The organism is Micromonospora sp. BQ32 (assembly GCF_059358895.1).
In genome coordinates, this window is sequence record NZ_JCADBI010000001.1 from 229,265 (window position 1) to 344,607 (window position 115,343).

95 protein-coding genes and 1 pseudogene (2 of these 96 running past the window's edge) are annotated in these 115,343 nt (G+C 70.7%); 57 read left to right on the plus strand and 39 right to left on the minus strand.

The genetic code is table 11. From position 1 onward, the window contains the following. Nucleotides 1–282, minus strand: partial view of a helix-turn-helix domain-containing protein gene (locus AC5L30_RS00920; protein WP_494864514.1) — the 5' portion only. Its footprint begins 606 nt before the window's first position; only the first 282 of its 888 coding nucleotides appear in the window; it begins with the start codon at nt 280–282; its stop codon lies beyond the left edge, outside the window. Nucleotides 283–477: 195 nt separating this feature from the next. Here AC5L30_RS00920 and AC5L30_RS00925 point away from each other — a divergent pair, with 195 nt between their 5' ends. The 3 genes from AC5L30_RS00925 (at nt 478) to AC5L30_RS00935 (ending at nt 2,096) form a co-directional block, all read left to right on the plus strand. Next, on the plus strand, nt 478–780 hold the full coding sequence (locus tag AC5L30_RS00925; protein ID WP_494864515.1) for a DivIVA domain-containing protein: 303 nt from the start codon (nt 478–480) through the stop codon (nt 778–780). Beyond that, nucleotides 777–1,028: a hypothetical protein gene (locus tag AC5L30_RS00930; protein ID WP_494864517.1), complete on the plus strand. Its 252-nt coding sequence runs from the start codon at nt 777–779 to the stop codon at nt 1,026–1,028. Before AC5L30_RS00925 ends, AC5L30_RS00930 begins: the two co-directional genes overlap by 4 nt. 123 nt (nt 1,029–1,151) lie before the next feature. Further along, the gene (locus AC5L30_RS00935; RefSeq protein WP_494864519.1) at nt 1,152–2,096 is read left to right on the plus strand and encodes a TAXI family TRAP transporter solute-binding subunit; all 945 of its coding nucleotides are present in this window, start codon (nt 1,152–1,154) and stop codon (nt 2,094–2,096) included. 24 nt (nt 2,097–2,120) lie between these two features. Here AC5L30_RS00935 and AC5L30_RS00940 read toward each other — a convergent pair whose 3' ends face one another. Together AC5L30_RS00940 and AC5L30_RS00945 are read right to left on the minus strand one after the other, a co-directional pair. Further along, a complete protein-coding gene (locus tag AC5L30_RS00940; protein ID WP_494864520.1) occupies nt 2,121–3,542 on the minus strand; it encodes a sensor histidine kinase in 1,422 nt (473 codons plus the stop codon). Between the two features lie 6 nt (nt 3,543–3,548). Further along, nucleotides 3,549–4,232 carry a response regulator transcription factor gene (locus AC5L30_RS00945; RefSeq protein WP_494864522.1) on the minus strand — a complete coding sequence of 228 codons (684 nt, stop codon included), beginning with the start codon at nt 4,230–4,232 and terminating at the stop codon, nt 3,549–3,551. 144 nt (nt 4,233–4,376) lie between these two features. Between AC5L30_RS00945 and AC5L30_RS00950 the strand changes: the two genes are divergently transcribed. Genes AC5L30_RS00950 through AC5L30_RS00965 form a run of 4 tightly spaced genes read left to right on the plus strand, consistent with a single transcriptional unit; the run spans nt 4,377 to nt 9,366 of the window. Then, on the plus strand, nt 4,377–5,399 hold the full coding sequence (locus AC5L30_RS00950) for a tripartite tricarboxylate transporter substrate-binding protein (RefSeq protein WP_494864524.1): 1,023 nt from the start codon (nt 4,377–4,379) through the stop codon (nt 5,397–5,399). A 1-nt stretch (nt 5,400) separates the two neighbouring features. Further along, nucleotides 5,401–5,862 (plus strand): tripartite tricarboxylate transporter TctB family protein, encoded by a 462-nt coding sequence (locus AC5L30_RS00955; RefSeq protein ID WP_494864526.1) that lies wholly within the window; start codon nt 5,401–5,403, stop codon nt 5,860–5,862. 20 nt (nt 5,863–5,882) lie between these two features. Continuing rightward, nucleotides 5,883–7,388, plus strand: coding sequence for a tripartite tricarboxylate transporter permease (locus tag AC5L30_RS00960; RefSeq protein ID WP_494864528.1), 1,506 nt, complete (start codon nt 5,883–5,885; stop codon nt 7,386–7,388). Nucleotides 7,389–7,431: 43 nt separating this feature from the next. Continuing rightward, complete coding sequence (locus AC5L30_RS00965) at nt 7,432–9,366, plus strand: Na+/H+ antiporter NhaA (RefSeq protein WP_494864530.1); 1,935 nt, start codon at nt 7,432–7,434, stop codon at nt 9,364–9,366. A 77-nt stretch (nt 9,367–9,443) separates the two neighbouring features. Here AC5L30_RS00965 and AC5L30_RS00970 read toward each other — a convergent pair whose 3' ends face one another. Continuing rightward, nucleotides 9,444–9,830: a hypothetical protein gene (locus AC5L30_RS00970; protein WP_494864532.1), complete on the minus strand. Its 387-nt coding sequence runs from the start codon at nt 9,828–9,830 to the stop codon at nt 9,444–9,446. Nucleotides 9,831–9,859: 29 nt separating this feature from the next. Here AC5L30_RS00970 and AC5L30_RS00975 point away from each other — a divergent pair, with 29 nt between their 5' ends. The 7 genes from AC5L30_RS00975 to AC5L30_RS01005 all read left to right on the plus strand — a co-directional run bounded on the left by AC5L30_RS00975 (nt 9,860) and on the right by AC5L30_RS01005 (nt 21,513). After that, a complete protein-coding gene (locus AC5L30_RS00975; RefSeq protein ID WP_494864534.1) occupies nt 9,860–13,894 on the plus strand; it encodes a discoidin domain-containing protein in 4,035 nt (1,344 codons plus the stop codon). 288 nt (nt 13,895–14,182) lie between these two features. Next, nucleotides 14,183–15,859 carry an ABC transporter substrate-binding protein gene (locus AC5L30_RS00980; protein WP_494864536.1) on the plus strand — a complete coding sequence of 559 codons (1,677 nt, stop codon included), beginning with the start codon at nt 14,183–14,185 and terminating at the stop codon, nt 15,857–15,859. 6 nt (nt 15,860–15,865) lie between these two features. Further along, on the plus strand, nt 15,866–16,822 hold the full coding sequence (locus tag AC5L30_RS00985) for an ABC transporter permease (RefSeq protein ID WP_091399352.1): 957 nt from the start codon (nt 15,866–15,868) through the stop codon (nt 16,820–16,822). Further along, nucleotides 16,819–17,706, plus strand: coding sequence for an ABC transporter permease (locus tag AC5L30_RS00990; protein WP_494864538.1), 888 nt, complete (start codon nt 16,819–16,821; stop codon nt 17,704–17,706). Before AC5L30_RS00985 ends, AC5L30_RS00990 begins: the two co-directional genes overlap by 4 nt. After that, nucleotides 17,703–18,728 (plus strand): ABC transporter ATP-binding protein, encoded by a 1,026-nt coding sequence (locus AC5L30_RS00995; protein ID WP_494864540.1) that lies wholly within the window; start codon nt 17,703–17,705, stop codon nt 18,726–18,728. The genes AC5L30_RS00990 and AC5L30_RS00995 overlap by 4 nt, the downstream gene beginning before the upstream one ends. After that, the gene (locus AC5L30_RS01000) at nt 18,725–19,726 is read left to right on the plus strand and encodes an ABC transporter ATP-binding protein (RefSeq protein WP_494864542.1); all 1,002 of its coding nucleotides are present in this window, start codon (nt 18,725–18,727) and stop codon (nt 19,724–19,726) included. Before AC5L30_RS00995 ends, AC5L30_RS01000 begins: the two co-directional genes overlap by 4 nt. Beyond that, complete coding sequence (locus AC5L30_RS01005; RefSeq protein WP_494864544.1) at nt 19,723–21,513, plus strand: gamma-glutamyltransferase family protein; 1,791 nt, start codon at nt 19,723–19,725, stop codon at nt 21,511–21,513. Before AC5L30_RS01000 ends, AC5L30_RS01005 begins: the two co-directional genes overlap by 4 nt. A gap of 23 nt (nt 21,514–21,536) precedes the next feature. Here AC5L30_RS01005 and AC5L30_RS01010 read toward each other — a convergent pair whose 3' ends face one another. Beyond that, the gene (locus tag AC5L30_RS01010) at nt 21,537–22,217 is read right to left on the minus strand and encodes a GntR family transcriptional regulator (RefSeq protein WP_167362372.1); all 681 of its coding nucleotides are present in this window, start codon (nt 22,215–22,217) and stop codon (nt 21,537–21,539) included. 70 nt (nt 22,218–22,287) lie between these two features. Between AC5L30_RS01010 and AC5L30_RS01015 the strand changes: the two genes are divergently transcribed. Beyond that, nucleotides 22,288–23,004 (plus strand): YoaK family protein, encoded by a 717-nt coding sequence (locus AC5L30_RS01015; RefSeq protein ID WP_494864546.1) that lies wholly within the window; start codon nt 22,288–22,290, stop codon nt 23,002–23,004. Between the two features lie 3 nt (nt 23,005–23,007). On the opposite strand, the gene AC5L30_RS01020 is transcribed toward AC5L30_RS01015, so the two are convergent. Genes AC5L30_RS01020 through AC5L30_RS01035 form a run of 4 tightly spaced genes read right to left on the minus strand, consistent with a single transcriptional unit; the run spans nt 23,008 to nt 26,262 of the window. Continuing rightward, on the minus strand, nt 23,008–23,634 hold the full coding sequence (locus AC5L30_RS01020) for a response regulator transcription factor (RefSeq protein WP_494864548.1): 627 nt from the start codon (nt 23,632–23,634) through the stop codon (nt 23,008–23,010). Continuing rightward, nucleotides 23,631–24,881, minus strand: coding sequence for a sensor histidine kinase (locus AC5L30_RS01025; RefSeq protein WP_494864550.1), 1,251 nt, complete (start codon nt 24,879–24,881; stop codon nt 23,631–23,633). The genes AC5L30_RS01020 and AC5L30_RS01025 overlap by 4 nt, the downstream gene beginning before the upstream one ends. A 5-nt stretch (nt 24,882–24,886) precedes the next feature. Beyond that, nucleotides 24,887–25,339 carry an ABA4-like family protein gene (locus tag AC5L30_RS01030; protein WP_494864552.1) on the minus strand — a complete coding sequence of 151 codons (453 nt, stop codon included), beginning with the start codon at nt 25,337–25,339 and terminating at the stop codon, nt 24,887–24,889. Continuing rightward, complete coding sequence (locus AC5L30_RS01035; protein WP_494864554.1) at nt 25,336–26,262, minus strand: hypothetical protein; 927 nt, start codon at nt 26,260–26,262, stop codon at nt 25,336–25,338. The genes AC5L30_RS01030 and AC5L30_RS01035 overlap by 4 nt, the downstream gene beginning before the upstream one ends. Before the next feature lie 165 nt (nt 26,263–26,427). Between AC5L30_RS01035 and AC5L30_RS01040 the strand changes: the two genes are divergently transcribed. After that, nucleotides 26,428–27,177, plus strand: a complete 750-nt coding sequence (locus AC5L30_RS01040) for a DUF8817 family protein (protein WP_494864556.1) — start codon at nt 26,428–26,430, stop codon at nt 27,175–27,177. A 140-nt stretch (nt 27,178–27,317) separates the two neighbouring features. Here AC5L30_RS01040 and AC5L30_RS01045 read toward each other — a convergent pair whose 3' ends face one another. After that, nucleotides 27,318–27,620: a helix-turn-helix domain-containing protein gene (locus AC5L30_RS01045; protein ID WP_494864557.1), complete on the minus strand. Its 303-nt coding sequence runs from the start codon at nt 27,618–27,620 to the stop codon at nt 27,318–27,320. A gap of 65 nt (nt 27,621–27,685) precedes the next feature. Between AC5L30_RS01045 and map the strand changes: the two genes are divergently transcribed. From map to AC5L30_RS01065, 4 genes are all read left to right on the plus strand, one after another. Beyond that, nucleotides 27,686–28,459, plus strand: coding sequence for a type I methionyl aminopeptidase (map, locus tag AC5L30_RS01050; RefSeq protein ID WP_494864559.1), 774 nt, complete (start codon nt 27,686–27,688; stop codon nt 28,457–28,459). Nucleotides 28,460–28,643: 184 nt separating this feature from the next. Further along, on the plus strand, nt 28,644–29,513 hold the full coding sequence (locus tag AC5L30_RS01055; protein ID WP_494864561.1) for a CDP-alcohol phosphatidyltransferase family protein: 870 nt from the start codon (nt 28,644–28,646) through the stop codon (nt 29,511–29,513). Nucleotides 29,514–29,611: 98 nt separating this feature from the next. Next, nucleotides 29,612–31,270, plus strand: coding sequence for a sulfatase-like hydrolase/transferase (locus tag AC5L30_RS01060; RefSeq protein WP_494864563.1), 1,659 nt, complete (start codon nt 29,612–29,614; stop codon nt 31,268–31,270). A 36-nt stretch (nt 31,271–31,306) separates the two neighbouring features. After that, nucleotides 31,307–32,107: an FkbM family methyltransferase gene (locus tag AC5L30_RS01065; RefSeq protein ID WP_494864565.1), complete on the plus strand. Its 801-nt coding sequence runs from the start codon at nt 31,307–31,309 to the stop codon at nt 32,105–32,107. A gap of 12 nt (nt 32,108–32,119) precedes the next feature. Here AC5L30_RS01065 and AC5L30_RS01070 read toward each other — a convergent pair whose 3' ends face one another. Continuing rightward, nucleotides 32,120–32,416: an NUDIX domain-containing protein gene (locus AC5L30_RS01070; RefSeq protein ID WP_494864567.1), complete on the minus strand. Its 297-nt coding sequence runs from the start codon at nt 32,414–32,416 to the stop codon at nt 32,120–32,122. 21 nt (nt 32,417–32,437) lie between these two features. Here AC5L30_RS01070 and AC5L30_RS01075 point away from each other — a divergent pair, with 21 nt between their 5' ends. The 5 genes and pseudogenes from AC5L30_RS01075 (at nt 32,438) to nrfD (ending at nt 39,123) form a co-directional block, all read left to right on the plus strand. Next, entirely contained in the window at nt 32,438–32,857 is a 420-nt protein-coding gene (locus tag AC5L30_RS01075; RefSeq protein ID WP_494864569.1) for an ASCH domain-containing protein, read from the plus strand. A 450-nt stretch (nt 32,858–33,307) separates the two neighbouring features. After that, complete coding sequence (locus AC5L30_RS01080) at nt 33,308–33,586, plus strand: hypothetical protein (protein ID WP_494864571.1); 279 nt, start codon at nt 33,308–33,310, stop codon at nt 33,584–33,586. 145 nt (nt 33,587–33,731) lie between these two features. Beyond that, nucleotides 33,732–36,980, plus strand: a pseudogene (gene fdh / locus AC5L30_RS01085) (formate dehydrogenase); the annotation flags it as partial. 29 nt (nt 36,981–37,009) lie between these two features. Next, entirely contained in the window at nt 37,010–38,053 is a 1,044-nt protein-coding gene (locus AC5L30_RS01090; protein ID WP_494864573.1) for a 4Fe-4S dicluster domain-containing protein, read from the plus strand. Next, the gene (nrfD, locus tag AC5L30_RS01095) at nt 38,050–39,123 is read left to right on the plus strand and encodes an NrfD/PsrC family molybdoenzyme membrane anchor subunit (protein WP_494864575.1); all 1,074 of its coding nucleotides are present in this window, start codon (nt 38,050–38,052) and stop codon (nt 39,121–39,123) included. Before AC5L30_RS01090 ends, nrfD begins: the two co-directional genes overlap by 4 nt. A gap of 94 nt (nt 39,124–39,217) precedes the next feature. On the opposite strand, the gene AC5L30_RS01100 is transcribed toward nrfD, so the two are convergent. The 8 genes from AC5L30_RS01100 to AC5L30_RS01135 all read right to left on the minus strand — a co-directional run bounded on the left by AC5L30_RS01100 (nt 39,218) and on the right by AC5L30_RS01135 (nt 47,607). After that, nucleotides 39,218–40,783, minus strand: coding sequence for an OFA family MFS transporter (locus tag AC5L30_RS01100; protein ID WP_494864577.1), 1,566 nt, complete (start codon nt 40,781–40,783; stop codon nt 39,218–39,220). 272 nt (nt 40,784–41,055) lie between these two features. Beyond that, nucleotides 41,056–42,636 (minus strand): MDR family MFS transporter, encoded by a 1,581-nt coding sequence (locus AC5L30_RS01105; protein WP_494864579.1) that lies wholly within the window; start codon nt 42,634–42,636, stop codon nt 41,056–41,058. A gap of 73 nt (nt 42,637–42,709) precedes the next feature. Beyond that, nucleotides 42,710–43,330 (minus strand): acyl-CoA-like ligand-binding transcription factor, encoded by a 621-nt coding sequence (locus AC5L30_RS01110; RefSeq protein ID WP_494864581.1) that lies wholly within the window; start codon nt 43,328–43,330, stop codon nt 42,710–42,712. Nucleotides 43,331–43,405: 75 nt separating this feature from the next. Further along, nucleotides 43,406–44,233: an alpha/beta fold hydrolase gene (locus AC5L30_RS01115; protein WP_494864582.1), complete on the minus strand. Its 828-nt coding sequence runs from the start codon at nt 44,231–44,233 to the stop codon at nt 43,406–43,408. Beyond that, nucleotides 44,230–45,102: an SDR family oxidoreductase gene (locus tag AC5L30_RS01120; protein ID WP_494864584.1), complete on the minus strand. Its 873-nt coding sequence runs from the start codon at nt 45,100–45,102 to the stop codon at nt 44,230–44,232. Before AC5L30_RS01120 ends, AC5L30_RS01115 begins: the two co-directional genes overlap by 4 nt. Then, the gene (locus tag AC5L30_RS01125) at nt 45,092–46,585 is read right to left on the minus strand and encodes a flavin-containing monooxygenase (protein WP_494864586.1); all 1,494 of its coding nucleotides are present in this window, start codon (nt 46,583–46,585) and stop codon (nt 45,092–45,094) included. Before AC5L30_RS01125 ends, AC5L30_RS01120 begins: the two co-directional genes overlap by 11 nt. Beyond that, nucleotides 46,586–46,882, minus strand: a complete 297-nt coding sequence (locus AC5L30_RS01130; protein ID WP_494864588.1) for a DUF4873 domain-containing protein — start codon at nt 46,880–46,882, stop codon at nt 46,586–46,588. Then, nucleotides 46,879–47,607 carry a TetR family transcriptional regulator gene (locus AC5L30_RS01135; RefSeq protein ID WP_494864590.1) on the minus strand — a complete coding sequence of 243 codons (729 nt, stop codon included), beginning with the start codon at nt 47,605–47,607 and terminating at the stop codon, nt 46,879–46,881. Before AC5L30_RS01135 ends, AC5L30_RS01130 begins: the two co-directional genes overlap by 4 nt. Before the next feature lie 48 nt (nt 47,608–47,655). On the opposite strand from AC5L30_RS01135, the gene AC5L30_RS01140 reads away from it, so the two are divergent. Beyond that, nucleotides 47,656–48,552, plus strand: a complete 897-nt coding sequence (locus AC5L30_RS01140; protein ID WP_494864591.1) for an AurF N-oxygenase family protein — start codon at nt 47,656–47,658, stop codon at nt 48,550–48,552. A gap of 13 nt (nt 48,553–48,565) precedes the next feature. Here AC5L30_RS01140 and AC5L30_RS01145 read toward each other — a convergent pair whose 3' ends face one another. Further along, nucleotides 48,566–49,090 (minus strand): winged helix-turn-helix domain-containing protein, encoded by a 525-nt coding sequence (locus tag AC5L30_RS01145; RefSeq protein ID WP_494864593.1) that lies wholly within the window; start codon nt 49,088–49,090, stop codon nt 48,566–48,568. Nucleotides 49,091–49,333: 243 nt separating this feature from the next. On the opposite strand from AC5L30_RS01145, the gene AC5L30_RS01150 reads away from it, so the two are divergent. Next, nucleotides 49,334–53,758, plus strand: a complete 4,425-nt coding sequence (locus tag AC5L30_RS01150) for a S8 family serine peptidase (RefSeq protein ID WP_494864595.1) — start codon at nt 49,334–49,336, stop codon at nt 53,756–53,758. A 73-nt stretch (nt 53,759–53,831) separates the two neighbouring features. Here the strand turns inward: AC5L30_RS01150 and AC5L30_RS01155 are convergent, their stop codons facing one another. Continuing rightward, the gene (locus AC5L30_RS01155) at nt 53,832–54,338 is read right to left on the minus strand and encodes a winged helix-turn-helix domain-containing protein (RefSeq protein WP_494864597.1); all 507 of its coding nucleotides are present in this window, start codon (nt 54,336–54,338) and stop codon (nt 53,832–53,834) included. 270 nt (nt 54,339–54,608) lie between these two features. On the opposite strand from AC5L30_RS01155, the gene AC5L30_RS01160 reads away from it, so the two are divergent. The 4 genes from AC5L30_RS01160 to AC5L30_RS01175 are packed head-to-tail and all read left to right on the plus strand — an operon-like array spanning nt 54,609 to nt 58,258. Next, the gene (locus AC5L30_RS01160; protein ID WP_494864599.1) at nt 54,609–55,583 is read left to right on the plus strand and encodes a phosphatase PAP2 family protein; all 975 of its coding nucleotides are present in this window, start codon (nt 54,609–54,611) and stop codon (nt 55,581–55,583) included. A gap of 19 nt (nt 55,584–55,602) precedes the next feature. Then, on the plus strand, nt 55,603–56,295 hold the full coding sequence (locus AC5L30_RS01165; RefSeq protein ID WP_494864600.1) for a response regulator: 693 nt from the start codon (nt 55,603–55,605) through the stop codon (nt 56,293–56,295). Continuing rightward, entirely contained in the window at nt 56,292–57,752 is a 1,461-nt protein-coding gene (locus tag AC5L30_RS01170; RefSeq protein ID WP_494864602.1) for an ATP-binding protein, read from the plus strand. Before AC5L30_RS01165 ends, AC5L30_RS01170 begins: the two co-directional genes overlap by 4 nt. Continuing rightward, nucleotides 57,749–58,258 (plus strand): hypothetical protein, encoded by a 510-nt coding sequence (locus tag AC5L30_RS01175; RefSeq protein ID WP_494864603.1) that lies wholly within the window; start codon nt 57,749–57,751, stop codon nt 58,256–58,258. The genes AC5L30_RS01170 and AC5L30_RS01175 overlap by 4 nt, the downstream gene beginning before the upstream one ends. Nucleotides 58,259–58,274: 16 nt before the next feature. Here the strand turns inward: AC5L30_RS01175 and AC5L30_RS01180 are convergent, their stop codons facing one another. Genes AC5L30_RS01180 through AC5L30_RS01190 form a run of 3 tightly spaced genes read right to left on the minus strand, consistent with a single transcriptional unit; the run spans nt 58,275 to nt 61,578 of the window. Next, nucleotides 58,275–59,297, minus strand: coding sequence for a D-alanine--D-alanine ligase family protein (locus AC5L30_RS01180; protein ID WP_494864604.1), 1,023 nt, complete (start codon nt 59,295–59,297; stop codon nt 58,275–58,277). Beyond that, on the minus strand, nt 59,294–60,436 hold the full coding sequence (alr, locus tag AC5L30_RS01185) for an alanine racemase (RefSeq protein ID WP_494864605.1): 1,143 nt from the start codon (nt 60,434–60,436) through the stop codon (nt 59,294–59,296). Before alr ends, AC5L30_RS01180 begins: the two co-directional genes overlap by 4 nt. Continuing rightward, nucleotides 60,433–61,578 carry an acyltransferase family protein gene (locus AC5L30_RS01190; RefSeq protein ID WP_494864607.1) on the minus strand — a complete coding sequence of 382 codons (1,146 nt, stop codon included), beginning with the start codon at nt 61,576–61,578 and terminating at the stop codon, nt 60,433–60,435. The genes alr and AC5L30_RS01190 overlap by 4 nt, the downstream gene beginning before the upstream one ends. A gap of 147 nt (nt 61,579–61,725) precedes the next feature. Between AC5L30_RS01190 and AC5L30_RS01195 the strand changes: the two genes are divergently transcribed. Continuing rightward, nucleotides 61,726–62,598 (plus strand): LLM class F420-dependent oxidoreductase, encoded by an 873-nt coding sequence (locus AC5L30_RS01195; protein WP_494864608.1) that lies wholly within the window; start codon nt 61,726–61,728, stop codon nt 62,596–62,598. 24 nt (nt 62,599–62,622) lie between these two features. Here AC5L30_RS01195 and AC5L30_RS01200 read toward each other — a convergent pair whose 3' ends face one another. Next, the gene (locus AC5L30_RS01200) at nt 62,623–63,213 is read right to left on the minus strand and encodes a Pycsar system effector family protein (RefSeq protein WP_494864609.1); all 591 of its coding nucleotides are present in this window, start codon (nt 63,211–63,213) and stop codon (nt 62,623–62,625) included. 121 nt (nt 63,214–63,334) lie between these two features. Continuing rightward, a complete protein-coding gene (locus AC5L30_RS01205) occupies nt 63,335–65,596 on the minus strand; it encodes a catalase (RefSeq protein WP_494864610.1) in 2,262 nt (753 codons plus the stop codon). 184 nt (nt 65,597–65,780) lie between these two features. Between AC5L30_RS01205 and AC5L30_RS01210 the strand changes: the two genes are divergently transcribed. The 13 genes from AC5L30_RS01210 to AC5L30_RS01270 all read left to right on the plus strand — a co-directional run bounded on the left by AC5L30_RS01210 (nt 65,781) and on the right by AC5L30_RS01270 (nt 83,689). Next, nucleotides 65,781–66,680 (plus strand): alpha/beta hydrolase family protein, encoded by a 900-nt coding sequence (locus AC5L30_RS01210; protein WP_494864611.1) that lies wholly within the window; start codon nt 65,781–65,783, stop codon nt 66,678–66,680. Nucleotides 66,681–66,816: 136 nt separating this feature from the next. Further along, nucleotides 66,817–67,605 carry an ABC transporter ATP-binding protein gene (locus AC5L30_RS01215; RefSeq protein ID WP_494864612.1) on the plus strand — a complete coding sequence of 263 codons (789 nt, stop codon included), beginning with the start codon at nt 66,817–66,819 and terminating at the stop codon, nt 67,603–67,605. Next, complete coding sequence (locus AC5L30_RS01220; protein ID WP_494864614.1) at nt 67,602–68,324, plus strand: ABC transporter ATP-binding protein; 723 nt, start codon at nt 67,602–67,604, stop codon at nt 68,322–68,324. Before AC5L30_RS01215 ends, AC5L30_RS01220 begins: the two co-directional genes overlap by 4 nt. Before the next feature lie 30 nt (nt 68,325–68,354). Then, complete coding sequence (locus AC5L30_RS01225) at nt 68,355–69,233, plus strand: branched-chain amino acid ABC transporter permease (RefSeq protein ID WP_494864616.1); 879 nt, start codon at nt 68,355–68,357, stop codon at nt 69,231–69,233. Continuing rightward, entirely contained in the window at nt 69,230–70,342 is a 1,113-nt protein-coding gene (locus AC5L30_RS01230) for a branched-chain amino acid ABC transporter permease (protein WP_494864618.1), read from the plus strand. The genes AC5L30_RS01225 and AC5L30_RS01230 overlap by 4 nt, the downstream gene beginning before the upstream one ends. Before the next feature lie 82 nt (nt 70,343–70,424). Then, entirely contained in the window at nt 70,425–71,711 is a 1,287-nt protein-coding gene (locus AC5L30_RS01235; protein WP_494864620.1) for an ABC transporter substrate-binding protein, read from the plus strand. A 145-nt stretch (nt 71,712–71,856) separates the two neighbouring features. After that, nucleotides 71,857–72,624 carry an SDR family oxidoreductase gene (locus AC5L30_RS01240; protein WP_494864622.1) on the plus strand — a complete coding sequence of 256 codons (768 nt, stop codon included), beginning with the start codon at nt 71,857–71,859 and terminating at the stop codon, nt 72,622–72,624. Nucleotides 72,625–72,718: 94 nt separating this feature from the next. Next, nucleotides 72,719–73,330: a TetR/AcrR family transcriptional regulator gene (locus AC5L30_RS01245; RefSeq protein WP_494864624.1), complete on the plus strand. Its 612-nt coding sequence runs from the start codon at nt 72,719–72,721 to the stop codon at nt 73,328–73,330. A gap of 64 nt (nt 73,331–73,394) precedes the next feature. After that, complete coding sequence (locus AC5L30_RS01250; RefSeq protein WP_494864625.1) at nt 73,395–76,217, plus strand: AAA family ATPase; 2,823 nt, start codon at nt 73,395–73,397, stop codon at nt 76,215–76,217. Between the two features lie 46 nt (nt 76,218–76,263). Further along, nucleotides 76,264–77,412 carry an acyl-CoA dehydrogenase family protein gene (locus AC5L30_RS01255; protein WP_494864626.1) on the plus strand — a complete coding sequence of 383 codons (1,149 nt, stop codon included), beginning with the start codon at nt 76,264–76,266 and terminating at the stop codon, nt 77,410–77,412. 20 nt (nt 77,413–77,432) lie between these two features. After that, a complete protein-coding gene (locus AC5L30_RS01260; RefSeq protein ID WP_494864627.1) occupies nt 77,433–77,894 on the plus strand; it encodes a MaoC family dehydratase in 462 nt (153 codons plus the stop codon). Between the two features lie 380 nt (nt 77,895–78,274). After that, entirely contained in the window at nt 78,275–79,630 is a 1,356-nt protein-coding gene (locus AC5L30_RS01265; protein WP_494864628.1) for a glycoside hydrolase family 10 protein, read from the plus strand. 414 nt (nt 79,631–80,044) lie between these two features. Continuing rightward, nucleotides 80,045–83,689, plus strand: coding sequence for an nSTAND1 domain-containing NTPase (locus tag AC5L30_RS01270; protein WP_494864629.1), 3,645 nt, complete (start codon nt 80,045–80,047; stop codon nt 83,687–83,689). Between the two features lie 40 nt (nt 83,690–83,729). On the opposite strand, the gene AC5L30_RS01275 is transcribed toward AC5L30_RS01270, so the two are convergent. Next, nucleotides 83,730–84,755: an acetylxylan esterase gene (locus AC5L30_RS01275; protein WP_494864630.1), complete on the minus strand. Its 1,026-nt coding sequence runs from the start codon at nt 84,753–84,755 to the stop codon at nt 83,730–83,732. A gap of 22 nt (nt 84,756–84,777) precedes the next feature. Continuing rightward, entirely contained in the window at nt 84,778–85,815 is a 1,038-nt protein-coding gene (locus AC5L30_RS01280) for a LacI family DNA-binding transcriptional regulator (RefSeq protein WP_494864631.1), read from the minus strand. A gap of 356 nt (nt 85,816–86,171) precedes the next feature. Here AC5L30_RS01280 and AC5L30_RS01285 point away from each other — a divergent pair, with 356 nt between their 5' ends. The 8 genes from AC5L30_RS01285 (at nt 86,172) to AC5L30_RS01320 (ending at nt 97,744) form a co-directional block, all read left to right on the plus strand. Then, nucleotides 86,172–87,161: an ABC transporter permease gene (locus AC5L30_RS01285; RefSeq protein ID WP_494864632.1), complete on the plus strand. Its 990-nt coding sequence runs from the start codon at nt 86,172–86,174 to the stop codon at nt 87,159–87,161. After that, entirely contained in the window at nt 87,158–88,066 is a 909-nt protein-coding gene (locus AC5L30_RS01290; protein WP_494864633.1) for a carbohydrate ABC transporter permease, read from the plus strand. The genes AC5L30_RS01285 and AC5L30_RS01290 overlap by 4 nt, the downstream gene beginning before the upstream one ends. Before the next feature lie 53 nt (nt 88,067–88,119). After that, nucleotides 88,120–89,757 (plus strand): ABC transporter substrate-binding protein, encoded by a 1,638-nt coding sequence (locus tag AC5L30_RS01295; RefSeq protein WP_494864634.1) that lies wholly within the window; start codon nt 88,120–88,122, stop codon nt 89,755–89,757. A gap of 87 nt (nt 89,758–89,844) precedes the next feature. Continuing rightward, the gene (locus tag AC5L30_RS01300; protein WP_494864635.1) at nt 89,845–90,534 is read left to right on the plus strand and encodes a DUF624 domain-containing protein; all 690 of its coding nucleotides are present in this window, start codon (nt 89,845–89,847) and stop codon (nt 90,532–90,534) included. After that, nucleotides 90,531–92,564 (plus strand): beta-galactosidase, encoded by a 2,034-nt coding sequence (locus tag AC5L30_RS01305; protein WP_494864636.1) that lies wholly within the window; start codon nt 90,531–90,533, stop codon nt 92,562–92,564. The genes AC5L30_RS01300 and AC5L30_RS01305 overlap by 4 nt, the downstream gene beginning before the upstream one ends. Then, the gene (locus tag AC5L30_RS01310; RefSeq protein ID WP_494864638.1) at nt 92,561–94,699 is read left to right on the plus strand and encodes an alpha-glucuronidase; all 2,139 of its coding nucleotides are present in this window, start codon (nt 92,561–92,563) and stop codon (nt 94,697–94,699) included. Before AC5L30_RS01305 ends, AC5L30_RS01310 begins: the two co-directional genes overlap by 4 nt. Nucleotides 94,700–95,008: 309 nt before the next feature. After that, nucleotides 95,009–96,334: an extracellular catalytic domain type 1 short-chain-length polyhydroxyalkanoate depolymerase gene (locus AC5L30_RS01315; protein WP_494864639.1), complete on the plus strand. Its 1,326-nt coding sequence runs from the start codon at nt 95,009–95,011 to the stop codon at nt 96,332–96,334. 39 nt (nt 96,335–96,373) lie between these two features. After that, nucleotides 96,374–97,744 carry a glycoside hydrolase family 10 protein gene (locus AC5L30_RS01320; RefSeq protein WP_494864641.1) on the plus strand — a complete coding sequence of 457 codons (1,371 nt, stop codon included), beginning with the start codon at nt 96,374–96,376 and terminating at the stop codon, nt 97,742–97,744. A gap of 130 nt (nt 97,745–97,874) precedes the next feature. Here AC5L30_RS01320 and sthA read toward each other — a convergent pair whose 3' ends face one another. The 4 genes from sthA to AC5L30_RS01340 all read right to left on the minus strand — a co-directional run bounded on the left by sthA (nt 97,875) and on the right by AC5L30_RS01340 (nt 102,365). Further along, nucleotides 97,875–99,278 (minus strand): Si-specific NAD(P)(+) transhydrogenase, encoded by a 1,404-nt coding sequence (gene sthA, locus AC5L30_RS01325; protein WP_494864643.1) that lies wholly within the window; start codon nt 99,276–99,278, stop codon nt 97,875–97,877. Between the two features lie 53 nt (nt 99,279–99,331). Next, complete coding sequence (locus AC5L30_RS01330) at nt 99,332–100,354, minus strand: fibronectin type III domain-containing protein (RefSeq protein WP_494864645.1); 1,023 nt, start codon at nt 100,352–100,354, stop codon at nt 99,332–99,334. 182 nt (nt 100,355–100,536) lie between these two features. Continuing rightward, a complete protein-coding gene (locus AC5L30_RS01335) occupies nt 100,537–101,175 on the minus strand; it encodes a response regulator (RefSeq protein WP_112623700.1) in 639 nt (212 codons plus the stop codon). Beyond that, complete coding sequence (locus AC5L30_RS01340) at nt 101,172–102,365, minus strand: sensor histidine kinase (protein ID WP_494864646.1); 1,194 nt, start codon at nt 102,363–102,365, stop codon at nt 101,172–101,174. Before AC5L30_RS01340 ends, AC5L30_RS01335 begins: the two co-directional genes overlap by 4 nt. A 146-nt stretch (nt 102,366–102,511) precedes the next feature. On the opposite strand from AC5L30_RS01340, the gene AC5L30_RS01345 reads away from it, so the two are divergent. Together AC5L30_RS01345 and AC5L30_RS01350 are read left to right on the plus strand one after the other, a co-directional pair. Continuing rightward, complete coding sequence (locus AC5L30_RS01345; RefSeq protein WP_494864648.1) at nt 102,512–103,270, plus strand: ABC transporter ATP-binding protein; 759 nt, start codon at nt 102,512–102,514, stop codon at nt 103,268–103,270. Then, the gene (locus AC5L30_RS01350; protein ID WP_494864650.1) at nt 103,267–105,798 is read left to right on the plus strand and encodes an FtsX-like permease family protein; all 2,532 of its coding nucleotides are present in this window, start codon (nt 103,267–103,269) and stop codon (nt 105,796–105,798) included. The genes AC5L30_RS01345 and AC5L30_RS01350 overlap by 4 nt, the downstream gene beginning before the upstream one ends. 66 nt (nt 105,799–105,864) lie before the next feature. Here AC5L30_RS01350 and AC5L30_RS01355 read toward each other — a convergent pair whose 3' ends face one another. Beyond that, nucleotides 105,865–107,352: a ricin-type beta-trefoil lectin domain protein gene (locus tag AC5L30_RS01355; protein ID WP_494864652.1), complete on the minus strand. Its 1,488-nt coding sequence runs from the start codon at nt 107,350–107,352 to the stop codon at nt 105,865–105,867. 95 nt (nt 107,353–107,447) lie between these two features. After that, on the minus strand, nt 107,448–107,870 hold the full coding sequence (locus tag AC5L30_RS01360; protein ID WP_494864654.1) for a DUF2000 family protein: 423 nt from the start codon (nt 107,868–107,870) through the stop codon (nt 107,448–107,450). Between the two features lie 50 nt (nt 107,871–107,920). On the opposite strand from AC5L30_RS01360, the gene AC5L30_RS01365 reads away from it, so the two are divergent. After that, on the plus strand, nt 107,921–108,724 hold the full coding sequence (locus AC5L30_RS01365; RefSeq protein WP_494864656.1) for an AraC family transcriptional regulator: 804 nt from the start codon (nt 107,921–107,923) through the stop codon (nt 108,722–108,724). 6 nt (nt 108,725–108,730) lie between these two features. Here AC5L30_RS01365 and AC5L30_RS01370 read toward each other — a convergent pair whose 3' ends face one another. Continuing rightward, nucleotides 108,731–109,564: a helix-turn-helix transcriptional regulator gene (locus AC5L30_RS01370; RefSeq protein ID WP_494864658.1), complete on the minus strand. Its 834-nt coding sequence runs from the start codon at nt 109,562–109,564 to the stop codon at nt 108,731–108,733. Between the two features lie 198 nt (nt 109,565–109,762). Continuing rightward, the gene (locus tag AC5L30_RS01375; RefSeq protein WP_494864659.1) at nt 109,763–111,187 is read right to left on the minus strand and encodes an aldehyde dehydrogenase family protein; all 1,425 of its coding nucleotides are present in this window, start codon (nt 111,185–111,187) and stop codon (nt 109,763–109,765) included. A gap of 396 nt (nt 111,188–111,583) precedes the next feature. Between AC5L30_RS01375 and AC5L30_RS01380 the strand changes: the two genes are divergently transcribed. After that, nucleotides 111,584–113,164 (plus strand): DHA2 family efflux MFS transporter permease subunit, encoded by a 1,581-nt coding sequence (locus tag AC5L30_RS01380; RefSeq protein ID WP_494864661.1) that lies wholly within the window; start codon nt 111,584–111,586, stop codon nt 113,162–113,164. Between the two features lie 53 nt (nt 113,165–113,217). Here AC5L30_RS01380 and AC5L30_RS01385 read toward each other — a convergent pair whose 3' ends face one another. The 3 genes from AC5L30_RS01385 to AC5L30_RS01395 all read right to left on the minus strand — a co-directional run. Next, complete coding sequence (locus AC5L30_RS01385; RefSeq protein WP_494864663.1) at nt 113,218–113,679, minus strand: DUF5709 domain-containing protein; 462 nt, start codon at nt 113,677–113,679, stop codon at nt 113,218–113,220. Between the two features lie 121 nt (nt 113,680–113,800). Continuing rightward, nucleotides 113,801–114,685: an alpha/beta fold hydrolase gene (locus AC5L30_RS01390; protein ID WP_494864665.1), complete on the minus strand. Its 885-nt coding sequence runs from the start codon at nt 114,683–114,685 to the stop codon at nt 113,801–113,803. Between the two features lie 113 nt (nt 114,686–114,798). Continuing rightward, nucleotides 114,799–115,343: the 3' portion of an RNA polymerase sigma factor gene (locus AC5L30_RS01395; protein WP_494864667.1), read on the minus strand. 379 nt of this gene lie beyond the right edge of the window; the window shows 545 of its 924 coding nt (coding positions 380–924); its start codon lies beyond the right edge, outside the window; the stop codon is at nt 114,799–114,801.

Below are 115,343 nucleotides of genomic sequence, written 5' to 3' on the forward strand. Positions count from 1 at the left end.
CGCATCGCCGTACGCGTGCCACCAACCCTTCGACTTCGTCTCCACGGCCAGCCCGCGCATCGCCTCGGTCATCTCGGACGACACCCCGTACAGCTCGCACATCGCCTTGACGTCGAGCACCCTGACGGAGCCCTGGCCACATTCGAGGCGCCAGATCTTTTGCCGGCTGTATTCGAGGGCTTCGGCGGCGGCGTCGAGCGTCACGCCGGCCTCGTTGCGGAACTGCCGCAGCAGCCGGCCGAGTTGCCGCCGCGGCACGGTCGATCCGATGTCTTCGGGCATCCGCACACTCCCTGGTTGCGTCTCGCAACACTGCGTGACTCGCTCCTGCAACTCGTACGGGTTTCAGCAAAGAAAGTCAATGCATAACAAGGAAATCGCGGTATCGAACGTTGCGCTTTCGCTGCGGACTGTCGCAGGCTGGTCACAGCACGCGGCCGGCCGAGCAGGACCGACGACCCAGAAAGGCGGACAGACATGACCGCTCGTAATCAGCGACCATCTTTGGATGGCGATGGCGCGACCTACCGCTCCGCCGCGTACACCAGTCTGTTGCCATGGCAGGTGCGTGAGTGCCGCTTCCCGCCAGTCGGGTTCGGGCGTCGCGGTCTGAACCCCGACGACGTTTACGCCTTCCTCGACCGGGTCGCCGTCGAAATGGCCGCCGTCTACGCCGCTCTTACCGAGAGCCGCCGCGAGACGGCCCGGATCAAGGCCGGGCTGCGTCGCTGGCAGACCGATCAGGCCCGCGCCCGCAACGAGCGGGGCCAGAACCGATGAGCCAGCGGTACGTCATCCACCTGCCCGTGGTCGCAAACGACCTGCCCGCCGCGCAACGCCTAGCTCGGGTCATCGGCCGGTGGATGCTGGTGCTGCCGATGACCGACCCGGGCGAGACCACCGTCTCCGAAGAGGACCATCAGCTCGTCCGGCACCGCGTCTTCTGCGATCTGCGGCTGCCCGGCGGCCGGCGCTGCCTGCTCCGCGACGACCACGACGGCCCCTGCTCTCGCCGCCTACGCCGCTGAGTCGGGCCGCGATCTTGCAGATGCTGCCCAGGCATAGTGGGCATTCGACGCGTCTCGACGACTGAAACTGCAAGATCGGCGGCGACTGGGTGCGCTGCACGCATTCATCCGTATCATTTCGGCATGACGCGGTTCAGTCGGCGGGCGGTGTTGCTGGCCGGCAGCGGGCTGCTTGTTGGCTGTTCACGGCAGCCCGAGGCGGACGAGGTCCAGCTGCGACTGGCGACCGGGCCAGCGGGGGCGGTCTACCGGCGGATCGGTGGGGCGCTGGCCGAGCACATCTCCGAGCAGGTGCCGGGTGCGACGGTGACCACCGTGCCGAGCGGGGCGTCCACCGACAACATCCGAATGTTGCGGGCCGGCGAGGTGCAGCTGGGGCTGACCAGCCTGGACGCGCTGATCACCAGCGACGGCAGCGCGCCCGGTGGGCTCTCGGCGATCTGCCGGCTCTACGACAGTCACCTGCATCTCGTGGTCATGGCGGGTTCGGCGATCGGCGAGTTTCGGGACCTTGAGGGCAAACGCGTGTCTCTCGGTGCCCACGACTCGGGTACCGAGTTCACGTCGTTGCGGGTCCTGAAGCTTGGCCCGCTCAAAGCCGACGGCCGGAATCTCAGCCAGGCCGAGTCGGCGGCGGCGCTGCGCGACGGCACGATCGACGCGATGTTCTCGCTGACCGGCGTCCCGACACCCGCCATCACCGAGTTGGCGCAGCGGCATCCGATCCGGATGATCCCGTTGGACGCGCAGGCGGACGGGCTCTTCACGGCGTACCCGGGGCCCTACGCCCCGGCCATGATCCACGCGGCTGCCTACGCCGGTGTCCCGGCCACGCGCACCGTCGCCGTACCGAACGTGCTGCTCGCGCGCGACGACCTGCCTGACGACCTGGTCTACGCCATCACCGACACGGTCTTCCGGCACACCGGGGCGATCACCTCAGCTGGCGGTGACGACGCCGAGGCCCTTCCGGAGGCGTGGCAGATCAACGTGCGTACCGGAATCTCCACCGCGTCGGTCCCGCTGCACCCGGGCGCGGCGGCCTGGTTCCGCGACCGCAAACGCTGACCCGTTCACAGGGAACGGGAGTTGTCAGACCGGCGCCGACGCGGGAGCGACCGGCAACACCACCACCGCGGCGAGCCCGTGCCCGGACCCGTCCGGACGCGGCAGCCCTTCCTCCAGCCGCAGCTCACCCCCGGCCGCCCCGACGAGGTCGGCGCAGATCGCCAGTCCCAGGCCGGTCCCGGGCACGTTCTGGTGCCGAGGCGAACGCCAGAACCGTTGCAACGCCTGGGCCCGCTCGGACACGTCGATGCCCTGGCCGTCGTCACGGACGGCGACCGTGACGGTGCCCGGACCAGCGGAGCCGACCTGCGCGGTCACCTCCACGGTCTGCGCGTCGGACAGCCGTAACGCGTTGCTGATCAGCTCGTCCAGGATGCTGCCCAGGCCGCCCGGCGGCTCCAGCAACCGCAACCCCGGCGGTACGTCGACAGTCAGCGTCTGTCCGGCCGTGGCCGTCAGCGCCCGCCACCGGTCCACCCGGGTCGCCAGCACCTCGTCGAGGTCCACCGGCGACGCCGTCCGCATGCTCTCCATCCGCGCGCTGGCCTGGAGTGAGTTCAGCATCCGCTGCATCGCCTTCAGCTCGTCGACGGCGACGTCGTACACCTGCTGCCCGTCGCCGTCGGACCGTAGGTGTGGTGCGAGGCTCTCCACGGCGAGCCGGAGGCTGGTCAACGGGTTGCGTAACTGGTGCGACGCGTCGGAGACGAACGCGCGCTGTCGCTGTGCGGCGTTCTCGACGGCGTCCATCATGGTGTTGAACGATCGCGCCAGCCGCCGCAGCTCGATGGGCCCGGCCTCGGCGTCGGCGCGGATGGTCAGGTCGCCCTCGGAGATCCGCGAGGTCGCCGCGTCCAGTTTCCGCACCGGCCGCAGCACCCACGCCGACACCGGCCAGGCGACGGCGGTCAGCGCGAGCAACGGGAGCAGCCCGAGCCCGGCCAGCCGGGCCCAGCGTACGAGGATGAGCTCGCGCGTCCGGGACAGGTCGGAGATGGTCACGACGGCGCCGACGACCTCACTGTCCCGGCCGACCGGCTCCGCCACGACGAGTGCGGAGTCGTCCCACGGCGCCCACTCCCAGGACGGTTCGGACCGGGCGCCGGCGAGCGCCGCGGTCACGATCCGGGGCAACGCCGCCTCGGCGCGCGCCGCCTTCTGGTACGCGTCGGCTGGTCCGAGCAGCACCGCGCCCGACGTGTCGATCAGCGCGACCGGGATGCCGTAGAGCTCGTGGTACCGCGTCAACTCCTGCTGTAGCGCCTCGGTGCGGCCGGTCGACAGCGCGGTCTCGGCCAGCGAGGCGAAGCGGCCGACGTCGTTGAGCCGGTTGACGTACGTCTCCTGCATCTCCCGTTCGGCCACGGTGACGCTCAGTGGTACCCCGAGCGCCGCGACGAGCAGCACCGCGAGGGGCACCAGGACGACGAGCAGCCGGCGGTGCACGGCGGGTCAGCCGGTCAGCTCCGGCTGGTCGGCCAGCAGCCGATAGCCGACGCCGTGGACGGTCCGGATGACCACGTCCGGGCCCAGCTTGTGCCGCAGCGCCGCGATGTGGGTGTCCAGGGTGCGGCTCGACGACTCCCAGGTCGCGCCCCAGATCTGGTCGAGGATGACGTCGCGGCTGACCACGTTGGGCGCCCGCCTGGCCAGGAGCAGGAGCAGCTCGAACTCCTTGCGGGTCAACGGCACGAGTGTGCCGTCGACGGTGACCTCGCGGGTGCCGACGCCGATCCGCATCGGGCCGAGGACGAGCGGCTCGTCCGTCTGGCCGAGGGCACGAGCGGCCCGGGTGCGCCGCAGGACGGCGTCGATCCGGGCGAGCAACTCCGGGATGCCGAACGGCTTGACGATGTAGTCGTCGGCGCCGGCGCGCAGGCCGCGGACCCGCTCGTGCTCCTCGGATCGCGCGGTCACCGCGATGACGGCGGTCTGCGGGTGGTCACGCAGCTTGCGGATCAGGTCGAGCCCGTCGCCGTCGGGGAGGCCCAGGTCGACGAGGACCACATCGGACGGCGCGGCGCGCACGGCCTCCGCGGCGGTGGCGACGCGGTGGACCTCGAAGCCCGCCTGGGTCAGGACGGTCACCAGGCCCCGCGCCACGCGGTCGTCATCCTCGATGACGGTTATCCGCATACCGGCGGATTGTACGGCCCGGATCGGCGCTCGTACCGGCCCGGGTTCTTGGGATTTCTCTGACACCATCCGGGCCTCGGCCAGCCGAGACTGGGGCCACTAACGCGCCGAGGGATGTCCAAGCGTTGATGGGGAGGTCGCCGTATGCGAAAGACCAGCAGGTACCGGGCCACCGCGCGGATGATCGCCGCGATCGGTGTCGTCTCGCTCGCCGCCGCCTGTTCCGGCAACGGGGGCACCGCCGGCGGAGGGGACGCCGCGAACTACCCGGACGAGAACATCACGATCGTCGTGCCGTTCAGCGCGGGCGGGCCGACGGACACGGTCACCCGCATGATCGCCGAGCCGATGGCCGCGAAGCTCGGTGGCAAGATCGTCGTCCAGAACGTCGAGGGTGCCGGCGGCACGGTCGGCGCCGGCGACGTCGCCCGGGCCAAGCCGGACGGCTACACCGTGCTCATGCACCACATCGGCATGTCGACGGCGCCCGCTCTGTACAAGAGCCTGGGATACAAGCCCCTGGAGGACTTCGAGACGGTCGGGCTCGTCACCGAGGTGCCGATGACGATCGTCGCCCGCAAGGACTTCGCGCCCGCGACACTCCAGGACCTGGTGACCCACGTGAAGGCGAACGCCAACAAGGTCACGCTGGCCAACGCCGGCATCGGCGCCGCGTCGCACCTGTGCGGCCTGCTGTTCCAGAGCACCACCGGCGTGAAGCTCCAGGAGGTCCCGTACCAGGGCACCGGTCCCGCGCTGACCGACCTGGTCGGCGGCCAGGTCGACTTCATGTGCGACCAGACGACCAACACCAGCGGGCAGATCGCCGCGGGCAAGGTGAAGGCGTACGCGGTCACCACGCCCGAGCGGGTGAAGAGCCTTCCCGACCTGCCCACCACGGCCGAGGCCGGGCTGCCGCAGCTGAAGGTCAGCGTCTGGCACGGTCTCTACGTTCCGGCCGACACGCCGCCGGAGATCGTCCAGAAGCTGTCCGAGGCGTTGAAGGTGGCACTGGCCGACCAGGGGGTCATCGACCAGATGGCCAAGCTCGGCACCGCGCCGGTCCCGGCCCAGGACGCAACCCCGGAGGCGCACCGGGCGAAGCTCGACGAGCAGCTCGGCACCTGGGCGAAGATCATCGCCGATTCCGGGGTCAAGGTCTCCTGAGGTGGAGCGCCGTCGGTCGTTCCCGGACGTCCTCGTCGGGGGAATCTTCGTCCTGATCGGTGGCGCATTCGTGGTCGGGGCGCTCAGCTACGAGCTGGGCACCCCGACACGAATGGGCCCGGGCGCCTTCCCGCTACTGGTCGGCGCGACAGTGGTCGCGCTGGGCCTGGCGATCGCCGGCAAGGGGCTCATCGCCGGTGAGGTGACCGCGTTCGGGCCGATCCCATGGCGAGCCGTCGCCGCCATCGTGCTGGCGGTCCTGTTCTTCGGGTTCACCATCCGGCGACTCGGGTTCGTACCGACGACGGCGGTGACCGCACTGCTCACCACGCTGGCCAGCGCCCGCGTACGGCCGCTCACGGCGATGGCCGTGGCCGCCGGGCTGACCGTGGCCAGCACGCTCATCTTCGTCGTCGGACTTCAGCTACGGATCCCGCTCTGGGGCCCCTGGCTGGGCTTCTGACGCGGCAACCGGATTGAGGCATGGAACTCCTCGACAACCTCGCGCTGGGCTTCTCGACGGCCCTGCTGGTCCAGAACGTCCTCTACTGCTTCGTGGGAGTGCTGCTCGGGACCGCGGTCGGCGTGCTGCCCGGCATCGGGCCGACGGCGACGGTGGCCATGCTGCTGCCGATCACGTTCAGCTTCGAGCCGGTCACGGCGCTGATCATGCTGGCCGGCATCTACTACGGGGCGCAGTACGGCGGCTCGACGACCGCCATCCTGATCAACCTGCCCGGTGAGTCGTCCGCGGCGGTCACCGCGCTGGACGGGCACGAGATGGCCCGCCAGGGCCGGGCCGGACCGGCCCTGGCGGCCGCGGCGATCGGGTCCTTCGTCGCGGGTACGGTCGCCACCGTGGCGCTGGCCGCCGCGGCCCCGCCCCTGGCCAGTGTGGCGTTGAAGTTCGGCCCGGCCGACTACTTCTCGCTCGTGCTGTTCGGCCTGATCGTCTCGATCGCGCTGGCACGGGGCAGCGCGCTCAAGGCACTGGCGATGATCGCGCTCGGCGTGCTGCTCGGCACGGTCGGCCAGGACATCTACACCGGAACGCCCCGCTTCGTGTTCGAGCAGCGCGAGCTGTACGGCGGCATCGACTTCGTGTCCGTCGCCGTGGGCCTGTTCGGAGTGGCCGAGATCCTGCGCAACCTGGAGAACGAGCAGACCCGCACGGCCATCGTCAGCCGGGTGACCAACCTCTGGCCGACCCGCGAGGACCGGCGTCGGATCGTCGCCCCGATCCTGCGGGGCACCGGTCTCGGCGCCGCGCTCGGTGTCCTGCCCGGCGGCGGACACGTGCTCGCCTCGTTCACCTCGTACGCCGTCGAGAAGCGCATCTCGAAGCGACCGCAGGAGTTCGGACGGGGCGCGATCGAGGGCGTCGCCGGCCCCGAGTCGGCGAACAACGCCGCCGCGCAGACGTCGTTCATTCCGCTGCTCACCCTGGGCCTGCCCGCCCACCCGGTGATGGCACTGATGATCGGCGCGTTCATCGTCCACGGCATAACCCCTGGTCCGAACGTCATCAACGACGAGCCGGCGCTGTTCTGGGGCCTGATCGCGTCGATGTGGATCGGCAACGTGCTCCTGCTACTGCTGAACCTGCCGCTGATCGGCCTCTGGGTGCGCATGCTGCGCATCCCGTACCAGGTGCTCTTCCCGATGATCATCCTGTTCGCCGCGATCGGCACCTACTCACTGAACTTCAACGCGTACGACGTCTACGCCATCGCGTTCTTCGGAATCCTGGGCTACATCCTGATCAAGTGCGGCTGCGAGCCGGCGCCCCTGCTGCTCGGCTTCGTCCTCGGCCCGCTGCTGGAGGAGAACCTGCGCCGCGCGCTCATCATCTCCCGCGGCGACCCGTCGGTGTTCGTGACCCGGCCGATCTCCGCGGCGCTGCTGGCCCTGGCCGTCGTCGCGCTCGTCGTCGCCGTCCTGCCGACGATTCGCCGGCGTCGCGCGGTCGTGTTCGCGGAGGAGGAGTAGCAATCCGAACCACGTGACGGTCCGTTCGACGAAGATTGTCCCCGTGACGAGCGACAACACGCCCCGGGGCTGGACCAGCCGGACCGTCTGGGACAGGCGGTTCAACGCCCCGTTGCGCTCGTTCCTGCGTACCGAGACCGGCGGTGCGCGGGTGGTGCTGATCGCCGCGGTGGCGGCCCTCGTCTGGGCGAACCTGCACGTGTCGTCGTACGAGTCGGTCTGGGAGACCTCCTTCTCGGTCCAGCTCGGCGACTGGCGCGTGTCACATGACTTGCGTTTCTGGGTCAACAGCGGGCTCATGACGCTCTTCTTCCTGGTCGCGGGGCTGGAGTTGCGCCGGGAGTTCGACATCGGCGAGTTGCGGGAGCGGCGTCGCCTGGCGTTGCCGATGCTGGCCGGGGTCGGCGGCATGCTCGTGCCGATCGCGATCTATCTCGCCATCAACGCCGGGCAGACCACCGCGGCGGGCTGGGGTGCCGTGATGGCCACCGACACGGCGCTCGCGCTCGGCGCGCTGGCCGTCTTCGGGCCGCGTTTCTCGGAACGGCTGCGGGGCTTCCTGCTGACCGTCGCCGTCGTCGACGACGTGGTGGCGATCGCGGTGCTGGCCATCGCGTACCCGCATCACCCCTCGCTGACGGCGCTGATCGTCGCGGCGGCGATCTTCGGCGTCGTCCTGCTCGTCCGGGGCTTCGGGGTGCGGTTCGGGTCGGTCTACGCGCTGCTGGGGGTGGCGGCCTGGCTCGCCGTCTCGATGTCCGGTGTCGACCCGGTCGCGGTGGGCCTGGTGATGGGGTTGTTGACCTACGCCTACGCTCCCGGTCGCGGCGACCTGCAGCGGGCCAGCGACCAGTTCCGGCTCTTCCGGGAGCAGCCCACCCCGCAGCTCGCCCGGATGGCCCGGGTCGGGCTCACCTCGGCGCTGTCGCCGAACGAGCGGTTGCAGACGCTCTATCACCCGTGGGCGAGCTACGTGGTGGTGCCGCTCTTCGCGCTGGTCAACGTCGGCATCGTGATCGACGGCGACCTGCTGTCCAGGGCCGTGACCTCCCCGGTCACGCTCGGTGTCGTGGTCGCGTACGTCGTCGGTAAGCCGGCCGGGATCGTGGCCACCGCGTGGCTGGTGACCCGGCTGAGCGGCAACCGGTTCCGGCCACCCGTCGGCTGGGTTGCCGTCGCCGGGGTCGGCACGATCTCCGGCATCGGGTTCACCGTCGCGCTCCTGATCGCCACCCATGCCCTGAGCGGTCCGGCCCTGGACGAGGCGAAGTTCGGCATCATCGTGGCGACGCTCGGCGCGTCCCTCGTCACCTGGCTGGTGTTCCGCTCCGTCGGACGGCTCTCGCCGGCGCGGCGGACCCGCGCGCTGCTGGGCGTCACCGAGGGGATCGTCGACCTGCTGCTGCCGGTCGATGCCGAGCGGGACCACATGCGTGGGTCGCTCGATGCGCCGGTGACGGTGGTGGAGTACGGCGACTTCGAGTGCCCCTACTGCGGGCAGGCCGAGCCGGTGGTCAGGGAGTTGCTGGCGGACTTCGCCAACATCCGGTACGTCTGGCGGCACCTGCCGCTCACCGACGTCCACCCGCATGCCCAACTCGCCGCCGAGGCCGCCGAGGCGGCGGGGGAGCAGGGCGCGTTCTGGGAGATGCACGACCTGCTGCTCGTCCACCAGGACGCTCTCAACCCCGCCGACGTGCTCAACTACGCCGAACAGCTCGGCCTGGACCTGGACGGGTTCCGGGAGCACATGGTGAAGCGGAGGGGCGTGGACCGGATCGCCGAGGACGTCGACTCCGCCGACCTCAGCGGCGTCACCGGCACCCCGACCTTCTTCATCAACGGCCGGCGACACCACGGCGCGTACGACATCGCCGCGCTCTCGGCGGCGGTGAAGGCGGCGTTCGCGAGCGCGAAGCTCCGCCCCGAGTACCGGCCTCGCGACCCCGGGCACCGCGAGGCCGGGCCGGCGAGCTGATCGCCTGGCCGTGGTCTTCACCGGGCAGGTGGTCGACGAGCGCCCGCAGCCCTCGCGGTTCCGGGCACCGCGAGCGTTCAGGTGCTGGGCAGAGCGGCGAGCCGGCTGGCGCGGCGGCTCGCGACGGCCACGACGACGGCGAGGGCCAGGGCGATCAGGAAGAAGACGTCCGCGCCGGTGAAGGCCGCGTGGAAGCCCGCCGTCGGGTCGGTGGCGGAGCTGGCAGGGGTGTACGCGATGGTGAGGATCGCGATGCCGAGTGAGCCGCCGAGTTGGGACGTTGACGAGCCCGGACGCGGCGCCGGCGTCCTGCGGTTCGACTCCGGCCTCAGCGGTGCGCCCGCGTCGATGTCCGAAGTGGAACAGGTGCGGAACGTGTTGGTGGAATCACGATGGACTCGGGCCCTTGACTCTCGGGAAACATCGGGCCACCATCTGACAACGTTGTCACCGACCCCCGCCATTTGACAACGTTGTCATGTCTGGAGGCAAGATGTCCGAGCCATCGCCGATTTCCCGGCGTACCTTCCTCTCCGCCGGCGCGACGCTGCTGGCGTCGGTCGGGGTGACCGCGGCCCTGCCGGACGCCCTCGCGTCCGCCGCCGTGCCGGCGCCGACGGCCGCTCCGACCGCCACCGACCTCGCCCGGTACCGCCCGGTGACGGTCTCCTCGACCGACTACGCGCCGACGCCCGCCACCTTCGCCGTGGACGGCCTGCCGCAGGTCGGCGTCCGGGGAAGTGGATGGCGCGCCGCGAACGGCGATCCACAGTGGATCTCGGTGGACCTCCAGGCATTGTGTCGGATCGAGGCCGTCTCCCTGGTCTTCGAGGCCACGCTCAGCGACGGGCCGTTCGACGGCAACTACACCGACACCGACGGTGACGAGATCCTCTCCAGCGCCGCGACGGCGTACCGGATCGAGGTTTCCACCGACGGCCGTGCCTGGCGGTCGGTGTACGAGACCAGTGACGGCCAGGGTGGCGCGCAGACCATCAAGCTGCCCGAGCCGGTGACCGCCCGGTGGATCCGGATGACCGCCACGAAGCGCTCGAACAGCAACCCGGTGGGCCTCAACGGCTTCCAGGTCTACGGCGTACCGCTGGCCGGCCGGCCGAAGGCCGAGGGTTGGACCAGTTGGGAGGGCGGCAACACCGGCCCGGCTCCCGAGCTGAGGGTGGCCGCCGACGGCACCGTGCCGCTGGAGTCGGGCTGGTCGTTGACGATGGACGACTTCGCCGGCACCGCCGACGGCGCCGAACTCTCCCGTGCCGGCGTCGACGTCCGGTCCTGGCTGCCCGCGACGGTGCCCGGCACCGTGCTGGGCACCCTGGTCGAGCAGGGCCACCTGCCCGACCCGGTGGCCGGCTTCAACAACATGCGCATCCCGGAGGCGCTGTCCCGGCACACGTGGTGGTACCGGCGGGCGCTGCGGCTGCCCCGCGACCTGGACACCTCGCCCGGCCGACGCATCTGGCTGGAGTTCGACGGGATCAACCACGAGGCGACCGCCTGGGTCAACGGCGCGCCGGTCGGCAGCGTCAAGCACCCGTTCGCGCGGGCGGCCTTCGACATCACCGACGCGCTGGCCGGTCACCGAGGCGAGCACGTCCTCGCCGTCCGGGTCACCCCGATGCCACACCCCGGCACCCCCGGCGACAAGGGCCCCGACGGTCGTACCTTCCTCCAGTCGGCCCACCACTACCTTGACGCGCCGACCTACCTGGCGGTGTCCGGGTGGGACTGGATGCCCGCCGTCCGCGACCGGGTCACCGGCCTCTGGGACCACGTCCGGCTGCGCAGCACCGGCGCCGTGGTCATCGGCGACCCGCACGTGCAGACCACGCTGCCCGACCTGCCCGGCACCGACACCGCCGAGGTCACCATCCGGGTGCCGGTCCGCAACGCGGCGGCCAGCGCCACCACGGTCACCGTCCGCGCGGAGTTCGACAAGGTACGCGTCGAGTCCACCGTGACCGTTCCCGCCGGCGCGAGCACCACCGTCACCTTCACGCCGGAGCGCTTCCACGCGCTGCGGCTGCGCAACCCCCGGCTCTGGTGGCCCAACGGCTACGGCGACCCCCACCTGTACGACCTCACGCTCACCGCCACCGTCAAGCGCTCGGTCAGCGACCGGCGTGCGCTCCGCTTCGGTGTCCGCGAGTTCGCCTACGACTGGCACCAGCCGATCGTCGTCTCCCCGCCCGGCAAGCCCGCCCTGGAGTTCGTCGACGGCGCGGCGACCCAGACGGTCACGTTCGACCGCCAGCACGCTCGGCACGTACGGATCCAGGCCGGGCAGCGCGCCACCGGTTGGGGCATCTCGATGTTCTCGCTGTCGGTGGCCGACGGCACCGGCCCGGATCTCGCCCTGCGCCGCGACGCCACCGCCTCGTCCTCGGAGAACGACAGCAACGGGCCCGGCAAGGCCGTCGACGGCGACGCGGCGACCCGCTGGGCCTCGCAGGCCGAGGACAACCAGTGGATCCAGGTCGACCTCGGCGCGGCGGTCGACTTCGACGGGGTCACCATCGTGTGGGAGCAGGCGTACGCGCTGGACTACCGCGTCCAGGTCTCCGCCGACGGGGACGCCTGGACTGACGTGACGTCGGTCAGCAACGACACCCCGTTGGGCAGCCGCGCCACCCAGGTCGAGACGTTCGCCAGCCAGACCGCCCAGCACCTGCGCATCCAGACCGGCGCGCGGGTGACCTCGTGGGGCGTGTCCATGTGGGCCCTCTCGGTGCAGCGGCAGGCCGAGCCGGAGGTCGACCTTGCCCTGCGCCGGACCGCCACCGCGTCGTCGTCCGACAGCGACTCGAACGGCCCGGACCGGGCCGTCGACGGCAACCCCCGGACCCGGTGGTCGTCGAAGTTCGAGGACAACCAGTGGATCCAGGTCGACCTCGGCGCTCCGGTCAGCTTCGACCAGGTCACCATCGTCTGGGAGCAGGCGTACGCCCGCGACTTCGTCATCCAGGTCTCGGACGACGGCCAGCGGTGGACCGACGTGAAGTCGGTCAGCAACAAGATCAGCGAGCTGAAGATCAGTGTGAACGGTGTGCCGGTCTTCGCCCGGGGCGGCAACTGGGGCTGGGACGAGCTGCTGCGCCGGGTGCTGCCCGACCGGCTGGCCGACACGGTCGAGATGCACCGCGACATGAACTTCACGATGATCCGCAACTGGCTCGGCAGCAGCAACCGCGAGGAGCTGTACCAGGCCTGCGACGAGCAGGGCATCCTGGTGTGGAACGACTTCTGGCAGGCGGGCGCGTTCCTGCCCAACCCGCCCGGCTACGTCGACATCGCCGCCGACACCATCCGGCGTTTCCGCCACCACCCGAGCATCGTGGTCTGGTGCGGTGCCAACGAAGGTGACCCGCCGCCGATCGTCGACGCCGGGCTCAAGCAGGCCGTCGCCACCGAGCACCCGGAGATCCTCTACATCCCCAACTCCGCCAGCGGCATCGTGAGTGGGCGCGGACCGTACCACTGGGTCGACCCGACGACGTACACCGACGGGACGATGTATGAGACCGACTCGTTCGGTTTCCACACCGAGATCGGCATGCCGGTGGTGTCGGTGGTCGAGAGCATGCGCAACCTCGTCGGTGACGCGCCGGAGTGGCCGATCGGTGAGGTGTGGAACTACCACGACTGGTCGACCATCGGCAACCAGCGCGTCGGCACGTACCAGGCGGCGATCGACGCGCGCCTCGGTGAGTCCGACTCGCTCGACGAGTTCGCCACCCGGGCACAGTTCGTCAACTACGAGAGCCACCGCGCCATGTTCGAGGCGTGGAACGCCAACCTGTGGCAGGACGCCACCGGTCTGCTGCTGTGGATGTCGCACCCGGCGTGGCACAGCACGGTCTGGCAGACCTACGACTACGACCTCGACGTGAACGGCGCCTACTACGGCGCCCGCAAGGGGTGCGAGCCGGTGCACGTCCAGGCCGACCCGGGCACCTGGCAGGTCCGGGTGGTCAACCACACCGCCGCCCCGCTCAGCGGGGTCACCGTGAGCGCCCGACGCTACGACCTGAGTGGCCGGTCGCTGGGTTCGCCCCAGCGTCAGCGGGTGGACGTGGCCCGCTCGGCCACCACGGCGGTCTTCCCGCTCGCCGTGCCGGACGGCGGCGGGCTGCACCTGGTGCGACTGGAGCTACGGGACAGCCGGGACCGGCTGCTCGCGGAGAACACCTACTGGCGCTACGACAAGGCCGAGCAACTGCGGGCGCTCAACGACGTGCCGAGCACCCGACTGTCGACGTCGTCGAGCACCGTACGCGTCGTGGACGGTCGCAACACCGTCACCACAACGGTCCGCAACCAGGGCCGTACCGTCGCCGCGCTGGTGCGCCTCGCCGTGCGCGACCAGCGCGGGGAGCGGGTGCTGCCGGCCCGCTACGACGACAACTACTTCTGGCTCCTGCCGGGGGAGACCCGCGAGGTGCGGATCTCCTGGCCGGCGCGGTCGGGCCTCGCCCGGCAGGTGACGGTGACCGCGCAGGCGTACAACTCCTAGGCTCGGCCGGTCACCGTCGGTCACCTTCGTCGGGGCGGATGCGGTATGAGCGGTATACCTCAGAGGTATGAATATGCCTCTGAGGTATACCGCTTCTCGGCAGATCGACATGGCGGGCCAGCCGGGCGCAAGCCGCTTCCCACCGTGACCCGTGCGTTGCCAACGGTCCGGTTCCCCGTCCGGTGCAGGGTCGCGACCCGGGGTGCCTGGCGAGCTGTTCATCGAGGTCTTGCGGCGGTCATCGTATACAACATACGCTCCCCGAATCGCCCACTTGAGGAGCTCTCCATGACGAACCTCTCCGTCCGCGAAACGAACCTGCCCCGCCGCCGGGTGCTCCGGGCCGCCGTGGCGGCGGCCGCCGTCGTCTGCACTGTCGTCGCCTGCTCACCGGTGTCGAACAGCGAAGGCGGCGACCCGTCCGGCGGCGACCGGTCGGCAGGCCAGGACTCCTTCGGTACGCCCGCGGACCCCGCCGCCGTGAAGCAGGGCGGCAAGCTGGTCATCGCCCTCTCCGCCGAGCCCGACGCGCTGGACCCGACGCTGTCGAGAAGCCTCTACTCCCGCTACGTCTTCCAGGCGATGTGCCAGAAGCTCTACGACGTCAACGAACAGGCGCAGGTCGTACCGCAGCTCGCGACGGCCCTGCCCACCACGAGCGGCGACGGCCGGACGGTGACCATCCCGCTGCGGCCCGGCGTGCGCTTCGCGGACGGCACGGCATTCGACTCGGCCGCCGTGAAGGCCACCCTGCAACGTCACCTCACCAACGCCCGGTCGGCGCGCAAGAGCGAACTCGGTCCCATCGACGGCGTCGACACCCCGGACGCGCAGACCGTCGTCCTGCGGCTGAAGCAGCCGTTCGCACCGCTGCTCGGCGCCCTCGCCGACCGGGCCGGCATGATCATGAGTGCCCAGGCGCTGCGGACCCGCGGTGACGACTTCGCCTCGGCGCCGGTCTGCGTCGGCCCCTTCAAATTCGCGAAGCGGGTGCCGCAGAACTCCATCGAGGTCGTGCGGGACCCGAACTACTACGACGCGAGCAAGGTGCACCTGGACGCCATCTCGTGGCGAATCCTCACCGACGCGAGCATCCGCGCCGCCAACCTGCGCTCCGGTGACGCCCAGGTGGCCGACTCGGTCTCCACCCAGGACGTCGCCTCGCTGCGCCAGGACGCGGCGGTCTCCGTCCTCCAGTCGCAGTCCCTCGGCTACCAGGGCCTGACCATCAACGTGGGCAACGTCGACGGCGTCGGCACCGCCCCCAAGCCCATCAACCGCCCCCTCGCCCAGAACGCCAAGGTGCGGCAGGCATTCGAGCACGCCATCGACCGCAAGGCACTGGTCGGCGCGGTCTTCAACGGTCTGCACGCCGCCGCCTGCTCCCCGATCTCGCCCGCGAGCACGTTCTCGTCCGCCGAGGCACAGACCTGCCCGGCGCACGACCCCGCCAAGGCCAAGCAGTTGCTGGCCGAGGCCGGCGTGCAGACGCCGTACACGGTGACGATGCTCGCCTCGAACACCCCCGACACGCTGCGCCTCGCGCAGGCATTGCAGTCCATGGTCAAGGACGGCGGGTTCGACCTGAAGATCAACCCGGTGGAGTACTCGTCGCTCCTCGACGAGCAGGACCGCGGCAACTTCGAGCTGCTGCAACTGGGCTGGAGCGGCCGGATCGACCCGGACGCCAACATCACCAACTTCGTCGGCACCGGCGCCAGCCAGAACGTCGCCGGCTACAGCAACCCGCAGCTCGACACCCTGCTGACCCAGGCCCGCCAGGCCGGCGACGTCGAGGAGCGCAGGAAGCTGTACGGGCAGGCGGTCACCCTGCTCCAGCAGGACGACGCCCTGATCTACCTCTACCGGCAGCGCAACCTGACCGCCGTCAGCAAGCAGATCCAGGGCCTTCAGGTCTACCCGGACGGCGTGATCCGGGCGGCCTTCGCCGGCTTCGGCAAGTAGGCCGCCGTGGCCCGATATCTGCTCACCCGCGCCTGGCAGTCGGCGCTGACCCTGCTGTTGTCGACGATCGTGGTCTTCGTCGGCGTACGGGCGCTCCCCGGCGATCCGGCCCTCGCCCTGGCCGGGGAGGACCGGTCGCCGGAGGCCCTGGAGGCCATCCGTCGGCACTACGGGCTGGACCAGCCGCTGCCGGTGCAGTTCGCCCAGTACGTGGAGCGCATGGCGCAGGGCGACTTCGGGGTGTCGATCCGCACCGGTACGCCGGTCTCGTCGATGCTCACGACCGCCCTGCCGGTGACCGTCGAGCTGTCCGTCCTGGCGATCCTCATCGCGGCGGCGCTCGGGGTCGGCGCCGGGGTGCTCGCGGCGGTCCGTCGTGGACGTCCGGCGGAGTGGCTCGCCAACGGCCTGGCCCTGATCGGCTTGTCGGTGCCGCACTTCTGGCTCGGGCTGCTGGCGATCCTCTACCTGTCCGTGGCGACCGGGCTGTTCCCCGCCTCCGGCTTCGTGCCGATCCTGGAGGACCCCGTGGACAACCTGCACCACATCGTCCTGCCGGCGGTGATCCTCGGCACCGGCCTGGCCGCCATCATCATGCGGCAGACCCGGTCGGCGATGCTGGACTCGCTCTCCTCCGACTACGTGCGCACGGCGAAGGCGAAGGGCCTGCGACCGCGCGCCGTCATCACCCGGCACGCCCTGCGGAACAGCCTCATCGTGGTGGTGACCGTGGTGGGTCTCCAACTCGGCGGGCTGATCTCCGGCGCGGTCGTCACCGAACAGATCTTCGGGCTGCCGGGCTTCGGCAAGATGACCATCGACGCGGTGTTCCAACGGGACTACCCGGTGATCCAGGCCGTCGTCCTGCTCACCGCGGCGGCCTACATCGTGATCAACTTCTTCGTGGACCTGCTCTACTCGGTCATCGATCCACGCATCCGGGTGACGGGAGATCCGGCATGACCGTCCTCACCGTACCGATGGCGGAGACCGGCACCGCCAGCGTCACCCGGCGTACCCGGGTGTTGCGGCGGCTGCGCCGCAACCCGCTCGCCGTGGTGAGCTTCGTCGTGCTCGCGCTGGCGGGCGTCATCGCGCTGCTCTCGCCCTGGCTCGCCCCCTACTCGGTCGACCAGACCGACTTCGCCCGTACGTTCGCGCCTCCCGGCACCGCCGGGCACCTGCTCGGCACCGACGATCTCGGCCGGGACGTCCTGTCCCGCATCATGCTCGGTGCGCGAGCGTCGTTGCAGGTAGGGCTCCTGGCGGTGGCCACGTCGCTGGTCATCGGGGTGCCGCTCGGGCTCGCGGCCGGCTACTTCCGGGCCTGGGACGCGGTGATCTCGCGCTTCACCGACCTGCTGCTGGCGTTTCCGTTTCTGGTCATGGCGGTGGGATTGGCGGCCATCCGGGGCGCCAGCCTCGGCAACGCCGCGGTGGCCATCGGTATCGCCCAGATCCCCGGGGTGATCCGGGTCGTCCGCTCGGACACGCTGCGCCTCAAGTCGCTGGACTTCGTCGCGGCGGCCGTCGTGGACGGCGCGAGCGACCTGTGGGTGCTGGCCCGGCACATCCTGCCCAACGCGACCTCGGTGATCCTGGTGCAGGCCACGGTCGCCATCCCGGCCGCGATCCTCGGCGAGGCGGTGCTGTCCTTCCTCGGTCTCGGCATCCAGCCCCCGGCGCCCAGTCTCGGCACCATGCTGGCCACCGCCCAGCAGTTCGCCGCCCGCGCACCGTGGGCCGCCGTCTTCCCCGGCGTCGTGATCATGGGTCTGGCGCTGGCGTTCAACGTCTTCGGTGACGCCCTGCGCGACGCCCTCGACCCGAAGGGAGACCGGCGATGACCACGGCCTGCGCGCCCGTGCTGGAGATCCGCGACCTGTCGGTGTCGTTCCCGACCGAGACCGGCACCGTCTCGGCCGTCGACGGGGTCAGCCTGGACCTCGCACCCGGGGAGATCGTCGGGATGGTGGGTGAGTCGGGGTGCGGAAAGAGCGTCACCGCGATGAGCATCGCCGGGCTGCTACCCGGCAGCGCCCGGGTCACCGGTTCGGTGCGCCTGGACGGCACGCAGCTGGTCGGTGCCCGCGAGTCGGCCCTGCGCCGGGTCCGTGGCCGGGAGATCGCCTACATTTTCCAGGAGCCGATGACATCGTTGAACCCGGTGCTCACCGTCGGGCGGCAGATCGGGGAGGTGCTCCAGGTCCACGAGCGGATGTCCCGACGGGCGGCGCGGGCGCGCGCCGTCGAGCTGTTGACGCTCGTCGGGATCCCGTCCGCCGCTCAGCGGGTCGACAGCTATCCGCACCAACTCTCCGGCGGCATGCGCCAACGCGTGATGATCGCGATGGCGGTGGCCTGCGGCCCGAAGGTGCTGGTGGCCGACGAGCCGACCACCGCGCTGGACGTCACCGTCCAGGCCGGCATCCTCCAGGTGCTGCGGGACCTGCGCGACCGGCTCGGCACGAGCGTCCTCATCATCACCCATGACCTCGGCGTGATCGCCGACATCGCGGACCGCGTCGTCGTCATGTACGCGGGCCGGGTGGTGGAACGGGCACCGGTGGACGACCTGTTCGCCAACCCACGGCACCGGTACACGGCCGGGCTCCTGTCGGCGTCCCCGCAGCCGGGTCGGCACGCCGGCACGGACCGGTTGACCGAGATCCCCGGGCTGGTGCCCGTCCTGGCGAGCCAACCCGACGCCTGCACCTTCGCGGATCGATGCCCGGCCGCCGATGAGCAGTGCCGGGCGGCCGCCCCGCCGCTGGAGGGCATCGGTGGCACCGACCACGTCGCGGCCTGTTGGCACCCCTGCACAACGGCACCGACGGCACCGACGGCAGCTCAGGAGGCGAACCGATGACGCCGCAGCCGAACGCCCTGGAGATCGCGGACCTGGTGATGCACTTCGGCCCGGTGCGGGCCGTGGACGGGGTGTCCCTGACCATCGCGCGTGGCCGGGTCACGGCCCTGGTGGGGGAGAGCGGTTCCGGAAAGTCGACAGTGGGCCGATGCGTGGTGCGGCTTGTCGAGCCGACCGCCGGGACGGTCCGGATCGCGGGCACGGACGTCACCCACCTGTCCCGACGGCGGCTGCGCCCCCATCGCGGCGCGGTGTCGATCGTCTTCCAGGACCCGGCCGCGTCACTGGACCCGCGGATGCTGGTGGGCGAGATCGTGGCCGAGCCGCTGCGGCTGGCCGGCAAGCGGATCTCCCGGCGTGACCGGGACGCCCGCGTCGCTCCCCAACTCGAACGGGTGGGGCTGCGCGCCGAGGTGGCCCGTCGCTATCCCCACGAGCTGTCCGGCGGGCAACGCCAGCGGGTCAGCATCGCGCGGGCCCTGATCTCCGAACCCATGCTGCTCATCGCCGACGAACCCACCAGCGCGCTCGACGTGTCCGTGCAGGCGTCGGTGCTCAACCTCCTCGCCGATCTGCAACGCGACATCGGGTTCGCCTGTCTCTTCATCACCCACGACCTCTCCGCGGTCGAGTACCTGGCCGACGACATCGCCGTGATGTACCTGGGTCAACTCGTCGAGACGGGCAGCCGCGAGCGGATCTTCGCCCGGCCCGCCCACCCGTACACGCAGGCTCTGCTCTCCGCCGCGCCGGTGGCCGATCCGGTGCGTCAGCGCCAGCGCCAGCCGGTGCTGCTCGGCGACGACCTGCCGTCCGCGCTCGACCCGCCGTCGGGCTGCCGGTTCCGGACCCGGTGCCCGCTCGCCTTCGACCGGTGCGCGACGGAGGTGCCGGCGCGGACCGCGATCGGCGACGGCATGGCCGCGTGCCACCTGGTCGGGCCGGACGGCACCGGCCCCGACGTTCGCACCGCAGATCCCAGTGAGGTGTTGTCATGACGTTCACCACCCGACCCACGTTGCAGGGCACCTTCGGCATGGTGTCCTCCACCCACTGGCTCGCCAGTCAGGCGGCGATGGGCATCCTGGAACGCGGGGGTAACGCCTTCGACGCCGCGGTCACCGCCGGGTTCGTCCTGCACGTCGTCGAGCCGCACCTGAACGGGCCGGGCGGCGAGGTGCCGGCCATCGTGGCCACCGTCGGGGACCCCCGACCGAAGGTGCTGTGCGGGCAGGGGCCGGCGCCGGCCGGTGCCACCATCGCGCACTTCCGGTCCCTGGGCATGGACCTCATCCCGGGCGCCGGGCCGCTCGCGGCGGCCGTACCCGGCGCGGTGGACGCCTGGCTCCTGCTGCTGCGCGAGCACGGCACGCTCACCCTCGCCGAGGTGCTGGAGCCGGCGATCGGCTACGCCGGCGTCGGACACCCGCTGGTGGGCCGGGTCGGTGACACCGTGGCGGCCGTCCGGTCGTTGTTCGAGGAACACTGGCCCACCTCCGCCGCGCTCTGGCTGCGCGGCGGCCGACCACCGGCCGCGGGAGAGCTGGTCACCAACCCGGCGTACGCGGACACCCTGCGCCGACTCGTCGAGGCGGGGCAAGTGGCCGGCGTCGACCGGGAGGCCCAGATTGAGGCCGCCCGCCGGGCCTGGAGCACGGGTTTCGTCGCCGAGGCGATCGACGCGTTCAGCCGGCTACCGTTCCAGGACTCCAGCGGACGCCCCCACGCCGGGCTGGTCACCGGCGACGACCTGGCCGGGTACTCGGCGAGCTGGGAGACGCCCGCCACCCTCGACTGGCACGGCTACTCGGTGGCGAAGACCGGTTTCTGGGGTCAGGGCCCGGTGTTGCTGGAGTCCCTGGCCACCCTGGAGGCGCTCGACGACCCGGGCGCATACGACCCGGGGACCGGGGCGGGCGTGCACGCCCAGGTCGAGGCGCTCAAGCTCGCCTTCGCCGACCGGGAGGCATGGTACGGCGACGGTGTCGACGTGCCCGCCAAGGCGCTGCTCTCCCCGCAGTACGCGCGGGAGCGGGCCGCCCTGATCGGCGATCGCGCGTCGGCGGAGTTGCGGCCGGGGCGTCCGGACGGGGCGCAGCCACGCCTGCCGGCTCACGTTCGACCCGGCGCCGGGCGGCGTACCGGGCCGACGGACGCCACCACGGGGGAGCCGACCGTGCAGTCGGACGGGGTGACCCGGGGCGACACCTGTCACGTGGACGTGGTCGACCGCTGGGGCAACATGATCTCCGCTACGCCCAGTGGTGGCTGGTTGCAGAGTTCCCCGGCGATTCCGGAGCTGGGCTTTCCGCTGGGCAGCAGGTTGCAGATGTTCTGGCTGGAGGAGGGGCTCGCCTCGTCTCTGGCGCCGGGCCGCCGCCCGCGTACGACGTTGAGCCCGACGATGGTGCACCGCGACGGTGAGCCGGTGCTGGCCTGCGGCACCCCCGGTGGCGACCAGCAGGACCAGTGGCAGTTGCCGTTCCTGCTGCGGCACCTCGTCGGTGGTCGGAGCCTCCAGGAGGCCATCGACGCGCCGGCGTGGCACACGGTCAGCCTGCCGGGGTCGTTCTACCCCCGCGACATGGAGCCCGGTGTCCTGGTGGTGGAGGACCGGCTCGACGAGGGGGTGCTGGCGGCCCTGCGGGCGTACGGGCACGAGGTGCGGGTCACCGACGGGTGGAGCCTCGGTCGACTCTGCGCGGTGACCCGTGACCCGGCGACGGGAGTGCTGGCCGCCGGTGCGAACCCCCGGGGGATGCAGGGCTACGCGTGCGGCCGGTAGGGGTCGCCACGGCCGCGGGCCCGTCAGCGGGCGCCGTAGCCGCCTTCGGCGTTCTCGTACGCCGCGGCGGACGCCGCGTCGAGGTGGTCGAGCGCGGCCCGCTCGGCGCGGTCACCGTCGCCTGACTCGATGGCGTCGACGAGTTGGATGTGCTCGGCCCACGAGTGTGGCGCGCGTTCGGCCGCCCCGAGCCGGAAGACCCACTGGACATGGAGGTAGAGCGACTTGGCGATCGACGACAGCCAGGGGTTTCCGCTGATCTGGAGGATGCGCAGGTGCAGCGTGCTGTTCAGTTCGGCGACCCGGGCCAGGTCGTGGCGCTGCGTCGCCTCGCGGCCCTGGTCGAGCAGGGCGCGCAGGGACGCCACGTCGGCTGCGGTGGCCCGCTCGGCGGCCAGCCGGGCGGCCAGCGCCTCCAGGCGCTCGCGCACGGCGAACATGTCGGTGATGGTCCCGCTGCTCGGTGAGGCGACGACCGCTCCCCGGCGGGGGAGGATCACGACGAACCCCTCCGCCTCGGCGACGCGCAGCGCCTCCCGGACGGGGTTGCGGGAGACGCCGAAGTCCTCGGCGAGCCGGTCCTCGGTCAGCCGTTCCCCGGGCAGGTAGTCGCCGTCGATGATGGCGGTCCGCAGCGCGGCGAGGACCTGATCGCGGAGCGGCAGGTGTTGCGCGCCGAGCTTGTCCCGTAGGTCTTCAGCCACCTGGTCGCCTCTCCGTGAACGTGTCCGGACAAAGTGTATACGAAGAACAATTACTGGAAGGCGGCCGACAGTGTCGAGCACAGCGCCCCGCGTCACCCGCCCCCGCGCCGCCCCGCACCGCAACGAGCGCCTGCTGCGGCGACGGCAGGCGCTCGTCGTCGTCCTCACCTTCCTCACCGGGAGCGCCGACGCTCTCGGTTTCCTCGCCCTCGGCGGCGCCTTCGCCAGCGTGATGACCGGCAACATGGTCCTGCTCGGGCTCTCGGCCGGCCGGGGCGAGGCCGACCTGGCGTTGACGTCGGGCTGCGCCATCGTCAGCTTCATCGTCGGTGTCCTCGCGGGCGCCCGCGTCGTCGGCTCGGCCCAGCCCGACGATCCGGTCTGGCCCCGGCGGGTCACCTGGGCGCTGGTCCTGGAGCTGTCGGTCTTCGTGGTGTTCGCCGTCGTCTGGGAGGTCACCCTGCACAGCCCCGACGCGGGTGTCCACCTGGCGCTGCTGATGCTGTCCGCGGTCGCGCTGGGCGTGCAGAGCAGTGCGATCCAACGCTTCGGCGTGTCCGGCCTGTCCTCCACGTACCTGACCGGCACGCTCACCAGCCTGATCGCCGGGGTCGCCGCGCGCAGCCCGTGGGCCAGCCTGCGCCCCAAGGCCCAGGTGCTGTTGGCCCTCATGGTCGGCGCGGCGGTCGGCGCACTGGTCGCCCTGCACCTGCCGGTCGTCGCCCCCGCCCTGCTGATCGTGCCGCTGGTGCTCGTCATCGCCGTGTCCGCGCGGATGCGGGCCTGAGCGTCAGACGCCGCGGGCGAACAGGGCCAGGCGTACCCGGTTGGGACTGTCGGTCTTGGTCATCAGGCTGGTGATGTGGGTCTTGACAGTGGTGACACCGATGTGGAGCTGGTCGGCGATCTCGGTGTTGGACAGGCCCTTGGCGACCAGGTTGAGCACGTCCCGTTCCCGGGCGGTCAGGCCCGGCAGGGCCGGCGGTGACCCGGGGCGGGCCTGCACCGCGCGCTGCACGAGGCGGCGCAGCACCTCAGGGCTGAACGGGCTGTCACCGACGGCGGCCCGGCGGATGCCGTCCAGCAGCTCGGTCGGGGGCGCGTCCTTCAGCAGGAACCCGCACGCTCCGGCGGTCAGCGCGGGGTAGAGGTGGTCGTCGTCGCCGAACGTGGTCAGCACCAGGACGCGGGTGGTGGGGCGTTCGGCGAGGATCCGGCTGGTCGCGGTGATCCCGTCGACACCGGGCATCCGCAGGTCCATGACGACGACGTCGGGGAGGAGCCGCCCGGCCAGCGGGATCGCCTCACGGCCGTTGTCGGCCTCCCCGACGACCTCTATGTCGGGTTGGGCGTCGCAGAGCATGCGCAGCCCGGCTCGGATGAGGTGCTGGTCGTCGACCAGCAGCACCCGGATCACGCCGGCTCCGGCGCGGGCGACCCGGCCGGGGCCTCCCGCTCGCGGGGCACCGACCCGACCGGCGCGTCGGCGGACGCGGCGGCCACGGCCGGAAGGACGGTACGCACCCGCCACCCGGCGTCGGTCGGGCCCGCCTCCAGCCGGCCGCCGAGGACCTCGACGCGCTCCCGCATCCCGGTGATGCCGTGCCCGCCACCGGCCGGCATGCCCGCCGGCACCCCGCCGCGCCCGTTGTCGGTGACCTCCCAGTGAACGGAGCCGTCCCGGACGGCGACCACGAGATGCGCGAGCGCTGACGTCCCCGCGTGGTTGGCCACGTTGGTCAGCGCCTCCTGGGTCAGTCGCAGCACCGCCATGCCGCGTACCGCGTCGAGGGAACTGATCGCCGGGTCGAGATCGGCCTCCACCGTGACACCCGCCTGCCGGGCCCGGTCGACGGCCGCGCCGATCGCCGCCGGCAGCGCGGACGGTTCGATAGCGGTCAGCGCCGCGTCGCCGCGTACCCCGTCGGGGTTGCGCAGCACCGCGACCAGCCGGCGCAGCTCCGCGAGGGCCGCGGTGCCGGTGCCGTGCACGTCGTCGAAGACCTCGTCCATCCGCGGGTCCAGATCGGTGAGCACGTGCCGGGCCACGCCGACCCGCAGGACCATCGACGCCACATGGTGCGCGACGACGTCGTGCAGCTCGCGGGCGATGGCGCTGCGTTCGTCGGCGCGGGCCGCACGACTCTCCGACGCGTGCTGGCGTTGCTCGGCCACCGCCCGCTCCACGGCCTGCCGACTCAGCTCCCGGTTGGTGCGGATGACGAGGCCGAGCAGCACCGGCACGCCGACCTCCAGGGCCAACCCGACGACGCCCGAGGCGACCTTGCCGACCGGGTCGCCGACCGAGTCGGTCAGGTCGACCACGACCAGCAGCGCGGCGGACAGCCAGATGGTCCGGGGGCGGCGCGCCCGCATGGTGATCTCGAGCAGGGCCCAACTCGCGCCAATCTGGTTGATGGTGAAGTCGTCGACCAGGCGGATCGCGACCGCCAGCAGGGCGGCCTGCGCCAGCAGGTTGACCACCGGCCAACGGTGCACCGCCAGCCCCACTGTGAACGCGAGGAGCGCGAGGATCCACTGTGTCGTCCTGGACGTGCTGGCGGAGTGCGGGACGAAGAGCAGGTAGCCCAGCCCGGCGAGGTCCAGCAGCGCCATCCGCACGAGCGTGTCCCGCATGTCGAACAGTCGCCCCGGCCAGCTCACGGTGGTCAGCCTAGGTGCTGCGGGCCGATGGCGACGGCCGTCGGCCGCCGCCACCGGGTCCGGACCGCGAGGTATGCGGCCAGGCCGAGCGGTCCGAGCAGGACGGTCAGCAGCAGCACCGGAGCCATCACCAGCGCCGGCACCCCCCGATCCCGGCTGTCCAACCACGCCCACCGCCCGACGAACAGATCGAATGCGATCATGTGCGCCCAACCCGCCGCCGCCCCGGCGGAGGTGCCGAGCAGGTCGCGCACCCCGGCCAGGGTCGGCGACGTCACGGCCGGCAGCACGTCGCCGAACGCCGGGATCACCAGCAGCGCGTAGATCACCACGACCGGCAGGACGATCAGCGGCGAGGCGATGATCCGGGCGGTCCACGACCAGCGGGGCAGCAGGATCATCAGCGCCCAGAACGGCGCGGCCACCGCGAACGTCAGCGAGAACAGCGTCGCGGTCACGCGGCCAGCGCCAGTTCCGGGCGACGTTGGCGGGCCAGCACCAGGCCGGTCGCGGTCGCCGTCGCGACCACCAGGGCCGCGACCGCGGCGAGCGTGACGGCGTCCGGCCGCAGCAGCGGCTGTTCGCGCAGGGCCTGCCAGGTCAACAACACGGTGAGGACGCCGTACGCGCTGCCCGCGACGACCAGCAGCCGGGCGCGGGTGCGCTCGTCCAACCGTGTGGCGAAGCGGTTCAGCAGGATCGCCAGGATCGGCAGCGCCTGGAGGGCGTGCAGGCCCACGAAGTGCCCGATCCGCAGGTCACCGCCGGTGGTGCTCCAGCCGACGATCGGCAACCCCGGCCCACCGTCGGGCACGCCGACGCTGTGCGCCCCACCGATCCCCTCGATCCCCGGATCCTGCGTCGGCAGCGCCATCGGCACCGCCGCGAGCATGCCCAGCAGGGACAGGCCGAGCCCCCACCCGACGACGGTCGCGGCGACCCGATCGGGGATCCGCTGGATCAGGACCACGATCCCGATGACGAGGTGCGCGAAGAACAGGAACATGATCGCCGCGCCCATCGACGCGACCAACACGATGTTCAGCGGGGTGGTGGCGTTGAAGTGGCTGGTCTGCCCGCGGAGCACCTGACCGACGATCCACGCGTTCTCGACGACCGCCACCGCGACGATGACGACGGTCGCCCTCTCGGCGGCCCGGCTGCGCCGCGGCAGCAGGGAGAGCATCCAGGCGAGCGTCGCGCCGTACAGTACGAACGACACAGCGAACTTGAACGGCTTGAGCCAGATCGGCGCCCCGGTGAGGACGCGCGGGTCGACGAGGATGCCGACCACGGCGACGACGGCCAGCACCGCCATCACGGATACCAGGAACATCAGCGGGCGGTTCCAGCGCGCCGCCCGGCGCACAACGGTAGTCATGCCTGTAGATGTTCGTGGTCACGGCCGCCGATCGCGTCCGACCCCAAGCCCCGGTTGCGGCCGCTGGTCGGAGCCGACCTCCTCCCTGGGTAGGAGACGAAACCGTCGAAGCCGCTCGGCGGTGCTGGCACAATGGCCGGCCTGCCGACCGGACGGGGATCGATCATGACGACCAATGCGGACAGCATCCAACCGAACGAGACCATCGTGCCGCTGCTGCACTGCGCGGCCCCGGAGGAGACCGTGGCGTTCTGGCGGGCCCTCGGGTTCGAGGTGGCTTTCGAGCAACTCAGGCCATATGTGTACCTGGTGTTCACCTGGAGTGGGCTCCAGCTGCACTACGGCCCGGCGCCCAAAGACCTGGACCCGACGAAGGAGCACTCCGGCGGCTGCCTGGTGATGGTGGACGCGGTGGCGTCGTACCACGCGGTGTTCAGCGAGGCGATGCGCCGCAGCTACGGCAAGGTGCTGATCAAGGGTCTACCCCGGATGACCCGCTACCGGGCCGGGTCGTCGCGGTTCAGCATCATCGACCCGTCAGGCAACAACATCGTCTTCATCCAGCGGGACGAGCCGAAGGATGTGGAGTACGGCGGGTCGAAGGAGCTTGAGGGGCTGGCCCGGGTGCTCGACAACGCGCGGATCCTGCGTGAGTTCAAGATGGACGACCGGGCGGCCTACCGGGCGCTCGACTCGGGGATGCGCCGCCGCGCCGAGGACGCTCCGGCGGTCGAGCAGGCGATGGCGCTGGCCGCCCTGATCGAACTGGCGACCGCGTTGGAGAAGGCCGATCGGGTGCCCGAGTGGGGCGCGAGACTCCAGGCGCTGCCCCTGACCCTGGAGCAACGGACGCAGGTGGCGCAGTACATCGCCGACCCGGCCCTCCTCGAACCGTGGTGGCCCGACCCGCGCTGAGCGCGGACCTCCCCCGGCGCCGGCCAAGATCCGCACAACTTCCGGGATGTAGGTGCCTTCGCGGCGGGCCCGCCGACCGGGGTCAGCGCCGTGTGGTTGGTCACCGGGCGGCGGGTCGTGCCGCGCCTGCGGGATCGGGACTACGAGGCCAACCGCTCACCCGTGCGGCGCGTTGCTCGGGGGAGTTCGGCGCTGCCGTCCGACGTGTTGATCTCCGACCAGACGGCGTCGAGGGAGAGGCCGAGGACGTCGGCGATCGCCGCGATGGTCGGAAAGGCGGGGGTGGCTATCCGGCCGGACTCGATCTTTCGAAGGGTCTCCGGCGAGACGCCGGCGTCCAGCGCGGTGAGGAGCATCGAACGCTCTCCGCGGGCTCGACGCAGGAGGGCACCGAGGCGCTGTCCGCGTTCGAGTTCTGCGGGAGTGAGCGGCAACCTGACCATGCTCCGATTCTAGTACCGGGATAATATGGCCGGGATACTTATTGGTTACCCGAGGAAGGCGCTGCATGATCGAGATCCTGAGCCCCACCGACGTGCTGCGGGCCAAGGACACCGGCGCGCTGGTCGCCGGCACCCTGCAGACGCTGAAGAGCCGCTGCGTGGTCGGCACCAACCTCCTGGACATCGACCGGTGGGCGCAGGCCATGATCACCGAGGCCGGGGCGCAGTCCTGCTACGTCGACTACGAGCCGTCCTTCGGGCGTGGGCCGTTCGGCCACTACATCTGCACGTCGGTGAATGACGCCGTGCTGCACGGGTTGCCGCACGACTACTCGCTCGCCGACGGCGACCTGCTCTCGCTCGACCTCGCCGTCTCCCAGGGCGGAGTTGTCGCGGACTCGGCCATCAGCTTCATCGTGGGCGACGTGCGGCCCCCGGAGAGCGTCGCGCTGATCGACGCCACCGAGCGCGCGTTGCAGGCGGGGATCGCCGCCGCCGGTCCCGGCGTACCCATCGGCGACATCTCCCACGCGATCGGCTCGGTTCTCCGGGCGGCGGGATACTCGGTCAACACCGAGTTCGGCGGCCACGGCGTCGGGTCGACGATGCACCAGGACCCGCACGTGTCCAACACCGGGCGTCCCGGTCGCGGATACCGGCTGCGCCCGGGGCTGCTGCTGGCGCTGGAGCCGTGGGTCATGGCGGACACCGCCACGCTCGTCACCGATTCGGACGGCTGGACCCTCCGCAGCGCGACAGGCTGCCGGACGGCGCACAGCGAGCACACCATCGCCATCACCGACGACGGGGCGGACGTGCTCACCCTGCCGACGCCCTGACCCGCACGGCACGATCAACGCTTCTCGGTCAGCCGGCGACGAGCTGGCCACGGTGGACGATTAACCGATTGTCGAAGGGGCACGTCCCTCCGTGACACCCTGGCGGGTCGCGTTCAGAATGAACCGATCGGTCATATTTTCCGTGATGACGGTCAGGGTCACCCACCAGAGTCGCGGAGGCACGATGTCAACGGTTCGAACTGGTCCGGTCATCGGACTGCTCGCGCAGATCGTCCTGCTGGCGGTGCTGGCGGAGACAGTCGGTCTGGGCACGGCGGGCTGGGTGGCGGGGCTGGCCTACGGGGTGGTCCTGTGCGCCCTGCTCAGCCGGGGGATGTCCCGCTCGGGCGCGGGTGCGCTGAGCCCGGCCGACCGGGTGACCCTGAGTCGGGCGATCCTCGTCGGCGGCGTGACGGCCCTGGCCGCCGACTCGTTCGGCCGGTCGGCGCCGATCACCCTGATGGTCGTCCTCACCAGCGTGGCGTTGGCCCTCGACGCCGTGGACGGGTACACGGCCCGCCGCACCGGGACCACCAGCGAGCTCGGCGCACGGTTCGACATGGAGATCGACTCCTTCCTGGTCCTGGTGCTCTGCCTGCACGTGGCCCCCGCGGTGGGCGGCTGGGTGCTCGCGATCGGCGCGATGCGGTACGTCTTCGTCGCCGCGAGCTGGGTGCTGGGGTGGATGCGCGGATCCCTGCCGCCGCGCTACTGGCGCAAGGTCGTCGCCGCCATCCAGGGCGTGGTGCTGACGGTGGCGATGGGCGACGCGCTACCCGCGCCGCTGACGACCGTCGTGCTGTTGGCGTCGCTGGCGCTGCTGGTCGAGTCGTTCGGGCGGGACGTCGCGTGGCTCTGGACGACCCGTCACCTGCGCCGCACCGTCATCCACGACACCCCGGGCGTGAGGGTCCACGCGAGCGGCCAGCCGAGTCACAGCGTCCCGAGCGCCGACGCGGCGTTGGCCGGGCTGGGCTCGGGCCGCACCGATGGGCTGCCCTGGGCGGACCGCCCCACGGTCGCCGTGGCCGGACGTGGGATCGCCCGCGTCTGAGCCGCCCGGATGCCGCGCCCGACAAAGATCATGGAAGGATGCCCGGGTTGTCGCTCATGACGCGCGTACGTCAGCTGCCGAGCCAGGGACGGAGGCCGATGAGGGGCGAAGACTCGGACACGACCGCCACCGACGGCGGCGAGGCCGAGGGCCGGCCGAAACGCTCCGTCGCGGCCCGGCTGACGACCGTGCTGGCCGCGCTGCTCGTGCTGCTCGTCCTCACCCTGCCGTACGACTTCGGCCGGCTCAGCCCGGCGGCGTTCGTGCGGATCCCCCTGGAGGCGCTGCTGGTCGTGGCCCTCCTGCTCGCCCTGCCGTCTCGTGGCAGCCGACTCCTGGCGACGCTCTCCGGCGTGGCGCTCGGCCTTCTCGGCCTGCTGAAACTGCTCGACCTGGGGTTCTCCGCCTCGCTCAGCCGGGCGTTCGACCCGGTGCTCGACTGGGCGCTCCTCGACGAGGGGTTCGCCTTCCTGAGCGAGTCGTACGGGCGGCCCGCCGCCATCGGCGCGGCGATCACCCTGGCGGTGGTGGTCGCGGGCCTGCCCACACTGGTCACGCTGTCGATGCGGCGACTGCGGCGGCTGGTGGTCCGGCACCGCACCGGGACCACCCGGATCGTGGCCACGCTGGTGGTCGTCTGGGTGGCCTGCGCCGCGTTCAACGTGCGGGTGGTCGAGGGCGTGCCGGTCGCCGACACCTCCGCGACCACCCTGGCCAACGGCCACGGCTTCCAGGTACGCCTGCGCCTCGACGACCGCGAGACGTTCGGCGCCCTGATCGAGGCCGACAGGTTCGGTGACACCCCGGGTGACCAGCTGTTGACCGCGCTGCGGGGCAAGAACGTGGTCGTCGCCTTCGTGGAGAGCTACGGCCGGGACGCCGTCGAGGACCCGGAGTTCGCGCCGCAGGTCGGCGCGCTCCTCGACCGCGGCACCAGCGAACTGAGCGCCGCGGGTTTCGCCGCGCAGAGCGGCTTCCTCACCTCACCGACCTTCGGCGGCGGCAGCTGGCTCGCGCACGACACGCTGCTCTCCGGCCTCTGGATCGACAACGACCAGCGGCACCGCACCCTGCTGGCCAGTGACCGGATGACCCTCAACGGCGCCTTCCGACGGGCGAACTGGCAGACCGTCGGCGTGATGCCCGCTGTCACCAGGGCGTGGCCGGAGGGCGCCTTCTTCGGCTACGACCGGTTCTACAACGCCAAGACGCTCGCGTACCGTGGCCCGAAGTTCAGCTTCGGCACCCCGCCCGACCAGTACACCCTGGCCAGCTGGCAGCGCCTGGAACAGGCGAATCGCGACGGCAACGTGATGACCGAGCTGGCGCTGGTGTCGAGCCACGCGCCCTGGACGCCCGTCCCCCCGCTGCTTGACTGGGCCGACGTCGGCGACGGCGCGGTTTACCGCGGGGCCGGCGCCGGCAGGTCGGATGACAAGCGCCGCAACACCACCCAGATCCGGGCGGACTACCGCAAGTCCATCGAGTACACGTTGGGCACGCTCATCTCCTACGTGCGGACCTACGGAGACGACGACCTCGTGTTCATCTTCCTCGGTGACCACCAGCCCGCCGCCGTCGTCACCGGCGAGAACGCCAGCCGCGACGTCCCGATCTCGATCATCACCCGGGATCGGGCCGTGCTGGACCGGATCTCCGGGTGGGGCTGGCAGGACGGGCTGAAGCCCGGTCCGCAGGCACCGGTCTGGCGGATGGACGCCTTCCGGGACCGGTTCCTGACCGCCTTCGGACCGTAACCCCGGCCACCTCTCTCACGGACTGGACCCAGACAGATGACGGCTAGCACCGACACCAGGATCGCCGCGCTCCGGACCGATCCGGCCCTGTCCCTGCTGCACCGGTCGCTGGACGTCTACTACGGCGATCCCGAGCGGGACGCGAGGATGGACGCCTTCTACTCCCGCTTCGTCAGCAGCGGGGACCTCGTCTTCGACATCGGCTCCCACGTGGGCGACCACATCGGCAGTTTCCGTCGCCTCGGTGCCCGGGTCGTCGCCGTCGAACCGCAGCCGCTGTGTCTGCGCGCCCTGCGGGCGATCTACGCCGACGACGACCAGGTGACCCTGATCGACGCCGCCTGTGGCGCGTTCCCCGGGCGCACCCGGTTGCACGTCAACTCCGCCAATCCCACCGTGTCGACCGCCTCACCGGACTTCGTGCGGGCGGCGAAGGGCGCGGGCGGGTGGGAGGGCGAGGTGTGGGACGCCGACATCGAGGTCCCGGTGGTCACCGTCGACGCGCTGATCGAGACGTACGGCGTGCCGGCCTTCGCCAAGATCGACGTTGAGGGTTTCGAGGACGAGGTGCTGGCCGGCCTGAGCCGCCCACTGCCTGCGCTCTCGTTCGAGTTCACCACCATCGCGCGTCCGGTCGCCGACCGGTGCCTGGATCGCCTGACCACGCTCGGCTTCGACGGCTTCGACGTCGCGTTGGGCGACGACAAGTCGATGACCTTCCGCCGCTGGATACCCGCGACCGACCTGGCGACCCACCTGCACGACCTGCCGCACGACGCGAACTCCGGCGACGTGTACTGCGTGGCTCGCGACAGGCAGACCATCGCCACGCCGTAGCCGTACCCGACGTCAGATCATGCGCAGGACCAGCGCGGCAGAGACCGCCAGCTCACGATCGAGCACCTCGTCTCGGGAGACGAACACCATGGCCTGCCCCTCACCGAGGACCACGTCCTCCTGGCGAGCCGTGGTGGTGCCACGGAACACGTGGACGGTCACGGTGTAGGGAAAGCCCGCTTCGTACGGACGCGGACCGCTCCACAGCGGGTGCAACTCACCCGCGGTCAGACCAGTCTCCTCCAGCAGTTCGCGGCGGGCCGCCTCCTCCGGCGACTCCCCGGGCTCGACGGGTCCCTCACGGCGCACCGGATCGCGTACCCTCCGCGGATGGACCTCGATGATCTTCCGCTCGCCGAGTTCGCGTTTCCCGGGCCACTGCGGGACAAGCTGGTGGGCGCGATCCTGTCCGGGGCGAAGACCTCGACGACCGGCCTGCTGATCGGTTACGAGTGCGCCAACGAGCCGCTGCCCGAGGTGGGCCAACTGTCCGCCGTGGTGGACTCCGCCGGCCGGCGGGTCGCGGCCATCGAGCTGACCGATGTACGGGTGATCCGGCTCGCCGACGTCGACCTGCCACACGCCCTGGCCGAGGGGGAGGGCGACGAGTCGGTGGCCCAGTGGCGCGCGGGGCACGAGAGGTTCTGGCACAGCGCCGAGGTGCGCGCCGAGCTGGGCGACCCCTACTTCGCCGTGAACGACGACACTCTGGTGGTGACCGAGCGCTTCCGGCTGGTGCACGTCGTCTGAGCGACCCCGGCCGGCGGGTTCGCCACGTCGATCCGTGGCAGCTCAACAGGGCACCGCTCGGTGTGTCGAACAGTTCAGCTGACAACGATCAAGGGACCAGCATCCCCCCAGGTGGGACTAATCATGATCGCGGGAGGATGCCGACCATGCCGATCGGCGAGCCGGCCTCCAAGGCAACTGAGCTGTTTACTGCCAAGAGGGTTCTGGACGCGCATTGGACTAGGGCGCTCGACCGACCATGGCGGGTAGGTGGGTGCCTGGAGTGTCAAGGTCGCAATGACTGTCCGCAGCTTGATTGGGCGATCGAGGTGACCGCAGAGGCGGCGGCGTTGATGTTCCAGAAGCCCTGATTCGGCACCCGATCGTTGTCAGGCAGTGCCTTGAGTGGAGTCGGCAGGATCTCAGCGCCGTGGCTGGTCCTCGTAACCTTGGTCCGCCAAACTGCGCGAAATGGGTGATCGTTCGCGCCGGTGGGCGCGGTCACGCCGCCTGCACCGGGCTGACGCCGGCGCGCTCTGGGCGTTGTGGGCGAGCCCGAGCGTCGGTCGGCTCTTCGGGTTCATCGATACGTTCCTCGGTGTCGTCGTCCTGCACACCCTCTGGGACACGTTCTCCGGCTCCCTGGTCGTCGTCGTGTTGGCGATCATCAGCATCGGCTGGTTGTTCTGGGAGCTGCGCCGCTACCGAACCTTCAGCGACCAGCGCATCGGGCAGCTGCAACCGCACTGACCAGCCCCGTACTCCATGCCTCTCCCGGCCTGCCTGAAAGGGCCGGGAGAGGCATGACTGTTGGTGATCCCGCTGCGACCGGACCGGCCGCTCATCTAACGTCAGAGTGTTCATATTTGGCGGGATTGGTCGGGAAGGTGCGGCGATGGGGGTGCGCAGCTGGTTCGAGGGCTGGCCGGTCTACCGTCAGCTCACCGGCACCGACCCTCTCGGCCGGGGTGCCGCGGCGAAGTCCGACGGGTCCCGCGCGCTCACCTCCCGTACCGAAACCGCCGATTCGGTGGCCCGGTCCGTCTGCCCGTACTGCGCCGTCGGGTGCGGCCAGCGGGTGTTCGTCAAGGACGGGCAGGTCAGTCAGATCGAGGGTGATCCGGACAGCCCGATCTCGCGGGGTCGGCTCTGCCCGAAGGGCGCGGCCAGCAAGAGCCTGGTCACCAGTCCGCTGCGGCAGACGAAGGTCCGTTACCGCCGGCCGTACGGCACCGAGTGGGAGGACCTCGACCTCGACACGGCGATGAACATGATCGCCGACCGGGTCCTGGCCGCCCGGGACGAAACCTGGGAGGACGCCGACGCCGAGGGCCGACCGCTCAACCGGACGCTGGGCATCTCCAGTCTGGGTGGGGCGACCCTGGACAACGAGGAGAACTACCTCATCAAGAAGTTGTTCACCGCGGCGGGCGCGTTGCAGATCGAGAACCAGGCACGTATTTGACACTCCGCCACCGTCCCCGGTCTGGGGACCAGCTTCGGTCGTGGCGGCGCCACCCAGTACCAGCAGGACCTGTCGAACTCCGACATGATCGTCATCCAGGGTTCGAACATGGCCGAGGCGCACCCGGTGGGCTTCCAGTGGGTGATGGAGGCCAAGCGCCGCGGGGCGAAGGTCTTCCACGTCGACCCACGGTTCACCCGGACCAGCGCGGTGGCCGACGCGTACCTGCCGATCCGGGCCGGCACCGACATCGCCCTGCTCGGTGGCGTGATCCGCTACATCCTCGACAACGAGCTGGACTTCCGGGAGTACGTCGTCGCCTACACCAACGCGGCCACGATCGTGACCGAGGACTACCGCGACACCGAGGATCTGCACGGGCTCTTCTCCGGGTTCAAGGAGGAGAACGCCTCCTACGACCAGACCAGCTGGCAGTACGTCGGTGACGAGTCCAACGGCTCCAAGCACGACACCGAGACGCAGCGAGAAACCGCCGCCGGGTTGGAGCACGAGTCGCACGGCGCCCCGGTGAACGGGCAGACGCAGCGGGACGAGACATTGCAGCACCCCCGCTGCGTCTACCAGATCCTCAAACGGCACTACGCGCGCTACACGCCGGAGATGGTGGAGCGGGTCTGCGGCATCCCGCAGGACAAGTTCCTCGAACTGGCCGAAGCGTGGGCGGCGAACTCGGGCCGGGAACGGACGAGCATGCTCGTCTACTCGGTGGGGTGGACGCAGCACAGCGTGGGTGTGCAGTACATCCGCACCGGCGCGATCATCCAACTGCTGCTGGGCAACATGGGCCGCCCCGGTGGCGGAGTCATGGCGCTGCGAGGGCACGCGAGCATCCAGGGCTCCACCGACGTCCCGACGCTGTTCAACCTGCTGCCCGGTTACCTGCCCATGCCGCACCATGCCGACCACCCCACCTTCGACGAGTGGGTGGACAGCATCCGCCACCCCGGTCAGAAGGGCTTCTGGGGCAACGCCCGCGCCTACGGGGTGAACCTGCTCAAGGCGTACTGGGGGGACGCGGCCACCGCCGAGAACGACTACTGCTACGGGTACATGCCGCGGATGACCGGTGACCACGGTACGTACCAGCAGGTGCTGAACATGATCGACGGGAAGATCAAGGGGTACTTCCTGCTCGGGCAGAACCCGGCGGTCGGCTCGGCGCACGGCCGCGCGCAGCGCCTGGGCATGGCCAACCTGGACTGGCTGGTCGTCCGCGACCTGTTCATGATCGAGAGCGCCACGTTCTGGCAGAACGCACCGGAGATCGAGACCGGCGAGATCGTGCCCGAGCAGTGCCGCACCGAGGTGTTCTTCCTACCGGCCGCCTCCCACGTGGAGAAGGAGGGCACCTTCACCCAGACCCAACGGCTGTTGCAGTGGCGGGAGAAGGCCGTCGAGCCACCAGGCGACGCCCGCTCCGAGCTGTGGTTCTTCTACCACCTCGGCCGCATCATCCGGGAACGGCTGGCGCAGTCGACCCGGCCCCGCGATCGGGCGCTGCTGGACCTGAACTGGAACTACCCGACGCACGGCCCGACCGCGGAGCCGAGCGCCGAGGCGGTGCTGTACGAGATCAACGGGTACGACGTGGCCAGCGGCCGCCCGCTGTCGAGCTACACCGAGATGAAGGACGACGGCTCCACCGCCGGCGGCTGCTGGATCTACACCGGCGTGTACGCCGACGGTGTCAACCAGGCCGCCCGCCGCAAACCCGGGGCCGAGCAGTCCCTGGTCGCCCTGGAGTGGGGCTGGGCCTGGCCGTCGAACCGGCGCATCCTCTACAACCGGGCCTCCGCCGACCCGGAGGGCAGGCCGTGGAGCGAACGCAAGAAGTACGTCTGGTGGGACCCGGACAAGGGTGAGTGGACCGGTTACGACGTGCCCGACTTCGAGAAGAACAAGGCGCCGACGTACCGGCCTCCGCCCAACACCTCGGGTGTGGCGGGCATCGCCGGCGACGACCCGTTCATCCTCCAGGGCGACGGCAAGGGCTGGCTGTACGCGCCCAGCGGTGTCCTGGACGGCCCGCTGCCCACCCACTACGAGCCGGTCGAGTCGCCGGTGCGCAACCCGCTGTACCGGCAGCAGGCCAACCCGACCCGCAAGGTCTACACGCACCCGATCAACACGTTGAACCCGAGCCCGCCGCAGGAGCACAGCGAGGTCTTCCCGTACGTGTTCACCGTCAGCCGGCTCACCGAGCACCACACCGCCGGCGGGATGAGCCGGACCGTCTCGCCCCTGGCCGAGTTGCAGCCCGAGATGTTCGTCGAGGTGTCGCCGGAGTTGGCGGCCCTGCGAGGGTTGAGTCACCTGGGTTGGGCCCACCTCGTCACCAGCCGCGCGGCCGTCGAGGCGAAGGTGCTGGTGACCGACCGGGTGACGCCGCTGCGCGTGGATGGCCGGGTCATCCACCAGGTCTGGCTGCCGTACCACTTCGGCTACGAGGGCCTGGTGACCGGCGACTCGGCCAACGACCTGTTCGGCATCACCCTCGACCCCAACGTCCTGATTCAGGAGAGCAAGGTCGGCACGTGCGACGTCCGGCCCGGACGACGCCCCAGAGGACAGGATCTGTTGGACCTCGTCGTCGACTACCGGCGGCGGTCGGGAAACCTCGTCCACCGCTACCCACCGTTGGTCACGACCGACGTCGCCGACAGCAGCAGCGACCAGGAGGTCTGACGATGCCCCACGCCAACGCCCTGTACGGGCCGCTGGACCCCGCACCGGACGCCGGCTACGAGAACCCGCCGCCGCGGATGGGGTTCTTCACCGACACCAGCGTCTGCATCGGCTGCAAAGCGTGCGAAGTGGCCTGCAAGGAGTGGAACGGCGTCCCCGAGAGTGGGCTCGACCTGCTGGGCATGTCGTACGACAACACGGGCGCGTTGACCGCCAACTCGTGGCGGCACGTCGCGTTCGTGGAGCAGCCCCGCTCGGCCGGCTGGGCGACTCCGGCGTTCGAGGAGCAACCCGACGGGCCATCGGTCAGCCCGCTCACGGCGGCCGTCGGCGCGGGTACCAGCACCGACACCGGAACGGACCCCGGCCTGGACACCGGCTCGCCCGCCGCGGCGGCCCGCATGTCGGGCGGGCCGGAGTTTCTCGGGATGCCCGGTGCGCAGCCGCCGGGGCGCGGATCGGGCGAGGAGGGGCGGACGGATTTCCGCTGGTTGATGATGTCGGACGTGTGCAAGCACTGCACCCACGCGGCCTGCCTGGATGTCTGCCCGACAGGTTCCCTGTTCCGGACCGAGTTCGGCACCGTGGTGGTGCAGGAGGACATCTGCAACGGCTGCGGTTACTGCATCTCCGCATGCCCGTACGGCGTCATTGATCAACGCAAGGATGATGGTCGGGCGTGGAAGTGCACGCTGTGCTACGACCGGCTCGGGGTGGGGATGACGCCGGCGTGTGCGCAGGCGTGCCCGACGGAGTCGATCCAGTACGGCGCCCTGGACGAGTTGCGGGAGCGGGCCGCCGCGCGGGTGACGAAGCTGCATGAGCGGGGGGTGCCGGAGGCACGGCTGTACGGGCACGACCCGAACGACGGCGTCGGTGGTGATGGTGCGTTCTTCCTGCTGCTGGACGCGCCGGAGGTGTACGGGCTGCCACCGGACCCCATTGTGACCACCCGCGACCTGCCGGCCATGTGGAAGCGTGCCGGCCTGGCGGCGATGACGATGGCCGTCGCCACGGCGGTCGCCTTCCTGGGCAGGCGGCAGTGACCGACGAGACGCCATCGAACGAGCCGGTCGGCGCCCGGTTCCGCGAGTTCCAGGCCGGCCTCGATCAGCCCGACGGGAAACGCCACCGGCAGCCCCGCAGACGAGGCGGTGACGGCGGTGAGCAGCTCACGGTGCCGCCGGCCGACTTCGCCTCCTACTACGGCCGGCCGGTTCTGAAGCCGCCGGTGTGGAAGTACGACATCGCCGGCTACCTGTTCACCGGAGGTCTCGCCGCCGGAAGTGCGCTGATCGGCACGGGCGCCCAACTGACCGGGCGACCCGGGTTGCGCAAGGTGGGCCGTTGGACGGCCCTCGGCGGCGTCGCCGCCAGCACGTACCTGTTGGTCCACGACCTCGGCCGGCCGGCTCGGTTCCATCACATGCTCCGGGTCGCCAAGGTGACCTCGCCGATGTCGGTCGGGACCTGGATCCTCGCGGCGTTCGGGCCGCTGGCCGGCGTGGCCGCGGTCGCCGAGCTCGCGCCGCTGCTTCCGCGGCACGGTGTGCTCGGCCTCGCCCGTCGGATCGCGCCGCCCGTCGGCAACGTCGCCGGCCTGGCTGCCGCCGCCACCGCGCCGGCGCTGGCGACGTACACCGGGGTGTTGCTCGCCGACACGGCCGTGCCGTCCTGGCACGACGCCTACCCGTCGCTGCCGTTCGTCTTCGCCGGCAGCGCGCTCGCCGCCGCGTCCGGGGTTGGACTGATCGCGGCACCGGCCGCGGAGACCGCCCCACTGCGACGACTCGCCCTGGCCGCCACGGCCGTCGAGTTGGGCGGGGGGCACCGGCTGGAGCGGCAGGGCCTCACCAGCGAACCCTACACGCACGGACGCAGCGGCCGGCTGGTCAAGGCGGGACGCGCCCTGCTCGCCGTGGGCACCGTCACCGCGCTGCTCAGCCGACGCAGCCGGGTCCTCTCGGTGATCTCCGGCGCCGCCCTCGTGGCATCGTCGGTCGCCACCCGGTTCGGCGTCTTCGAGGCGGGACGGGTGTCGGCACGCGATCCGAAGTACACGGTGGTGCCACAACGGGAGCGGCTCGCCGAGAAGGGGTCGACCACCAGGCTCTGAGCGGATCGGCGAAACGGAAGGCGCCCTGCGAAGGGGCGCCTTCCGTTGCGGTACAAGAGATCTGGCCGCGACGGGCTATCGCTGGCGCAACACGTCAGCCGGTGAACAGCTTCGCGGCGGTGATGGCGGTCTGGACGATGCCGTACCCGAGGAGCACCGCGACCAGCAGCCACGACAACCAGAGCCGCCCGGTCTGGTTACCGACGCGCGGTGGCGCGGGCGGCTGGCTTTCCCGCCCGAGCGCGACCGGCTCGGTGACGGTGGCCTTCGCCACGGGCGAGGTCGGCCCCCGGTCCGGCTCGTGGAACCGCTCGGGCACGGAACGGACCAGCAGGTTCGCGATGAACCCGATGGCGAGGATGCCGACCATGGTGAACAGCGCGGGCCGGTACGCCGCCGCGGTGAGGGTGCCGGGCTTGCCCTGCGTGTCGAGGATCCCGTTGATGATCAGCGGTCCGGCGACACCCGCGGCCGACCAGGCGGTCAGGATCCGGCCGTGGATGGCCCCGACCTGGAAGGTGCCGAACAGGTCACGCAGGTAGGCGGGCATGGTGGCGAAGCCACCGCCGTAGAACGAGATGATCGCGGCGGCGATCAGCACGAAGACCGCGGTCGCGGAGTGGCCGGCCACGGCGAGCAGCAGGTACAGCACCATGCCGACGCCGAGGTAGACCATGTAGATGGGCTTGCGGCCGATGAGGTCGGAGGTCGTCGACCAGACGAACCGCCCCGCCATGTTGAACAGCGACAGTACCCCCACGAAACCGGCCGCCGCTGACACCGAGACCGTGGTGGCGGTCCCGTTGTCCCGGAAGAAGTCCTGGATCATCGGGCTCGCCTGCTCCAGGATGCCGATGCCCGCGGTGACGTTGCAGAACAGCACGATCCACAGCAACCAGAACGACCGGGTACGCACGGCGTTCGACGCGGACACGCTCGCCGTTGTCACCAGCGGTCGGGCGGCGACGCTCGCGGGGTCGAACCCGGCGGGCCGCCAGTCCGGGGCCGGAACCCGGACGTTGAACGGGCCGAACATCATGATCACGAAATAGCCGATGCCGAACGTGACGAAGAGCGCCACGAGGGCATTGCCCGACGCGACGGCGGCCGGGTTGTTGGGGTTGTAGCCGGAGTCGTAGAGGGAGAGCAGTTGGCGCGCGAGCGGGCCGGCGACCAGGGCGCCGCCGCCGAACCCCATGATGGCCAGCCCGGTGGCGAGGCCGGGGCGGTCCGGGAACCACTTGATCAGTGTGGAGACTGGCGAGATGTAGCCGATGCCGAGCCCGATGCCGCCGATGACGCCGTATCCGAGGTAGAGGAGCCAGAGTTGTTGGGTCGCGATGCCGAGCGCGCCGACCAGGAACCCGACGGCCCAGAAACAGGCGGAGACGAACATCGCCCGGCGCGGTCCGTTGCGCTCCACCCAACGGCCACCCACCGCGGCGGAGGAACCCAACATGACGATGGCGATACTGAAGATCGCTCCGATCGCCGTCTGACTGGTGTCGAAGTGCGCGATGAGGGAGTTCTTGTAGACGCTCGTCGCGTAGACCTGGCCGATGCAGACGTGCACGGCCAGCGCCGCGGTCGGGATGAGCCAGCGGCTGTATCCCGGGGGAGCGACCGTGTGCCGGGGATCGAAGACCGACAGCAAGGGCATCGCGTCCACACCTCCTGCGGCTGAGTAGGCCGCGACGTTGCCGAGATGTCCGACCCGGCGGTTGGCCGAGGGGCGCCGCCGCAGTGGCGGCCCGGCGCACGTCTGGCGTCAGCCGTTGACCGGCTCAATCTCACGTTACGTGGCAACGGGTTGGCGCCATGTCGTTACCGAGAAACGCGGCGGCAGGCAGGGACTGCCCACACCGGTCCGCTGGTGTGGACGCAGAGCGGGGGCGGACCAACCGGCCCGCCCCCGCTCTGCTGGCGTACAGCTCAGTGAATCGCGACCTTTGCGGCCGCCTCCTCCTGGGCGCGTCGTTCGTCCCCGCTGAGGGTGTGCAGCGGCTTCTCCTTGATGAACAGCACGACGATCAGCGCGAGCAGCGCGATCGGCGCGCCGACCAGGAAGAGGTCCGCGGTGGCGATGCCGTACACGTCCTGCACGACGCGCAGCACCGGCTCGGGCAGGGTGGACAGGTCGGGCACCTCGGCGGAGCCACCGCCGGCGGTCGCCGCCGGGCCGAGCCGGTCGGTCGTCAACGAGGTCACCCGACTCGCCAGGACCGCGCCGAGGGCGCTGACTCCGATCGCGCCGCCCATGCTGCGGAAGAACGTCAACACGGAGGTGGTGGCACCGAGCTCCTGGGCCGGCACGTCGTTCTGCGCGGCGAGCACGAGGTTCTGCATGAGCATGCCGACGCCGACGCCCAGCACGGCCATGTAGATCGACAGCACGACGACGCTGGTGTTGGCGTCGATGGTGCCCAGCAGCAGCATTCCGACGGTCATCACCGCGGCGCCGGCCACCAGGTACGCCTTCCAACGGCCGTACTTCGTGATGAGCTGACCGGCCACCGTCGATGAGACGAGCAGACCGAAGATCATCGGAAGGCTCATCAGGCCCGCGACGGTCGGCGACTTGCCCAGCGAGATCTGGAAGTACTGGGACAGGAAGACGGTGCCGCCGAACATCGCGACACCGACCAGCACGCTGGCGACCGTGGCCAGGGAGACCGTGCGGTTGCGGAAGATGCCCAGCGGGACGATCGGCTCCGCCGCCCGGGACTCGACGACCACGGCCAGCGCCAGCAGAACCAGACCGCCGATGACCATCAGGGCCGTCCAGCCGGAGGCCCAGTCGAACTTGCTGCCGGCCAGGGACGACCAGATCAACAGCGTGGAGACGCCCGAGGTGATGAGCAGGGCGCCCAGCCAGTCGATCTTTGCCTTCCGGCGGACGACCGGCAGGTGCAGGGTGCGCTGGAGCAGGGCGATGGAGATGATGCTGAACGGGACGCCGATCAGGAAGCACCACCGCCAGCCCAGCCACGACGTGTCGACGAGCAGGCCGCCGATCAGCGGACCGGCGATGGTGCCCACACCGAAGACCGCGCCGAAGATGCCGGCGTAGCGGCCCAGTTCACGCGGCGGAATCATCGCCGCCATGACGATCGTGGCCAGCGCCGTCATGCCGCCGGCGCCGATGCCCTGGACGACACGGCTGAGCAGCAGAACCTCGACGTTCGGCGTGAGGCCCGCGATGAGTGAGCCCACCACGAACAGTCCCAGCGACAACTGGATCAGCAGCTTCTTGCTGTACAGGTCGGCCATCTTGCCCCACAGCGGCACCGTCGCCGTCATGGCGAGCAGTTCGCTGGTGACGATCCACGTGTAGACGGTCTGGCTGCCGTTCAGATCGGCGATGATCCGCGGCAGCGCGTTCGCCACCACCGTGGAGGCGAGGATGGACACGAACATGCCGACCATCAGGCCGGAAAGGGCCTGGAGAACCTCCCGACGCGACATGCGCGTACCGACGTCGGCGGTGTCGGCGGGCGGGGCGGTGGTGGTCATTGACGCTCCCTTATCGGGTTTTGTGGCGGAGTGACTGTCCCCGACGCTGGTGCGGCGGGGCGGAACCGGTGGGTCACGAGGCGGCTGGCGGATCCGGCAGGCCGGCGGCGACCGCCGCGAAGGACTCGTCCACGAAGTCGCGCAGCGGGCGGGTGTCGTCGCCGGCGGCCCAACGCAGCATCGCGGTGTGGAAGGCGGCGCTGGTGACAGCGGTGATCAACGGCGGGAGGCCGTGGTCGGGACCGACGCCGAGGCGGGTGGCGATGACCGAGACCATGGCCCGTTCGGTCGCGATGTTGCTGGACACCAGCCGAGGCAGCAGCGCCGGGTTCTGGGTGATGACGGCGAGCCGCAACCGCCACAACTCCCGGTCGGCCTGGATCGTGTCGATCGCCTCGTCGAGGGCCAGTCGGACGGCCTGCAACGCCGGTACCTGCGCGGGGACGGCCGCCAGCCGCCCCACAACCGGGTTGCCGTCGAGCGCCGGATCGTCGGTGAGCGCCTCGTCCTTGCAGGTGAAGTAGTTGAAGAAGGTCCGCGAGGAGACGTCCGCGGCCTCGCTGATCTCCTCCACCGTCACGTGCTCCAGGCCGCGTTCGGCGACCAGCCGCAGCGCGGCGGCGGTCAGCGCGGCCCGGGTCTGCGCCTTCTTGCGGTCGCGACGCCCAGGGGCGGCTTGGTCGGTGTCGGTCACGCGGGCGAGGTTAGGGGCGAACTTGCAGAGCCTGCAAGTTTTTAGACTGTGAAGTGATCTTCCTGACCGGCGACGCTAAGCGGAGAGGGACGAATCCGGTCGTTCGGTGCGAGACACGGCGCCGGTGGTCTCCAGGATGAGCGCGGCGACCAGGTCCGGGTCGTCGCTCATCGGCACGTGCCCGCAGCGGGGCAGCGTCACCACCCGTGCCGCCGGCAGGCCCGCCCGGGCACGCTCGGCCTGGTGGACGCCGAAGATCCGGTCGCAGTCCCCCCAGCCGATGGTCACCGGCACCGTCGCGTCGGACAGCCGAAGGCAGTCGAAGCGATAGTCGCGAGCGGCTCGGGCCACGGCGTTGAAGCCGAGCCCGCGGCGCAGGGCGAGCGCGTCGCCCAGCGCGCGCTCCACATCCAGCAGCGTCGGGCGGGCCATCAGCGGCGCGAAGCACAACGCCCGCAGGTACGCCGAGCGCAACGCGGCCCGCATGACGGGCGTGGGCAGGTACGAGTTGGCCCGCAGCATCCGGAGGATGGCCAGCGCCCGGCGGCGCTCCGCCGGGGTGAAGAAGCCGGCGGGGGAGAAGGCGGTGGCCGAGGCGACCGCCCCGGTGGCGGCAAGCTCCAGGGCGATCGCCCCACCGAGGCTGTAGCCGGCGACGTGCGGACGCTCCAGCCCCCACTCGGTCAGGACCGGCAGGACCCCGGCCACGGTGGCGGCCATGTCGGCGGGCATGCCGGTGCCGGGCACCGGGGATTTCCCAAATCCGGGCAGGTCGAGCGCGATCACCTCGTGGTGGGCGGTGAGCCGCTCGAACACCGGCTCCCACGCCTGATGACGGTGACCGATGCCGTGGATGAGCACGAGCGGCTCTCCGCGGCCCGCACGTCGGAAATGAACGCTCATGACTGCTCTCCCACCGACGTCCGGCCAAAGGAACGCCCGAGCTGGCGTACCTCGTCTTCCATCTGGCCGACCATGGTCTGGCCGCCGAACCGGGTGATCAACGCGTCCGAGAGGCCGCTCAGCACCACCGGCCGCAACGCCTGCACCATGGCGAGCGACCGTGGCACGTACACCTTGCGCTTGCGGCGCTCGATGCCGCGGAGCAGGGCCTCGACGCACTGCTCGACGGGTACGACGGTGGACAGCGGCCACGGCAACCGGTGCAGCGTGGTGCGGAAGGATGGCAGGTCGTCACGGATGTCGCGGACCAGGTCGGTGTCGATCCAGATCGGATGCGCCGTGCCGACGGTGACGCCACGTGGGCGGGTCTCCAGGCGCAGCACGTTGGCGAACTGCTCCACACCCGCCTTGGACGCGCAGTAGGCGGCCATGCCGGGCATCGCCGTGAAGGCGGCAGCTGACGAGATGATCAGGATGTGGCCACGGGCGGCGGTGACATGGGGTAGCGCGGCGCTGACCGTGCGGATCGCGCCGCAGAGGTTCACCTCGACGGTACGGACCAACGCGTCGACCGGTCCCACCGCGACGGTGCCGAGGTTCGCGATGCCCGCGTTGGCCACGACAACGTCGATGCGACCGAAGCGGTCCACGGTGGAGGCCACCGCGGCGTTCAACGCCGCCTGGTCGGTGACGTCACACTCGTAGCAGTGCGCGTCGAGGTCGGCGCTGAGGTGCTTGAGCAGCTTGCCTTCCAGCCCGACGAGGGCGACCCGGGCCCCGCGGGCGACGGCCTCGCGGGCCAGTTGCGCCCCGATGCCGCGCGCCGCGCCGGTGATCAGCAGGATCTTGCCCGCCAGATCATACCGCATCGGCGTGCTCCCGCTCCGGCTCGTTGGGGGTGCTGCCGGTCGAGGCGATCTGGTAGTCGGCCGGACGGAACCGGCGCAGCCGCAACCGAAAGCTGGTGGCGAAGCCCGGCCAGATGGTGGTGTTGCGGCCGGTGGCGTCGAGGTACCAGCTCGAACAGCCGGTCTGCCAGACAGTGCCGGCCATCTTCTGGTCGATCCGCTCGGTCCAGCGTCGTTGCGCCTGCGCCGTGGGCTCGATGGCCTGGACGCCCCTGGCCCGCATGTGACGCAGGGCCGCGAGCACCAGATGCAGCTGCGCCTCGATCATCAGCACCACGGAGGTGTGCCCGAGCCCGGTGTTGGGGCCGAGCAGGAAGAACAGGTTGGGGAAGCCGGCGATGGTCGTGCCCCGGTACGCGTGCATGCTGGGGGTCCAGGCGTCGCCCAGGCTGCGCCCGTCCCGACCGTGGATGCGCCGTACGACGGGGGAGTCGGTGACGTGGAAGCCGGTCCCGAGGATGATGGTGTCCGCCCGGTGGTGGACGTCGTCGTCGGTGACGAGGCCGTCCGGCACGATCCGAGCGATGCCGGCGGTGACCACGTCGACGTTCGGTCGGGTGAGCGACGGCCAGTAGTCGTTGGAGATCAACACCCGCTTGCAGCCCATCGCGTACCGGGGGGTGAGCTTGTCCCGCAGGTGCGGGTCGGGAACCTGACGCCGCAGCGTACGCAGGGACAGGCGCGAGGCGAGGCGGCTGACCGTCGGGTGCAGGAAGCCCAGGCCCATGCTCTCGCGTACCAGATAGAGCCCTGCCCGGGCGGCCCGCTGCGCGCCGGGCACGGTGCGGAACGCGGCCTGCTCGACGCCGCTGATCCGGCGCGACAACCTCGGCATGATCCACGCGGGGGTGCGCTGGAAGAGCGTCAGCTTCTCGACCGTCGGTTGGATCTGTGGCACGAACTGGATGGCCGAGGCGCCGGTGCCGATCACCGCGACGCGCCGGCCGGTCAGGTCGTGGTCGTGCCGCCACCGGGCGGAGTGGAACACCGTCCCGGCGAACTCGTCGATCCCGGGCAGGTCGGGGATGGCCGGATCGCTGAGCGGGCCGGCGGCACAGATCAGGACCCGGGCGATGTGGTCGCCGCCGGAGGTGCGCAGCAGCCAGCGTTGGCGCTGGTCGTCCCACCTCGCCTCGCACACCTCGTGGCGCAACCGCAACCTCGGGCGTATCCCGAAGCGGTCGACGCAGCCGCGCAGGTAGTCCCAGATCTCCGGCTGGCTGGAGAACGTGTTCGACCAGCCGGGATTGGGAGCGAAGGAGAACGAGTAGAGGTGCGACGGGACATCGCAGGCGCAGCCCGGGTAGCTGTTGTCACGCCAGGTGCCGCCGACGTCCTCGCCCCGGTCGAAGACGAGAAAGTCGGTGAAGCCGGCCCGCTGAAGGTGGATTGCGGCGCCCAGGCCACCGAAGCCGGCGCCGATGATGGCAACGTCTGTCTCCATTCACTCCTCCGTGAGCTCGGGCGCGGTCGGGTCGGCCACGGGCGGCCAGGGCGGATCGCCCACGCCGGTGATGCGTACGCCGCCCCACGGGTCGACCTCGGCCAGTCGGGCCGCCCGGACGCGGTCGGCGATGCGTACCTCGACGTCGCGCCGGCCGGAGCGCAGCAGGTGGGCAACCCGTGGCTCCGGCTCGATCCGTCCGCCCCAGTGGAAGCGGCCGTCGACCGGCTCCCACCGTCCGCTGAGGTGCACCCGGACCGGGGTGCCCTCGACACCCGCCGGGCCGTGGTAGCTCACGGCACGATCCGCTCATGGGCGCGGGTCAGCTCGTGCGGCAGATCGGCGCTGGCCCGCACCCCTTCGATGCCGCTCCACAGCAGAGCGGTCAGGTAGTCGGTGAGGGCGGCCCGGCTGATCGGCTGGCCGTGCGTGGTCCACCAGTCGCCGACCGCCTGCACGAAGCCCACCAGGCCGTACGCCCAGGGCTCGGCGGGACCGGCGTCGAGGCCCAGCGTCCGTAGCCGGTCGCCGATCACCCGGGCGAGCCCGGCGGCCACCTGCCGGCTGGTGCCGGCGACCACCTGGTGGATGCCCGGATCACCGGACTGGTGCATCAGGAACCGGTAGAGCCTCGGCTCCGACTCGATCACGCCCAGGTAGGCGTCGATCGTCGCCTCGACCAGGTCACGTTCCTCGCGGACCTGTTCGATGGCGGGCGCGATGGTGTCGACCATCCGGGCCGCCACCACCTCGCTGACCGCGACCCAGAGCTGCGACTTGTCGGCGAAGTAGCGGTACAGAACCGGCTTGCTGACGCCCGCGGTGGCAGCCACCTGTTCCATGTCGACCTCCGGCCCGTAGCGCAGCAGCGCCTGCACGGCGGCCCCGACCAACTCCTGCCGTCGTTGCTCACGATGGTCTGCCCAGCGGTCTCGGCGGCCGTTGCCCTTCGCCTTCGGATCGCCGTCGGGGGGCGTGGCCGGCGGGTCGGACGCATTGACATCGGTGAACGGCGATTGCATGCTACTACTCGTAACAGTTACTGGTCGTCACGTCAATATGGAGGAGCCATGGAGACCGCACCGACGAAAACCGGGCGCGCGGCGGTCGCCGAGCGACTACTCACGTCCTCGTTGCGGACCAGCTACGACCCCATCGTCGAGATCGACTGGGATGCCCCGCACACGCCGGGCGCCTACTGGCTCCCGCCACAGCGCAGCAGCCTCTACGGCACGCCACTGTGGGAGCAGCTCAGCGAGGAGCAGCGCGTCGAGCTCACCAAGCACGAGGTGGCCAGCGCGGCCAGCGCCGGGCTGTGGTTCGAGACGATCCTCATGCAGATGCTGATCCGGGAGTACTACCGCGCCGACCCGACCAGCCGGCCGGCCCAGTACGCGTTGACCGAGGTCGCCGACGAGTGCCGGCACTCCATCATGTTCGGCCGGCTGATCGAGGCGATGGGTTGTCCGGTCTACCGCGCGAGCACCGTCGACCACCACCTCGGGCGCTTTCTCAAGGCCACCGCCAGCGGCCCCCGGATGTACGCCGCGATCCTCATCGCGGAGGAGATCCTCGACGCGTTCCAGCGCGAGATCATGGCGGACGAGTCGCTCCAGCCGCTCATCCGGATGGTCTCCCGCATCCACGTGGTGGAGGAGGCGCGACACGTCCGGTTCGCCCGCGAGGAACTGGCCGCCGCTGTCGCGGCCACCGGCCCGGCGGGCATGGCGTATGCCCGACTGTTGGTCGGTCGCGCCGCCTACACGATCGCCAACCGGCTGGTCCATCCCGACGCGTACGCGGCGGTGGGCATTGCGCCGGCGGTCGGTCGTGCCGCTGCCCGCGCCAACCCGCACTGGCGTGCCACCCTGCGCTGGTCGGCGGCGCGGGTGCACGACAACCTGGCGAGCGTTGGCCTGGTGGCTGGGCCGGGGCGTCTGCTGTGGGCCCGAGCCGGGCTGATCTGACCGGACGTCGTGGTCAGGCCCGTTCGACCCGCGCCTGCTGGTGATCGGTCAGCCGCAGCCCCACCCCGCGAACGACATCGATGGTGGCTCCGGTGCCCAGGGCATGCAGCTTGCGGCGCAGCCGCTTGACCAGCGACTGTACGTCCGCCTTGCGTTCGCGCCCCTCGTCCCGCCAGACCGACCGGTGCAGCTCGGCGTAGCTCCAGACCCGGGCCGGCTCGGTGATCAGACAGGTCAACAGGTCGTGTTCCAGGCGGGTGAGGTCGATCTCACGTTCTCCGCAGCGGGCGCTGGACCGGGCCGAGTCGATCACCAGAGCGGCGACCGGCGCCGGTTGGGACGGGGCGGCGACCTGCTGCGGAGCGGCGATCAGCCGGCGTAGCTCGTCGAGGTCGGCCACCAGCAGCAGCGGTGCGATGCCGTCGAGAAGCTCCGCGAGCCGGATGCGCTCGGCCGGCGACGGGGTCACCGCGATCAGCAGCGGGAACGGCTCGTCGGCGGGATCACCCCTGTTCACCGTTGCCTCGTCCTCGGCCACCGCACCACCCGGGGGGATCGATGGGCATCCCTGCCCAGCTCTCGTCACGGTCCTGACAATGATTGGCAAGCGCGCCGCCAGCCAGGGCAACTCTTAGCGACAAGTTGCTCACGGCAAGTTCTTGATCGTCCGTTCTTCTCGATCATAGTGTCCACTCGGGCAACCGGCGTGACCCGCGCGGTGCATGGGGAGGTCCACCATGGCCCATTTACACCCTGGGTCGTTCTGAGGGAGGCAGCACCGATGTTCAGACGTCCACAATGGCGGCGCGCGGCCAGATCACTGGTGAGCGCCGGCGCGGCGACGATCCTCGCCGCGACATGCTTGGCCACTATCAGCTCGGGCGCGCAGGCCGCGCCGGGCGGTGCGATGGGGGCGGGCGCCCCGACCGGGGACAAGATCCGACCGGAGCTCGCCAAGCAGCTCCAGGCCAAGAGTGAAGGGGACTTCTGGATCCGGTTCAAGGACCGGGCGGACCTCAGCAAGGCCAGCGCCATCAAGGACTGGTCGAAGCGCGGGACCGCGGTGGCGGACGCGCTGCGCAAGACCGCCGCGGCGAGCCAGGGCAAGATCCGGGCTGACCTCGACAGCTCGGGCACGAAGTACCAGACCTTCTGGGCCACCAACGCCATCAAGGTGAACAGCGGTTCGCTGGCGATGGCGCAGAAGTTCGCCGGGCACTCGGAGGTCGAGGGCCTCTACGCCCCGGTCGCGTACAAGGTGCCGGAGACGACCAAGGGCAGCGACGAGAAGACCGTGAACGCCCTGGAATGGGGCATCGCCAACATCAACGCCGACGACGTCTGGTCCCAGTACGGCGTCAAGGGCGAGGGCATCACCATCGCGAACATCGACACCGGGGTGCAGTTCAACCACCCGGCGCTGGTGAACTCCTACCGGGGCAACAACGGTGACGGGACGTTCGACCACCACTACAACTGGTTCAACGCCGCCGCCGCCACCGGCGCCTGTGCCACCGCCCCCTGCGACGGCGACGGCCACGGTACGCACACGATGGGCACCATGGCCGGCTCCGACGGCGCGAACCAGATCGGTGTCGCCCCCGGGGTCAAGTGGATCGCGGCGAACGGTTGCTGCCCCAGTGACGCCGCTCTGGTCGAATCCGGTCAGTGGATGCTCGAGCCGCTGGACCTCAACGGTCAGAACGCGGACGCGAGCAAGCGACCGAACATCATCAACAACTCGTGGGGCACCCAGGACCCGTCCAACGAGCCGTTCATGGAGGACGTGACGAACGCCTGGGCCGCGTCCGGGATCTTCGGCACCTGGTCCAACGGCAACAGCGGACCGGCCTGCCAGACCAGTGGCTCGCCGGGCAGCCTCGCCAGCAACTACTCGACCGGCGCGTACGACGTCAACAACAACGTCGCCGGCTTCTCCGCCCGTGGCGCCGGTCCGAACGGCGAGATCAAGCCCAACATCTCGGCACCGGGCGTGAACGTCCGGTCGAGCATCCCGGGCAGCGCGTACGGCAGCATCAGCGGCACCTCGATGGCGGCACCCCACCTCGCGGGCGCGATCGCGCTGCTGTACTCGGCGGCGCCGTCGCTGGTCGGAGACGTGAACGCGACCCGCACGCTGCTCAACGGCGCCGCGATCGACAAGGCCGACGACCAGTGTGGCGGCACCGCCGCCGACAACAACGTCTACGGCGAAGGCCGACTGGACGCCCTCGCGTTGCTCAACGCCGCCCCGACCGGTGACATCGGCACGCTGGTCGGCACGGTCACCGACGCGACCTCCGGCGCCCCGATCGCGGGCGCGACCCTGACGCTCACCGGCCCGTCCGCGCGCGAGCTGACCACCGGTGCCGACGGCAAGTTCTCGACCCAGCTCCCCATCGGCGACTACCAGGTCGCCGTCGCGGCGTTCGGGTACGGCAGCACCACCAGGACGGCAACGGTCGCCAAGGGCGCGACCACGACGCTCAACGTCGCCCTCACGTCGGTGCCGAGCGTGAACGTCACCGGAGCGGTCACCGACGGCTCCGGCCACGGCTGGCCGTTGTACGCGAAGGTGACCGTGACGGGCGTGTCCGGCGTCTACGACTACACCACCCCGTCGAACGGCCGTTACAGCATCACGCTGCCGGCCGGGCAGACGTACACCCTGAGGTACGAGTCGCAGTACCCGGGCTACCAGACCGTCACCAAGCAGGTCGTGGTCGGTTCGGGCAACGCCACCGCCAACGTCGCCGTGCCGGTGGACAGCACCGTCTGCACCACCGCGCCCGGATACACGACCGGCTCCGACGGTGAGTACGAGACCTTCGACGCCCCGACCACGCCGGCCGGCTGGACCGTCGTGGACGACGCGGGCAGCGGTCAGGTGTGGAAGTTCACCGACGACGGCGACCGGGGCAACCTGACCGGCGGCAGCGGCAACTTCGCGATGATCGACAGCGACGCCTACGGGGCGGGCACCAGCCAGGACACCTCCCTGGTCAGCCCGGTGGTCGACCTGACCAGCGTCACGGCCCCGGTCATCCGGTTCAACCAGGACTTCAACCAGCTCAACGACGACACCGCCGACGTCGACCTGAGCATCGACGGCGGTGCCACCTGGACCAACGTCCTCCGCCAGGAGACCGACGTCCGGGGACCGAAGCTGACCGAGATCGCGATCCCACAGGCGGCCGGTCAGGCGCAGGTGCAGGTCCGGTTCCGCTACTACGACGCCTCGTACGAGTGGTGGTGGGAGGTCGACAACGTCCTGATCGGCAGCCAGGTCACCTGCGTGCCGGTCGACGGCGGTCTGGTCGTCGGCAACGTCCGCGACAAGAACGACGACAGCTACGTCAACGGCGCGACCGTCACCAGCAAGGACCGGCCCGCCGAGAAGGCCGTCACCGTGGCGACCCCGGACGACCCGGGGCTGGCCGACGGCTTCTACTGGATCTACTCGTCGCTGACCGGCGAGCACCCGTTCACGGCGACCGCCGGCAACTACGTCAGCCAGACCAAGCAGGTCGACGTCGAGGCCGACTGGGCGACCACCGCGAACTTCCAGCTCGCGGCCGGCCGACTGTCGGTGACGCCGACGGAGCTGAGCGCGACGCTCCAGATGCCCAACGGCAAGACCAGCAAGTCGTTCACGGTGACCAACACCGGCGGCGCGCTGGTCGAGGTCAAGTTCGGTGAGCGGGACAACGGATTCGAACTCCTGCGGGCGGACGGCTCCAAGGTCACCCGGCAGCAGGTGCTCGGCTCCGGCGGCGCGCCGGAGCAGCGGCTCACCGTACCGACGTCGTTCGCCGCCAAGGCGTCCGGCAAGGAGGCCAACGCCGCTGCCGCGGCGGCCGGCCCGCAGGCGGCGCCGTGGACCGACATCGCCAACTACCCGGCCACGATCATGGACAACCGGGTGGTGAACCTGGACGGCAAGGTGTACTCGCTCGGTGGCGGCGACGGTGAGGCGTCCACCACCAAGAACTACGCCTACGACCCGGCCGCGCAGACCTGGACGGCGATCGCCGACCTTCCCGGCGCGCGCAACGCCCTGACCGCGGGCGTGGTGAATGGCAAGATCATCGTCACTGGTGGCTGGGGCGACGCCGGCCCGGACGCCGCCACCTGGTCGTACGACCCGGGGGCCAACACCTGGACGGAGCTGGCCGACAACCCGGCACCGCGGGCCGCGGCCGGTCAGGCCGTCGTCGACGGCAAGCTGTACGCGGTCGGTGGCTGCACGACCGCGGCCTGCCTGCCGATGTCGAACAGCGTGGTCCGGTACGACCCGAGCAGTGACACCTGGGAGCCGATGGCCAACTACCCGAAGTCGGTGGCCTTCGCCTCCTGCGGCGGGATCGACGGCGTCCTCTACTGCACCGGCGGCAACGACGGTTCCGCCGCGCAGAAGTCCAGCTACGCATTCGACCCCGGCGCCAACACGTGGACCGCCATCGCCGACGCGCCGACCGACAACTGGGCCAGCTCGTACGCCGTCGCCAGCGGCAAGCTCCTCGTCGTCGGTGGTTCGCAGGGTGGGGCCATCAGCAACGCCGGCTTCGCCTTCGACCCGGCCGCCGGTTCCTGGTCCAACCTGCCGAACTCCAACACCGCGCGGTACCGCGGTGGCGCGGCCTGCGGCTTCTACAAGATCGGCGGCTCGTCCGGCAGCTTCAACGCGGCTCCGGACAGCGAGGTGCTCCCGGGCTTCGAGGGATGCTCCGAGTCGGCGGCCGACGTCAGCTGGATGACCATCGACAAGTCGGCGGCCACCCTCGCACCGGGTGCGAAGGTCACGGTCACCGTCGGTCTGACGGCGAACGTGGACCAGCCGGGCACCTACTCCGGCGCGGTCGCGATCTCCGAGAACACCCCGTACTCGGTGGCACCGGTCGCGGTGACCATGACCGCGAACCCCCCGAAGACCTGGGGCAAGCTCATGGGTACGGTCACCGGCACCAGCTGCCAGGGTGCGACCTCGCCGCTCACCGGCGCGGTCGTGCAGGTCGACTCATGGGCGGCGTCGTACACCTTCGCCACCGATGCCGAGGGCAAGTACGCCTACTGGGTGGACCGCCGCAACAACCCGCTCACCATGATCGTGGCCAAGGACGGCTGGAAGCCGCAGACCCGTCAGACGAGGATCGACACCGCCACTCCCACGGTGGAGAACTTCGGGTTGGCCCCGATCAGGTGCTGACGCCTGAGCGCTAGCCGAACGAATCCGGCCCGCCTGGTCTGCGACCAGGCGGGCCGGACCATGCCCGGGGTGATCAGACGGGGGCGAGCCGGAAGCCGACGCCGCGCACCGAGTGGATCGTCGCCGCGGCGTTGAGCCGGGCGAGCTTGCCGCGCACCCGGCGGACCACCGAGTGCATGTCGGAACCTCGGCCGAGGTGCCGGTTGCCCCAGACCTCAAGGTGCAGGCGCTCGTAGGTCCAGACCTGCCCGGGCGCGTGCACCAGGCAGAGCAGGACATCGTGCTCCAACCGGGTCAGGTCGATCTCCTGGTCGCGCCACCGCAGCACCCGGCGGTCGGAGTCGACGGCCAGATCCGGTGGCGGTGGCTGAGGGCTCGGCGGCGCCTCGGCGAGCGCTGCCATGGTCGGGGGAGCCGGGACGGGTGGTGCCTCGACCACCCCGAGGAACTCTCGTGCCTGGTCGACGGTCGAGACGATCAGAAAGGCGTCACTGCCGCCGAGCAGCCGGGCCAGATGTCGCCGCTCGGCCGGCGAGGATGCGATGCCGATGACCAGGCTGGCCACGGGAATTCCCTGCATTTCCCCCACACCTTCCGGTTCCCCAACTCACTCCGGATGGATTTTTCGCACCGCCGACCGAAACATCGATCAGCGTCCTGACCCTAGTGGTGGCTGATCTCGGCTGGGTAAAACATCGTTGCATGTAAGCACGTGAATCCCACCGCACCGTCCAGGCTTACCCGGCCCCACCGCCGACGATCCGCTTTTCCGGAACCGGTGGGGGTGTTGTGACAGAACCAAGACAATTCGAGGACGGGGTACGGACCTGCCGGGGCGAGCATGGTCGCCATGTCCATCGGATCGTTGTACTCCGTCGGGCCGCCGACGCCCGGTCCGGCGCGACCGCTGCCCCACGCCCGCGCGGCGGTGCCGTTGGGGCTTCGGCTGTTCGCGGCGGCGCTGTGCGGTCTGTTCGCCCTGACCCTCACCGCCGCCGTCTTCGTGCGGACGTACCCCGGGCAGTGGCTGGACGGGGTGCTCCTGCCGCGCGTCGAGCGGGGCGGCGGGTACGAGCAGCAGACCGTGCTGGTGGGCCCGGCCAAGATGGTGCTGGCCACCTTCGGCAGGCCGACCCTCATCGCGGCCCTGCTCGGCGTGCTGCTGCTGGTGGGTGTGCTCCGCCGGCGGCTGGTGGCCGGGGTCGCCGGCGTGGGCATGGTCGTCTGCGCGGTGCTGGTGGCCGGTGCGGTGAAGTCGGCGTTGCCCCGCCCGGATCTGCAGATCGAGAGTTCCACCACCCACAACAGCTTCCCCAGCGGTCATGTCGCGGCGGCGACCGCCCTGCTGCTGGCGTTCATGCTGGTCCTGCCAGGGTGGGCCCGACGGTGGCTGGCGGTGCCGGGCGCGGCGGGGGTGTCGGTGATCGCCTCGGCCACGATGATCGCGGGCTGGCACCGGTTCAGCGACGTGCTCGGTGGCGTACTGCTGGGGGTGACCCTGTTCTGCCTGACCGCGGCCGCGTTGGCGGCTTGGCCCGGCGATCGCGCCGCAGCCGGCGGGTCGGACGGCGGCAGCCTCGGGCGCAGGCTGGCCGAGGCGGGAGCCGGGCTGGTCGTGCTGGTCTGGGCGCTGGTGGTGGTCGTGCCCGGTCTGGCCGCGTCGGTGCAGCGCGGGTTGCTGGTCGCCATCGTGGCCGTGGCCGCATCGACGATGTTCCTGGTGGGCGCGGTGGTGTTCCTGGTGCGTTCGACGGACTTCGCGGTGCCGCTCTCCGCGCGGAGCTCCGCGCAGCCGCCGCCGTCGACCGGAACCCGAAATATCTGATGATGGGATACTTGACGACATGTCCCAGGTGCTGTTGATCGAAGACCACCAGACGGTGCGCGACGGGCTGCAGTTGGCGCTCACCCGCCAGGGCCACACCGTGCACGCCGTGGGGACCGGTGAACAGGGGTTGGAGCGGCTGCGCACCACCCCGTCCGACGTCGTGGTCCTCGATCTCATGCTGCCCGGGATGGACGGTTTCGAGGTCTGCCGCCGGATTCGGCAGCTCGGGGACCTGCCGATCATCATGCTCACGGCCCGCAACGACGACATGGACGTGGTGGCGGGCCTGGAGGCCGGCGCCGACGACTACGTGGTCAAGCCCGTGCAGGCCCGGGTCCTCGAGGCGCGCATCCGCGCGGTGCTGCGACGGACCGGTGGCGAATCGCGGCGCGGCGGTGACCGGGCCGGCCTGGAGCAACACGGTGCGTTGAGCATCGACCGGGCCGCGCTGGTGGTCAGCAAGGACGGAACGCCGGTCAGCCTCGCCCCGACGGAGCTGCGGCTGCTGCTCGAACTCTCGCACACGCCAGGTCAGGTGCTCAGCCGCCAGCAACTGCTGGAGGCCGTGTGGGAGCACGGGTATCTCGGCGACTCGCGACTCGTGGACGCGTGCGTCCAGCGGGTACGCGCCAAGATCGAGGCCGATTCGTCGGCACCGGTCTTCATCCAGACCGTACGTGGTTTCGGATACCGGTTCGGGCCGCTGTGACGTTCTGGCGCTCGGTCGCCGCCCAGGTCTCGGGCCTGCGGGTCCGGCTGCTCCTGGCGTTCGCGTTGCTGGGGGTCACCACCACGGCCGTCGTGGCCAGCGGCAGCTACTTCCAGGCCCGGACCGTCATCCTCCAACAGGCGCAGGACGCTGCGGTGATGTCGCTGACCGACCAGCTCACGAAGGTCTACCCGGTCGCCCAGCTTCCGCCGACCCAGGACGACCTCGAACTGCTGGCTCAGCGCCTCAGCGACCGGGAAAGCTTCGCCGTGGTCGTCTACCGGGACATGCAGGCACAGGGCGGCGGCGCAGTCGCCGACCCGCTCACCCCCGAACTGCGGCAGGAGGTCCGTGACGGTCGCATCGCCTGGCAACGGGTCTCACTCGCCGGAGAGCCCGCGCTGCTCATCGGTACCCAGCTGGCGCTCGACCGCCCGGACGGCACATCCCGCCCGTCCGGGTTGGAGGTCTACTCGGTGCGCGATCTCGTGCCGGAGCAGCAGAGCATCGACCGGCTCGCCACCAGGGCGTGGCTGACCGGTGGGTTGTCCCTGGTCCTCGCCGTCCTGCTGGCCCTGCTGTCCGCCCGCGGAGTCCTGCGACCCGTGCGCGACCTGGGCCGGGCGGCGCGCCGCCTCGGTGAGGGTGACCTGACCACCCGGCTGACGGTCCGGGGCGTCGACGAGCTGGCCGATGTGGCGCGGACCTTCAACGACACCGCGGGCACGCTGGAACGGCAGGTCGGTGAGCTGCGGCGGATGGAATCCGACGCCCGCCGCTTCGTGGCCGACGTCTCGCACGAACTCCGTACGCCGTTGGCCGCGATGACGGCGGTCACCGACGTGCTCGACGAGGAGGCGGAACACCTGCCGGGGGACGCGGGCCGGGCCGCCCGGCTGGTCAGCCAGGAGACGCAGAACCTCACCCAACTGGTCAACGACCTCATCGAGATCAGCAGGTTCGACTCCGGCACCGCGCGGCTCGCCCTGGACGACGTGGACGTGGCCGCGGCGGTGACCGCGACCCTGCGGATCCGCGGCTGGCTGGACCGGGTGTCAACGGAGCTACCACCCGGCGTGGTGGCCCGACTCGACCCCCGCCGGCTGGACGTCATCGTCGCCAACCTGGTCGGCAACGCTTTCCGGCACGGCGTCGAGCCGGTGTCGGTGCGTGTGAGCGCCGACCCGGACTGGGTCACCATCGAGGTGGCCGACCAGGGGCCCGGACTGGACCCGGAGGTGTTGCCGCACGTCTTCGACCGCTTCTACAAGGCCGACACCGCGCGGACCCGCTCCGAGGGCAGTGGCCTCGGCCTCGCCATCTCCTGGGAGAACGCGCGGCTACACCGCCACGACGATCGACGGGGGGCTCTCGTCGCCGGCAACGGTCCGGGTGGCGGCGCGGTCTTCACGCTCCGGCTGCCCCGCGAGACGACGGACGCCGGAGGTGCCCGGTGACCGGCCGGCGGACCACCCGCGCGCTGGTCGCCGGCGGACTGCTGCTCGGCACGCTGCTGGCAGCGGGTTGTGGGGTACGGCCGAGCGCCGTCATCACCGGTCGTCCCGCGGTCAGCGGCCCAGCGCAGGGCGTCGGGCTCTACCTGGTCGCGCAGGGCGAACTCGTGCTGGTCCTCCGCCCCGTGAACGCAGGTGCCTCACCGAGCGAGGCGCTTGCCCTGCTCGCCGCCGGCCCCGAGCAGAACGAACGCAGCCAGGGTCTGACCAGCGAGGTGCCAGCCGGGTTGATCCCGGTCGTCGAGGTGACGCCCGGAGCCGGTCAATCCGGTGGCCTCACGGTGCGAATGACCGGCACGGCGCGACAGTTGTCGCCGAGGGCGACCGACCAGATCATCTGCACGGCGGCCGACGCAGCCGCCCAGGCTGGCCTGGTGGCGAGTTCGGCCCCGGTCACCATCGTCGCGTCCGACGGTGCCCAACCAGCCCGCCGGTGTCCCTCCGGGTGACCGGGCGCCGACCGCCTCACACCAGGTCGACCGCTCGTTCCTGCCGGGGCAACCCGCTGTGACGAACCCGATCCTGGTCGGCCAGCGCGCCGGCGATCAGGATGTCGATCAGTGCGGCGAACCCGATGCCGGCCTGCTGCCAGATCTGCGGGAACTGTGACGCGGCGGTGAAACCGGGGAACGTGTTGACCTCGTTCACGATGGGCTCGGACGACCCCTCGGTGGGTAGGAAGAAGTCGACCCGCAGCAGCCCGCGGCAGTCGAGGGCCTGGAAGGCGCGGATCGCGCGGTCCTGAAGCACCTCGGTGGTCGCCGCGTCGAGCGGGGCGGGAATCTGGAAGATCGCCCCGCCGTCGTACTTCGCGTCGTAGTCGAAGAAGCCGGCACCGGTCACCCGGATCTCCAGCGGCGGGCCGGCCTGCACCCGACCGTCCGGATGCTGGAGGACGGCCACGTCGATCTCGCGCCCCCGTGCCCCCTGCTCGAGGAGCACCTTCGGGTCGACCTGGCGGGCCTGCTCCAGCGCGGCGGGAACCCCCGCCCACTCGTTCACCTTGACGACGCCCAGACTCGACCCGGCCCGGGCCGGCTTGACGAAGACAGGCAGCTCCAGCCGGCCCTGGTCAGCCGGCGACAGATCCTCGCCGGGGCGCAGCGTCACCCCCGGGCTGACCCGCAGACCCTCCGCCGCGAGGAGTCGCTTGGTGACCCCCTTGTCCATGCCGGCGGCACTGGCGAACACACCGTTGCCGACGTACGGCACGCCCAGCCACTCCAGCAGCGACGCCACGGTGCCGTCCTCGCCGTACGGGCCGTGCAGAGCCGGGAACACCACATCCTGGGCGCGCAGGACGCGCAACGCCGCAGGAAGTGGCGTCGGTCGGCCGCCGACATGCCACCCGCCGTCACGGTCGATGAGCACCTCGGTGACCTGGTACCGCTCATGGTCCAGGTGGGCGAGGATGCTCGCCGCCGAGCGGCAGGACACCTCGTGCTCGCCGCTCTGCCCGCCGTACAGCACTGCCAGTCGGGTTGTCATGAATTCCGTGCCCTTCCGTGGAGGTGCTCGCGGGCCACCCGGGCCCCGATGCCGGTCAAGATCTCGTGTGGGTTGGTGTCGGCCCAACGGGCCCACTCGACGACCGTCGGAGGGCTCTGGTCGCCCTCTGCCGGGCCGAACACCACGACCGGGTCGCCGACCGTCACGGGAAGATCCCCGGCGTCGACCACGCACTGGTCCATGGCGATGCGCCCGACGATCGGGCGGCGCCGACCGGCGAGCCACACCGAGGCCCGACCACCCGCCGCCCGGGGCAGCCCGTCGGCGTAGCCGAGCGGCAGCAGCGCCAGCGTGGTCGGCGCGCCGGTCACGTGCTCGGGCCCGTAGGAGACACCCGTGCCGGCCGGCACCCGCTTGACGTTGACCACGCTCGTTCGCAGGGTCATCGCGGGGTGCAGCCCGAACTCGCCCGGACCGCTCGCGCCGAACGGGTCCACGCCGTAGAGGGCGATCCCGATCCGGCAGAGGTCGAAGCGGGTCTGTGGTGCGGAGAGCGCGGCCGCCGAGTTGGCCAGGTGGACCAGATCGGGGTCGAGACCAGCGGATCGTGCGATCCGCAACGCTTCCTCGAAGATCGCCACCTGCCGGGTGAGCGCGGGGGCGCCGGGCAGGTCGGCGTCGGCGAGGTGGGACCACACCCCGCGCACCCGAATCCCGCCCTCCCGCTCGTACTTGCGGGCCCAACCGACCAACTCGGGCCAGTCGTCCCCGGCGGCCCCGTTGCGGGACAACCCGGTGTCCGCCTTGAGCTGCACCGTCGCCGGTACGCCGAGCAGACGGGCCGCGTCGGCGACGGCGTGCAGGTGCGTCGTCGTGGACACGCCGATGTCGACGCCACCCTTGATCAACATACCGAAGTCGTCATCCGGGCCGTGCAGCCAGCTCAACGTGGGCGCGGTCACACCCGCTTCGCGAAGGGCCAGCGCCTCCGCCGTCGAGGTCACCCCCAACCAGGCGGCGCCGGCGCGGAGCGCGGCCCGGGCCACCTGCACGGCGCCGTGGCCGAACCCGTCGGCCTTCACCACGGCCATCAGCCCGGTGCCGGTGACCGACGCGATCGTCCGCACGTTGCTGGCGATCGCGTCCAGGTCGACCCGGGCTTCGGCGAGGGCGCTCATCCGGCCGCCTCCACCCGGCGCCCGCCGGGGAGCGCGAACAGCCAGCCCGCGCGAACCGCCAGCAACCCGCGGTGGACGGCCAGGCTCAGGCCGATCACCAACCCGCTCAGCAGAATCGGATAACCGAGCACGATCAGGCCCTGAGCAGACCCACCCAGCCCGGAAACCGGTACCAGCAACAGCCGGTGCAGTAGGGCCAGAACCGGCATGTGGATGACGTAGATCGGCAGGGTGATGCGGCCGAGCCTAGCCAGCGGTTCGCTGAGCGCCGACCACCGGACCAGCCGTGCAGCTGCGGTTATGCCGAAGATCACTGCCACCACGGAGACCGCCGGCCATACCCCGAACCACTGTTGGGCACCGGTCGCCGCCATCGCGGCGAGCGCCACGACATAGGCGCCCGAGGTCAGCAACAGCCGGCGGCGGCTGGCGGTGGCGGCCCACCGCTGGATCTGCGGCCGCAGGTACAGACCGGCGAGGAAGAAGGCCAGGTTCTGGTAGAGACCGGCGCGGTTGCCCGGGGTGTCGAGCAGGCCGGCGGCGGCGACGGCGGACAACGCGGCGGCCGGGACCAGGACCAGCGCCCGGGGCACCCGACGGGTTGCCTTGGCGATCGTGAAATACAGCGCCAGGGCGTACAGGTACCAGAGGTTGGACGGCGTGACGGTGAGCTGCTCCAGCAGGCCGAACGCCGAGGTGGCGCGGTCGGTCGGCAGTTCCGGCGCGGCGGCGAGGACCACGGTGTGGATCAGCAGCCAGACGGCGTACAGGTAGAGGAACCCGGCGATCCGGCTGCGGGTGACCACCCGCCACGGCCGCTGGGCGGCGTTCGCCGCGAAGACGCCCGAGATGGTGAAGAACAGCGGCATCCGCAGCGGAAGGAACTGCTCACCCAGCGTTCCCCAGAGGCCCGGCACCGGTACGCCGACGTGCCAGTCGATCTGGAGGTAGTCCTTCACCACGACGTGCCACAGGACGACGAGGATGATGCAGACGCCCTTCGCGGCATCGGCCCACTGCGCCCGGTGTGATCCGGCGGCGGGGGTGGGTCCGGTCCGTTGGCGGTGGCGGAACCGGACGCGCGTCGCGTCGGGCTCCGTCTCGGCGGGCCGGGGCTCGGTGGGAGACAGCTGTTGGATCACTCACCGAAAGCTGCCAGCCGGATATCCGCACGTGATCCGCGAATTGTCATGATCCGGTAATGGATGCCGCAGGCCCGACTGGCACGCAGTTCCGAGCCACCCCGGCAGACGCCGGGCGACACTAGGCTCGTTGCGGAGGTGCCGAACATGAAGCTCGGGCTGCACTACTGGAACTACTCGACCCCGGCCGACCCGGCCGCGATCGCACCGACCCTGGCGCAGGCGGCGACCACCGCCGAGCAGGCCGGGGTCGCGTCGTTCACGGTGATGGATCACTTCTTCCAGATGGACGCGGTGTTCGCGGCCGAGGAGCCGATGCTGGAGGCGTACACCACGCTGGGGTACGTCGCGGCGACGACTCGGCGGATGACACTGGGCGTGCTGGTCACCGGTGTGATGTACCGCTATCCGGGGTTGCTCGCCAAGACCGTGACGACCCTCGACGTGCTCTCCGGCGGCCGGGCCCGCCTCGGCATCGGTGCCTCCTGGTACGAGCGGGAGCAGCTCGGGCTGGGTGTGCCGGTCGTCCCGGTGGCCGAGCGGTTCGGGCGGTTGGAGGAGACGCTGCGCATCTGCCTTCAGATGTGGAGCGCCGACGACGGCCCGTTCAACGGGAAGCACTACCAGCTCGCCGAGACCATCAACTCGCCGCAGCCGTTGAGCCGCCCGCACCCGCCGATCATGATTGGTGGCGGTGGTGAGAAGAAGACGCTGCTGCTGGTGGCCCGGTATGCCGACGCCTGCAACCTGTTCGGCCGCGGCGGCGTCGACGACGTCGCGCGCAAGCTGGATGTGCTGCGCGGGCACTGCGCCGCCGAGGGCCGCGACTACGACACCATCGAGAAGACGGTGGTCGCCTCCCGGGCGCCGCTGGACGACACCGACGCGTTCCTCGCCGAGGTGTCCGAGTACGCCGCGCTCGGTGTGAGCGAGGTGCAGGTGACGCCGGATCGGCACCCGGTCGAGTTCGCCCAGCGGCTCGGCGACGAGGTGCTGCCCCGGTTGACCGACATCGGCTGATTCCGGGACGTTCACCTACCGATGTCACAAGCCGATGATCGAGAGGACGATCACGGCTCCGATCGAGCAGGCCAGCGTGGCGAAACCGTATTGCAGTCGGCGGGTCGCCCGGCGCAAGAAGCGATATCGATAGTTGAGCGTCTGCAGGACAACCCACAGATTGACGGTGGCCGACATTCGCTCGCCGGACGCGGTTTGCGCTGTGAACGCCGCCTCGAAATCACGAAACGTGGGGGTGGCTTTCAGAGTGTCCGAGTGCAGGTAGAACATGCCGGGCGGGGGGTCTGATCCGTAGATGTCCCGCCAGTGCTTGGCGGCAAGGAGGGCGTTGGTCGCGGCGACAATGGACGTGGCCGCGAGGATCAGTACTCCGAGCGCCGCCACCCCCATGGCGACGACTGTTACCTGGCCTCCGTAGATCTCCTGATTGATGGCGCTCGGGAAGAGGAGAGCGACGCCCCCGATAAGGACGGCGTTGGCGCTGATGACGAAGGAGGCCCGGTTCGCGATGGAGCTGCGAAGCCCGTCATAACGGGTTATGTGCCAGCGAGCTGTCTCGATCAGCCTTCGATTTTCTTCGTCGGAAGGAGGTGCTTCGCGATTCTCCTTGACCATGACTGGATGTTACGAACGCGGCGCAACGTGCAACCATCGTGGATCGTCCAGGCAGCTCACGTCCAGCGATCGAAGGGCTGCCCTCCACGGTGGGAGGACAGCCCTTCGACGATCAGCTCGGTCAGGCGACCGCGGCGGGGAACCGTTCCCACACCCGGTGCGCGGCCATCAACTCCTGCACCGCGGTCAGCGCCTCGGCGCCCGAGCCCGCCGCCACCACGCCCGGGGTGCCGGCGACGCCGGCCTGCTCCAGCACGGTGACACCGGCGCCCCAGGCGCCGATCGCCTTGGCGTGCCGCCAGCACTCCTCGACGAGCAGCAGCACGCGCGGGTCCACGGTCGCCGGGTCCGGCGTGCCCGCCTTGGCGTCGCGGGCGGGCAGGGCATCCGGTGCGGGTGTCGGTGCTCCGGCCAGCAGGACGGCGTCGAACTCGACCGACCGGCCGGTGGCGAAGGTGCGCTGCACCGGCAGGTCGCCCACCATGCCGCCGTGCGGGGCGATCAGCAGCGGCACCATGCCGGCGCCGAAGACGGCCCGGCGGACCTCGTCGACGCCGTCCAGGTCGCCGTCGGGGTCGACGACGATCCCGACCATGCGGCCGTCGCTCGGCCACTCCCGACCGACCTGCGACAGCGCCGGGCTGGGTGTGACGTCGGCGAGCGGCACGGTCGGCTGCGGCGCGGGCAGACCCAGGCCGGTGGCGACCTGCTCGCACAGCACCGGGTCGATGTTGGCGAGGCTCCGCAGCTGACGCTCCTTGATCGCCTGGTGGTAGCACTTGCCCAGCTCGAAGGTGTACGCCCGGATGATGTGCTCCTTCTCGACCGGCGACATGCTCAGCCAGAACAGGCGGACCTGGCTGTAGTGGTCGTCGAACGAGGCCGGGTTCGCGCGTACCTTCGGTGCCTGGGCGACCGTGACCGGCACGTCGACGAAGGCGTGCTCGGCGTCGCCTGCGGGGAACGGGTTGCCACCGTCGAGCGAGTTCGGCCGGTACGGCGCGACGCCCGCGTGCACGGCGTGCTGGTGGAAGCCGTCGCGCAGCATGTCGTTCACGGCGGCGTGCGGGCGGTTGATCGGGATCTGCGCGAAGTTCGGCCCGCCCAGCCGGGTGAGTTGGGTGTCGAGGTACGAGAAGAGCCGGCCCTGCAACAGCGGGTCGTTCGTGACGTCGATGCCCGGGGGCAGGTGACCAAGGTGGAAGGCGACCTGTTCGGTCTCGGCGAAGAAGTTCGTCGGCGTCCGGTTGAGCACCAGCCGCCCGATGGGCTGCACCTCGGCCAACTCCTCCGGCACGATCTTCGTCGGGTCCAGCAGGTCGATGCCGGCGAAGGTCTCCTCGGGAGTGTCCGGGAAGACCTGGATGCCCAGCTCCCACTCGGGGTAAGCGCCGGCCTCGATCGCGTCGTAGAGGTCGCGGCGGTGGAAGTCCGGGTCGATGCCGCCGAGCAGCTGAGCCTCCTCCCAGGTCAGCGAGTGGACGCCCAGCTTCGGCTTCCAGTGGAACTTGGCCAGCACCGTCTCCCCGGCCTCGTTGACGAGGCGGAAGGTGTGCACGCCGAAGCCCTCCATCGTCCGGTACGAACGCGGAATGCCCCGGTCGGACATGTTCCAGATGGTGTGGTGCTGCGCCTCGGTGTGCAGTGACACGAAGTCCCAGAAGGTGTCGTGGGCGCTCTGCGCCTGCGGAATCTCCCGGTCGGGGTGCGGCTTGCCGGCGTGGATGATGTCCGGAAACTTGATCGCGTCCTGGATGAAGAAGACCGGGATGTTGTTGCCCACCAGGTCGAAGGTGCCCTCGTCGGTGTAGAACTTCGTGGCGAAGCCACGGGTGTCGCGGACGGTGTCGGCCGAGCCCCGCGAACCGAGCACGGTGGAGAACCGGACGAAGACCTCGGTCTCGCGCCCCTTCTTCAGGAAGCCGGCCCTTGTCACCGCCTCGGCGGTGCCGTACGCGGTGAAGACACCGTGCGCGCCGGCGCCCCGGGCGTGCACCACGCGCTCCGGAATGCGTTCGTGGTCGAAGTGCGTGATTTTCTCGCGTAGGTGGTGGTCCTGCAGGAGCACCGGGCCGCGCGGGCCGGCCTTGAGCGAGTGATCGGTGTCGCGCAGCCGCGCCCCGTTGGCGGTCGTGAGGTAGGCGCCCTGCTGACCGTTCGCGGTCGTCGGCGCGCCGGTCTCCGCGCCGGTAGGCGTGCGCGTCTGCGGTGCTCCCTGTTCCGTCTTCGGGGGCAGCGGGCCGTGCGGCGTCGTCGGCTCCTCAAGGGGCGGTGGCGCGCTCCCCGGCGCGCCGGGGACGTCCGGGGTGAGGGCGTCGGCGATCTTTCCTGAGGCGGTCTTCACTGCGTTCTTGACCGCCTCGGCGGGCTTGCTGGAATCCACTGAATGAACCTCTCCATGGCGCGTGTGCGGGCCGGCGTCTGCCCTGCTACCCCTGGTCAGAGGGTCGAAACACGACTCATCTCGGCATCCTGCGCCGGGACTGGTGATTTCGCCGATGCCGGGATCGGCGGAGCAGCCAAAACTGACACACGTCGATATCCCTCGACTTTAGGGAGTGCCCGACGTGTCCTCACCAACCACCACCCGTCCCCGTTCCGTGGCAGCCCGTGCCACCCGGCTCGCGCTGGCCGCCGTCCTGGCCGCCGGCGGCGTCCTGGCCGGATCGTCCGGCGCCGCCCAGGCCGCCGGCCCGTACGAGCGGGGCCCCGCCCCGACCACCGCGATCCTGGAGGCCAGCCGCGGCCCGTTCGCGACGTCCTCGCAGAGCGTGTCCTCGCTGAGCGTCACCGGCTTCGGCGGCGGCGTCATCTACTACCCGACCAGCACCAGCGAGGGCACCTTCGGCGCCATCGCCATCTCGCCCGGCTACACCGCCGCCTGGTCCAGCATCAGCTGGCTCGGACCGCGCATCGCCTCGCACGGCTTCGTGGTGATCGGCATCGAGACCAACAGTCGGCTGGACCAGCCGGACAGCCGGGGCCGGCAGTTGCTCGCCGCGCTGGACTACCTGACCCAGCGCAGCTCGGTGCGCAGCCGGATCGACAGCAGCCGACTCGCGGTGGCCGGCCACTCCATGGGTGGCGGGGGCAGCCTGGAGGCGGCCTCGTCGCGGCCCTCGTTGCAGGCCGCGGTGCCGCTGGCACCGTGGAACACGGACAAGAGCTGGTCCGAGCTGCGGGTGCCGACCCTGATCATCGGTGGTGAGAGCGACAGCGTCGCGCCGGTCGGGTCGCACTCGGTGCCCTTCTACAACAGCATCCCGGCCTCCGCCGAGAAGGCGTACCTGGAGCTGAACGGGGCGAGCCACTTCTTCCCGCAGACCACGAACACGCCGACCGCGCGGCAGATGGTGGCCTGGCTGAAGCGGTTCGTCGACGACGACACCCGCTACGAGCAGTTCCTCTGCCCCGGCCCGAGCGGGTCGCAGATCGAGGAGTACCGCAACACCTGCCCCAGCGCCTGACGGTGGTGTCGGGGCGGTCGCCGCTGGCGGCCGCCCCTTCCACGTGCGCGCAGGAGCATTGAAGGTCTTGACGCCATACCCGAGAAACGTACACTGCGAGTGTAAATAAACACCCGCCACGACAGAGGGATGGGTGATGGAGCGCGGCCTCGAACTGCACCACATCGGCGTCCGTTTCGGCGGCCTCACCGCCCTCGACGACGTCTCCCTGCGGGTGCCACCCAACCGGGTGGTGGGCGTCATCGGGCCCAACGGCGCCGGCAAGACCACGCTCTTCAACGTGATCTGCGGCTTCGTCGCACCGGAGACGGGTTCACTCACCCTCGACGGCCGGCCGCTGCGGCCACGACCGCACCGGCTGACCCGGCTCGGCATCGCCCGGACCCTTCAGGGCACCGGGCTCTTCGCCGGCTTGACCGTGGTGGAGAACGTGATGACCGGCGCTTCGCACACCGCCCGTGCCGGCTTCGTTCCGGCGCTGCTCGGGCTGCCGGCCAGCGACCGCGACGAGCGCCGGCTCCGCGGGGACGCCCTGGCCATCCTCGACGAGCTGGGCATCGCCGAGCACGCCGAGGCCGCGCCGACTACCCTGCCCTTCGCCGTACGCCAGCGGGTCGCCCTGGCCCGCGCCCTCGCCGCCCGGCCCCGGCTGCTCCTGCTCGACGAGCCGGCCGGTGGCCTCGGCGCCGACGACATCGCCGAGCTGGCGGAGCTGATCCGGCAACTGCCCCAGCGGGACACCGACCCCTGTGCCGTGCTCCTGGTCGAGCACCACATGGACCTGGTGATGGCGGTCTGCGACGAGCTCGTGGTGCTCGACTTCGGCCGGGTCATCGCCGCCGGCACCCCGGACGAGATCCGCGACGACCCCGCGGTCACCGACGCGTACCTCGGTGCCACCGTCGAGGAAGAGGTGTCTCCATGAGCGGCACCGACCTGCTCGTCGTGCGAGGGCTGGTCGCCGGTTACGGCGCCGCACCCGTGTTGCGGGCCATCGACCTCACCGTCCCGGCCGGCACCATCGCCGCGGTCGTCGGCGCCAACGGCGCCGGCAAGACCACACTCCTGCGCGCGCTCTCCGGCATGATCCGCCCGGCCGCCGGCCAGGTCCTCCTGGCCGGGGAGGACCTTCGCGGTACGCCCGTGGAGCAGCTCGTCCGACGCGGCATGGCGCACGTTCCGGAGGGCCGGGGTGTGATCAGCGAGCTGACGGTCGACGAGAACCTGCGGCTGGGCGGGTTGTGGCGGCGCGACCGGGCCGACGCCGGGCGGGCCCTCGACGAGGTCTACCAGCTCTTCGAGCCGCTGGCCCGACGCCGCAAGCATCTCGGTCACCAGCTCTCCGGCGGTGAGCGACAGATGCTCGCGCTCGGTCGGGCCCTGGTCGGCCGCCCCCGTCTGCTGCTGCTGGACGAGCCGTCGCTCGGGCTGGCGCCCCGGGTCGTCGCCCGGACCATGGCCCTGCTGCGTCAACTGCGCGACCGCACCGGTCTGACCGTCCTGCTGGTAGAGCAAAACGTGCGCAGCGCGCTCGCCGTCGCCGACCAGGGCGTCGTGATGTCCCTCGGTCGGGTGGTGATCGCCGCCCCGGCGGTGCAGCTGCGCGACGACGTCGACCTGCGCCACGCGTACCTCGGTTTCTGACCACCACCTCGTCCCCCGGAGGGAGGACTGTTGGACCGCTTCGTCTTCCTCACCGTCGACGGCTTGTCCCGGGGCGCGGTGTACGCCGCGTTCGCGCTGGCCCTGGTGCTCATCTGGCGGGCGGCGCGGGTCGTCAACTTCGCCCAGGGGGCGATGGCCGTCGCCGCCGCGTACGTCGCCTACACCGTCAGCGCCGCGACCGGTTCCTACTGGCTGGGCTTCGTGGTCGCGATCGTCGGCGGACTGCTGCTCGGTGCGCTGGTGGACCGGGTGGTGATGCGGCACGTCGATCACGCCTCACCGCTCAACCCGGTGATCGTCGCGCTGGGGCTGGTGCTGCTGATCCAGGCCGTGCTCGGCATGGTGTACGGCAGCGAGTTCCGGCCCGCCGAGGCCCCGTTCAGCCGGTCCGCCCTGACCGTGGGCGGGGTCGCCGTGCTGTCCCCGTACGACCTGTTCGTCTTCGCCACGATCGGGGTGGTGGTCAGCGGCCTGGCCTGGATGTTCGCGCGTACCCCGGTGGGGTTGCGGATGCGGGCGGCGGCCTTCGCTCCGGAGGTCTCCCGGCTGCTCGGGGTCAACGTCGGTGGCATGTTGACCCTCGGCTGGGCGCTCGCCTCCGGGGTGGGCGCGCTGGCCGCCATGCTGGTCCTGCCGACCGAGTTGGGCCTGCACCCGCACGCGATGGACCTGGTGTTCGTCTCGGCGTTCACCGCGGCGGTGGTCGGCGGGCTGGACAGTCCACCGGGGGCGGTGGTCGGCGGCTTGGTGGTGGGGCTGCTGCTCTCCTACGTGAGCGGCTACGCCGGCAGTGACCTCACCCCGCTCGCGGTGCTGGTCCTGCTGCTGGCGGTGCTGCTGGTCCGGCCCGGTGGGCTGTTCGCCCCGGTCGCGGCGAGGCGGGTGTGAGCGCCACGAGGGCGGCCCTGCCGCCGAAACAGCAGCTCGGCGACCCGGGCCGCCGACCGGTCGACCGACGACGCGGCTCCACTTTGCTGCGCCACCTCGCGGTGGTGCTGGCCGCCGGGTTGTTGCTGGTGGCGGTCAGCTACTCCGTCGAGCCGTTCCGCAACTTCCAACTCGCCACCGTGGCGGCCTACCTCTGCGCGACCGCCGGGCTGACCGTCCTCACCGGTCTCAACGGTCAACTGTCGCTCGGGCACGGCGCGTTGATGGCCACCGGGGCGTACACGGTGGCGCTGTGCCAGACCGCGTTCGCCGACCGGGGGATGACCGGCGGCTGGCTGTTGCCGCTCTCGTTGGGCGCGGCGATCGTCAGCACGGTCGTGGTCGGCGCGGTGGTCGGTGTGGCCGCGGCCCGTCTGCGCGGCCCCTACCTGGCCGGGGTCACCCTCGCCGTGGCCGTGGTGGTGCCGGCGCTGGCCGTCACCTTCGACGGCGTCTTCAACGGCGAGCAGGGGTTGTCGGTGCCGGTGGAGCCGCCGCCGCTGTCGCTCGGCGCGTACTTCCCCTACGAGCGGTGGCAGCTCTGGGTCACCGGCGCGGCCACCCTGCTCGCGTTGCTGCTGTTGGCGAACCTGATCCGCAGCCGGTACGGGCGCACCTTCCGCGCGGTCCGCGACGACGAGGTGGCGGCCCGCCTCGCCGGCATCCACGTGGCCCGTACCCAGGTCCTCGCGTTCGTGGTCAGCGCCGCCACCGCGGGGCTCGGCGGCGCGCTGCTGGCGGTGCTCGCGCAGAGCGTGTCGCCCGGGGCGTTCTCGCTGACCCTGTCGCTGTTCCTGCTGATGGCCGTGGTGATCGGTGGCCTGGGTCGCCTGACCGGCGCGCTGTGGGGGGCCGTCCTGCTGGTCGCCCTGCCCGATCTGACCCACTCGGTGACCGAGATGCTCACGCTCTCGCCCGCGGTGGCGCAGCGGCTGGAGGGCAACCTTCCCCTGGCGATCTTCGGACTCACCCTGATCGTCGTCATGATCGCCGCCCCTGGCGGCGTGCAGGGTCTGCTGTCGCGTCTCGGCCGGGCGTTGCTGGCCAGGCGGCCGACCCGGCGTTCCTGAGCTGTCCTCGGTCCGGCCTCGGCCGGGCGCCCCACCACCACACCGTTTCCCGACAACCGGACCGAGAAAGGTCGGTGTTCCCATGCACCGTAAAGCGCAACGCGGCCTCGCGATCGCCAGCACCATTGCTCTGCTCATCACCGCCGCAGCTTGTAGCGGCGACGACGGCCCCGGCTCCGGTGGGGCGTCGGTGCCGGGCGTCACCGACACCGAGATCGTGGTCGGCACCCACATGCCCCTGACCGGGCCGGCCTCGGCCGGCTACTCGAAGATCGCCCCGGCGACGAAGGCGTACTTCGACTACGTCAACGCCAACGGCGGAGTGCACGGCCGGAAGATCACCTACAAGATTATGGACGACGGCTACAACCCGGCGAACACCCAGCAGGTGGTCCGTCAGCTCGTCCTCCAGGACAAGGTCTTCGCCGTCCTCAATGGTCTGGGCACGCCGACGCACACCGGGGTGCTCGACTTCCTCAAGAGCAACCGGGTGCCCGATCTCTTCGTCGCCTCCGGCAGCCGCAGCTGGGACCAGCCGGACAAGTATCCGGGCACGTTCGGGTTCAACCCGGACTACACGGTCGAGGGCAAGATCCTCGCCAACTACGCCAAGGCGAACCTGGCCGGGCAGAAGGTCTGCTTCCTCGGTCAGGACGACGACTTCGGCCGGGACAGCCTGGCCGGCGTGGAGAAGGTGCTCGGCGCGGGGGCCGTGGCGGTCAAGCAGACCTACGTCACCAGCAACACCAACGTGGCGCCGCAGATCGGCGCGTTCAAGGCGGCCGGTTGCCAGGTCGTCGTGCTGGCCACCGTGCCCGGCTTCACCGCGCTCTCCGTCGGCACCGCGGCACGGCTGGGCTTCAAGCCGCAGTGGCTGGTCTCCAACGTCGGCGCCGACCACCCGACCCTGGCCAAGCAGCTCGGCGCGGCCGCGCCATTGCTGGAGGGCATGGTCGGCACCAACTACCTGCCGATGCAGAACGACACCGCGAACCCGTGGATCCAGCTCTTCACGAAGGTCAACAAGGAGCACAACGGGGACGCGCCGTTCGACGGCAACACCGTCTACGGCATGTCCGTCGGCTACCTCTTCGTGCAGGTGCTGCTCGCCGCCGGCAAGGACCTCACCCGGGAGAAGGTGCTGGACGCCGTGCAGAAGGGCGGCTTCCAGGGGCCCGGTCTGGTGCCGCTGCGCTTCTCCGCCACGGACCACTCCGGGTACGGCGGACAGCGGTTGAGCCGGGTGAGCGGGGGAGTGCAGAGCTACTTCGGGCCGGCGTACGAGACGGACGAGGCGGACGGGGCGGTCAACGAGTACACCGCAACCCCGGCCGCGCCTCCGGCGAACGGGGTGCCAACCGTCTCCTGAGACACCGAACATCCGCCGTCCGACCGGGCGTGGTCCCGCGTGACCACGCCCGGTCGGACGGCTGCCCGGGTGCTGCTGGCGCGGCCTGCCGGCCGGTCGCCGGAGGCGTTGACCGATACCGATCGACACTCTTACTATCTGCACTGTGAATGCATATTCGGGCCGACTCGCGGGCCGGGTCGCCATCGTCACCGGTGCCAGTCGGGGTATCGGCCTGGCCATCGCCCAACGCCTCGTCGCCGAGGGCGCGCGGGTGGCTCTGACCGCCCGCCGCCCCGAAGGGCTGGCCGAGGCGGTCACCACCCTGGGCGGCCCGGCACACGCCCTGGCGGTGCCCGGCCGGGCCGACGACCCCGCGCACCGGGCCGCCGCGGTGCGCCAGGTGAGCGCGGCGTTCGGGCCGGTGGACCTGCTGGTCAACAACACCGGCATCAACCCGGTGCACGGCCCGCTGGTCGAGCTGGACCTGGCCGCCGCCCGCAAGATCCTCGACGTGAACGTGGTCGCCGCGCTCGGCTGGGTGCAGGAGGTCTGCGCCGCCGGCATGACCGAGCACGGCGGCTGCGTCGTCAACGTCTCGTCGATCGCCGGGCTCGGCCCGTCGCCCGGCATCGCCTGCTACGGGGTCAGCAAGGCCGCGCTCAACCACCTCACCGCCGGTCTCGCCGTGGAGCTGGGGCCGACGGTCCGGGTCAACGCGGTCGCCCCCGGCGTGGTGAAGACCCGCTTCGCCGCCGCCCTCTACCAGGGGCGGGAGGCCGAGGTCGCCGCACGGTACCCGCTCGGGCGTCTCGGTCTGCCGTCGGACGTGGCGGGCGCGGTCGCCTTCCTGGCCTCCGACGACGCCAGCTGGATCACCGGGCAGACCATCGTCTGCGACGGCGGCGTCTCGCTGACCGGCCGGACCGGATGACGGCGTCGGCGGAGCGTCCGGGACCCCTGATCAACGCCTGTCTAGACTCGGCGGTGCGTCGGGGGACGCCATGGCGGTGAGGGGGCGGGGGCGGATGGACGGGGTCGATGTGGCGGGCCGGGTCGACGGGCGCACCGCCCGCGCCGAGCGGACCCGCGCGGCCATCGTCGAGGCGCACCTCGCGCTCATCTCCGAGGGTGACCTCCGCCCAACCGGGGAACGCATCGCCGAACGGGCCGGCATCTCGCTGCGCACCCTCTGGACCAACTTCAAGGACATGGAGACGCTCTTCGAGGCCAGCGGCGCGGAGGTGCTCCGCCAGCAGGACGCCGCCCACCGGCCGATCTCACCGGGGCTGCCGTTGGCGAAGCGGGTGGACGCGTACTGCCGGCAGCGGGCCCGGCTGCTCCAGCTCATCGCGCCGTCGGCGCGGGCCGCCCAGATGCGTGAGCCGGTCTCCGAGCAACTGCACCGCAACCGTCTCAAGCACATCGAACGGGTCCGCGACGAGGTCGAGGAACTCTTCGCCGTCGAGCTGGCCGAGGCCGGGCCGGGCCGGGAGCAGTTGCTCAACGCACTGGTGGCGGCGAGCACGTGGCAGGCATGGTCGATGCTGCGCTACGGGCTCGAGTTGGGCGTGGACCAGGCCCGCGCGGTGATGTCCCGGACCGTGGGCGCCCTGCTGGCCGAGGTCGCGCCCGACTGATTCCGGGCCGGCCCGATATCGCACCCTCTTTCCATTCGGTTTCCGATGGGTAACACTGGCAGGCATGGTTACTGCATCAAGAGTGCAACTAACCGTGCTGCGTGGCCGGGACGACGAGTGCCGGGCTGTCCGGAGCCTGCTCGACGGCATGACCAACGCCGGCGGTGCCCTGCTGTTGCGCGGAGAGCCCGGATCGGGCCGGACGACGCTGGTCGGCTACGCCCATCGGCACGCCGAGGGCTGCGCCGTGCTCGCCGGCAGCGGGCTCGCCGAGGAGGCCGCCCTGCCGTACGCCGGCCTGCAACGTCTGGTCGACCCGGTGCTCGACCGGGCCGCCGCCCTGCCCACCGAGCAGCGCCAGTTGCTGCGGCGCGCGCTGGCCGGGAAGAGTTGCCCGGCCGACCGGCGACTGACCCTGTCGATGGCGGTGCTCGGGCTGCTCGCGGGCGCCGCCCGGGACCGGCCGTTGCTCGTCACCATGGACGACATCGACCGAGGTGACCCACAGACCGCGCAGGTGCTGGCGTTCGTGGCCCGCCGACTGCGGCACCTCCCGCTCGCCGTCCTGCTCACCGCGGACGTCACCGCCAACCTCGACGGGATACCGGCACACCGACTACGGGCGCTGACCGGGCCCGAGAGCAGCGCCGTCCTCACCGACCGGCTCGGCCGGCTGACCGAACGCGAGGGCGTCGACCGGCTGCCCGACCGGCCCGCCGCGTCGGCCCTGACCGCGTTGGCCACGATCGGCGGCGGCAACCCGCAGGCCCTGGTGGACCTCGCCGACGTGCTCACCGCCGGGCAGTGGCGGGGGGAGGAGTCGCTGCCCGCCGCGCCACCGGCGGACGGAGCGCTGGGTCGCGCGTACCGCGCCCGGCTGGATCGGCTGCCACCGGAGACCCGACGGGTGCTGCTGCTCGCCGCCCTCGACGAGGACGGCGAGCCGGGCACTCTGATCCGGGCCGCGGCGGCCGCCGGCGCCGAGGTCGAGGCGCTCGCCCCGGCGGAGGTCGCCGGCCTGGTCCGCGTCGAGCAACGCGGTGTCACCTTCCCGCAGCCGCTGGTGCGCACGATGATCGCGGCCAGCGCGCCGCTCGCGGAGCGCCGCGCGGCGCACCGACTGCTCGCCGAGGTGCTGGTCGCGGACGGGCAACGGCTCCGCCGGGCGATGCACCTCGCCGCCGCCACGGCGGGTGCCGACCCATCCCTCGCCGCCGAGCTGGAACAGGCGGCGGCCGGCGGGTCCGACGGCTGGGCCGCCGCCTCGGTGGCGCTGCGGTGGGCCGCCGAGCTGAGCGACCATCCGACGCTCACCGCTGCCCGGCTGCTGACCGCCGCCCGGTACGCCTGGGCGGGGGGACAACCCGACTCGGCCCGGCTGCTGCTCGACCGCCTCCGCGCGGTCTGCGCCGACCCGGTCGTCCGTGCGCGCGCCGACCTGGTCCGCGGCGAGCTGGAGCTGCGCTGCGGCACGGCGTCGGGTGCGTCGGTCACGCTGCTGGCCTCCGCCGCGGCGGTGGACGGCGCCGACCGGGCCCTGGCGTTGACCGGGCTGGTACGGGCCGGCGAGGCAGTCTGCTTCGCCGGCGACCAGTACCGGTACGCCGAGGTCGGCCGCCGGGCGCTGACGTTGCGACGTCCGAACGACCCGCCGGCCCTGGAAGTCATGGGCTGTCTGATCGCCGGGGTGGCGGCGACCCTGCGGGGGGACCATGAGCGAGCCGGGCCGGCGCTGCGCCGCGCCGTGGTGCTGGGCGGCCGGCTGACCGGTTGGGCGTTGACCCCCACCGCGCTGAGCTGTGCCGCGGCGGCCGGACTGCTGGTGGCCGTTGACGGCGCGGCCCACCGGCTCGCCGAACGCGCCGTCGAGCTGGCCCGGGAACGAGGCGAGCTGTCCATGCTGTCGCGGGCGTTGGAGCTGCGGGCGGTCGCCGAGTACTGGCTGGGCCGACACGAGGCGGCGGCGGAGACCTCCCGCGACGGACTGCGCGTCGCCCGGGCCACCGGTCAGGTCAACTGCGCCAATGTCCACCTGGGCATGCTCGCCGTCCTCGCCGCGATCCGGGCCGACCGGGACACCAGCCTGCGGCGGGTCCGCGAGATCGGGGAGTCACCGACGCCCGGCAGCCGCCCACACGCGCTCGCCGCGTGGGCCCTGGCGGTGCTCGACCTGGTCGACGGCCGGCACGCCGAGGCCGCGGACCGGTTGGCGTCGCTGGCTCGGCTCGGCACGGGTCGAGGCCAGGTTCTCGTGCAGGTGATGGCCACCCCGTACCTGGTGGAGGCGGCGGCGCACCTGGCGCACCGACCGGCGGCGACCGCCGCGCTCGCGGCGTTCGACAGGTGGGCCAGCAGCACCGCGAGCCCGCTGCGCCGGGCCCTGTCCGCGCGGTGCCACGCGCTGCTTGCCCCTCGGGGCGGCGCCGAGGCGGAACGGGATTTCCAGGCGGCGCTGCGCCTGCACCCGACGGAGGCCGGCACGTTCGAGCGGGCCCGCACCGAACTGCTCTTCGGCCAGGAGTTGCGCCGCAGTCGACGCCCGCGCGACGCGCGGACGCACCTGCACCAGGCTCGCGAGATGTTCAGCCTGCTCGGGGTGGAGCGCTGGGCCGAGCAGGCCACCACGGAGCTGCGGGCGGCCGGCGAGTCGATCGGTCCGCCGGACCTGCCCGCGGCGCGGTTGCTGACCGGCCAGCAACTGCGGATCGCCGAGTTGGTCGCCGAGGGCGCCACCAACCGGGAGATCGCCGCCCGGATGTTCCTCTCCACCCGTACGGTCGACCACCACCTGCGCAACGTGTTCCACCGGCTGGGCATCCGGTCGCGTACCGAGCTGGCCCGCGCGTTCACGGCCGAACGGCACGTCGGTCTGGCGTCCGACCGGTGACCGTCCGGTCTGGACGAGTTAAACTATCACCGCTAGTTTAATCCTCATGGACCTCACCCTCTCCGCCGAGCAGGCGGCGGTCCGCCAGCTGGCCGCCGAGTTCGCCGACCGCGAGCTGCTGCCGCACGCGGCCGCCTGGGATCGCCGCGAATCGGTCGACCCCGCCATCGTCGGCATGCTCGGTGACCTGGGCTTCCTGGGGCTGACCATCGCCGAGGCCGACGGTGGTTCCGGCGGCGACCACCTCGCGTACTGCCTGGTCCTGGAAGAGCTCGGCCGGGGCGACTCCGCGGTGCGGGGCATCGTCTCGGTCTCCCTCGGCCTGGTCGCGAAGTCGATCGCCGCGCACGGGAGTGCGGACCAGCGGGCCGAGTGGCTGCCGAAGCTCTGCGCCGGCAGCGCACTCGGCTGCTTCGCGCTGACCGAGCCAGACAGCGGCTCGGACGCGGCCGCACTGCGCACCCGCGCGGTTCGCAACGGCACCGACTGGCTGCTCACCGGCACGAAGACGTTCATCACCAACGGCACCACCGCCGACATCGCGCTGGTCTTCGCCCGCACCGGCGGCCCCGGGCACCGGGGAATCAGCGCGTTCCTGGTGCCCACCGACAGCCCGGGGCTGACCCGGCGGGAGATCCACGGCAAGCTCGGCCTGCGCGGTCAGGCCACCGGAGAGCTGGGCTTCGACGAGGTACGCGTGCCCGACACGGCGCGTCTCGGCGCCGAGGGTGGCGGATTCCGGCTGGCTCTGGCCACCCTCGCCAAGGGTCGGATGTCGGTGGCCGCCGGGTGTGTCGGTATCGCCCAGGGCTGCCTCGACGCGGCGGTCGGTTACGCCGGGCAGCGGACCCAGTTCGGCAAGCCGATCGCCGGACACCAGCTCGTTCAACAACTGCTCGCCGCCATCGCGGTGGACACCGCTGCCGCCCGGCTGCTGGTGTGGCAGGTCGCCGACCTGATCGACCGCGACCAGCCGTTCGCCACCGAGGCGTCGATGGCCAAGCTGTTCGCCAGCGAGGCCGCCGTCCGCGCGGCCAACAACGCGGTCCAGGTGTTCGGTGGGTACGGCTACATCGACGAGTACCCGGTCGGTAAGTACCTGCGGGACGCCCGGGTGGCGACCCTCTACGAGGGCACCAGCCAGATCCAGCAACTCCTCATCGGACGCGCGCTCACCGGCGTCAACGCCTTCTAGCAGCTGTAGGGAGACCTGGCATGAGAGTGTTCACCTCGTTCGAGGAGTTGGCCACCGCGACCGGTGAGAGCCTCGGGCCCGGCCCGTGGCAGCGCATCGAGCAGAGCCGCGTCGACCTCTTCGCCGACGCCACCGACGACCACCAGTGGATCCACCTCGACCCGGTCCGAGCCGCGGCGGGGCCGTTCGGCGGGACGATCGCGCACGGGTACCTCACCCTGTCGTTGTTGCCGGCGTTGGCCGGCGGGCTCTACCGGGTCGAGGGGGTGGCGATGGGGGTCAACTACGGGCTGAACCGGGTGCGCTTCCCCGCGCCGCTGCGGGTCGGCGCCGCCGTACGGGCCACCGCCACCATCGCCGACGTGTCGCCGGTGAGCGGCGGTGTGCAGTTGGTCGTGACGGTCACCGTGGAGAGCGACAGCGGCGGCAAGCCCGTCTGCGTGGCCGAGACCGTGAGCCGGCTCTACCGCGCCGTGGAGTAGCGACCGCCCAGCTCCGCAGGGGCTGGCCGAGTGCCGCGACGCCCGGAAGGCGTTGCGAGAAAAGTTCCGGAACTAGCGGTGCCCTGTCGCTCGATTGGCCTGCCCGGCCACCGCGGCAGGGCACCGTTGTCGGCTGCCGATACAGCGTCACCTGGGCAGCTCATCCTGCCCCGGCGCGCGGGCCGAGCCACTTCTCGAAATTCTTCCGGAAATTCTTGCTTGTCGATCAGTGGCGCTGACATACTCCATATCCACCGAGGTCGATGACCGGGTATGTGCCTCTTCCCGGGCGCACTCCCGCGCGTGGTCCTGACCCGGCACCCCACCACCGCAGGGGCGGTGCGTCACGTGCCCTGCCTGGTTCCACGGAAGGAAAAGACATGATCGAACGGTGCCACGGGGACACCCGTCCACGGACGGGCCCCCGAGCGCGTACGGCGGTCGTCCTCGCCGCCGCGGCTCTGCTCGCCGCAACCAGCGCCGCGTTCCTCCCGGGCACGGCGAGCGCCGGAACGACCCTGGGCGCGTCCGCCGCGGAGAAGGGTCGCTATTTTGGTACGGCGGTGGCGGCGAACAAGTTGTCTGACAGTGCGTATACGACGATTTTGAACCGTGAGTTCAACTCGGTGACGCCTGAGAATGAGATGAAGATCGACGCGACGGAGCCGCAGCAGGGTCGGTTCAGTTACGGTGCGGCTGATCAGATCGTCAGTCACGCGCGTAGTCGGGGTATGAGCGTGCGGGGTCATACTTTGGCGTGGCATTCGCAGCAGCCGGGCTGGATGCAGAGTATGAGTGGTAGTGCGTTGCGGCAGGCGATGCTGAATCACGTGACGCAGGTGGCCACGCATTTCCGGGGTCAGGTTGTGGCGTGGGATGTGGTGAACGAGGCGTTCGCGGATGGTAGTTCGGGTGCGCGTCGTGACTCGAACCTGCAGCGTACGGGCAATGACTGGATCGAGGCGGCGTTTCGGGCCGCGGATGCCGCGGATCCGAACGCGAAGTTGTGTTACAACGACTACAACACCGACAACTGGACGCACGCGAAGACGCAGGCCGTGTACAACATGGTGCGGGACTTCAAGTCTCGTGGTGTGCCGATCGACTGTGTGGGGTTCCAGTCGCACTTCAACAACGAGTCGCCGTATGTGAGTAACTACCGCACCACCCTGTCGAGCTTCGCGGCGTTGGGTGTGGATGTTCAGATCACCGAGTTGGACATCCAGGGCGCGTCGGCGAACACGTACCGCAGCGTGGTGGAGGACTGCCTGGCCGTGGCCCGGTGCAACGGCGTCACGGTCTGGGGTATCCGGGACAGTGACTCGTGGCGGGCCTCGCAGACCCCGCTGCTGTTCAACAACAACGGCTCGAAGAAGCCCGCGTACGACGCGGTCCTCGCGGCGTTGAACAACGGCACCACGCCCACCGACCCGCCCACCGACCCGCCGACCGACCCGCCCGGCGGCAGCTGCACCGCGACCCTGCAGGACAGCACCCGGTGGGGCGACCGGTTCAACAGTCAGGTCACCGTCAGCGGAGCGAGCAACTGGACCGTCGTGGTCGCCGTCACCCCGCCCCAGAAGGTGTCCAACACCTGGAACGGCAGCCCGAGCTGGGACACCAGCGGAAACGTCATGACCATGCGGTCGAACGGCAGCGGCAACGTCTTCGGCTTCACCACCATGGCCAACGGCAACTGGAGTCGCCCGGTGGTGCAATCCTGCACCGCCTCCTGAGCACCTCCGCGCGCTGATGGGGCGGCGACGGGATCCCGTCGCCGCCCCATTGCCGCACCGTCTCAGCAGTCGATGCTAACGCTTCTGATGGGCGTTGCCGCGGTAGCGAACTCGTAATCGAATAGAATCCCCTCGTCTATCCGGGAATGCGTGACACCCCCCGATCCCATGACGGTCATCAGTGCCTTGGGTAACAACGCCGATGCCGTTTCTGGCCCGCATCACACACCCCCTTCCAGTCCTCCTCCGTGTCGTCGATCGCGTTGGGTCGTCGACGTGGCCGCACGCCTGGTCGTGCGGTGGCTGCTTCCCGACACTCGTCGATCGGCGTTCACGTAACTAGATATAGTCCCGAATGGATTGTTTGCCAATCATGTCGTGAGACTGACAAACAACTCTGTGACGGGGGACAACGTGGGGAGACCTGAGCGGCCGCTCGACCCGGAGGCGGGTGAGCTGGAGCGTTTCGCGCTCGACCTACGCCAGCTGCGGGTCAAGGCGGGCGGGCCGACGTACCGCCAGCTGGCCAGACGCGCGCACTTCTCGGTGACCACCCTGTCGAAGGCGGCCAGCGGCGAGACCGTGCCCAGCCTTCAGGTCACACTGGCGTACGTGGCCGCCTGTGACGGCGATCTGGCCGAATGGACTGACCGGTGGCACAGCCTGATCGCGAGCATGACGTCCGCCGAGACGACGGAGGCCAGCCGCGGGCCGTACTGGGGGATGGCGGCATTCCAGCCGGCGGACTCAGAATGGTTCTTCGGACGCGAGCGCATGGTGGCTCAGCTCGGTGAAATGCTCACCCGCCTCCGCTTCGTCGCGGTTTTCGCCCCGTCCGGTGCGGGCAAGTCATCCCTGCTGCGGGCGGGTCTGATAGCGGCCGTGGCCGAAAATCCCGTCAACGGTCAGCCGGCCTGGGCCACGCTGCTCATGACGCCCGGCGAACATCCAATCGAAGAGCTCGCGTACCAGCTCGTGAATGAGCAGGATCTGGCTCGTGACACGGTCCAACGCCAGCTGGCCGATGACCCGGCCAGCATCGGCGGGACGATCGAGCAGATTCTTGATTCCCGTCCATCGTTCGCGAACATCCTCATCGTGGTGGACCAGTTCGAGGAACTCTTCACCCTCTGCCGGGACGAGGAGGAGCGATCGCGGTTCATCGCCGCGCTGCTCGCCGCGGCGGAGGTTCCCAGGGCGCGCGTGGTGCTGGGAGTACGTGCCGACTTCTATGGTCGGTGTGCCGCCTATCCGGCCCTGGTGGCCGCTCTCCACGAGCACCAGCTGTTGATCGGCCCGATGGACGATGAGGATCTGCGTCGGACGATCACCGGTCCCGCCGAGCGCGCCGGACTGCTGGTGGATCCGGCGTTGGTGGAGATGGCCGTGGCCGACGTCGGCGGTCAGACCAGTGCGCTGCCGCTGCTGTCCCACGCACTGTTGGAGACGTCGCGTCTGCGGCAGGGCAAGCGGATCACACTGGCCCACTACCGCGAATCAGGCGGTGTGAACGGCGCCATCACCCGTACCGCTGAAGGGGTGTACGCGCAGTTCGATGAGGGGCAGCGAGCGCTGGCACGGGACATCTTCCTGCGCCTGACCGCCCTCGGTGACGGCACCGAGGACACCCGACGCAGGGCACCCCTCGCCGAGTTGGTGGGTGGGGTGGACCCATTGGCCGCGGCTGAGGTGCTGGGCAGGTTGACGGCCGCGCGGCTGGTCACAGCGGACGAGAAGGGCGTCATGGTGGCGCACGAGGCGCTGATCCAGGAGTGGCCCCGGCTGCGTCGCTGGTTGACCGAAGATCGGGAGCTGTTGCGCTCCCACCGCAGGCTGACGGAGGCCGCCGCCGAGTGGGACCGGCACAACCGCGTGGACGGATTCCTGTATCGGGGGGTCCAGTTGGCGCTCTGGGGAGCGCACCAGGTGATGGACCTCAGCGACCTGGAACGAGACTTTCTGGAGACCAGCCGGGCACGAGAAGCCCGGCACCGGGCAGCCCGACGGCGGCGGACCAGCGTGGCGGTGACCGGGCTCGCGGCAACCGTTGTCGTGGTGAGCGTCCTCGCGGCGGTGGCACTGGTCCAGGCGAACCGGGCGACCGCCGAACGAGACCTCGCTGTTGCCCGACAGTTGACGGTCGAGGCCAACAACCAACTGCAGATCGACCCGCAGCAGGCGCAGCGCCTCGCCAGACGCGCTCTGACCACCCGCCCGACTGTCGATGCGGAGATGGTGCTCCGCCAGGCCACCGTCGACGACCGGTTGCAGGCAATTGTGCCGATGAGCAGCAAGAATGCCTTGGGCGTGGCGTTCAGTCCGGACGGTGAGCGGGTGGCGGCCACCGGGACGGATGGCGAGGTGCGGGTGTGGACCTGGACCGGGCAGGGCGTCTCTGGGCCGGGCCTGGCTCTCACCGGTGGAGGTGAGGGACAGGTCTGGAGCCCGATGTTCAGCCCGGACGGGAAGCGACTGGTCACCGCCGGCTCGGACGGCACCGTCCGGATCTGGCAGGTCGACGGAACCGCTGGACCCGTTGTCCTGCGCGGGCACGAGGGCCCGGTCTGGGGCGTGGCCTTCAGCCCCGACGGACGGTTGGTCGCCAGTGCCGGCGAGGACACCACCGTTCGGGTCTGGGATGCCCGCGGCGGCGACCAGCCGGTGGTGCTGCGTGGGCACAAGAAGGTCGCGGTCGGTGTGGCCTTCAGCCCTGACGGGCGCCAGTTGGCCAGCAGCGGGCACGACGCCACGGTACGGCTCTGGGATCTGGCCGCACGATCCACCAGAACGATTCTCACCGGGCCACGCGAGGCCACCAGGACATTGGCGTTCAGCCAGGACGGCACCCGCCTGGCCTGCTCCAGCGCCGACGGTACGGCGTGGGTGTGGCCGCTGACCGGGCCGGCGACCCCGGTGGTGCTGCGTGGACATGAGGGCACGGTGGAAGGGCTCGCGCTGAGCCCGGACGAGCAGTGGATCGCGACCACCAGTGACGATTTGACCGTACGGATCTGGAACGCCAGCGGCGCAGGTGACCCGCTGGTGCTGCGCGGCCACACCAACCGGGTCTGGGCGTTGGCGTTCAGTCCGGATGGATCCCGGTTGGTGAGCGCGGCCGACGATGGCACGCTACGGATCTGGGACCCGGTCAGCGATCGGGTGATTCTGCGGGGCCACAAGAAAGCCACCTGGTCCGCCGCGTTCACCCCTGACGGGCAGCAGGTGGTCAGCGGCGGCGAGGACGGCACGGTGCAGGTCTGGAACCTGGCCACACCGGCTGAGCCTCGGGTGCTCGGCCGCCACGACGGCGACGTCTACGGTCTCACGGTGAGCTCGGACGGGACGAGTGTGGCCACCGGCGGCCGGGACGGCAGCGTACGAGTCTGGGACCTCGCCGGCAGACACGATCCCGTGGTGCTTCGCGGGCACGAGAAGCAGGCGTGGATCGCCGACTTCAGCCCTGATGGCCGTCGCCTGGTCAGCGTCAGCAACGACAGGAGCCTGCGAATCTGGGACCTCACCGGCCAGAGTGCCCCGGTGGTCCATCGAGTCGCCGAAGAGATCCGCTACGTCGCCTTCAGTCCGGACGGCAGGAAGGTCGCCACAGCCGGCGCGGAGGGCACCCTGCGGATCTGGGACGCCCTCGGCACGGCCGAACCACTGCTACTTCCCGGTCATGAGGGATTGGTCTGGGCCGTGGCCTTCAGCCCGGACGGACAACGGGTCGCCAGTGCCGGCTTCGACGGCACAGTGCAGATCCACTCCATCACCGGCGGCATCGCCCCGATGGTATTGCGAGGACACGAGGGTCCGGTCTGGCACGTGTCGTTCAGCCCGGATGGGCAATGGGTGCTCAGCTCGGGAAAGGACGGCACCGCCCGGCTGTGGCGCGCTTCGGAGGCCGCGCAGTCCGTGACCTTCGAGGGATTCGGCGCCTCCGTCGAGACCGTCGACTTCAGCCCGGACGGCGAGCGGCTCGTCTCGACCCACGATGACGGCACCGTGCGCGTCTGGCCCTGCCGCGCGTGTGCTCCGGTCCAGCGCCTGCTGGCGCCGTGACCGGGACGTTCACGGCGTCGACGCGCGACGTGGCGCCTTGTCAACGAACGGATGCCGGGGGCGGTGCCGGGCCCCGGGTCACGTGGAGCACCGAGCCCAGCCAGCGCAGCTGACGCCGGACGTGGACGGCCTCGCCGCCCTCGTGGCCGTTGAACGGGTAGACGTGCATCTCCCGCTCGGGTGGGACCGGCCGCCCATTCGCGGCGCCGTAGTGGTTGTAGGCGGCGAAGGCGGTTCGCGGCGGGCAGACGGTGTCGCGGCGGCCGACTCCGAACTGCGCCGGTGCCGTCGCCCGACGCGCGAAGCTGACCGCGTCCACGTAGGACAATGTGCGCCACACCGCTTCCTCGGCCTCCCGGTGCACGCCGAGGTACCGGGCGATCTCGCCGTACGGCGCGAGGTCGGTGAGCGCGACGGCCCGGCGCATGTCGCAGAGGAACGGGGCGGTGGTCAGCACCGCGCTGAGATCGTCGACGAGACCGGCCACCGCCAGGGCGATGCCGCCGCCCTGGCTGTTGCCGACCACGCTGACCCGGTCACCCTCGACCCCCGGCAGCGCGCGGACCGCCTCGACCGCCCGGACCGCGTCGGTGATCAGGCGGCGGTAGTGGTAGTCACGCGGATCGAGGATCCCCCAGGTGACCGGCCAGGGCCCGCCGGGCGCGCCGTGCGGGTCGGGGGTGTCCCCGGCGCCGTGCTGCCCCGCCTGGCCCCGGTTGTCCATCAGCAGGTGCGCGTACCCGGCCACCGGCCAGGTCAGCCGTTCGTGGGGCAGGCCGCGACCGCGTCCGTAACCGGCGTACTCGACTACGACCGGCAGCGGCTCTCGAACACCAGCCGGGCGGGTGTACCAGGCGCGAACCGGGTCACCGCCGAAGCCGGCGAACGTGACGTCCCAGCAGTCGAGTAGCCGCAGGTCGGTGGGCTCGGGACGGACGTCGACGAGCACCGGCACGGCGGCCGCCTCGGCGAGGGTGCCCCGCCAGAACGCGTCGAAGTCGTCGGGCTCGGCGACCTCGGGCGCGTACCGCTGGAGTTCGTCGAAGGTGAGGGCGGAGTGGGGCATGGGTCCTCGCAGGGGCCGGGGGTCAGTGCGGGTTGGCGGGGGGCGCGGTGCTCTCCCGGACGACCAGCTCGGTCACCAGGTCGATTCGGCTGGTCGCCGGCTCGTTGCCCCTGGTCAGGTCGAGCAACATCTGGGTGGCGATACCGGCCATGTCGCGCAGCGGCTGGTTGATGGTGGTGAGGGCCGGGTCGGTCCAGGCGGAGACCGGCAGGTTGTCGTACCCGATCACCGAAAGGTCCTCGGGCACTCGCAGGCCGCACTGACGGGCGGCCCGGAGCACCCCCATGGCCTGGATGTCCGACCCGGCGAAGATCGCCGTGGGTCGGTCCGGCCGCTGGAGCAGTTGCAGCCCGTGGGCGTGCCCGGCTCCGGCAGAGAAACTGCCGTAGCGGATCAACTCGCGGTCGACCGCTATCCCGGCTTCGTCGTGGGCCGACTGGAAGCCGGCGGCGCGGGCGCGGCTGCACAGCACGTCGGGTGGCCCGGAGATGATGGCGATCCGCCGGTGCCCCAGCTCCAACAGGTGCCGAGCGGCGAGCAGACCGCCGTTCCAGTTGTTCGACCCGACGGTGGGCACGGAGGCCGAGGTCGCGCTGTCGGTGTCGACGACGACGAACGGTATGCCCTGCCGCCGCAGGTGCTGCTGTTGGGCCTCGGCCAGGTGCGAGAGGACGAACACCACGCCCAGGGGTCGGTCGGCGAGTAACGCCTCCAGCCATCGTGCCGGCGGGCGGTGCGCGCCGTCGAGTTGGGCGACCGACAACCCGATGCCGGCCGCGGAGGTCACCGCCTCGACGCCCCGCAGGATCTCCATCGCCCAGCCCGTGTCGAACTGGTGGAACACGAGGTCCACCCGGCCGCCGCTGGCCGCGTGTCGGCGGGCACGGCGCTGGTACTGGTGGCGGTCGAGGCTCGCCTCCACGCGGGCTCTGGTGCCGGGGGCGACATCGCCACGTCCGTTGAGGACCTTGGACACGGTCGCGACCGAGACGCCGACATCGTTGGCGATGGTCGCGATGGTGGTGGAGGCGGGTGGGGCGAGCGGGCGGTGCTCTGTCATCGCAGCCTCATACAACATCCGAAAGTTTCGGCCGACCTTAACATGACGAGACATTCACGCCAGTCGGTGCCGCAGTCGGGCCGCCCATTCCCGGGCCACTGCACGGTTCGTCGGCGACGGAACGCCGATGGTGGAGTCACCCTGTGCAGGAGACACTCCCTGGTGGTCCGATTGGGGCTCTTGACAGGCATCGATGGGGCACTTAGGTTGCCGAAAAGGTTACGCAGGTTTCCGGAAAGTTTCGGATCGTGGGAAACGTCCGCCGCGCCGCCGGTTCAACGGGGGCGTGGGGATTGCTCACCTCGGTGCGGGTCGAGCCCCTCGTGGCTGTCCACAGTCGGCATAGGAGGTCAAGGATGACATCCACCCTGCGGCCACCGCCGCCGGCGCCGCCGCGTTCTCCGCAGGAGGCGCAGAGCCCTGCCCCGCGCTCGCCACGACCCCGTCGCAGTTGGCGGCAGGCACTTCGTCGGGACTGGCAGCTCTACTCCCTCGCCATCCTGCCGCTGCTGTTCTTCCTGGTCTTCCGGTACCTGCCGATGATCGGCAACATCATCGCCTTCCGCCGGTTCAAGCCGGGCGGCAGCATCTTCGGCGAGTACTGGGTCGGGCTGCGCTACTTCCGGATGTTCCTCACCGACCCGACGTTCTGGGAGGTGTTCACCAACACCCTGGTGCTCGGGACGCTGACCCTGCTGTTCTGTTTCCCGCTGCCGATCGTGCTGGCGCTGATGCTCAACGAGGTCCGGGCCCGTCGCTTCAAGCGGTTCGTCCAGTCCGTGTCCTACCTGCCGCACTTCCTGTCGATCGTGATCGTGGCGGCGATGGTCATGCAATTGACCTCGATCGAGGGCACGGCCAACCAACTCGTCAACCTGTTCGGTGGCGACCCGGTGGCGTTCCTGCAGAAACCGGAGTGGTTCCGCACCATCTACGTCTCGTCCGAGGTCTGGCAGACCGTCGGGTGGGGCACCATCCTCTACCTCGCCGCCCTCACCACCATCGACGAGGACCTGTACGAGGCCGCCCGGATCGACGGCGCCAGCCGGCTGCGGCAGACCTGGCACGTCACGCTGCCCGGCATCCGCCCGACGATGGTGACCCTGCTGATCCTCAACATCGGCAGCTTCCTGGCGGTCGGGTTCGAGAAGATCCTGCTCCTCTACAACCCGTTGACGTATCCGACCGCCGACGTGGTCTCCACCTATCTGTTCCGGATGGGCTTCCAGTCGAGCAATTTCAGCTACGCCGCCGCCATCGGCCTCTTCGAGGCGGTGATCGGGCTGATCCTCGTCCTGTCGGCGAACATCATCTCCCGTCGCACGGTGGGGACGAGCCTGTGGTGACCCTCGGTACGAAGATCGACGCCCCGAAGACCCGCGGGCCGGTGGACAGCCGGGGTTACCGGATCTTCCGAGTGGTCAACACGGTCGTCCTGATCGGCGTCGTGGTCGTGACGTTGTACCCGTTCCTCAACATCCTGGCCCGCTCGCTCAGCGAAGAGGCGTACATCATCGCCGGCAAGGTGAGCATCGTCCCGCGTGGGTTCGACCTGACCGCGTACAAGCTGCTGATGTCCGACGCGATGTTCTGGACGAACTACCGCAACACGGTGGTGTACACGGTGGTCGCCACGCTCATCTCGATCGTGCTGACCACCTGCTACGCGTACGTGCTGTCGAAGCCGCAGCTCAAGGGGCGCCCCTTCCTCGTCGGTGTCGCGCTGTTCACCATGTTCTTCTCCGGTGGCCTGATCCCCAACTACGTGCTGGTCACCAGCCTGGGGATGAAGAACACCATCTGGGCTGTGGTGATCCCCAACGCGATCAGCGTGTTCAACCTGCTGGTCATGAAGGCGTTCTTCGAGAGCCTGCCGAGCGAGCTGGAGGAGGCCGCGGCGGTCGACGGGCTGAACACGTACGGCATCCTGCTGCGGATCGTGCTGCCACTGTCGAAGGCGATCATCGCGACGATGGTGCTCTTCTACGCGGTCTCCTTCTGGAACTCGTGGTTCACCGCGTTCCTCTACATCGATCGGCAGGATCTGCTCCCGGTCACCGTCTACCTCCGCAACCTCATCGCAGGCGCCACCAGCGCCGAGTCGGCCGCGGCCGACGCCGACAAGGTCCAGGCCGCGGCCACCCTCCAGGCCGTGACGATCGTGCTCACCACCCTGCCGATCCTGGCGATCTACCCCTTCGTTCAGCGGTACTTCGTCCGCGGCGTGATGCTCGGCGCGGTCAAGGGATGACGCCGGCGCCGCACCGCTTCCCCAACGAAACCCCACCACCGAAAGGACGAGCCATGCTCCACAAGACGTGGCGCCGCGTGGCATTGGCCACCGCGGGTCTGCTTGCGCTCTCCCTTGCCACCGCCTGTTCCGAGGACCCCGGTGAGTCGACGGACCTCTCCGAGAACCGGGCCGGCGCGATGGCCGACTACGGCGTCGGTGACCAGTTCAAGGCCACCGAAGCGCTCTCGTTCTCCACCCTCTACAACAACCACACGTTCTACCCGCTCAAGGAAGACTGGCTGTTCTGGTCGGAGCTCACCAAGCGGACCAACGTCAAGATCGAACCGGTGGCCGTGCCGCTGAGCGACTACGAGCAGAAGCGCAGCCTGCTGATCGGCGCCGGGGACGCCCCGCTGATCATCCCGAAGACGTACCACCCGCAGGAGAACGCGTTCGTGTCCTCCGGGGCTATCCTCCCGGTGAGCGACTACCTGGACCTGATGCCCAACCTCAAGGACAAGATCACCAAGTGGAACCTCAAGCCGGAGATCGACAACCTGCGGCAGTCCGACGGTAAGTTCTACCTGCTGCCCGGCGTTCACGAGAAGCCCACCCAGGACTACACGGTGCTGGTGCGCACCGACATCATGCAGGAGCTCAACCTGGCGGTCCCCAAGACCTGGGACGAGCTGTACACGGTGCTCAAGGCGATGAAGGCGAAGTACCCGAACGTCTACCCGTACTCCGACCTCTTCAGCAAGCCCAACCCGACCGGCGCCCTGCTGAACATCCTCGGCTCAGCCCACGGCACCCAGGCGGGCTGGGACTACCAGCACGCCACCTGGGACCCGGCCGCCAAGAAGTTCAACTACACCGGCGCGTCCGAGCAGTACAAGCAGATGGTCACCTACCTGCACAAGCTCGTCGCCGAGGGTCTGCTCGACCCGGAAAGCTTCACCCAGACCGACGACCAGGCGCGCCAGAAGCTCGCCAACGGCAAGTCCTTCGTGGTCACCGGCAACGCGCAGACCCTGGTCAACAACCACCGGCCCGACCTGGCCAAGACCCTGCCGAACGCCAAGCTGGCCAAGATCCCGCTGCCGATCGGCCCGGCCGGTGAGATCAACCCGTTCCCGCGGTTGGAGAACGGCATCATGATCTCCACGAAGGCCCGGGAGAGCAAGAACTTCGTGGCCATGATGCAGTTCATCGACTGGCTCTGGTATTCCGACGCCGGCATGGAATTCGCCCGCTGGGGCGTCGAGGGCACCACCTTCACCAAGGACGCCTCCGGCAAGCGCTCGGTCACGCCCGACGTCGACTTCCTCGGGATCAACCCGAAGGGCACCAAGCACCTGCAGAAGGAGTTCGGCTTCCACAACGGAGTCTTCGCCTACGGCGGCACCCCCGACCTGGTCCGTGGGTTCTTCTCGCCGGAGGAGCTGGAGTTCCAGAAGGTGATGGACGCCCGCAAGCCGAGGGAGGTGCCCCCGCCCGCCCCGTTGACCGACGAGGAGCGCGAGCAGGTGTCACTCTGGGAGACCCCGCTGAAGGACTTCGTCACCCAGAACACGCTGAAGTTCGCCCTCGGGCAGCGTCCGCTCACCGAGTGGGACGCGTACGTGGCGGAGCTGAAGGCCAAGAACTCCGACCAGTACATCGACCTGGTCAACAAGGCGTACGAACGGTTCCAGAAGAACAACGGCTGATCAGCGGGGGTCCGGTCGGGCGGCCTGTCGCCCCCGACCGGACCCCCGGCTACCACGGATCAGCTGACTCGACCGGAGGGAGCGACCGTGAGTGGCGCGACTCAGACCCGGCGACAGTTCGGCGACGGACCACTGTCGCGAATCACCTCGCGCATCTACATCCTGCTCGCGGTCGAGCTGCTCCTGCTGCTCACCACCCTGCCCGCCCTGCTCCCGCTGCTGGTGCTGGGCCGCGACCCCAGCAACCTGCCGCTGGCCGCGCTCCTCCTGGTCCCGGTCGGCCCGGCGATCTCCGCCGCCCTGTACGCCCTGCGCCACCAGCGAACCGACCTGACCGACCTGCGCCCGGCCGCCCTGTTCTGGCGTGGCTACCGGGCGAACCTGCTCGGGGTGCTGCGCATCTGGGTGCCGACACTGCTGTGGTTGACCGTGCTCGCCGTGAACCTCGCCTACCGGGGCGCGGTCGGCCTGTCGAGCTGGTGGGCGGTGCCGCTGGTGCTGATCGGAGTGGCGGTGACACTCGGCGCGGCCAACGCCCTGGTGATCACCTCGCTGTTCGACTTCCGCACCCGGGACGTGCTCCGGCTGGCCGTGCACTTCCTCGTGCGTACCCCCGGTGTTCCCGTCGGCAACGCCCTGCTGCTGGCCGCGGCGACCGGGATCATCGCGGTCTTCTCCGAGGCGGTGCTGATGCTGCTGGCGTCGCTCGCGGTCCTGGCCTTCCTGCGCATCAGTGACCCGATGACCCACCTGATCCGGAAGGAGTTCACCACATGAGCCTGCCCCTCAGCGCCAAGGTGCCCTTCGGGGGCGACTACAACCCGGAACAGTGGCCCGAGGACGTGTGGAAGCAGGATTACCGTCTGTTCGACACCGCACGGATCGACCTGGTCACCCTCGGCGTGTTCGACTGGGCGCTCACCCAGCCCGCGGAGGGCACCTACGACTTCGCGCTGCTCGACAAAATCGTCGAGCGGGCCAGTGCCGAGGGGCGCGGGATCTGCCTGGCCACCGGCACCGGAGCCCACCCGCCATGGTTGGCGAAGGCGTACCCCGAGGTAACCCGGACCGACTTCGAGGGCCGCAAGCACCGGTTCGGTCAGCGGCACAACTCCTGCCCCAGCTCGCCGGTCTTCCGCCGGCTCTCGGCCGAGCTGGCCCGCCGGGTCGCCCGCCGCTACGCCGACACCCCGGCGGTGCTCGCCTGGCACGTCGGCAACGAGTACGGCGGCGCCTGCTACTGCGCGCTCTGTGCGGCCGGTTTCCGGGGCTGGCTGCGCAACCACTACGGCACCCTCGACGAGCTGAACGAGGTTTGGTACACCACCTTCTGGTCGCACACCTTCACCGACTGGGACGAGATCGAGCCACCGTCGGCGCTGACCGAGCACTGGCGCGGCCCGGATCACACGGCGTTCCCGGGCATCACCCTGGACTACCTGCGGTTCACCTCCGACGCGATGCTGACCAACTTCCGCGACGAGAAGGCCGCCATCCGGGAGTCCAGCCCGACGGTGCCGGTGACCACGAACTTCATGGGCATGTACCGGCCCATCGACTACCACCGCTGGGCCCCTCACCTGGACTTCGTCTCCTGGGACAACTACCCGCCCGACGACGAGTCGGCGGCCCGAATGGCGTTGACCCACGACCTGATGCGCGGGCTCAAGGACGGCCAGCCGTTCTGGCTGATGGAACAGACCCCGAGCTCCACCGCGTGCCGCGACGTCAACCCGGTGAAGCGCCCCGGTCTCATGCGGTTGTGGAGTTGGCAGGCCGTGGCACACGGCGCCGACGCGGTGCTCTTCTTCCAACTGCGCGCCTCCCGCGGGGCCAGCGAGAAGTACCACGGCGCGGTCATCGGCCACGCCGGTCGTTCCGACACCCGGGTGTTCCGGGAGGTCGCCGAGCTGGGCGGCGAACTGGAACGGCTCGGCCCGGCGTCGCTGGGCGCGCGGACCCCGGCCCGGGTGGCGCTGCTGTTCGACTGGGACAGCTGGTGGGCGTTGGAACTGTCCGACGGCCCGTCCCGGCTGGTCCGCTACCAGCAGGTCGTGCTCGCGTACCACCGGGCACTCTGGGACGCCGGTGTGGACCTGGACGTCGTCGCGGTGACCGCCGACCTGTCCCGCTACGACGTGGTCGTCGCCCCGGCCCTGCACCTGCTCAAGGGTGACCTGCCGGAGCGGCTGGAAGCGGTGGCGACGCGCGGCGGGTCGGTGCTCACCACCTACCTGTCCGGCCGGGTGGACGAGAACGACCAGGCGTTCCTGATGGACGTGCCGGGCCCGCTCGGGCAGCTCATGGGTGTCCGGGTCGACGAGTGGGACGCCCGCGGCCCGGAGGTGGTCAACCCGGTCCGCCTCGGCAACGGCGCGGATCAGGTCGACGTCGACGCGCGGCTGCTCTTCGAGCTGGTGATTCCGCAGGGCGCGCAGGTGATCGGCACCTACCAGGCCGACTTCTACGCGGGCACCCCGGCGGTGACCCGCAACTCGTTCGGCGCCGGTGACGGCTGGTACGTGGCCGCCGGGCTGGACCAGGCCGGGGTGTCCTGGGTGGTGCGGCAGGTGCTCGCCCGGCACGACCTGCTCGGGCCCTACCCGGACGTACCGGAACTGGAGTCCGCTGTCCGGGTCGCGCCGTCCGGGTCGCGGCTGCTGTTTCTGCTCAACCACCGTGCCGAGCCGGTCGAGGTGACCGCCCGGACCGGCGGCGTCGACCTGCTCACCGGCGACCGCACGGCGGCCGGCGCTGCCCTGCGGCTGCCGGCGTACGGGGTAGTCGTGCTGGAGGAGGACCGGTGAACGCCGAAGAGTCCGTGGACTTGGAGCAGCTGATGTTCGTCGAGGAGCCGATGGATGGCGACGAGCCGCGCGTCCACCCGGCCTGGCTGCCTCCGGAGGCGTTCCGGTCCCTCGGCGCGCGCCGCGTCCTCCTGCACGGCGAGGGGTTGCTCGTCGACACCGTCCTCAACGAGGTCTCGCGCGCCTGCGCGCGTTACGGCGGGCGGGTGTGGCATTCCCCCTCCTGGGACGTCGACGTCGACCTGGTGCTCGCCCTGCGCGATGCCGATGAGCTGCCCAACCCGGCGGTGGAGGCGGCGCGCGCCGCCGGCGAGGCGGCGCTGGTCGAGCTGGGTGACGACGGGACGCTCGGCGACGAGGGTTTCGTGTTGGCGCGGGCCGGCGATGTGACGGCGGTGCTGGCCGACGCGCCCGCCGGCCTGTTGTACGGGCTCTTCCACGTGGTCCGGCTCTGCGCGGCGGCCTTCGACCCGGCCCGCCCCCCGGAGCGGCACCGGCCGGCGCTGCGCCGACGAATGCTGAACCACTGGGACAACGTGGCCGTGCACCCGGTGATGGGCCAGGTCGAACGAGGGTACGCGGGTGGTTCGATCTTCTGGCAGGACGGCCGTCCGCGCGGCGACCTGGCTCGGGTGCGGGAGTACGGGCGGCTGCTGGCCTCCTGCGGGATCAACGCGATCTCGGTGAACAACGTCAACGTGGCCCGTACGGAGGCGCTGCTACTCACCGACCGGATCGGCGACGTGGCCGAGATCGCGGACGTGCTGCGCCCGTACGGCATCCGGGTGCACCTGTCGGTCAGCTTCGCCGCGCCGGTGGTCCTCGGTGGCCTGCCGACCGCCGACCCCCTGGACGAGACGGTGCGGGTCTGGTGGGCCGGCACCACCCGGCGGGTGTACGACCGTATTCCGGACTTCGGCGGTTACCTGGTGAAGGCCGACTCGGAGGGGCAACCCGGCCCGTTCACGTACGGCCGTGACCACGCCGACGGTGCGAATCTGCTGGCCGAGGCGCTCGCCCCGCACGGGGGAGTGGTGCACTGGCGGGCGTTCGTCTACAACCACCAGCAGGACTGGCGGGACCGGTCCACCGACAGGGCTCGGGCCGCGTACGACCATTTCGTCCCGCTCGACGGGCGGTTCCGCACCAACGTGGTCGTCCAGGTGAAGTTCGGTCCGGTGGACTTTCAGACGCGCGAGCCGGTCTCACCGGTGCTCGCCGCGATGCCGGCGACCCGGCTGGCGGTGGAGTTGCAGGTCACTCAGGAGTACACGGGCCAGCAGCGGCACGTCTGCCACCTCGGCCCCTGGTGGAGTGAGGTGCTGCGCTTCGCCCCCTGGGGGCCGGGCGGACGGACGATCGCCGACGTGGTCACGGGAGAGGCGGCGGCGGGTGGCGGACTGGTCGCCGTCGCCAACGTCGGCGACGACCTCTTCTGGACCGGGCATCCGTTGGCACAGGCCAACCTTTACACGTTCGGTCGGCTGGCCTGGGATCCTCGGCGGGACCCGACGGCGATCCTCGACGAGTGGATCACGCTGACCTTTCCGCCGTCGGCGACCGCCGACGCGGAGCTGGTGCGGCGGACACTGCACGAGATCATGGACGACTCGTGGCGTACCTACGAGCGCTACACCGCCCCGCTGGGCGTCGGCTTCATGGTCAACCCGGGCGACCACTACGGCCCCGGCGTCGACGGGTACGAGTACACGCGGTGGGGCACCTACCACTTCGCCGACCGCGACGGCGTCGGCGTGGACCGCAGCCGCGCGTCGGGCACCGGCTTCGCCGGCCAGTACCCGCCGTACTGGGCCCAGGTGTACGAGTCACCCGAGAGTTGCCCCGACGAGTTGCTGCTCTTCTTCCACCACGTGCCGTACGGGCATGTGTTGCACAGCGGCTCGACCGTCATCCAGCACATCTATGACACCCACTTCGCGGGGGTCGAGGAGGTGACGGCGATGCGACGCAGGTGGCAGACGTTGACCGGCATGATCGACCCCAGCGTGTACGAGCGGGTCGCCGAACGTCTCGACGAGCAGGTGCGCTGCGCGACCGAGTGGCGCGACCAGATCAACACGTACTTTTTCCGCAAGTCCGGGGTGCCGGACGAGCGAGGGCGGGACATCTACTGAGCGGCGGTGAGGGGCGGCCCGGCCAACGGTCGGACCGCCCCTGTGCCGTGCAGGCCAGAGGTCTGGCAGGTTTCCGAAAACGTCCCGATAATATCTCCCGATCCATCGGTGCAGACCAGGCCCGTCGATGCCCATTGCTTCGCAGGTGGCCGCCGGAACCGTAGCGGCGAAAGGTTTCCGGAAGTCTTGACAATCGAGTGCGCTCGATTGAAGCTGGCATGGTCACGCGAGCCGCGGTCAAGGTCGGGCGAAGGGCAGTCCTCGACTTAAGTCCCCTTCCACGCGCCTTTTTCGCAAGGGATCGCGACGATGACACTGAAGACGAGAATGCTTGGCGTCGTCATGGCGGCCGTGACGCTGGCCGCCGCCGCGTTGACGTTCGCCACTCCCGCGTCGGCGGCCACGCTCACGCAGGTGACCAACTTCGGCACCAACCCCACCAACCTGCAAATGCACCTGTACGTCCCGGACCGGGTGGCGACCCGACCAGCGATCCTCCTGGCGATGCACTACTGCACCGGGACGGGCCCCGCGTTCCACTCGGGCACCCAGTACGCATCCCTCGCGGACCGGTACGGGTTCATCGTGATCTACCCGTCGGCCACCCGCAGTAGCAAGTGCTGGGACGTCTACTCGCCGCAGGCGCTACGCCGTGGCGGCGGCAGCGACCCGGTCGGACTCATGTCCATGGTCGACCACGTACGGCAGCGCTACTCGGCCGACCCCGCACGGATCTTCGCCACCGGCACCTCCTCCGGGGCGATGATGACCAACGTCATGCTGGGCGTCTACCCGGACGTGTTCGCGGCGGGCGCCTCGTTCGCCGGGGTGCCGTTCGCCTGTTTCGCCACCGGCGGCAGCTCGGAGTGGAACAGCCAGTGCGCGAACGGGCAACTCATCCGGGCCGCGCAGCAGTGGGGTGACCTGGTCCGGGAGGCGTACCCCGGTTACACCGGCCAGCGACCCCGGATGCAGATCTGGCACGGCACCAACGATGAGACGCTGCGCTACCCGAACTTCGGTGAGCAGGTCAAGCAGTGGACCAACGTGCACGGGCTGAGCCAGACCCCGACGCACACCGACTCCCCGCAGTCCGGCTACACCCGCACCCGGTACGGCAGCAGCGGCCCGATGGCGCCGGTCGAGGCGATCAGCATGCAGGGTGTCACGCACAACCTGCCGGTCGACGCCGCGCAGGTGATCCGCTTCTTCGGGCTGGACAGCACCGTGCCGCCGACGACCCCACCGCCGACCACCCCACCCCCGACGACTCCGCCCCCGAGCACGCCACCGCCGACCACTCCGCCGCCGACCGAGGGCGCCTGCCGGGTGGGCTACACGGTCAACGCCTGGAACAGCGGTCTCACCGCGAGCGTGGCCATCACCAACACCGGTGCCGCCGCCGTGAACGGTTGGGCGCTGACCTTCACGCTGCCCACCGGGCAGCGCATCACCAGCGGCTGGAACGCCCAGTACGCCCCGGCGAGCGGTGCGGTGACCGCCCGCAACGTCTCCTACAACAGCACCATCGCCCCGAACGCGTCGGTCGAGGTCGGCTTCCAGGCCACGCATGAGGGCGGCACCGGCAAGCCCACGTCGTTCGCCCTCAACGGCGCCGCCTGTTCGGTGTCCTGATTTCCCTTCCCACCCCACCACCCGAGAAGGAGTCACACGATGAGAAACGCGAGATGGAAGGCGGCATCGAGAGCCGCCATCGCGCTGACCGGCGCGGGTGCCCTCGCTGCCGGCATGGCGCTGTTCATGACGGCGCCGGCCGCCGCCGGCACCACGCTTGGCGCGTCCGCCGCGGAGAAGGGTCGCTATTTTGGTACGGCGGTGGCGGCGAACAAGTTGTCTGACAGTGCGTATACGACGATTTTGAACCGTGAGTTCAACTCGGTGACGCCTGAGAATGAGATGAAGATCGACGCGACGGAGCCGCAGCAGGGTCGGTTCAGTTACGGTGCGGCTGATCAGATCGTCAGTCACGCGCGTAGTCGGGGTATGAGCGTGCGGGGTCATACTTTGGCGTGGCATTCGCAGCAGCCGGGCTGGATGCAGAGTATGAGTGGTAGTGCGTTGCGGCAGGCGATGCTGAATCACGTGACGCAGGTGGCCACGCATTTCCGGGGTCAGGTTGTGGCGTGGGATGTGGTGAACGAGGCGTTCGCGGATGGTAGTTCGGGTGCGCGTCGTGACTCGAACCTGCAGCGTACGGGCAATGACTGGATCGAGGCGGCGTTTCGGGCCGCGGATGCCGCGGATCCGAACGCGAAGTTGTGTTACAACGACTACAACACCGACAACTGGACGCACGCGAAGACGCAGGCCGTGTACAACATGATGCGCGACTTCAAGTCCCGTGGTGTGCCGATCGACTGCGTCGGTTTCCAGTCGCACTTCAACAACGAGTCACCGTATGTGAGTAACTACCGCACCACCCTGTCGAGCTTCGCGGCACTCGGTGTGGACGTCCAGATCACCGAGTTGGACATCCAGGGCGCGTCGGCGAACACGTACCGCAGTGTGGTGGAGGACTGCCTGGCCGTGGCCCGCTGCAACGGCGTCACCGTGTGGGGCATCCGGGACAGTGACTCGTGGCGGGCCTCGCAGACCCCGCTGCTGTTCAACAACAACGGCTCGAAGAAGCCGGCGTACGACGCGGTCCTCGCCGCGTTGAACAACGGCACCACCCCCACCGACCCGCCCACCGACCCGCCCACCGACCCGCCGACGACCCCGCCCCCGGGCCCGGGTGGCTGCACGGCGACGGTGTCGGTGAACCAGTGGACGGGTGGCTTCGTGGCCACGGTGAAGGTGACGGCCGGCTCGTCGGCCATCAACGGCTGGACGGTCACGATCGGTCTGCCGTCCGGCGCGACGGTCACCAACGCGTGGAACGCCAACCACAGCGGTAGCACCGGCACGACGAACTGGACGAACGTGGCCTACAACGGCCAGGTCGGCGCCGGGCAATCCACCGAGTACGGCTTCCAGGCCAACGGCACCGCCGGCAGCCTCAGCCCCACCTGCTCAGCACGCTAAAGCCCACCGGCCGGTGCGGAGGCGGCTCCCGCCCCCGCACCGGCCCCGGGTGATCAAGAGGTTCGCGTCACGACACGCCGTGCCGGATGACGCGAACCTCTTGATCACCAAGGGGTGGGCGGTGAACGGGTCAGCCGTCGATGCGGGTGATGTTGCGGATCTTGTTGGACGCGTCCAGGGCGGCGACCTTGTACGCCTCGGCCAGCGTCGGGTAGTTGAACACCGCGTCGACCAGGTAGTCGATCGTGCCGCCGCAGCCCATCACCGCCTGACCGATGTGGACGATCTCGGTGGCGGCGGTGCCGAACACGTGCACCCCGAGCAGCCGGCCGTCTCCGGGGGAGACGAGCAGCTTCAGCATGCCGTACGAGTCGCCCACGATCTGACCCCGGGCCAACTCGCGGTAGCGGGCGATGCCCACCTCGAACGGTGTGGAACTCTCGGTGAGCTGCGCCTCGGTCTGCCCGACGAAGCTGATCTCCGGGATCGTGTAGATGCCGATCGGTTGCAGGCCGTGCATCTCCCGGATCGGTTCGCCGCAGGCGTGTTGCGCGGCCAGCCGGCCCTGCTCCATCGAGGTGGACGCGAGCGCCGGAAAGCCGATCACGTCGCCGACGGCGTAGATGTTCTGCACCGGGGTGCGGTAGTTGGCGTCGACCTTGATCCGGCCGCGTCGGTCCGCCTCCAGCCCGGCCGCCTCCAACGCCAGGTCGTCGGTCTGGCCCTGCCGGCCGGCCGAGTACATCACCGTGTCGGCGACGATCTTCTTGCCGCTCTTGAGGATGCACAGCGCCGCCGTCTGGTGCTTCTCCACGGCGGCGACCTCCTCGCCGAAGCGGAACGCCACGGACAGGTCGCGCAGGTGGTACTTGAGTGACTCGACGACCTCGTCGTCGCAGAAATCCAGCATCCGGTCGCGGCGTTCCACCACGGTCACCTTCGTGCCGAGCGCGGCGAACATCGAGGCGTACTCCATGCCGATCACGCCGGCGCCGACCACGACCATGCTGCGGGGTACGGCCTGGAGGTTGATGACGCCGTCGGAGTCCACGATCGTCCGGTCGTCGAAGTCGACGCTGTCCGGGCGGGCCGGGCGAGTGCCCGCGGCGATGACGATCTTGTCGAAGGTCACCTTGGACTCGCGGCCGGAGCCGCCGTCGACCCAGATCGAGTGCCCGTCGGCGAAACGCCCGGTGCCGGTGATCATCGCGACCCGGTTGCGGGCCAGTTGATTGCGGATGACGTCGGTCTGTCGGGTGATGACGTGCTGGGTCCGGGCGGCCAGGTCGCTGACCGTGATCTCCTCCTTGACCCGGTAGCTGCTGCCGTACAGGTCCCGCTGGCTCAGGCCGGTGAGGTAGAGCACGGCCTCGCGCAGGGTCTTGGAGGGGACGGTGCCGGTGTTGATGCACACCCCACCGATCATGTCGCGGCGGTCCACGATGCCGACCCGCCTGCCGAGCTTGGCGGCGGCGATCGCGGCCTTCTGACCGCTGGGTCCGGAGCCCAGCACCAACAGGTCGTAGTCATACACAGGCGTTAGCGTCGCAAGATGTCGTGGCCGGCACCAGACCCCGGAGTCGAGCGTTATTCGTCTGCCACCGTGCAGAGGCCGCCGTTCAGCGTGATCTCCTCCGGCAGTTGCGTGCCGGTGGCGACGAGCCCCAGCGACACGGTGCCGCCGGGCGGGATCACCGCGTTGCGGCTGGTGTTGCCCACCCGGAGGTAGCTGTTGTTGAGGCGGTCGAGGACCTTCGCGCCCCAGATGCCCTGCACCTGCTGGCTGGCCCAGAATCGCCACGTCATCGTCCACCCGTCGACCGCCGTCGAGCCGGTGTTCTCGACGACGAGGTGCGCCACGAAGCCGTCCGGCCACTGCCGCACGACGGACCGGACCGCGCAGCTCGGCGGCGGCGGCAGGGTGGTCACCGTGACCGGCGCGGACAGGGGGGACAGGTGTCCGACCTCGTCGCGGGCCTGCACCACGAAGGTGTACGTGGTGTTCGGCGCCAACCCGCTGATCGAGGCACTGTTCACGGGCGGGTACTGGTACACCTCACGGACCCGGGTGAGAGTGCCGCCGGCGTCGACCCGGAACACCTCGTACCGGTCGAGCGCGACGTTCTCCACCGAGTGCGCCCACCGCAGCCGGACCACCGTGGCGGCGACGTCGTACGCCACCGGTTGACCCGGCGCGCTCGGCGGCTGGTCGTCCCCCGGTGGCATGGTCAGCCGCAGGGTCGGGTTGGACACCGAGCTGTTCCCGGCCGCGTCCAGAGCCCACACCGAGAAGGTGTACGTGCGCGACGGCCGCAGATCGGTGATCCGGATGCTGTTGGTGTCGGTCGAATACTGGGCGCCGAAATCCTCGAATTGCGCGCCGACCGGGTAGCGGACCACGCCCACGTTGTCGGTCGAGGCCGCCCAGGTCAGCTCGACCCAGGTGGTGTCGACGGCGACGACCGTGATCGGGCCGGGGGTGGTGGGGCGTTCGGTGTCGGCGGCGGCGTGCGCCGGGGTCGCGCCCGCCGCGACCAGGGTCACCACCAGCGCGCACACGGCCAGCGCGGCGGCCTTCGATCGGATTACTCGATGTCGACGCTCACGCACGATGAATCCCCCGCCTCCGGTTGCCTACCGCCTCCACCAATCCACTGTCGTCAATATTAGGTCACTGTGGCTCGACAGGTTGCCCCGCCGGACCCGGACGCCGACGTCGGCGCGTGGAGTTTCCCCAGGGCTGGTGGATGGTGTGCCGCTCATTGCCTTTGGAGCGCCCACCAGAGCCCGGCCTAGCCGACGAGTCGGCGTTCCCAGGCCCAGGCGGCGATCTCGACCCGGTTGCGGGCCTTGAGTTTCATCTGCACGCTCGCCAGGTGGGTCTTGACCGTGCCCACGGCGATGAAGAGCCGGGTGGCGATCTCGGCGTTGGTCAGGCCCCGGGCGACGAGCTTCACCACGTCGAGTTCCCGTGGCGACAGGCCACCGTCGTCGCGCGCCGGAGCGGGCGAGCTGAGGTGCTCCAACAGTCGTACCGTGATCGAGGGGCTGATCAGCGCGTCGCCGGACACGGCCGCGCGGACCGCCTCCACCAGCAGGGCCGGGCCGGAGTCCTTGAGCAGGAAGCCGCACGCGCCGTTGGAGAGCGCGGTGTGCACGTACTCGTCGAGGTCGAAGGTCGTCACGACGACCACCCGGATCGGGTCGGCGACGCCCGGCCCCGCGAGCAGCCGCAGTGCCTCAAGACCGTCGAGGCGGGGCATCCGGATGTCCAGCAGCACCACGTCCGGGCGCAGTCGTCGAGCCAGTTCGACGGCCTGGACGCCGTCGGCGGCCTCGCCGACCACCTCCATGTCCGACTGGGCGCCAATGATCATGCCGAAGCCGGTCCGGACCATCGCCTGGTCATCGGCGATCAGCACCCGGATCACCGCGCCACCGCCACCTGGAGCGGGAACGCCGCGTCGAGCACCCAGCCGCCGGCGACGCCGGGCCCGGCGGTGATCGTGCCGCCGAGGGCGCGTACCCGCTCGCTGAGGCCGATCAGGCCGAAGCCGTGCCCCCGGGCCGGCGCGGTGCGTGGCGACGCGCCGTCGTCGGCGACCCGGACCAGCAACCAGTCCGGGGTACGCCGCACGGCCACGTCCACCGATCGCGCGTCCGGCGCGTGCTGGCGGGTGTTGGTCAGCCCCTCCATCACCACCCGGTACGCCGACGTCGAGACCTCCACCGGCAGTCCGTTCAGGTCGCCGTCGACGTGCAGTCGTGCCGGCGCGTTCGCCGCGCCGTTGAACCCGGTCAGCAGCGGCTCCAGCTCGGTTACCCCGGCCAGTGGCGCCAGCGGCGCGTCCGGCGGGGCGTCCGGGTTGCGCAGGATCCCGACCATCCGCCGCATCGAGGCCATCGTCTCCGCGCCGGCCCGCTCGATCTGCTCCAGGGCGACGATCACCCGTTGCGGGTCCTGTTCGGCCACGAACCGGGCGCCCTGTGCCTGCACCACGATGCCGGTCACGTGATGAGCGATGAAGTCATGCAGGTCCCGGGCGAACTCGGCGCGCTGCTCAGCCCGGACCAGCGCGATGGCCCGCTCCCGGCCGGCGGCCATGATCCGCAGATAGAGCCCCACCCCGGCGGCGCCGGCCGCGGCGAGCACCTGGAGCAGGCCGAAGATCACCAGCAGGTTCTCGGTGCCGACGCGCAGCGGTAACGCGGCCACGGCGAGCCCGGCGGCCACCGCCGCCCACGGGGCGAGCCGCGGCGCGCCCCAACGGGCCACCACGAAGACCACCCCGATCAGCCCGGCCGACTCGGCGAGCCCCCAGCTGCCGCTGATCAGATAACTGCTCTCGGAGAGGACCAGGACGGCTGCCGTCACGGCCAGTGAGGCGCAGGCGAGCACCAGCGCGGCCAGCGGCAGCAGCCGCGAACCCAGCCGGTGCACCGGCAGCCAGAGCGGCACCGTCGCCACCGCGAGCCCCATCCGCACCAGCAGGAGCAGGAGAGCGGCCAGACTCTCCGGTGCGCCGAACCGCAGGTCGAAGAGGGCGAGCAGCCCCATGGCCACCAGTCCGGCGGCCTGGGCCAGGCGTACCCACCAGCGTCGAAGATCCGGCGTGCTCATGGTGACCCAGCGTAGCCAGCCGGGTGGAGGTGCCGGATCGGCCAAAAGGCAGACCCGGCGCCGCCGATACCCGGCCCCGGGCCGATGCGCCCACCCGCCGGTGTTGGCGACGCTGTCCGGGTCACCACGCAGCCACTGGAGGAACGATGACAACCCACGCCCCGCCGGAAACCAGCCACGCCGCGGTCGCCGCGGTCGACCTGGTGAAGGTGTACGGCAGCGGCGACACCGCCGTCCGTGCCCTGGACGGGGTCTCGGTCGGCTTCGGCCGGGCCGAGTTCACCGCGATCATGGGTTCGTCCGGGTCCGGCAAGTCGACCCTGATGCACTGCCTCGCCGGCCTCGACACGGCCACCTCCGGTCGTGTCCTGCTCGGCGGCACGGAGCTGACCGGCCAGTCGGACCGGACGCTGACCCGGGTACGCCGGGAGCGGATCGGGTTCGTCTTCCAGTCCTTCAACCTGTTGCCGCAGCTCACCGCCGCGCAGAACATCACCCTGCCGCTGGACCTCGCCGGTCGGCAGCCCGACGCTGAGCTCCTCGCGCACCTGGTGCGGGTGCTGGGTCTCGGCGACCGCCTGAACCACCGGCCCAGCGAGCTGTCCGGCGGTCAGCAGCAGCGGGTGGCGCTGGCCCGGGCGCTGGTGGCCCGGCCCGAGGTGGTCTTCGCCGATGAGCCGACCGGCAACCTCGACTCCCGTTCCGGTGCGGAGGTGCTCACCATCCTGCGCGACTCGGTACGCGACCTCGGCCAGACCGTCGTCATGGTCACCCACGACCCGATCGCCGCCGCGTACGCCGACCGGGTGGTGCTGCTCGCCGACGGGCGGTTGGCCGGTGAGATCGACAGGCCGAACCAGGTGTCGGTCACCGACGCCCTGCGTGATCTGGCGGCTCGCGCGTGAGGGCGACCGTGCTGCGTACCCAGACGACCGCCGCGGCCCGGCGACCCGGCCGGCTGATCCTGACCGGCCTGGCGATCCTGGTCGCGTCGTTCGTCGTCTTCGGCACCGTGCTGGTGCAGCAGATCACCGAACGGACCGTGCGGGACAACCTCAGCGGCACCCCGGCCGTCACCGACCTGGTGATCGGTAGCGCCGACGTGCCGCCGCCCACCGTGACGGATGTGCGGCAGATCCGGGCCGTACCCGGTGTGGCCGAGGCGGTGGCCCGGGTGGCGACCGGGGTGTCCATCGGCGAGGGGTACCTCAACCTCCAGTCCGATCCGGGCAGCGGCCCGCTGAGCACGGTCCGGGTGGTCGAGGGCAGCTACCCGGACCAGCCCGGCGAGATCGCCATCACCCCGCGCACCGCCGAACGGCTCGGGCTCTCGGTCGGCACCACCACCAGCGGTACCGGCGGTGAACTCACCACGCCCGCCCCACTCACCGTGACCGGCGTGGTGGAGACCGGCGCCGACGCCGGCTACGACGCGTACGCCCCGGACAGCGCCGTGATCGCCTGGGCGCGCCTGACGGCCGTCGAGCGCGTCGACCTGCGGGTGGCCACCGGCACCTCGACGGAGGCCGTCCGCCAGCGGGTGACCGCGGCGGTCGCCGGCCAGCCGATCCGCTCCGGCGTCGAGGTGCGCGAGGCGGAGGCCAACGCCGCGGCCCAACAGGTCGGGAAACTCTTCATCCTGGTCGGCATGTTCGTCTCCATCGCGGTCGTCGCGGCGGCACTGGTGGTCACCTCGACCTTCCGCATCGTCTTCGCCCAGCGGATGCGGCAGCTCGCGCTGCTGCGGGCGGTCGGCGCGAGTCGGGCCACCCTGGTCGCGGCCCTGACCGCCGAGGGCGCCCTGACCGGGCTCGTCGCCGGCGTCGTCGGGGTCGCCAGCGCCCTCACCCTCGGGTACGCGCTGCCGGCGATCCTGCGCGCCAGCGGCCACGCGGTCTCCTCGCCGGGCCTGCCAGTGGCGGCGGCGGTCGCTGTGGTGATCGGCGCCGTCGTGATCACCGTGCTGGCCGTGCTGGCACCGGCGCTCTCGGCCGCCCGGGTCTCCCCGCTGGAGGCGCTGCGGGCGTCGAGCACCACCGCCGGCCGGCGCGGCATCGGCGTGCTGCGTCTGGGCTTCGGGCTGCTCCTGGCCGTCGGCGCGGTCCTGGCGGCGGTCGCGACGATCAGCCAGTTGCCGACGCCGGACCAGTCGGACTACGACCCGTCGATGCCGCTGCTCCTGCTGATCGGGTCCGGGGCGCTGGCGTTCTTCGCGCTGGTGGCCCTCGGTCCGCTGCTGGTGCGCCCGGTGCTGGCCGTGGTGGGTTGGCCGCTGCGCCAGCTCGGGCCGCTCGGGCGGATGTCGGTCGGCGGGATCGGCGGGGCGCCGCGCCGCGCCGCCGCGGTCTCCGTCGTGGTCGCGCTGGGCGTGACCCTGATCTCCGGGGTGGTCATCGGCGGCGCGTCGTTGCAGATCCTCGCCGACCGCGAGATGGCGCTCGCGGCCCCGACCGACTTCGAGGTCACCAGCAACGGTGGGACGCTGCCGCCGGCTGTCGTGACCCGCGCCGAGGCGGCCCACGGCGCGTTGGCCCGGGTGGTGCCGTACCGGATGGTCGACGAGGCCAGGCTGCTGCGCGGCGTCGACAAGCTCGGCGACGTCGAGTCCGGTTACCCGACCAGCGACCTGGACCTGGCGGCGTTGCCGAGCACCGGTGACCTGGACGTGGCCCAGGGCACCCTGGCCGATCGTGGCCCCGGCCGGATCGTGCTCAACAACTGGGTCGCGCGGGACGCGGGTCTGCGGGCCGGCGACACCGTCACGCTCGCCGTCGCCACCCGCAGGGTCGAGGTGCGGGTGACCGCGGTCCTGCCCGGTGACGGGCCGCTGCACGCGGGCATCCTCGCCGATCCGGCCGACCTGGACCGGCTCGGCGTGCCGGCCGCGTACACCGGTCTGCTGGCCGACGCGGCCGGTGCCGGCGAGGACGGCCGCACCGCCGGGGTGCGGGCGCTGCGGCAGGCGATCGGGGGCAGCGACGGGGTGGGCCTCACGGTGCTCGCCGACGAACGGGACCGCAACGACGCGTTGGTGCGCACCCTGGTCTGGATCGCGGTCGGTCTGGTCAGCCTGACCGTGCTGATCGCGGTGGTCGGCGTGGGTTCCACGACCGCACTCTCGGTGGTGGAGCGGGTACGCGAATCCGGGTTGCTCCGGGCGATCGGGCTGTCCCGGACCGGCCTGCGCACCATGCTGACCGTCGAGTCCGGCCTGTACGGGGTGATCGGCGCGACCATCGGCCTGGTGCTCGGCGTCCCGTACGCCTGGTTGGCGGTCCAGGCTCTCGGGATCGAGGCGCCGCTGACCGCGCCGCTGCTGCCGCTGGCCGGGCTCTTCGTGGTGCTGGTCGTGTTGACCGCACTGGCCGGGGTGCTGCCGGCCCGTCGGGCCTCGAGGGTCAGCCCCGTGGTGGCACTGGGGGCCGACAACTGAGCACCGTCGTGTGAGCACCGTCGTGGGGTGGCGCCGTGCGTTCGGCGCCACCCCACGATAGTCTGGTCAGTTCAGGTTGTTGGCGTGGGTCAGCGTCTCCCAGGCGACGAAGAGGTTGTTGGTTCCGGCCGGACGTTGTTGCAGCGTGAGGGTCTGGGTGTTGGTCATGACGTTGCCCAACCGGGTGCTCATCGCGTTGAAGCCGACCTCGGTGATCGGGCCGAGGCCCCGGGTGAGGCTGCCGCCGCAGAGCCAGGAGGGCGGCGCCTCGCCGAGCTGGTAGCGGGAGTGGAAGCCGAGCGCCTGCCGCAGCCGCTCACCGACCTGTGGGTACAGGTCCCGTCCCTGGATCCGGGAGGTCTCCGCGACGTGTGAGATGGCGGAGATCCCGTACCCGGTGTGGACGAAGTCGCGGCAGGTTTCCTGGGCGAGGCCAGCGACGAAGGTGGACTGGCCCTGCCAGTAGCCGATGATCTCCGCGCTGGTGTCCAGGCCGCTGCCGGGGGTCGTGTACGGCAACGCGCCGTCGCTGGGCAGGTAGACGAAGGCCCGGGCGCGGTTGAGGAAGCGGGTGACCGCCGCGTCGTACACGGCCCGGTCCTCCAGGAACACCGCGATACCGACGGCGGCCTCCATCATGGTCAGTTCCCAGTTGCCGTTGCTGTTCGAGCCGTTGCGCACCATCGGCAGGTAGACGTTGCGCAGCATGGTGGCGAAGCGGTTGGCGTTGGGCCAGCTGGTGTACGTGTACTTGATGATCTCGGCAGCCCGGGGCCAGACCGAGGCCGCCCAGCCGGTCTGCAATGGGGCGTTGCTGCCGGTGTGCGCGGTGATGGTGGCCGACCACGCGTCCATGATCTGGATCGACTTCTGCGCGTACCGGGCGTCCCCGGTGACGTACCAGGCGAGTGCGTCGGTGTACGCCGCGATCGCGTCCTCCCGCTCGTCGGTGCAGCCGTTGTTCGGGTTGGAGTAGGAACCGCACTCGACCACCGAGCGGGAAGCCGGCGTACGCGACAGGGAGGCGTACCGGCTGCTCATCATCTGGTTGTAGGCCGCCGCCCACGGCTGCGCGCCGGCCTGCACCCGGCCGCGGACGAAGTCCAGCTGGCCCCGGCTGACCAGCACGCCGGGGTGGGTGAAACCACCGGAGGGCGGTGGGGTGGTGCCGCCGCCGGTGGGCACCGCCCAGGTCTGGTTGGCGGTGCCGGTGCAGCTCCAGATCTGTAGCGGGGTGCCGTCGGCCGAGCTGGGGCCGGTCGCGTCGAGGCACTTGCCCAGCGCCCGGATCGTGCCGTCGTCGGCCACCGTCCACTGTTGCGCGGCCGAACCGTTGCAGGTGAAGAGCTGGACCGGCGTGTTGTTGGCCGGGTTCGCGGCGGCCACGTCGACGCACTTGCCGCCGTACCCGGTGATGGCGCCCGTCGCGGCCGCCATCGCGGGCGCTGCGCCGACGACCAGGCCGGTCGGTACGGCGAGCAGGGCCGCGGCGAGCGCGGAGGTCAGCCTGATGCGGGGGCGGCGGGGCACGAGCCCGGCCAATCGTCGCGCCATGTCGGGGTCCTTCCGGGCGGCGAAACAACTGTTAAGTGTGTTAATCATTACAGCCATACACACCGATATCAATGTCTTCGCCGCCAGGGATGCCGTTACGGGTGCATGGACACACCCTTGAGCACCTTGTCCACCACGGTGCGCGGCGCATGCAGCGCCAGGCCCACCAGGTCGAGCTTCTCCCGACCGACCGCCTGGACGGCGGCGCGGTTGTCCCGGTCGTTGCCGGTGGCGAACAGCTCGGACGTGAAGATCGCCAGCCGCAGGCCACGGGCGAGGGCACGCGAGTGCGCGCCGACCATCGCCGCCCGATCCCCGGCGAAGACCAGCACCGGCTGACCGAACATCGGCAGGTAGCGGGTGCCGTCCGCGTCGACGTACTCCTCGCCGAGCAGCTCCGGCAGCTCGTTCGCGATCCCGCTGACCAGGAAGGCGGTGACGTTCAGCCGTTGCCAGCTCGCCAGGTCGTTGCGGAGCAGTACGGCGATCTTGGTGGGAAAGCGGATCGGTTCGGTCATGGCGTCGAGCCTGCCCGCCCCGACACCGCCCGGTCTTGTACGTTCTTAGCGTGGCCACCCGCCCGGCCGGCTCGCACGTCAGCGCGTGGCGACCCGCGGTAGCCGGGGTCGCCGAGGTCTTCCACGCCCATTTCGTGGACCACGCCTATCCCCGGCACATCCACGAGGTGTGGACACTGTTGATCGTCGACGACGGCGCGGTCCGCTTCGACCTGGACCGCCACCGGCACGGCGCGCTGCGTACCTCGGTCACCCTGCTGCCGCCGTACGTGCCGCACGACGGCAGCTCCGCCACGCCGGACGGCTTCCGCAAGCGGGTCCTGTACCTCGACACCTCGGCGCTCGACGCCGAGCTTGTCGGCCGGGCCGTCGACGAGCCGGACCTGGCCGATCCGCAGCTGCGCGACCGGATCCACCACCTGCACCAGGCGCTCGCCGCACCGGGCGACGAGTTCGAGGCCGAGAGCCGACTGACGCTCATCCTGGACCGGCTGCGCCGCCAGCTCCGCCAGCGCTCCCCGGGTGGTGGTCAGCCGGCCGGACCCGGCCTCGCGGTGCGACTACGGGAGCTGCTGGACGCCCGGACCGTCGAGGGCGTCACGCTGGGCGAGGCCGCCGAGCTGCTGCACGCCCACCCGACCCACCTGGTGCGGACGTTCACCCAGGCGCACGGCGTGCCACCGCACTCGTACCTGACCGGTCGCCGGGTCGAGCTGGCGCGTCGCCTGCTCCTCGCCGGGCAGCGGCCCGTCGAGGCCGCCGTCGCGGCCGGGTTCTTCGACCAGGCGCACCTGACTCGTCACTTCCGGCGATACCTGGGCGTCAGCCCAGCCCGCTTCCCTGCCCGGAGCTGATCGCGCTCAGACGAGCTGGCCGCCGATGACGGAGAGCAGCCGCAGCTTCTCGTCGCTCGGCGACCCGGGCATGGCGGTGAAGACCAACAGTGTCTGTGACTGGTCGGGGTCCACCAGCGTCTGGCAGTGCAGCTCCAACGCCCCGACCTCCGGGTGCACGAAGTGCTTGGGCGGGCAGTAGCCGGCCGGCACCGGGTGCTCCCGCCACAGCTGCGCGAACTCCGGGCTCCTGGCCAGCAGATCGTCGACGAGCGCGGCGGCCCGCGAGCCGCGCCCGTCGCGGGTGTACGCCGCGTGCAGGTGCGCCACGAGCAGGCGACTCTGCGTGTGGTGGTCCTGCGCCGGGTGCAACTGCCGTGCCGTCGGGTCGGTGAACCAGCGGTGGTGGGCGCTGCGCGCCAGCCCGGTGTACCGGGTCTCGTCACCGAGCAGGGCGATGGCCGGCGCGGTCTGCGCCAGGGTCTCGCCGAGGTGGTTCACCACCTGGGCCGGGGTGTCGTGCATCCGGTCGAGGATCCGCATCATTCCCGGGTTCACGTGGTCGGCCCGTACCGCGCGGTGCGGGACGGCGTGACCGGCGAGCTGGAACAGGTGGTCCCGTTCGGCGAGGGTGAGCCGCAGGCCCCGAGCGAGGGCGGCGAGCATCTGCTCCGACGGGTGCGGCCCGCGCTGCTGCTCCAACCGGCTGTAGTAGTCGGTGGACATCCCGCTCAACGTGGCGACTTCCTCGCGCCGTAGCCCTCCGGTGCGCCGACGCGGGCCCCGGGGCAACCCGACGTCCTCGGGCTGGAGCGCCTCGCGGCGGGTGCGGAGGAAGCTGGCGAGTTGGGCGCGGTCCACGGTGTCTCCGATCACGAGGTGCCGGCGGCGGCGCGGCACGTTCGGTGCAACAGACGAGCCCGGGGGCGGTGTTCCGCCCACCCCAAGATCGCACCGGATCCTGGTTGTAGTGGTGTGCCGGGCGTTCGAGGCCACTACATCCAGGACCCAGCACGACCTTGGGGCTGGTGGGGCCGGTGGGCTGTGGGGCAGTCTCGGTCAGCGCTGGATGGACTTGGTCTCCAGGAACTCCTCCAGGCCCAGCCGGCCGAACTCGCGGCCGTTGCCGGACTGCTTGTAGCCGCCGAACGGGGCGAGCGGGTTCCAGTGGCCGGCGTTCACGTCGACCTGGCCGACGCGCAGGCGCTTGGCGACCGCCAGTGCGTGCTCCGGCTCACCGAAGACGCCGCTGGTCAGGCCGTACAGCGTGCCGTTGGCGATGGCCACGGCCTCCTCCTCGTCGGCGTAGGGGATGATCGTCAGCACCGGGCCGAAGATCTCCTCCTGAGCGATCGCGGAGGTCGGGTCGACGTCGGCGAAGATCGTCGGCTGGACGTAGGCACCGACGGGCAGCCCCTCGGGCCGCGCCGGGCCGCCGAAGACGAGCCGGGCCCCGTCGGCGATGCCCCGCTCGATGTAGCCGACGACCTTCTGCCGGTGGGTCTCGGACGCCATCGGGCCGATCCGGGTGGCCTCGTCGCCCGGGTCGCCGACGGTGTACTGCTTCGCGGCCTCGACGGCCAACGCCACGACCTCGTCCTGACGGGAGGCGGGCACCAGCATCCGCGGCCACGCGCCGCAGACCTGACCGCCGTTGGAGAACGCCATCATGAGGCCCCGCTCGACAGCGGTGGGCAGGTCGGCGTCGTCGAGGATGATGTTCGCGCCCTTGCCCCCCAGCTCCAGCGCGACCCGCTTGACGGTGGCCGCGGCCACCGAGGAGATGCGCTGCCCGGCGCGGGTGGAGCCGGTGAACGAGATCATGTCGATGTCCGGGTGGGCGGAGATCGCCTCGCCGACGGTCGCACCGGTGCCGTAGACGACGTTGAAGACGCCCGCCGGTACGCCGGCCTCGGCGGCGGCCTCGGCGAGGATGCGCGCGGTCAGCGGGGCGTTCTCGGACGGCTTGAAGACCATCGTGTTGCCGGCGAGCAGGGCCGGCGCCAGCTTGGAGACGATCTGCTGAAGCGGGAAGTTCCACGGCGTGATCGCGCCGACCACGCCGATCGGCTCACGCACGATCAGCGAGTTGCCGACCTCCTCGGTCCAGGTGAAGTCGTCGGCCAGGCCGGCGATGGACTCGACCACCGCGGCCGGGAACGCGACCTGGGCGGTCCGGGACATGCCGATCGGAGAGCCCATCTCGGCGGTGATCGCCTGGGCGATCTCCGCCGCCCGGGCGGCCAGGCCGGCGCCGAGGCGGCGCAGCACGTCCGCCCGGTGCTGCGGGGTGGTCGCCGACCAGGCCGGGAAGGCCGCCCGGGCGGCGGCGACGGCGCGGTCGACGTCGGCGGCGGTGCCGGCCGGGGTCTCGGCGACGACCTCGCCGGTGGCCGGGTTCACGACGGGAAGGGTGCCGGCGGAGCCGGTGACGGTCTCGCCACCGATCCAGTGGCCGGCGACGGTGTAGGTGGAAGGTGTCATGGACCGACCGTCGCACCGCTGCCGAACCCCAACCAGGTGCGGTTTATCCAGGGTTTCGCGATCCCTGGCTGGGGCCCGGGGCGGGTCAGAGCGCGACAACGGCCCGGTGACGTGGACGTGGCCGTCGAGCGACGATCCGGCCGCCGGTAGTGCCAGCGTCCTGCCGTGCCGTGGTCAACGCCCGAAGCTGATCCGCCACCCCGACGAGCGGCTGTAAATGGACGGCCGTTCGGATACGCGGCCGGGCGGTCACGAAATCCGGCGGCGAATCGTCACAGCTGGCGGTTAGTCTGCCTGCGCGCGTCGCTGCCCTGGCACGTCGCGCCCCGCGCCCGGTAGGCGCGGCATCGCCGCCACTGCCACCATCGGCCGGCTCAATCGACTTCAGGAGAGTTAGTGACACAGCAATCCCTCGCGACATCGGACAAACTCGACGCCGCGGTGCTCAAGGTGGCCGGTGTCGTCGTCCTTGGCGCGATCATGTCGATCCTCGACGTGACGGTGGTCAGCGTGGCGCTGCCCACATTCCAGAGCGAGTTCGACGCGTCCTACGCCCGCGTCGCCTGGACCATGACCGCCTACACCCTCGCGCTCGCCACCGTGATCCCGCTCAGCGGGTGGGCGGCGGACCGGTTCGGCACCAAACGGCTCTACATGGTGGCGCTGGCCCTGTTCACCATCGGGTCGGGGCTCTGCGCCATGGCCGACACGATCGGCGAGCTGATCGGCTACCGGGTCCTGCAGGGCCTCGGTGGCGGCATGCTCATGCCGCTGGGCATGACCATCATGACCCGGGCGGCCGGCCCGCACCGGATCGGCCGGTTGATGGCCGTGCTCGGCATCCCGATGCTGCTGGGGCCGATCGGCGGCCCGATCCTCGGTGGCTGGCTGATCGACACCGCGAGCTGGCACTGGATCTTCCTGATCAACCTGCCGATCGGCGTGATCGCCCTGATCTACGCGCAGGTCGCGCTGCCGAAGGACGCGCCCGAGCCGTCCGAGTCGTTCGACTTCGTCGGCATGCTCATGCTCTCTCCGGGCCTCGCCCTGTTCCTCTACGGCGTCTCGTCCCTGCCGGAGGCGGGCACCTTCGCCGAGGCCAAGGTCTGGGCCCCGATGCTGGTCGGCGGCGCGCTGGTGGTGGCGTTCGTGCTCTACTCGTTCAAGCCCCGACACCCGCTGCTCGACCTGCGGCTGTTCCGCAACCGCAGCCTGACCATCGCGTCGGTGACGATGTTCGTGTTCATCATCGCGTTCATGGGCGCCGGCCTGCTGTTCCCGAGCTACTTCCTCCAGGTGCGCGGCGAGACGACGCTGGCCGCCGGTCTGCTGATGGCGCCGCAGGGCATCGGCGCGATGATCACCATGCCGATCGCCGGAACGCTGGCCGACCGGGTGCCGATCGGGCGTACCGTCCCGTTCGCGCTGGGTCTCATCGTCGTCGGGTTCTTCGGTTTCACCCAGGTCGACCCGCAGACCTCGTACTGGCTGCTCGGTGGTTCGTTGTTCGTGATGGGTCTGGGGATGGGCGGCACGATGATGCCGATCATGACGTCGGCGCTGCGGACGTTGCAGGCGCAGGAGGTGGCCCGCGGCTCGACGCTGGTCAACATCCTCCAGCAGATCGGCGGCTCGGTCGGCGCCGCCGTGATGTCGGTGATCCTCACCAACGAGCTGAACGGCTCCCGGCCGATCCCCGGCCTGGTGGACGAGAGCGGCAAGCCGGTCACCGAGGCCGGGCTGGCCATCGCCTCCCAGCAGCGGCCGGAGTTGCTCCAGCAGATGCCGGTGGACCCGTCGATCATCGAGCGCGGGCTGGACTTCGCCGCGAAGTCGTTCGCGACCACGTTCTGGGTCGCGTTCGCGCTGGTCGTGCTCACGATCGTCCCGGCGGCGTTCCTGCCGCGCCGACGTCAGCCGGCGCAGCTCGACGACCCGCAGGGCGAGCAGGTCAGGACGCCCGTCGTCATCCACTGACCGACCTGCCGCGCTCGGCACCCGGTGAGGTGCCGAGCGCGGCGGGTACGGCGTCAGCGCAACGGACCGTCGCCGGGCCCGTCCGGGTCCTCGACCAGGTGGATCGCCGCTTCCTCCGCGCTGGCGGCACCGGCGTCGATGCCGGCGTCCCACGCCACCGACTCGGCCTCGTCGTCCTCGCGGACGCCCTCGTCGTAGGCGACGAGCCGGCCGGCACGGGTGTCCGCCTCGTACCCCCGGCGGGTCAGCTCGTCCTCGTCGTCGCCATCCTCGGCGTACGGGTCGACATCCGGCACCTCCTGGGCGAGGTGTTGCGCCAGGGACTCGCCCGCCCGCTCCTCGGCCGGCGTGGTGCCGAACCGGTTTGCCGCCGTCCAGTGGTCCTCGGCGATGATGCCGGTGTCGAGGGGGTCGCCGACCCGGTCGTCGTCGAGGGTGTCGGAGGCGTCCAGCACCCCGTCGTCCTCGGCCACGTTCCACTCGTCGACGGAATCCATCCGTTCGGTCTGGCTCACGGCGGTCTCCTCTTCGTCACGGTGCAGCAAAGCGCTCAGCCTATGACCGTGCAACGCGCCCGCACCCCGAGGTCTGCCCGCTGTGACGAACGGACCTCGGGGCCGGCGGTGCCGCGGTGGGTCACCGCTTCAGCAGCTCCGCCACGGCGTCGGTGAACTCCACCGGCTGCTCGATGTGCGCGAAGTGTCCGCTCCGCTCCAGCGTGACCAGCCGCGAGTCCGGAAGCCCCGCGTGCAACTGCTCGGCCCAGCGGGGGCCGCAGATGAAGTCGGACGCCCCCACGATCACCACGACGGGCACGGTGATCTCACCGAGGTTCGCCCGCACGTCGAAGGGCGTCGGGTCCTGCGCGCCGGCCGGCGTCGCCCAGACTCGGACGGCCGTCTGGAACGGGGCGAACTCGTCCTGTCGGCCCCAGAAGTCCGCGAAGTACACCGGCAGGGCGGCGCGCAGAGCGGCCCCCAACGACTCGTCGTCCGTCGCCCCGCCGATCTGCGCGAAGGCAGCCGGGACCGCCGCCGCCTCCGGCCGGTCCGGGTGCCGCTGAGGGTAGGCGGCGAGGCCGGCCATGGCCTCGGCCCAGAACTCGGCGCCGGTGACCGGTGAGGTGTCGTACAGGGCGAGGCCGGCGACCCGGTCCGGGTGGGCGAGCGCATACCGCTGGACGACGAAACCGCCGTGCGAGTGCCCGAGGAGGTACACCCGGGGCTCGCCGAGGTGCTCGACGACGGCGTGCAGGAACCGGACATACGTGTCGAGACGGTAATCCTCAACGTTGTCGAGCTGCCCCGACGCGCCCGTACCCACCGGCTCGACGTAGACCATGGTGAAGTGCGCCTCAAGGCTGGGCGTCCGCAGGTACGCCCACTCGATGCCCGGGCCGCCGGAGTGCGCCACGCAGACCGGGCCGGTGCCGGCGACGTGGTAGACCTGCCGAACGCCATCCACGGTGAACGTGTGGGCACCGGGTGCGAGGGCGCTGGCGTCGTGGCTGGTGGAACCCATGAACTATCTCCCGATCCGAGACCCGCGCGGCGTCCGCCGACACGGCAACTGGTGCATGACGCGGACCAGATGCGCGGGTCGAGGGGAAAGTTCGCTCGGTCGGGGAAGTTTTTTCAGACCAACGCGGGGACGGGGTGGAAGAGGGTGAGTTGGCGTACCCGGCCCTCGCGCAGCACCTGCAACCACAGCGCCGCGGGTGGGCAGTGCTCCGGGTCGTCGGGTGGGCTGATCAGGTCGGTCTCCCAGATCAGCACGTCGCCGCTGGCCACCACGTTGCGCAGCCGCTGACGTACCCCGGCGGCCAGGTCGGAATTCATGCCATTGATCGCCAGGTCACGGCCACCGCGCGGGCCGCCCGGCACGATCATCTCGGCGTCCGGCCACCAGCTGTCGCGGACCACCCGCTCGAAGTCGCCGCCCATCGCCGTGGTGATCACGTCGCGGCCCTCCCGCCACCGCGAGTCGTTCGACGCGGCGACGTCCGCGTGCGCCGCGTCCGCCGCCGTCCGGAGGCCGCCGGCGAGCGCACGGCGGGCGTGGCTGAGGCGGCTGCGGACGGTGCCGACCGGCACGCCACACACGGCCGCGATCTGCTCGTACGAGGACGCGTCGCTGAAGTACCGCAACAGGGTGACGAGCCGGTCAGGTTCGGACAGTT

Bases quoted from the DNA above. Each gene is read 5' to 3' on its own strand.
- AC5L30_RS00925 (WP_494864515.1), top strand. From the start codon at position 478: ATGACCGCTCGTAATCAGCGACCATCTTTGGATGGCGATGGCGCGACC.
- AC5L30_RS00930 (WP_494864517.1), top strand. From the start codon at position 777: ATGAGCCAGCGGTACGTCATCCACCTGCCCGTGGTCGCAAACGACCTG.
- AC5L30_RS00935 (WP_494864519.1), top strand. From the start codon at position 1,152: ATGACGCGGTTCAGTCGGCGGGCGGTGTTGCTGGCCGGCAGCGGGCTG.
- AC5L30_RS00945 (WP_494864522.1), bottom strand. From the start codon at position 4,232: ATGCGGATAACCGTCATCGAGGATGACGACCGCGTGGCGCGGGGCCTG.
- AC5L30_RS00950 (WP_494864524.1), top strand. From the start codon at position 4,377: ATGCGAAAGACCAGCAGGTACCGGGCCACCGCGCGGATGATCGCCGCG.
- AC5L30_RS00960 (WP_494864528.1), top strand. From the start codon at position 5,883: ATGGAACTCCTCGACAACCTCGCGCTGGGCTTCTCGACGGCCCTGCTG.
- AC5L30_RS00970 (WP_494864532.1), bottom strand. From the start codon at position 9,830: ATGGCGGGGGTCGGTGACAACGTTGTCAGATGGTGGCCCGATGTTTCC.
- AC5L30_RS00975 (WP_494864534.1), top strand. From the start codon at position 9,860: ATGTCCGAGCCATCGCCGATTTCCCGGCGTACCTTCCTCTCCGCCGGC.
- AC5L30_RS00980 (WP_494864536.1), top strand. From the start codon at position 14,183: ATGACGAACCTCTCCGTCCGCGAAACGAACCTGCCCCGCCGCCGGGTG.
- AC5L30_RS00990 (WP_494864538.1), top strand. From the start codon at position 16,819: ATGACCGTCCTCACCGTACCGATGGCGGAGACCGGCACCGCCAGCGTC.
- AC5L30_RS00995 (WP_494864540.1), top strand. From the start codon at position 17,703: ATGACCACGGCCTGCGCGCCCGTGCTGGAGATCCGCGACCTGTCGGTG.
- AC5L30_RS01000 (WP_494864542.1), top strand. From the start codon at position 18,725: ATGACGCCGCAGCCGAACGCCCTGGAGATCGCGGACCTGGTGATGCAC.
- AC5L30_RS01005 (WP_494864544.1), top strand. From the start codon at position 19,723: ATGACGTTCACCACCCGACCCACGTTGCAGGGCACCTTCGGCATGGTG.
- AC5L30_RS01035 (WP_494864554.1), bottom strand. From the start codon at position 26,262: ATGACTACCGTTGTGCGCCGGGCGGCGCGCTGGAACCGCCCGCTGATG.
- AC5L30_RS01040 (WP_494864556.1), top strand. From the start codon at position 26,428: ATGACGACCAATGCGGACAGCATCCAACCGAACGAGACCATCGTGCCG.
- AC5L30_RS01045 (WP_494864557.1), bottom strand. From the start codon at position 27,620: ATGGTCAGGTTGCCGCTCACTCCCGCAGAACTCGAACGCGGACAGCGC.
- map (WP_494864559.1), top strand. From the start codon at position 27,686: ATGATCGAGATCCTGAGCCCCACCGACGTGCTGCGGGCCAAGGACACC.
- AC5L30_RS01055 (WP_494864561.1), top strand. From the start codon at position 28,644: ATGTCAACGGTTCGAACTGGTCCGGTCATCGGACTGCTCGCGCAGATC.
- AC5L30_RS01060 (WP_494864563.1), top strand. From the start codon at position 29,612: ATGAGGGGCGAAGACTCGGACACGACCGCCACCGACGGCGGCGAGGCC.
- AC5L30_RS01065 (WP_494864565.1), top strand. From the start codon at position 31,307: ATGACGGCTAGCACCGACACCAGGATCGCCGCGCTCCGGACCGATCCG.
- AC5L30_RS01075 (WP_494864569.1), top strand. From the start codon at position 32,438: ATGGACCTCGATGATCTTCCGCTCGCCGAGTTCGCGTTTCCCGGGCCA.
- AC5L30_RS01080 (WP_494864571.1), top strand. From the start codon at position 33,308: ATGGGTGATCGTTCGCGCCGGTGGGCGCGGTCACGCCGCCTGCACCGG.
- AC5L30_RS01090 (WP_494864573.1), top strand. From the start codon at position 37,010: ATGCCCCACGCCAACGCCCTGTACGGGCCGCTGGACCCCGCACCGGAC.
- AC5L30_RS01100 (WP_494864577.1), bottom strand. From the start codon at position 40,783: ATGCCCTTGCTGTCGGTCTTCGATCCCCGGCACACGGTCGCTCCCCCG.
- AC5L30_RS01105 (WP_494864579.1), bottom strand. From the start codon at position 42,636: ATGACCACCACCGCCCCGCCCGCCGACACCGCCGACGTCGGTACGCGC.
- AC5L30_RS01115 (WP_494864582.1), bottom strand. From the start codon at position 44,233: ATGAGCGTTCATTTCCGACGTGCGGGCCGCGGAGAGCCGCTCGTGCTC.
- AC5L30_RS01120 (WP_494864584.1), bottom strand. From the start codon at position 45,102: ATGCGGTATGATCTGGCGGGCAAGATCCTGCTGATCACCGGCGCGGCG.
- AC5L30_RS01125 (WP_494864586.1), bottom strand. From the start codon at position 46,585: ATGGAGACAGACGTTGCCATCATCGGCGCCGGCTTCGGTGGCCTGGGC.
- AC5L30_RS01135 (WP_494864590.1), bottom strand. From the start codon at position 47,607: ATGCAATCGCCGTTCACCGATGTCAATGCGTCCGACCCGCCGGCCACG.
- AC5L30_RS01140 (WP_494864591.1), top strand. From the start codon at position 47,656: ATGGAGACCGCACCGACGAAAACCGGGCGCGCGGCGGTCGCCGAGCGA.
- AC5L30_RS01150 (WP_494864595.1), top strand. From the start codon at position 49,334: ATGTTCAGACGTCCACAATGGCGGCGCGCGGCCAGATCACTGGTGAGC.
- AC5L30_RS01155 (WP_494864597.1), bottom strand. From the start codon at position 54,338: ATGCAGGGAATTCCCGTGGCCAGCCTGGTCATCGGCATCGCATCCTCG.
- AC5L30_RS01160 (WP_494864599.1), top strand. From the start codon at position 54,609: ATGTCCATCGGATCGTTGTACTCCGTCGGGCCGCCGACGCCCGGTCCG.
- AC5L30_RS01165 (WP_494864600.1), top strand. From the start codon at position 55,603: ATGTCCCAGGTGCTGTTGATCGAAGACCACCAGACGGTGCGCGACGGG.
- AC5L30_RS01180 (WP_494864604.1), bottom strand. From the start codon at position 59,297: ATGACAACCCGACTGGCAGTGCTGTACGGCGGGCAGAGCGGCGAGCAC.
- alr (WP_494864605.1), bottom strand. From the start codon at position 60,436: ATGAGCGCCCTCGCCGAAGCCCGGGTCGACCTGGACGCGATCGCCAGC.
- AC5L30_RS01195 (WP_494864608.1), top strand. From the start codon at position 61,726: ATGAAGCTCGGGCTGCACTACTGGAACTACTCGACCCCGGCCGACCCG.
- AC5L30_RS01200 (WP_494864609.1), bottom strand. From the start codon at position 63,213: ATGGTCAAGGAGAATCGCGAAGCACCTCCTTCCGACGAAGAAAATCGA.
- AC5L30_RS01215 (WP_494864612.1), top strand. From the start codon at position 66,817: ATGGAGCGCGGCCTCGAACTGCACCACATCGGCGTCCGTTTCGGCGGC.
- AC5L30_RS01220 (WP_494864614.1), top strand. From the start codon at position 67,602: ATGAGCGGCACCGACCTGCTCGTCGTGCGAGGGCTGGTCGCCGGTTAC.
- AC5L30_RS01235 (WP_494864620.1), top strand. From the start codon at position 70,425: ATGCACCGTAAAGCGCAACGCGGCCTCGCGATCGCCAGCACCATTGCT.
- AC5L30_RS01245 (WP_494864624.1), top strand. From the start codon at position 72,719: ATGGACGGGGTCGATGTGGCGGGCCGGGTCGACGGGCGCACCGCCCGC.
- AC5L30_RS01250 (WP_494864625.1), top strand. From the start codon at position 73,395: ATGGTTACTGCATCAAGAGTGCAACTAACCGTGCTGCGTGGCCGGGAC.
- AC5L30_RS01255 (WP_494864626.1), top strand. From the start codon at position 76,264: ATGGACCTCACCCTCTCCGCCGAGCAGGCGGCGGTCCGCCAGCTGGCC.
- AC5L30_RS01260 (WP_494864627.1), top strand. From the start codon at position 77,433: ATGAGAGTGTTCACCTCGTTCGAGGAGTTGGCCACCGCGACCGGTGAG.
- AC5L30_RS01265 (WP_494864628.1), top strand. From the start codon at position 78,275: ATGATCGAACGGTGCCACGGGGACACCCGTCCACGGACGGGCCCCCGA.
- AC5L30_RS01275 (WP_494864630.1), bottom strand. From the start codon at position 84,755: ATGCCCCACTCCGCCCTCACCTTCGACGAACTCCAGCGGTACGCGCCC.
- AC5L30_RS01280 (WP_494864631.1), bottom strand. From the start codon at position 85,815: ATGACAGAGCACCGCCCGCTCGCCCCACCCGCCTCCACCACCATCGCG.
- AC5L30_RS01285 (WP_494864632.1), top strand. From the start codon at position 86,172: ATGACATCCACCCTGCGGCCACCGCCGCCGGCGCCGCCGCGTTCTCCG.
- AC5L30_RS01295 (WP_494864634.1), top strand. From the start codon at position 88,120: ATGCTCCACAAGACGTGGCGCCGCGTGGCATTGGCCACCGCGGGTCTG.
- AC5L30_RS01305 (WP_494864636.1), top strand. From the start codon at position 90,531: ATGAGCCTGCCCCTCAGCGCCAAGGTGCCCTTCGGGGGCGACTACAAC.
- AC5L30_RS01315 (WP_494864639.1), top strand. From the start codon at position 95,009: ATGACACTGAAGACGAGAATGCTTGGCGTCGTCATGGCGGCCGTGACG.
- AC5L30_RS01320 (WP_494864641.1), top strand. From the start codon at position 96,374: ATGAGAAACGCGAGATGGAAGGCGGCATCGAGAGCCGCCATCGCGCTG.
- AC5L30_RS01340 (WP_494864646.1), bottom strand. From the start codon at position 102,365: ATGAGCACGCCGGATCTTCGACGCTGGTGGGTACGCCTGGCCCAGGCC.
- AC5L30_RS01345 (WP_494864648.1), top strand. From the start codon at position 102,512: ATGACAACCCACGCCCCGCCGGAAACCAGCCACGCCGCGGTCGCCGCG.
- AC5L30_RS01355 (WP_494864652.1), bottom strand. From the start codon at position 107,352: ATGGCGCGACGATTGGCCGGGCTCGTGCCCCGCCGCCCCCGCATCAGG.
- AC5L30_RS01360 (WP_494864654.1), bottom strand. From the start codon at position 107,870: ATGACCGAACCGATCCGCTTTCCCACCAAGATCGCCGTACTGCTCCGC.
- AC5L30_RS01375 (WP_494864659.1), bottom strand. From the start codon at position 111,187: ATGACACCTTCCACCTACACCGTCGCCGGCCACTGGATCGGTGGCGAG.
- AC5L30_RS01390 (WP_494864665.1), bottom strand. From the start codon at position 114,685: ATGGGTTCCACCAGCCACGACGCCAGCGCCCTCGCACCCGGTGCCCAC.